At 72.5% G+C, this 113,844-nt stretch carries 99 protein-coding genes and 1 pseudogene (1 of these 100 only partly in view); 47 read left to right on the plus strand and 53 right to left on the minus strand.

The window, feature by feature from the left end:
* Positions 1 to 119, minus strand: a pseudogene (locus tag ACIBEC_RS22600) (acyl-CoA dehydrogenase); the annotation flags it as partial.
* A 252-nt stretch (positions 120 to 371) separates the two neighbouring features.
* On the opposite strand from ACIBEC_RS22600, the gene ACIBEC_RS22605 reads away from it, so the two are divergent.
* The 3 genes from ACIBEC_RS22605 to ACIBEC_RS22615 all read left to right on the plus strand — a co-directional run bounded on the left by ACIBEC_RS22605 (position 372) and on the right by ACIBEC_RS22615 (position 2,789).
* Entirely contained in the window at positions 372 to 1,709 is a 1,338-nt protein-coding gene (locus tag ACIBEC_RS22605; protein WP_360495401.1) for a UDP-glucose/GDP-mannose dehydrogenase family protein, read from the plus strand.
* 145 nt (positions 1,710 to 1,854) lie between these two features.
* The gene (locus ACIBEC_RS22610; RefSeq protein ID WP_360495398.1) at positions 1,855 to 2,319 is read left to right on the plus strand and encodes a hypothetical protein; all 465 of its coding nucleotides are present in this window, start codon (positions 1,855 to 1,857) and stop codon (positions 2,317 to 2,319) included.
* A 44-nt stretch (positions 2,320 to 2,363) separates the two neighbouring features.
* Positions 2,364 to 2,789: a CoA-binding protein gene (locus ACIBEC_RS22615; protein ID WP_360495395.1), complete on the plus strand. Its 426-nt coding sequence runs from the start codon at positions 2,364 to 2,366 to the stop codon at positions 2,787 to 2,789.
* On the opposite strand, the gene ACIBEC_RS22620 is transcribed toward ACIBEC_RS22615, so the two are convergent.
* From ACIBEC_RS22620 to ACIBEC_RS22630, 3 genes are read right to left on the minus strand one after another with little or no spacing between them, the layout of a single operon-like run.
* Positions 2,786 to 4,000 (minus strand): dipeptidase, encoded by a 1,215-nt coding sequence (locus ACIBEC_RS22620; protein WP_360495392.1) that lies wholly within the window; start codon positions 3,998 to 4,000, stop codon positions 2,786 to 2,788. The genes ACIBEC_RS22615 and ACIBEC_RS22620 overlap by 4 nt on opposite strands.
* 33 nt (positions 4,001 to 4,033) lie before the next feature.
* Positions 4,034 to 4,567, minus strand: a complete 534-nt coding sequence (gene purE, locus ACIBEC_RS22625) for a 5-(carboxyamino)imidazole ribonucleotide mutase (protein WP_360495389.1) — start codon at positions 4,565 to 4,567, stop codon at positions 4,034 to 4,036.
* Complete coding sequence (locus ACIBEC_RS22630) at positions 4,564 to 5,703, minus strand: 5-(carboxyamino)imidazole ribonucleotide synthase (RefSeq protein ID WP_360495429.1); 1,140 nt, start codon at positions 5,701 to 5,703, stop codon at positions 4,564 to 4,566. Before ACIBEC_RS22630 ends, purE begins: the two co-directional genes overlap by 4 nt.
* A gap of 258 nt (positions 5,704 to 5,961) precedes the next feature.
* Between ACIBEC_RS22630 and ACIBEC_RS22635 the strand changes: the two genes are divergently transcribed.
* A complete protein-coding gene (locus tag ACIBEC_RS22635; RefSeq protein WP_360495386.1) occupies positions 5,962 to 6,522 on the plus strand; it encodes a GtrA family protein in 561 nt (186 codons plus the stop codon).
* Between the two features lie 184 nt (positions 6,523 to 6,706).
* A complete protein-coding gene (locus tag ACIBEC_RS22640; RefSeq protein WP_360495383.1) occupies positions 6,707 to 7,402 on the plus strand; it encodes an ester cyclase in 696 nt (231 codons plus the stop codon).
* Between the two features lie 59 nt (positions 7,403 to 7,461).
* Here ACIBEC_RS22640 and ACIBEC_RS22645 read toward each other — a convergent pair whose 3' ends face one another.
* Together ACIBEC_RS22645 and ACIBEC_RS22650 are read right to left on the minus strand one after the other, a co-directional pair.
* Positions 7,462 to 8,709, minus strand: coding sequence for an ATP-binding protein (locus tag ACIBEC_RS22645; protein WP_360495381.1), 1,248 nt, complete (start codon positions 8,707 to 8,709; stop codon positions 7,462 to 7,464).
* Between the two features lie 64 nt (positions 8,710 to 8,773).
* Entirely contained in the window at positions 8,774 to 9,448 is a 675-nt protein-coding gene (locus tag ACIBEC_RS22650; protein WP_030058577.1) for a response regulator transcription factor, read from the minus strand.
* A 329-nt stretch (positions 9,449 to 9,777) separates the two neighbouring features.
* On the opposite strand from ACIBEC_RS22650, the gene ACIBEC_RS22655 reads away from it, so the two are divergent.
* Complete coding sequence (locus ACIBEC_RS22655) at positions 9,778 to 11,286, plus strand: oligopeptide:H+ symporter (RefSeq protein ID WP_360495378.1); 1,509 nt, start codon at positions 9,778 to 9,780, stop codon at positions 11,284 to 11,286.
* A 144-nt stretch (positions 11,287 to 11,430) separates the two neighbouring features.
* Positions 11,431 to 13,449: a prolyl oligopeptidase family serine peptidase gene (locus ACIBEC_RS22660; RefSeq protein ID WP_360495375.1), complete on the plus strand. Its 2,019-nt coding sequence runs from the start codon at positions 11,431 to 11,433 to the stop codon at positions 13,447 to 13,449.
* A 51-nt stretch (positions 13,450 to 13,500) separates the two neighbouring features.
* Here ACIBEC_RS22660 and ACIBEC_RS22665 read toward each other — a convergent pair whose 3' ends face one another.
* Entirely contained in the window at positions 13,501 to 14,376 is an 876-nt protein-coding gene (locus tag ACIBEC_RS22665) for a methyltransferase domain-containing protein (RefSeq protein ID WP_360495372.1), read from the minus strand.
* 134 nt (positions 14,377 to 14,510) lie between these two features.
* On the opposite strand from ACIBEC_RS22665, the gene ACIBEC_RS22670 reads away from it, so the two are divergent.
* From ACIBEC_RS22670 to ACIBEC_RS22680, 3 genes are all read left to right on the plus strand, one after another.
* Positions 14,511 to 15,371, plus strand: coding sequence for a helix-turn-helix transcriptional regulator (locus ACIBEC_RS22670; protein ID WP_360495369.1), 861 nt, complete (start codon positions 14,511 to 14,513; stop codon positions 15,369 to 15,371).
* Complete coding sequence (locus ACIBEC_RS22675; protein ID WP_360495366.1) at positions 15,364 to 15,564, plus strand: DUF397 domain-containing protein; 201 nt, start codon at positions 15,364 to 15,366, stop codon at positions 15,562 to 15,564. Before ACIBEC_RS22670 ends, ACIBEC_RS22675 begins: the two co-directional genes overlap by 8 nt.
* A gap of 247 nt (positions 15,565 to 15,811) precedes the next feature.
* Positions 15,812 to 16,534: a class I SAM-dependent methyltransferase gene (locus ACIBEC_RS22680; protein WP_396288714.1), complete on the plus strand. Its 723-nt coding sequence runs from the start codon at positions 15,812 to 15,814 to the stop codon at positions 16,532 to 16,534.
* A gap of 154 nt (positions 16,535 to 16,688) precedes the next feature.
* Here the strand turns inward: ACIBEC_RS22680 and hutI are convergent, their stop codons facing one another.
* The 4 genes from hutI to hutU are packed head-to-tail and all read right to left on the minus strand — an operon-like array spanning position 16,689 to position 22,151.
* Positions 16,689 to 17,864, minus strand: a complete 1,176-nt coding sequence (hutI, locus tag ACIBEC_RS22685; RefSeq protein WP_360495360.1) for an imidazolonepropionase — start codon at positions 17,862 to 17,864, stop codon at positions 16,689 to 16,691.
* 35 nt (positions 17,865 to 17,899) lie between these two features.
* Positions 17,900 to 19,252 carry a formimidoylglutamate deiminase gene (locus ACIBEC_RS22690; protein ID WP_396288786.1) on the minus strand — a complete coding sequence of 451 codons (1,353 nt, stop codon included), beginning with the start codon at positions 19,250 to 19,252 and terminating at the stop codon, positions 17,900 to 17,902.
* 32 nt (positions 19,253 to 19,284) lie between these two features.
* Positions 19,285 to 20,466: an allantoate amidohydrolase gene (locus ACIBEC_RS22695; RefSeq protein ID WP_360495426.1), complete on the minus strand. Its 1,182-nt coding sequence runs from the start codon at positions 20,464 to 20,466 to the stop codon at positions 19,285 to 19,287.
* A gap of 17 nt (positions 20,467 to 20,483) precedes the next feature.
* Positions 20,484 to 22,151, minus strand: a complete 1,668-nt coding sequence (gene hutU / locus ACIBEC_RS22700) for a urocanate hydratase (protein WP_360495355.1) — start codon at positions 22,149 to 22,151, stop codon at positions 20,484 to 20,486.
* Between the two features lie 219 nt (positions 22,152 to 22,370).
* On the opposite strand from hutU, the gene ACIBEC_RS22705 reads away from it, so the two are divergent.
* A complete protein-coding gene (locus ACIBEC_RS22705; protein ID WP_360495352.1) occupies positions 22,371 to 23,273 on the plus strand; it encodes a Uma2 family endonuclease in 903 nt (300 codons plus the stop codon).
* A 52-nt stretch (positions 23,274 to 23,325) separates the two neighbouring features.
* On the opposite strand, the gene ACIBEC_RS22710 is transcribed toward ACIBEC_RS22705, so the two are convergent.
* Positions 23,326 to 24,195, minus strand: a complete 870-nt coding sequence (locus ACIBEC_RS22710) for a MurR/RpiR family transcriptional regulator (RefSeq protein ID WP_360495349.1) — start codon at positions 24,193 to 24,195, stop codon at positions 23,326 to 23,328.
* Positions 24,196 to 24,431: 236 nt separating this feature from the next.
* Here ACIBEC_RS22710 and ACIBEC_RS22715 point away from each other — a divergent pair, with 236 nt between their 5' ends.
* Positions 24,432 to 24,857: a hypothetical protein gene (locus ACIBEC_RS22715; RefSeq protein ID WP_360495346.1), complete on the plus strand. Its 426-nt coding sequence runs from the start codon at positions 24,432 to 24,434 to the stop codon at positions 24,855 to 24,857.
* Positions 24,858 to 24,916: 59 nt separating this feature from the next.
* Here the strand turns inward: ACIBEC_RS22715 and hutH are convergent, their stop codons facing one another.
* Complete coding sequence (gene hutH, locus ACIBEC_RS22720; protein WP_360495343.1) at positions 24,917 to 26,494, minus strand: histidine ammonia-lyase; 1,578 nt, start codon at positions 26,492 to 26,494, stop codon at positions 24,917 to 24,919.
* A 109-nt stretch (positions 26,495 to 26,603) separates the two neighbouring features.
* Positions 26,604 to 27,800: a macrolide family glycosyltransferase gene (locus ACIBEC_RS22725; protein ID WP_360495340.1), complete on the minus strand. Its 1,197-nt coding sequence runs from the start codon at positions 27,798 to 27,800 to the stop codon at positions 26,604 to 26,606.
* A gap of 98 nt (positions 27,801 to 27,898) precedes the next feature.
* Here ACIBEC_RS22725 and ACIBEC_RS22730 point away from each other — a divergent pair, with 98 nt between their 5' ends.
* Entirely contained in the window at positions 27,899 to 28,519 is a 621-nt protein-coding gene (locus tag ACIBEC_RS22730; protein WP_360495337.1) for a TetR/AcrR family transcriptional regulator, read from the plus strand.
* Here ACIBEC_RS22730 and ACIBEC_RS22735 read toward each other — a convergent pair.
* The 4 genes from ACIBEC_RS22735 to ACIBEC_RS22750 form a co-directional block, all read right to left on the minus strand.
* Positions 28,491 to 28,847 carry a hypothetical protein gene (locus ACIBEC_RS22735; protein ID WP_360495334.1) on the minus strand — a complete coding sequence of 119 codons (357 nt, stop codon included), beginning with the start codon at positions 28,845 to 28,847 and terminating at the stop codon, positions 28,491 to 28,493. The genes ACIBEC_RS22730 and ACIBEC_RS22735 overlap by 29 nt on opposite strands.
* A gap of 242 nt (positions 28,848 to 29,089) precedes the next feature.
* Entirely contained in the window at positions 29,090 to 30,925 is a 1,836-nt protein-coding gene (locus ACIBEC_RS22740; RefSeq protein WP_396288719.1) for a diguanylate cyclase domain-containing protein, read from the minus strand.
* A gap of 299 nt (positions 30,926 to 31,224) precedes the next feature.
* Positions 31,225 to 32,340, minus strand: coding sequence for an adenylate/guanylate cyclase domain-containing protein (locus tag ACIBEC_RS22745; RefSeq protein ID WP_360495331.1), 1,116 nt, complete (start codon positions 32,338 to 32,340; stop codon positions 31,225 to 31,227).
* A 173-nt stretch (positions 32,341 to 32,513) separates the two neighbouring features.
* A complete protein-coding gene (locus tag ACIBEC_RS22750) occupies positions 32,514 to 33,407 on the minus strand; it encodes a biotin--[acetyl-CoA-carboxylase] ligase (RefSeq protein WP_360495328.1) in 894 nt (297 codons plus the stop codon).
* A gap of 242 nt (positions 33,408 to 33,649) precedes the next feature.
* Between ACIBEC_RS22750 and ACIBEC_RS22755 the strand changes: the two genes are divergently transcribed.
* The 6 genes from ACIBEC_RS22755 to ACIBEC_RS22780 all read left to right on the plus strand — a co-directional run bounded on the left by ACIBEC_RS22755 (position 33,650) and on the right by ACIBEC_RS22780 (position 39,302).
* On the plus strand, positions 33,650 to 35,239 hold the full coding sequence (locus ACIBEC_RS22755) for an acyl-CoA carboxylase subunit beta (protein WP_360495326.1): 1,590 nt from the start codon (positions 33,650 to 33,652) through the stop codon (positions 35,237 to 35,239).
* Between the two features lie 29 nt (positions 35,240 to 35,268).
* Complete coding sequence (locus ACIBEC_RS22760; protein ID WP_360495324.1) at positions 35,269 to 35,490, plus strand: acyl-CoA carboxylase subunit epsilon; 222 nt, start codon at positions 35,269 to 35,271, stop codon at positions 35,488 to 35,490.
* A gap of 199 nt (positions 35,491 to 35,689) precedes the next feature.
* On the plus strand, positions 35,690 to 35,830 hold the full coding sequence (gene mmpB, locus ACIBEC_RS22765; protein WP_360495322.1) for a morphogenic membrane protein MmpB: 141 nt from the start codon (positions 35,690 to 35,692) through the stop codon (positions 35,828 to 35,830).
* A 34-nt stretch (positions 35,831 to 35,864) separates the two neighbouring features.
* Complete coding sequence (locus tag ACIBEC_RS22770; protein ID WP_360495319.1) at positions 35,865 to 36,467, plus strand: nucleoside triphosphate pyrophosphatase; 603 nt, start codon at positions 35,865 to 35,867, stop codon at positions 36,465 to 36,467.
* 65 nt (positions 36,468 to 36,532) lie between these two features.
* Positions 36,533 to 37,267, plus strand: a complete 735-nt coding sequence (locus ACIBEC_RS22775) for a hypothetical protein (RefSeq protein ID WP_360495316.1) — start codon at positions 36,533 to 36,535, stop codon at positions 37,265 to 37,267.
* Between the two features lie 259 nt (positions 37,268 to 37,526).
* A complete protein-coding gene (locus ACIBEC_RS22780) occupies positions 37,527 to 39,302 on the plus strand; it encodes a biotin carboxylase N-terminal domain-containing protein (protein ID WP_360495313.1) in 1,776 nt (591 codons plus the stop codon).
* A 103-nt stretch (positions 39,303 to 39,405) separates the two neighbouring features.
* On the opposite strand, the gene ACIBEC_RS22785 is transcribed toward ACIBEC_RS22780, so the two are convergent.
* On the minus strand, positions 39,406 to 40,353 hold the full coding sequence (locus ACIBEC_RS22785; protein WP_396288788.1) for a DeoR/GlpR family DNA-binding transcription regulator: 948 nt from the start codon (positions 40,351 to 40,353) through the stop codon (positions 39,406 to 39,408).
* A 237-nt stretch (positions 40,354 to 40,590) separates the two neighbouring features.
* Complete coding sequence (locus ACIBEC_RS22790) at positions 40,591 to 42,045, minus strand: NAD(P)H-quinone dehydrogenase (protein WP_360495307.1); 1,455 nt, start codon at positions 42,043 to 42,045, stop codon at positions 40,591 to 40,593.
* Positions 42,046 to 42,142: 97 nt separating this feature from the next.
* Between ACIBEC_RS22790 and ACIBEC_RS22795 the strand changes: the two genes are divergently transcribed.
* From ACIBEC_RS22795 to ACIBEC_RS22805, 3 genes are all read left to right on the plus strand, one after another.
* Entirely contained in the window at positions 42,143 to 42,580 is a 438-nt protein-coding gene (locus ACIBEC_RS22795; RefSeq protein ID WP_360495304.1) for a gamma-glutamylcyclotransferase, read from the plus strand.
* 236 nt (positions 42,581 to 42,816) lie between these two features.
* On the plus strand, positions 42,817 to 43,638 hold the full coding sequence (locus ACIBEC_RS22800) for a purine-nucleoside phosphorylase (RefSeq protein WP_189916164.1): 822 nt from the start codon (positions 42,817 to 42,819) through the stop codon (positions 43,636 to 43,638).
* A gap of 154 nt (positions 43,639 to 43,792) precedes the next feature.
* Complete coding sequence (locus tag ACIBEC_RS22805) at positions 43,793 to 45,517, plus strand: phospho-sugar mutase (protein ID WP_360495301.1); 1,725 nt, start codon at positions 43,793 to 43,795, stop codon at positions 45,515 to 45,517.
* Between the two features lie 63 nt (positions 45,518 to 45,580).
* On the opposite strand, the gene ACIBEC_RS22810 is transcribed toward ACIBEC_RS22805, so the two are convergent.
* On the minus strand, positions 45,581 to 46,261 hold the full coding sequence (locus ACIBEC_RS22810) for a PH domain-containing protein (protein WP_360495298.1): 681 nt from the start codon (positions 46,259 to 46,261) through the stop codon (positions 45,581 to 45,583).
* Between the two features lie 106 nt (positions 46,262 to 46,367).
* Here ACIBEC_RS22810 and deoC point away from each other — a divergent pair, with 106 nt between their 5' ends.
* From deoC to ACIBEC_RS22830, 4 genes are all read left to right on the plus strand, one after another.
* Positions 46,368 to 47,354, plus strand: coding sequence for a deoxyribose-phosphate aldolase (gene deoC, locus ACIBEC_RS22815; protein WP_360495295.1), 987 nt, complete (start codon positions 46,368 to 46,370; stop codon positions 47,352 to 47,354).
* A gap of 5 nt (positions 47,355 to 47,359) precedes the next feature.
* Positions 47,360 to 48,841 carry an aldehyde dehydrogenase family protein gene (locus ACIBEC_RS22820; protein WP_360495292.1) on the plus strand — a complete coding sequence of 494 codons (1,482 nt, stop codon included), beginning with the start codon at positions 47,360 to 47,362 and terminating at the stop codon, positions 48,839 to 48,841.
* A complete protein-coding gene (locus tag ACIBEC_RS22825; protein WP_360495289.1) occupies positions 48,834 to 49,739 on the plus strand; it encodes an aldehyde dehydrogenase family protein in 906 nt (301 codons plus the stop codon). Before ACIBEC_RS22820 ends, ACIBEC_RS22825 begins: the two co-directional genes overlap by 8 nt.
* A 225-nt stretch (positions 49,740 to 49,964) precedes the next feature.
* A complete protein-coding gene (locus ACIBEC_RS22830; protein WP_360495286.1) occupies positions 49,965 to 50,603 on the plus strand; it encodes an ATP-binding protein in 639 nt (212 codons plus the stop codon).
* 212 nt (positions 50,604 to 50,815) lie between these two features.
* Here ACIBEC_RS22830 and ACIBEC_RS22835 read toward each other — a convergent pair whose 3' ends face one another.
* Complete coding sequence (locus tag ACIBEC_RS22835) at positions 50,816 to 51,478, minus strand: SigE family RNA polymerase sigma factor (RefSeq protein ID WP_360495423.1); 663 nt, start codon at positions 51,476 to 51,478, stop codon at positions 50,816 to 50,818.
* Positions 51,479 to 52,069: 591 nt separating this feature from the next.
* On the opposite strand from ACIBEC_RS22835, the gene ACIBEC_RS22840 reads away from it, so the two are divergent.
* From ACIBEC_RS22840 to ACIBEC_RS22855, 4 genes are all read left to right on the plus strand, one after another.
* On the plus strand, positions 52,070 to 52,747 hold the full coding sequence (locus ACIBEC_RS22840; RefSeq protein WP_360495283.1) for a response regulator transcription factor: 678 nt from the start codon (positions 52,070 to 52,072) through the stop codon (positions 52,745 to 52,747).
* Positions 52,748 to 52,808: 61 nt separating this feature from the next.
* Positions 52,809 to 54,356 (plus strand): HAMP domain-containing sensor histidine kinase, encoded by a 1,548-nt coding sequence (locus ACIBEC_RS22845; RefSeq protein ID WP_360495281.1) that lies wholly within the window; start codon positions 52,809 to 52,811, stop codon positions 54,354 to 54,356.
* On the plus strand, positions 54,353 to 54,673 hold the full coding sequence (locus tag ACIBEC_RS22850; RefSeq protein WP_360495278.1) for a hypothetical protein: 321 nt from the start codon (positions 54,353 to 54,355) through the stop codon (positions 54,671 to 54,673). Before ACIBEC_RS22845 ends, ACIBEC_RS22850 begins: the two co-directional genes overlap by 4 nt.
* An 80-nt stretch (positions 54,674 to 54,753) precedes the next feature.
* On the plus strand, positions 54,754 to 55,374 hold the full coding sequence (locus ACIBEC_RS22855) for a VanZ family protein (RefSeq protein WP_360495275.1): 621 nt from the start codon (positions 54,754 to 54,756) through the stop codon (positions 55,372 to 55,374).
* Here ACIBEC_RS22855 and ACIBEC_RS22860 read toward each other — a convergent pair.
* Positions 55,344 to 56,018 carry a PhzF family phenazine biosynthesis protein gene (locus tag ACIBEC_RS22860; RefSeq protein ID WP_360495273.1) on the minus strand — a complete coding sequence of 225 codons (675 nt, stop codon included), beginning with the start codon at positions 56,016 to 56,018 and terminating at the stop codon, positions 55,344 to 55,346. The genes ACIBEC_RS22855 and ACIBEC_RS22860 overlap by 31 nt on opposite strands.
* A gap of 146 nt (positions 56,019 to 56,164) precedes the next feature.
* Here ACIBEC_RS22860 and ACIBEC_RS22865 point away from each other — a divergent pair, with 146 nt between their 5' ends.
* Complete coding sequence (locus ACIBEC_RS22865; RefSeq protein ID WP_360495270.1) at positions 56,165 to 56,743, plus strand: hypothetical protein; 579 nt, start codon at positions 56,165 to 56,167, stop codon at positions 56,741 to 56,743.
* Between the two features lie 119 nt (positions 56,744 to 56,862).
* On the opposite strand, the gene ACIBEC_RS22870 is transcribed toward ACIBEC_RS22865, so the two are convergent.
* Positions 56,863 to 58,227, minus strand: coding sequence for a hypothetical protein (locus tag ACIBEC_RS22870; RefSeq protein ID WP_360495267.1), 1,365 nt, complete (start codon positions 58,225 to 58,227; stop codon positions 56,863 to 56,865).
* A gap of 441 nt (positions 58,228 to 58,668) precedes the next feature.
* Between ACIBEC_RS22870 and ACIBEC_RS22875 the strand changes: the two genes are divergently transcribed.
* The gene (locus ACIBEC_RS22875; RefSeq protein WP_360495264.1) at positions 58,669 to 58,854 is read left to right on the plus strand and encodes a PspC domain-containing protein; all 186 of its coding nucleotides are present in this window, start codon (positions 58,669 to 58,671) and stop codon (positions 58,852 to 58,854) included.
* Positions 58,855 to 58,940: 86 nt separating this feature from the next.
* On the opposite strand, the gene ACIBEC_RS22880 is transcribed toward ACIBEC_RS22875, so the two are convergent.
* The 3 genes from ACIBEC_RS22880 to ACIBEC_RS22890 form a co-directional block, all read right to left on the minus strand.
* Positions 58,941 to 59,312: an ATP-binding protein gene (locus tag ACIBEC_RS22880; RefSeq protein WP_360495261.1), complete on the minus strand. Its 372-nt coding sequence runs from the start codon at positions 59,310 to 59,312 to the stop codon at positions 58,941 to 58,943.
* A gap of 224 nt (positions 59,313 to 59,536) precedes the next feature.
* Positions 59,537 to 60,694 carry an adenosine deaminase gene (locus tag ACIBEC_RS22885; protein WP_360495258.1) on the minus strand — a complete coding sequence of 386 codons (1,158 nt, stop codon included), beginning with the start codon at positions 60,692 to 60,694 and terminating at the stop codon, positions 59,537 to 59,539.
* A gap of 160 nt (positions 60,695 to 60,854) precedes the next feature.
* On the minus strand, positions 60,855 to 61,820 hold the full coding sequence (locus ACIBEC_RS22890) for a LysR family transcriptional regulator (protein WP_360495256.1): 966 nt from the start codon (positions 61,818 to 61,820) through the stop codon (positions 60,855 to 60,857).
* Between the two features lie 92 nt (positions 61,821 to 61,912).
* Between ACIBEC_RS22890 and ACIBEC_RS22895 the strand changes: the two genes are divergently transcribed.
* Positions 61,913 to 63,196, plus strand: a complete 1,284-nt coding sequence (locus ACIBEC_RS22895; protein WP_360495253.1) for an MFS transporter — start codon at positions 61,913 to 61,915, stop codon at positions 63,194 to 63,196.
* Between the two features lie 26 nt (positions 63,197 to 63,222).
* Positions 63,223 to 63,777 carry a Uma2 family endonuclease gene (locus tag ACIBEC_RS22900; protein ID WP_360495251.1) on the plus strand — a complete coding sequence of 185 codons (555 nt, stop codon included), beginning with the start codon at positions 63,223 to 63,225 and terminating at the stop codon, positions 63,775 to 63,777.
* Positions 63,778 to 63,804: 27 nt separating this feature from the next.
* Here the strand turns inward: ACIBEC_RS22900 and ACIBEC_RS22905 are convergent, their stop codons facing one another.
* The 8 genes from ACIBEC_RS22905 to ACIBEC_RS22940 form a co-directional block, all read right to left on the minus strand.
* Positions 63,805 to 65,082: a thymidine phosphorylase gene (locus ACIBEC_RS22905; RefSeq protein WP_360495248.1), complete on the minus strand. Its 1,278-nt coding sequence runs from the start codon at positions 65,080 to 65,082 to the stop codon at positions 63,805 to 63,807.
* Between the two features lie 104 nt (positions 65,083 to 65,186).
* Positions 65,187 to 65,588, minus strand: coding sequence for a cytidine deaminase (locus ACIBEC_RS22910; protein WP_360495245.1), 402 nt, complete (start codon positions 65,586 to 65,588; stop codon positions 65,187 to 65,189).
* Positions 65,585 to 66,850, minus strand: a complete 1,266-nt coding sequence (locus ACIBEC_RS22915) for an ABC transporter permease (protein ID WP_360495242.1) — start codon at positions 66,848 to 66,850, stop codon at positions 65,585 to 65,587. Before ACIBEC_RS22915 ends, ACIBEC_RS22910 begins: the two co-directional genes overlap by 4 nt.
* The gene (locus ACIBEC_RS22920) at positions 66,847 to 68,001 is read right to left on the minus strand and encodes an ABC transporter permease (protein ID WP_360495239.1); all 1,155 of its coding nucleotides are present in this window, start codon (positions 67,999 to 68,001) and stop codon (positions 66,847 to 66,849) included. Before ACIBEC_RS22920 ends, ACIBEC_RS22915 begins: the two co-directional genes overlap by 4 nt.
* Positions 68,002 to 68,005: 4 nt before the next feature.
* Positions 68,006 to 69,841 carry an ABC transporter ATP-binding protein gene (locus tag ACIBEC_RS22925; protein ID WP_396288732.1) on the minus strand — a complete coding sequence of 612 codons (1,836 nt, stop codon included), beginning with the start codon at positions 69,839 to 69,841 and terminating at the stop codon, positions 68,006 to 68,008.
* A 49-nt stretch (positions 69,842 to 69,890) separates the two neighbouring features.
* Positions 69,891 to 70,952 (minus strand): BMP family ABC transporter substrate-binding protein, encoded by a 1,062-nt coding sequence (locus ACIBEC_RS22930; RefSeq protein ID WP_360495237.1) that lies wholly within the window; start codon positions 70,950 to 70,952, stop codon positions 69,891 to 69,893.
* A gap of 280 nt (positions 70,953 to 71,232) precedes the next feature.
* Entirely contained in the window at positions 71,233 to 72,498 is a 1,266-nt protein-coding gene (locus ACIBEC_RS22935) for an amidohydrolase (protein WP_360495234.1), read from the minus strand.
* Positions 72,499 to 72,725: 227 nt separating this feature from the next.
* Positions 72,726 to 74,351 (minus strand): methylmalonyl-CoA mutase family protein, encoded by a 1,626-nt coding sequence (locus ACIBEC_RS22940; RefSeq protein ID WP_360495231.1) that lies wholly within the window; start codon positions 74,349 to 74,351, stop codon positions 72,726 to 72,728.
* Between the two features lie 120 nt (positions 74,352 to 74,471).
* Between ACIBEC_RS22940 and ACIBEC_RS22945 the strand changes: the two genes are divergently transcribed.
* The 7 genes from ACIBEC_RS22945 (at position 74,472) to ACIBEC_RS22975 (ending at position 81,529) form a co-directional block, all read left to right on the plus strand.
* Positions 74,472 to 75,212, plus strand: a complete 741-nt coding sequence (locus tag ACIBEC_RS22945) for an SDR family oxidoreductase (RefSeq protein WP_360495229.1) — start codon at positions 74,472 to 74,474, stop codon at positions 75,210 to 75,212.
* Positions 75,213 to 75,303: 91 nt separating this feature from the next.
* Positions 75,304 to 76,953: an alpha/beta hydrolase gene (locus ACIBEC_RS22950; protein ID WP_360495226.1), complete on the plus strand. Its 1,650-nt coding sequence runs from the start codon at positions 75,304 to 75,306 to the stop codon at positions 76,951 to 76,953.
* A gap of 333 nt (positions 76,954 to 77,286) precedes the next feature.
* Positions 77,287 to 77,772 carry a 2-oxo-4-hydroxy-4-carboxy-5-ureidoimidazoline decarboxylase gene (locus ACIBEC_RS22955; RefSeq protein WP_360495223.1) on the plus strand — a complete coding sequence of 162 codons (486 nt, stop codon included), beginning with the start codon at positions 77,287 to 77,289 and terminating at the stop codon, positions 77,770 to 77,772.
* Positions 77,773 to 78,081: 309 nt separating this feature from the next.
* Positions 78,082 to 78,462: a succinate dehydrogenase, cytochrome b556 subunit gene (gene sdhC / locus ACIBEC_RS22960; protein WP_189916136.1), complete on the plus strand. Its 381-nt coding sequence runs from the start codon at positions 78,082 to 78,084 to the stop codon at positions 78,460 to 78,462.
* 8 nt (positions 78,463 to 78,470) lie between these two features.
* Positions 78,471 to 78,962, plus strand: coding sequence for a succinate dehydrogenase, hydrophobic membrane anchor protein (gene sdhD / locus ACIBEC_RS22965; RefSeq protein ID WP_360495220.1), 492 nt, complete (start codon positions 78,471 to 78,473; stop codon positions 78,960 to 78,962).
* 51 nt (positions 78,963 to 79,013) lie between these two features.
* The gene (sdhA, locus tag ACIBEC_RS22970; protein ID WP_360495217.1) at positions 79,014 to 80,756 is read left to right on the plus strand and encodes a succinate dehydrogenase flavoprotein subunit; all 1,743 of its coding nucleotides are present in this window, start codon (positions 79,014 to 79,016) and stop codon (positions 80,754 to 80,756) included.
* Entirely contained in the window at positions 80,756 to 81,529 is a 774-nt protein-coding gene (locus tag ACIBEC_RS22975; protein ID WP_360495214.1) for a succinate dehydrogenase iron-sulfur subunit, read from the plus strand. Before sdhA ends, ACIBEC_RS22975 begins: the two co-directional genes overlap by 1 nt.
* 65 nt (positions 81,530 to 81,594) lie before the next feature.
* Here ACIBEC_RS22975 and ACIBEC_RS22980 read toward each other — a convergent pair whose 3' ends face one another.
* Entirely contained in the window at positions 81,595 to 82,890 is a 1,296-nt protein-coding gene (locus ACIBEC_RS22980) for a hypothetical protein (protein WP_360495211.1), read from the minus strand.
* Positions 82,891 to 82,982: 92 nt separating this feature from the next.
* A complete protein-coding gene (locus ACIBEC_RS22985; protein WP_030059128.1) occupies positions 82,983 to 83,240 on the minus strand; it encodes an SCO4848 family membrane protein in 258 nt (85 codons plus the stop codon).
* A gap of 141 nt (positions 83,241 to 83,381) precedes the next feature.
* Between ACIBEC_RS22985 and ACIBEC_RS22990 the strand changes: the two genes are divergently transcribed.
* On the plus strand, positions 83,382 to 84,587 hold the full coding sequence (locus ACIBEC_RS22990) for a D-alanyl-D-alanine carboxypeptidase family protein (RefSeq protein ID WP_396288737.1): 1,206 nt from the start codon (positions 83,382 to 83,384) through the stop codon (positions 84,585 to 84,587).
* A gap of 27 nt (positions 84,588 to 84,614) precedes the next feature.
* Here the strand turns inward: ACIBEC_RS22990 and ACIBEC_RS22995 are convergent, their stop codons facing one another.
* Complete coding sequence (locus ACIBEC_RS22995; RefSeq protein ID WP_360495208.1) at positions 84,615 to 85,640, minus strand: YihY/virulence factor BrkB family protein; 1,026 nt, start codon at positions 85,638 to 85,640, stop codon at positions 84,615 to 84,617.
* A gap of 67 nt (positions 85,641 to 85,707) precedes the next feature.
* Complete coding sequence (locus ACIBEC_RS23000; protein WP_396288739.1) at positions 85,708 to 86,706, minus strand: glycosyltransferase family 2 protein; 999 nt, start codon at positions 86,704 to 86,706, stop codon at positions 85,708 to 85,710.
* Positions 86,707 to 86,840: 134 nt separating this feature from the next.
* Here ACIBEC_RS23000 and ACIBEC_RS23005 point away from each other — a divergent pair, with 134 nt between their 5' ends.
* Positions 86,841 to 90,413 carry a CDP-glycerol glycerophosphotransferase family protein gene (locus ACIBEC_RS23005; protein WP_360495205.1) on the plus strand — a complete coding sequence of 1,191 codons (3,573 nt, stop codon included), beginning with the start codon at positions 86,841 to 86,843 and terminating at the stop codon, positions 90,411 to 90,413.
* A 217-nt stretch (positions 90,414 to 90,630) separates the two neighbouring features.
* A complete protein-coding gene (locus tag ACIBEC_RS23010; protein ID WP_360495202.1) occupies positions 90,631 to 93,141 on the plus strand; it encodes a CDP-glycerol glycerophosphotransferase family protein in 2,511 nt (836 codons plus the stop codon).
* A gap of 77 nt (positions 93,142 to 93,218) precedes the next feature.
* Here ACIBEC_RS23010 and ACIBEC_RS23015 read toward each other — a convergent pair whose 3' ends face one another.
* The 6 genes from ACIBEC_RS23015 to ACIBEC_RS23040 all read right to left on the minus strand — a co-directional run bounded on the left by ACIBEC_RS23015 (position 93,219) and on the right by ACIBEC_RS23040 (position 98,847).
* Entirely contained in the window at positions 93,219 to 93,707 is a 489-nt protein-coding gene (locus ACIBEC_RS23015; protein ID WP_360495199.1) for a 2'-5' RNA ligase family protein, read from the minus strand.
* A 116-nt stretch (positions 93,708 to 93,823) separates the two neighbouring features.
* Complete coding sequence (gene trpS / locus ACIBEC_RS23020) at positions 93,824 to 94,864, minus strand: tryptophan--tRNA ligase (protein WP_360495196.1); 1,041 nt, start codon at positions 94,862 to 94,864, stop codon at positions 93,824 to 93,826.
* 30 nt (positions 94,865 to 94,894) lie between these two features.
* Positions 94,895 to 96,220, minus strand: coding sequence for a hemolysin family protein (locus ACIBEC_RS23025; protein WP_360495193.1), 1,326 nt, complete (start codon positions 96,218 to 96,220; stop codon positions 94,895 to 94,897).
* Between the two features lie 112 nt (positions 96,221 to 96,332).
* Positions 96,333 to 97,325: a malate dehydrogenase gene (locus tag ACIBEC_RS23030; RefSeq protein WP_360495190.1), complete on the minus strand. Its 993-nt coding sequence runs from the start codon at positions 97,323 to 97,325 to the stop codon at positions 96,333 to 96,335.
* Between the two features lie 222 nt (positions 97,326 to 97,547).
* Positions 97,548 to 97,973 carry a DUF3017 domain-containing protein gene (locus ACIBEC_RS23035; protein WP_360495187.1) on the minus strand — a complete coding sequence of 142 codons (426 nt, stop codon included), beginning with the start codon at positions 97,971 to 97,973 and terminating at the stop codon, positions 97,548 to 97,550.
* 19 nt (positions 97,974 to 97,992) lie between these two features.
* Entirely contained in the window at positions 97,993 to 98,847 is an 855-nt protein-coding gene (locus ACIBEC_RS23040; RefSeq protein ID WP_360495184.1) for a bifunctional methylenetetrahydrofolate dehydrogenase/methenyltetrahydrofolate cyclohydrolase, read from the minus strand.
* Positions 98,848 to 99,404: 557 nt separating this feature from the next.
* On the opposite strand from ACIBEC_RS23040, the gene ACIBEC_RS23045 reads away from it, so the two are divergent.
* Positions 99,405 to 100,016: a hypothetical protein gene (locus tag ACIBEC_RS23045; protein WP_360495181.1), complete on the plus strand. Its 612-nt coding sequence runs from the start codon at positions 99,405 to 99,407 to the stop codon at positions 100,014 to 100,016.
* A gap of 118 nt (positions 100,017 to 100,134) precedes the next feature.
* On the opposite strand, the gene purH is transcribed toward ACIBEC_RS23045, so the two are convergent.
* Both purH and purN read right to left on the minus strand, forming a co-directional pair.
* On the minus strand, positions 100,135 to 101,712 hold the full coding sequence (gene purH / locus ACIBEC_RS23050) for a bifunctional phosphoribosylaminoimidazolecarboxamide formyltransferase/IMP cyclohydrolase (protein ID WP_360495178.1): 1,578 nt from the start codon (positions 101,710 to 101,712) through the stop codon (positions 100,135 to 100,137).
* Entirely contained in the window at positions 101,709 to 102,368 is a 660-nt protein-coding gene (gene purN / locus ACIBEC_RS23055) for a phosphoribosylglycinamide formyltransferase (protein ID WP_360495175.1), read from the minus strand. The genes purH and purN overlap by 4 nt, the downstream gene beginning before the upstream one ends.
* Before the next feature lie 498 nt (positions 102,369 to 102,866).
* Here purN and ACIBEC_RS23060 point away from each other — a divergent pair, with 498 nt between their 5' ends.
* On the plus strand, positions 102,867 to 103,544 hold the full coding sequence (locus ACIBEC_RS23060; RefSeq protein ID WP_360495172.1) for a hypothetical protein: 678 nt from the start codon (positions 102,867 to 102,869) through the stop codon (positions 103,542 to 103,544).
* Positions 103,545 to 103,631: 87 nt separating this feature from the next.
* Here the strand turns inward: ACIBEC_RS23060 and ACIBEC_RS23065 are convergent, their stop codons facing one another.
* Positions 103,632 to 105,086 (minus strand): DUF6350 family protein, encoded by a 1,455-nt coding sequence (locus ACIBEC_RS23065; protein WP_360495169.1) that lies wholly within the window; start codon positions 105,084 to 105,086, stop codon positions 103,632 to 103,634.
* Between the two features lie 132 nt (positions 105,087 to 105,218).
* On the opposite strand from ACIBEC_RS23065, the gene ACIBEC_RS23070 reads away from it, so the two are divergent.
* Positions 105,219 to 107,312 (plus strand): LuxR C-terminal-related transcriptional regulator, encoded by a 2,094-nt coding sequence (locus ACIBEC_RS23070; RefSeq protein WP_360495166.1) that lies wholly within the window; start codon positions 105,219 to 105,221, stop codon positions 107,310 to 107,312.
* Between the two features lie 129 nt (positions 107,313 to 107,441).
* On the opposite strand, the gene sucD is transcribed toward ACIBEC_RS23070, so the two are convergent.
* The 5 genes from sucD to ACIBEC_RS23095 form a co-directional block, all read right to left on the minus strand.
* Positions 107,442 to 108,332, minus strand: a complete 891-nt coding sequence (gene sucD, locus ACIBEC_RS23075; RefSeq protein ID WP_360495163.1) for a succinate--CoA ligase subunit alpha — start codon at positions 108,330 to 108,332, stop codon at positions 107,442 to 107,444.
* Between the two features lie 18 nt (positions 108,333 to 108,350).
* Entirely contained in the window at positions 108,351 to 109,523 is a 1,173-nt protein-coding gene (gene sucC, locus ACIBEC_RS23080; RefSeq protein WP_360495160.1) for an ADP-forming succinate--CoA ligase subunit beta, read from the minus strand.
* A 303-nt stretch (positions 109,524 to 109,826) separates the two neighbouring features.
* Positions 109,827 to 110,996 carry a VWA domain-containing protein gene (locus ACIBEC_RS23085; RefSeq protein ID WP_360495157.1) on the minus strand — a complete coding sequence of 390 codons (1,170 nt, stop codon included), beginning with the start codon at positions 110,994 to 110,996 and terminating at the stop codon, positions 109,827 to 109,829.
* Positions 110,997 to 111,097: 101 nt separating this feature from the next.
* The gene (locus ACIBEC_RS23090; RefSeq protein WP_360495154.1) at positions 111,098 to 113,533 is read right to left on the minus strand and encodes a DUF5682 family protein; all 2,436 of its coding nucleotides are present in this window, start codon (positions 113,531 to 113,533) and stop codon (positions 111,098 to 111,100) included.
* Positions 113,530 to 113,844, minus strand: the 3' end of a protein-coding gene (locus tag ACIBEC_RS23095) for an AAA family ATPase (RefSeq protein WP_360495151.1). Its footprint extends 768 nt past the window's final position; 315 of the gene's 1,083 nt are visible here — the last part of the coding sequence; the start codon falls outside the window, past its right edge — the gene reads right to left on this strand; it ends in the stop codon at positions 113,530 to 113,532. Before ACIBEC_RS23095 ends, ACIBEC_RS23090 begins: the two co-directional genes overlap by 4 nt.

Consider the following 113,844-nt stretch of genomic DNA (forward strand, 5'->3'; position numbering starts at 1 on the left):
TCCGCCGCGAACGGAGCGATCTTCGCCTCGGCCAGCGAACGCACCGCCTCACGAAGCATCTCGTGCTCCTCGGAGATACGGAAGAGATCGAAGTCAGCTGCCCCTGCGCTGCCCGCCATGATGCCTGCCTCGTCGTCCAGTGACCGAAGTCCGGCGAAGCCGGATCCGGCCCGATCGAACCGGTCCGATCGACGTCGAATCCGGGGTTAACTACCGTTCAGTAGCGATCCTAGGGCTCCGACCTGCGGCTGCCTAGCGTCCCGGGCGTGCGGCCGATCCCTGCACGCCCGGGCAGGACGGATAGCATCGGGGGCGTCCGTACCGGTCGGGTCCGCATCCAGGCCGGTCGAGTCCGCCTCCAGGGAGAACCCGTGACCCTCCGCATCTCCGTGATCGGCACCGGCTACCTCGGCGCCACGCATGCCGCCGCGATGGCCGAGTTCGGCTTCGAGGTGCTGGGCCTGGACATCGACCCCGACAAGATCGCCATGCTCACCGCCGGCCGCGTCCCGATGTACGAGCCGGGGCTGTCCGAGCTGCTGCTCAAGCACGTGGCCGGGCACGAGGGTTCGACCGGGCGACTGCGGTTCACCACCTCCGCCCAGGAGGCCGCCGAGTTCGGCGACGTGCACTTCGTCTGCGTCAACACCCCGCAGCGCAAGGGCGAGTTCGCCGCCGACATGTCGTACGTCGACACCGCGATCGACGAGCTCGCACCGCACCTGACCCGCCCGGCCCTGGTGGTCGGCAAGTCCACCGTCCCGGTCGGCTCGGCGGCCCGGCTGGCCGAGCGGCTGGCCGCGCTCGCGCCGGTCGGCGAGGGCGCCGAACTCGCCTGGAACCCGGAGTTCCTGCGCGAGGGCTTCGCCGTCCAGGACACCCTGCGGCCGGACCGGATCGTGGTCGGCACCCAGAGCGAGCGGGCCGAGCGGCTGCTGCGCGAGGTGTACGCGGAGCCGATCGCGGCCGGGGTGCCGTTCGTGGTCACCGACTACGCGACCGCCGAACTGGTCAAGGCCGCCGCGAACTCCTTCCTGGCCACCAAGATCTCCTTCATCAACGCGATGGCCGAGGTCTGCGAGGCGGCCGGCGCGGACGTCACCCAGCTCAGCAAGGCCCTGGCCTTCGACGAGCGGATCGGCGGCAAGTTCCTCAACTCCGGCCTCGGCTTCGGCGGCGGCTGCCTGCCCAAGGACATCCGCGCGTTCATGGCCCGGGCCGGCGAGCTCGGCGCCGACCAGGCGCTGACCTTCCTGCGCGAGGTCGACTCGATCAACATGCGGCGCCGCTCCCGGATGGTCGAGCTGGCCCGCGAGCAGTGCGGCGGCGGCTTCCTGGGCCGGCGGGTCGCCGTCCTCGGCGCCGCCTTCAAGCCCAACTCGGACGATATCCGGGACTCCCCCGCCCTCAACGTGGCCGCCCAGATCCAGCTCCAGGGCGCCCAGGTCACCGTCTACGACCCGAAGGCCGTCGACAACGCCCGCAAGATGTTCCCCTCGCTCACCTACGCCGGCTCCGCCCTGGAGGCCGCCGAGGGCGCCCACGTCGTCCTCCACCTCACCGAGTGGGCCGAATTCCGCGAGCTGGACCCGGCCGAGCTGGGCGCCGTGGTCGCAGAGCGCCGCCTCCTCGACGGCCGCAACGTCCTCGACGCCGACGCCTGGCGCGCCGCCGGCTGGACCTACCGCGCCCTCGGCCGCCCCAGCTGAACCCCTGAGCCCCCGGCGCCCGCCCCCGAACCCGGGGGCGGGCGGGCTTTTCGTGCAACCGATTCGCGCAACCGAATTGAACATGTTCAGATCGCGTGCGAGGATCAGTCCCCACGATGCTCGCGGAGACCGGGGGGTCCTTCTCGTGCACGCCGAACGAGTCCGCAAGCAGGGGACGTGGGCCACCCGGCTGCCGCTGGCCTTCCTGGACCTCGTCCTGATTGCGCCGTTCGCCTGGATCGGCTTCTGCGCGCTGCTCCTGACCGAGGACGGCAAACCCCACGCGGTCGGCTGCTCGGAGGCGATGGAGTTCGCCGGCGGGTCGATCCCGGCGCAGGCCACCGAGACCGTCTGCACGGACGACGGCGGCTGGCAGGACCGCGGCTACACCGTCGAGTTCCGGATGCCTCGGGCCGAACTGGCCCAGCGGCTGGCCGCCGCCTTCCCGCGGGTCCGGCTGGGCACCGACAACGCCTCCGGCCTGCGCTTCGGGAACGCCCACGAGACGAACGCGACGCGCCCGAGCGGGCAGGCCGGGTTCCTCCACCTGGACGCCACCTACGACGACGACGGTACGGCCCGGGTCAGGCTCGGGGCCTTCGACACCTGAGCCCGAGCCGGAATCCCGCGTCCCCGGGCATCGTTGGAACGGGCGTGACGAGCTACGGCGACGATGCGACGGTCCGCGAGATCCTCACCGGCACCGGGGACACCTGGGCCGTGGTCGGCCTCTCCAACAACACCGCCCGGGCCGCATACGGCGTGGCCCGGGTGCTGCAGCGCTACGGCAAGCGCATCGTGCCGGTGCACCCGAAGGCCGAAACGGTCCTCGGCGAGCAGGGCTACGCCTCGCTCGCCGAAATCCCGTTCGCGGTCGACGTGGTGGACGTGTTCGTGAACAGCGCGCTGGCCGGGGAGGTGGCCGGGCAGGCCGTGGCGGTCGGGGCGAAGGCGGTGTGGTTCCAGCTCGGGGTGGTGGACGAGGCCGCGTACGGGCGGACCCGGGAGGCCGGGCTCGCCATGGTGATGGACAAGTGCCCGGCCCTCGAGATCCCGCTGCTGGACGAGGACGGGGCCTAGGAGTTCGCGCCGTCCAGCTGGGCGATGGTGGCGATGGACGGGCCGCGGCCGGCGCGCAGTGAGGTGGCGGCGGACTCGGCGTCGCGCAGGACGCGGACGGCGTTGAGCCAGGTAAGCTTCGCCAGGTCGGCCTCCGACCAGTGGCGGCGCAGGAGTTCGGCGACCAGGTTGGGGTAGCCGGCCACCGAGTCCAGGCCGTCCGGCAGGAAGGCGGTGCCGTCGAAGTCGCCGCCGATGCCGATGTGGTCGATGCCGGCGACCTCGCGCATGTGGTCGAGGTGGTCGGCGACGGTGGCCGGGGTGGCGATCGGGCGCGGGTGTTCGGCCTCGAAGGCGTACTGGCGCTCCATGGCCGGCGGGGTGGTGTCCAGCGGGTGGAAGCCGTGGGCGCGCATGTTGTCGTCGGCGGCGAGGGTCCACTCGATGGCGGCGGGCAGGATGAACTTGGGCACGAAGGTGGCCATCGCCACGCCGCCGTTGGCGGGCAGCTGGGCGAGGACGTCGTCGGGGATGTTGCGCGGGTGGTCGCAGACCGCGCGGGCGGAGGAGTGCGAGAAGACCACCGGCGCCTCGGTGACCCGCAGGGCGTCCCGCATGGTGTCGGCGGAGACGTGCGAGAGGTCGACCAGCATGCCGAGCCGGTTCATCTCGCGGACGACCTCCTCGCCGAAGCGGGTCAGCCCGCCGGCCACCGGCTTGTCGGTCGCGGAGTCGGCCCACGGCACGTTGTCGTTGTGGGTGAGCGTCAGGTAGCGCACACCCAGCTCGTACAGGGCGCGCAGGGTGGCGAGCGAGCAGTCGATGGAGTGGCCGCCCTCGGCGCCCATGAGGGAGGCGATCCGGCCCTCCGCGCGGGCGGCCTCGATGTCGGCGGCGGTGCGGGCCAGGCGGAGCCGGTCGGGGTAACGCTCGACGAGGGCGTGGACGAAGTCGATCTGCTCGAGGGTGGCGCTCACCGCGTGGTCGCCGGCCAGCGAGGCGGGGACGTAGACGGACCAGAACTGCGCGCCGACCCCGCCCTCCGCGAGGCGGGCGAGGTCGGTGTGCAGGCGGTCGCTCTGGTCGGCGGCGAGGTCGAGCGCGCCGAGGTCGTACCCGGCCTGCTCGCGCATCGCCCAGGGGAGGTCGTTGTGGCCGTCCACCACGGGGGCGGTGCGCAGCAGGGCGCGGGCGCGGTCCAGCGGGGTGGGGGAGTCCGTCTCGGAAGTCATGCGAGCTGTTCTACCCCACCGCCGCGACCGTGGTTACTTGCCGAAGCCGAAGGAGGAGGAACCGGCCACCTTGGCCCGGAGCTTCTTGCCCTTCTCGGTGGCCTGGCTGTTCAGCTCGGCCTGGAAGTCGGTCATCCGCTCGGTGAGCTCGGGGTCGAAGGCGGCGAGCATCCGCACCGCGAGGAGGCCCGCGTTGCGCGCGCCGGCCACCGAGACCGTCGCCACCGGGACGCCGGCCGGCATCTGGACGATCGACAGCAGGCTGTCCATACCGTCCAGGTAGCGCAGCGGCACCGGCACGCCGATGACGGGCAGCGGGGTGACCGAGGCCAGCATGCCCGGCAGGTGGGCCGCGCCGCCGGCGCCCGCGATGATCGCCTTCAGGCCGCGCTTGTGGGCGTTCTCGCCGTACGCGACCATCTCGCGCGGCATCCGGTGGGCGGAGACGACGTCCACCTCGTAGGGGATCTCGAACTCGTCGAGGGCCTGGGCGGCGGCCTCCATGACGGGCCAGTCGGAGTCCGAGCCCATGACGATGCCGACGACGGGCTGGGCGGAGGCGCTCATTCGGTGATCGTTCCTCGCAGGTAGGCGGCCGCGTGGCGGGCGCGCTCGCGGACGTCTTCGAGGTCGTCCCCGAAGACGTTGACGTGGCCGACCTTGCGGCCGGGCTTCACGTCCTTCCCGTACATGTGGATCCGCAGCCCGGGGTCGCGGGCCATGCAGTGCAGGAAGGCGTGGTACATGTCCGGGTAGTCGCCGCCGAGGACGTTGACCATGACGGTCCACTTGGCGCGCGGCCGGGGGTCGCCGAGCGGGAGGTCGAGGACGGCCCGCAGGTGGTTCTCGAACTGCGAGGTGACGGCGCCGTCCTGGGTCCAGTGCCCGGAGTTGTGCGGGCGCATGGCCAGCTCGTTGACCAGGATCCGGCCGTCGCGGGTCTGGAACAGCTCGACGGCGAGGTGGCCGGTGATGCCGAGTTCGCCGGCGATCCGCAGGGCGAGCTGCTGGGCCTCGTCGGACAGGGCCGGGTCGAGGTCCGGCGCGGGGGCGGTGACCTCGGCGCAGACGCCGTTCTCCTGGACGCTCTCCACGACCGGGTAGGCGACAGCCTGGCCGCTGGGCGAGCGGACCACGTTGGCGGCCAGCTCGCGGACGAAGTCGACCTTCTCCTCGGCCAGCACGGGGACGCCGGCCAGGAACGGGGCCTGCGCCTCCTGCTCGCTGTCCACGACCCAGACGCCCTTGCCGTCGTAGCCGCCGCGGACGGTCTTCAGGACGACGGGGTAGCCCTCGCCCTCGGCCGCGAACGCGGTGACGTCGGCCGGGTCGACGACGATCCGGTGGCGGGGGCAGGGCACGTCGATGGAGTCCAGCTTGGCCCGCATCACGCCCTTGTCCTGGGCGTTGACGAGCGCGTCCGGGCCGGGGCGGACGGCGATGCCGTCGGCCTCCAGGGCCCGCAGGTGCTCGGTGGGGACGTGCTCGTGGTCGAAGGTGACCACGTCGCAGCCGGCGGCGAAGCGGCGCAGGGTGTCGAGGTCGCGGTAGTCGCCGAGGACGACGTCGGAGACCACTTGCGCGGCGGAGTCCTGGGGCGTGTCGGCGAGGAGTTTGAACCTGACCCCGAGCGGGATGCCCGCCTGGTGTGCCATGCGGGCCAGCTGCCCGCCACCGATCATGCCCACCACTGGAAAATTCACATTGCCCGGGGAAGTCACGCCGCCAGGATATCCGGGCCGGTCGGGGGTGGTGGAGCCGCTGGTGGGCCCTCGGAAGCGGACGCGCGTAGATGTCAACCCGGGGGCCTCGCGGCTGAGCCGTTCGACGGAAGCGGGTAGCCTGGACGGCCAGGTCCTGGTCTACGCGGTCAGATCATGTGCGTGCACGCAGGGCTCAAGGGGCGGCCGCGCCGCTGCGATCAGCCCTTTCGACCCGCAGGCACATGGAGGCAGTCCGCTATGGCGACGACCGCAGCTTCGAAACCGTCACTCGCGCAGAAACTGCGTGGGCTCAAGGGCGAAGTCGTGAAGTTCGGCGTCGTCGGCCTGAGCGGCGTGGTGGTCAACTTCGCCGTCTTCTGGGTCTGCATCAACGGCCTGCACCTGGCCTCGGTGCGATCGAACATCGCGGCGACGGTGATCGCGATCGCCACCAACTACCTCGGCTACCGCTACTGGCTGTACCGGGACCGCGACGCCGCCTCCCGCAAGCGGGAGATCACGCTCTTTCTGGTCTACAGCGGCATCGGCATGCTGATCGAGACCGGCGTGCTCGGCTTCTCGGTGTACGTGCTGAAGCTGGACTCGCACTACGAGCAGCTGGGCGCCAAGGTGATCGGCCTCGCGGTGGCCACCGTCTTCCGCTTCGTCTCCTACCGCACCTGGGTGTTCAAGGCCGAGCCGGAGCCGGTCGAGCTGCCGGCCCAGCAGGCGGCGGGCACCTCCAGCGGCCAGGAGCTGGCCGCCCAGGCCGAGCTGATGCTGGCCGCCGAGCAGATCCGCTACGCCAAGGCCGAATAGGCCCCGCGGCCGGTAGCCCTCCCCCGCGGGCCACGCACACCACGCACAGACCCGCAGCCCCGCAGCCCCGGCAGGCCGATCCGGCCGCCGGGGCTTGCTGTCTGCGCCACCGGCGGAGGAGAGTGGTGACCGAGGGCGAGCGCGGTCGGCGAACGATCACGGCCGGGGGGTCAGGAGGCTCGCCATGACGTTCGTCCAGATCATCGACTGCCAGACCGACAGGCTCGACGACCTCAACCAGCTGATGGACACCTGGGTCGAGGCGACCCGGGGCAAGCGGACCGCCTCGCACGCGGTGGTCGGCACCGACCGTTCCGACACCAAGCACGTGGTGGAGATCGTGGAGTTCCCCTCCTACGAGGAGGCGATGAAGAACTCCCACCTGCCCGAGACCGACCGGATCTTCCGGGAGATGGTGGCGCTCTGCGACACGCCGCCGACCTTCACCGACCTCGACGTGGTCCGCGACGCGCGGTTCAACAAGGCCACCGCGAGCCGGGTCCTCGACGGGCTGTCGGCCGGCAACCTCGACATCATCGACGAGTGCATGACCGCCGACTACCGCGACCACGACTACGGCAGCGAGAGCGACGCGGTCGGCCCGGCCGCGTTCCGGGAGCGCTGCGGCAACTACCTGGGCGCCTTCGACTTCACCTTCGACACCGAGGGCCAGATCGCCGAGGGCGACGAGGTGGCCACCCGGTGGACCTGGCACGCCACGCAGAAGGCCGACTTCATGGGCGTGCCGAACACCGGCAAGTCGGTGGTCGGACGCGGCACGACCACCTTCCGCTTCAGGGACGGGAAGATCTGCGAGGGCTGGTGGCAGTGGGACGTGATGGGCCTGATGCGCCAGCTCGGCGTGCTGCCCAGCGCCTGACCCTGCCCGGCGAACCCCGACCGGCGACCCCGCTCGGTCCTCGTGCTCGGTCCTCGTGCTCAGTCCTCGTGGCTGCGCCCGAGGAAGATCGCGAACACCGGGGGCTTCAGCGAGAGCAGTTCGAGCCGCCCGCCGTCCGCCTCCGCGAGGTCGCGGGCGACGGCGAGGCCGATGCCGGTGGAGTTGCGCCCGCTGACCGCGCGCTCGAACACCCGGTTGCCGAGGTCCGGCGGCACTCCGGCGCCCTGATCCTGCACCTCGACCACGACCGAGGTACCGGAGGGCCGGACCCGCAGGGTGATCGTCCCGGCGCCGTGCATCAGGGAGTTCTCGATCAGGGTGGCCAGCACCTGGGCGACCGTCCCCGGGGTGCCGACCGCGGTGATCCCGTGCAGGCCTTCCAGGGAGAGTACCCGGCCCTTCTCGCGCAGCGTCGGGCCCCACTCCTCCACCTGCTGCTTGATGACCTCGTCCAGGTCGAAGGCGACGGCGGTGGGGCTGCGCGGGTCGCGCTGGGTGGTGAGCAGCCGCTGGACGACGTCGGTGAGCCGCTCGACCTGCTGGAGGGCGATGGTCGCCTCCTCCTTGACGGTCTCCGGGTCCTCGGCGAGGGCGGTGATCTCCTCGAGTCGCATGGAGAGCGCGGTGAGCGGGGTGCGCAGCTGGTGCGAGGCGTCGGCGGCGAGCCGTCGCTCGGCGGTGAGCATCCGGGCGATCCGCTCGGCGCTGGTGTCCAGCACCTCGGCGACCCGGTCGAGTTCGGGCACCCCGTAGCGGCGGTCGCGCGGGCGCGGGTCGCCGGAGCCGAGCCGTTCGGCGGTCTCGGCGAGGTCGGTGAGCGGGCGGGCGAGCCGCTTGGCCTGCCAGACGGCGAGCGCCACGGCGGCCTGGACGGCGAGCAGGGCGACCACGCCGAGCAGCAGCAGATTGTTGGCGATCTCGTGGTCGACGTCCTCGCGGGACTGCTCGACGGTGACGGTCTCGCCGCTGTTGCCGCGTTCGACGGCCTTCAGCAGGTGGCTGCCCGCCGGGCGCTGGCCGGCCGAGAGCACCTGCTGGCCGGGGATCTGCACCTCGACGTAGGTGCCCTCGGTGACCTGGCTCTCGAAGGCCCGCTCGTTGGTGACGCCCTCGTTCGCGCCGATCCGGCTCTCGACCAGGGCGAGCACCCGGACGGCGGCCGCGTCCACCCGGTCCTGGGCCGAGTTGACGATGGTGCGCTTCTCGACCAGGGCGAGCGGCACGCAGAACACCACGACGACCACCAGGACGACGCCCAGCAGCGAGTTGATCATCCGGCGTTTCACGCTGCCGCTCCCCGAGGTGTTCCGCTTCACCGGCTGTGGCCCGGTCCCGATCTCCGTACGGGGGCTAATTCTTCTCGAACCGGAACCCCACTCCGCGCACGGTGGCGATGTAGCGCGGGTTGGCCGCGTCGTCGCCGAGCTTCTTGCGGAGCCACGAGATGTGCATGTCCAGGGTCTTGGTGGAGGTCCACCAGGTGGTGTCCCAGACCTGGCGCATGATCTCCTCGCGGGTGACCACCCGGCCGGCGTCCCGGACCAGCACGCGCAGCAGCTCGAACTCCTTGGCGGAGAGGGTGAGCTCCTCGTCGCCGAGCCAGGCGCGGTGGGACTCGATGTCGATCTTCACCCCGTGCGCGCCGGTGGTGAGCTGGTCGACGTTGCCGCGCCGGAGCAGGGCCCGGACGCGGGCAAGCAGCTCGGCCAGGCGGAAGGGCTTGGTGACGTAGTCGTCGGCGCCGGCGTCCAGGCCGACCACGGTGTCCACCTCGTCGGCGCGGGCGGTGAGCACCAGGACGGGGCAGCTCTTGCCGTCGGCACGCAGGCGGCGGCAGACCTCCAGGCCGTCCATCTCGGGCAGGCCGAGGTCGAGGACGACGAGGTCGACCTCCTCGGTGAGGCCGGCGGCCAGTGCGGTCGGACCGTCCTCGCGGACGAGCACCTCATAGCCCTCGCGTCGCAGGGCCCGGGCGAGCGGTTCGGAGATCGCCGGATCGTCCTCGGCAAGCAGCACACAGGTCATGGGGTGATGGTAGTCCGCCGGGGTAAGCCCGTATGCCCTGTGAGGTAGTTCACAGAGCGTGATCGTTATGCGGGCATCCGACTGAGTTCAACAGAGCGTTGCGGCCCGCCGGTTCAGCGAAGAATTCCCTACTGGATCTTGAATCCGAAGGAGGACAACCGCATCTACCATGGATCGATCGGGAAGATCTGTTGATCTCTTTGCCATTGCCATACCTAATTCGTGCCTTTTGTCATCTGATAGAGCCGAATATCGCCACGTAGAGTGGTTTCGTCCACGTCCGCCGCCACCCCCCTAGGCGGACGCTGTCAGGCAAGGAACCCCTACACATGGCGTCTACGACCCTGGACGCCGACGTTACGTCGGCCTCTCCCAGCGGCAAGACCTTCCTCGGTCACCCCCGAGGCCTCGCCACTCTCTTCATGAGCGAGATGTGGGAGCGCTTCAGCTACTACGGCATGCGCGCCCTGCTGGTGCTCTACATGACCGCCTCCATCACGGACGGCGGGCTCGGCATGAAGGCGGCGGTCGCCGCCGCCGTGTACAGCGTTTACACGGCCATGGTCTACCTGCTGGCCCTCCCGGGCGGCTGGATCGCGGACCGCTTCCTCGGCGCGCGCAAGACCGTCGCGGTCGGCGGCACGATCATCATGATCGGCCACTTCCTGCTGGCCGTCCCGTTCAGCGCGTCGTTCTTCGTCGGCCTCGCCCTCATCGCGATCGGCTCGGGCCTGCTCAAGGCCAACATCTCGACGATGGTCGGCCACCTCTACGACGGCCCGAACGACCCGCGCCGCGACGGTGGCTTCACCGTCTTCTACATGGGCATCAACCTCGGCGCCTTCGCGGCCCCGCTGGTCATCGGCACCGTCGGCCAGAACGTCAGCTGGCACCTGGGCTTCGCCCTGGCCGGCGTCGGCATGGCGCTCGGCCTGGGCCAGTTCCTGCTGGGCACCCGCCACCTGAGCCCGAAGAGCAACGTCGTCACCTCGCCGATCAGCGCGGACGAGAAGCGGAAGATCTTCACCAAGGCCGGCATCTGGCTGGCCGTCGCGGCCGCCTTCTACGTGATCGTCGCCGTCACCGGCCACTTCACCATCAACTGGGCGATCTGGCCGCTGTCCATCGCGGGCCTGGCGATCCCGGTCTTCGTCTTCGCCAAGGTGAAGCGCGACAAGGACCTCGACGCCGCCGAGCAGTCCAAGATGAGCGGCTACATCTGGTTCTTCGTCGCCGCCGCCGTGTTCTGGATGATCTACGACCAGTCCGGCTCGACGCTGAACATCTTCGCCGACGAGCACACCGCGTCCACGCTGCTCGGGTTCAACTTCCCGTCCAGCTGGTTCCAGTCGCTCAACCCGCTGTACATCATGGCGCTGGCCCCGGTCTTCGCCTGGATCTGGGTCGCCCTGGCCCGCCGGTCGAAGAACCCCAGCACCACCATGAAGTTCGCCTTCGGTCTGCTGATGATCGGCGCCTCCTTCATCGTCATGATGCTGGCGATGGCCTCCGCCTCCGGCGGCGCCAAGGTCACCCCGCTGTGGCTGGCCATGGTCTACCTGGTCCAGACCGTCGGTGAGCTCACCCTCTCCCCCGTCGGCCTGTCCGTCACCACCAAGCTGGCGCCCACCAAGTACGCCAGCCAGATGATGGGCGTCTGGTTCCTCGCGGTCACCGCGGGCGACTGCGTCGCCGCCATCTTCCAGCTGGTGCTGGGCGACAAGGTGGTCGGCGGCACCGCGTACTTCGCGGTGCAGGGCGTCATGGCGATCCTCGCCGGCATCGCGCTGGCGATGTACCGCAAGAAGGTCGTCAAGCTCATGGGCGACGTGCACTGACCCGACGTGCACTGATGCACTGATGCACTGACGATCGGCTCACGACTCCGGGGCCGCCGTGGATTCCTGAGATCCACGGCGGCCCCGGCCGTTTTCCCCCGTTCCCTCGACGGGACCGGGGCGGTCATGCCTACGGTGCCCGGTATGACGACCGACTCGCTCCCCCGTCAGTTGGCCCGCACCCGCCGGTTCACCCTCGGCGCCCCCACCCGGCCGCAGCCGTCCGCCGATGGCGCCACCGTGCTGTTCCTGCGCGGCCGGGACGGCACCGACCCGCTCACCTGCCTCTGGGCCCTGGACACCGACGGCGGCGGGGAACGACTGATCGCCGACCCGGCCGCCCTCGGCGCCACCACCGGCATCACGGCGTACGGCACCGACGCCGACGGACGGTACGCGGCCTTCGCGCTGGACGGCGCGCTGTGGCTGGCCGACACCGCCGACGGCACCGTCCGCACCGTCCCGGCCGCCGGTGAGCCGAGGGAGGTGCGGCTGGACCCGACCGGCCGCCGGATCGCCTACGTCAGCGGCGGCGCCCTGCGGGTGGTCGGCGTCGACGGTGCGGACGACCGGGCGCTCGCCGAACCCGAGGCCGAGGACGTCTCCTACGGCCTCGCCGAGTACGTCGCCACCGGGGAGATGTACCGCACCGACGGCCACTGGTGGTCCCCCGACGGCAGCGCCCTGCTGGTCGCCCGGGTCGACGAGCGCCCGGTCACCCGTTGGTTCCTCACCGACCCGGCCGACCCGCGGCAACCGCCGCGCGCCATCCGCTACCCGCCGGCCGGCACCGCCAACGCCGACGTCTCGCTGTGGCTACTCGGCCTCGACGGGAGCCGCACCGAGGTCCGCTGGGACCGCACCGCCTTCGAGTACCTCACCGCCGCCGGCTGGGACGGCCACGGCCCCTACGCCGCCGTGCAGAGCCGCGACCAACGCACCGTCCGCACCCTGGCGATCGGGGCGGACGGCACCATCCGGGTGCTCGCCGAGCGAACGGACCCGCACTGGGTCGAACTGGTCCCCGGCCTGCCCGTCCGGACAGCGGGCGGGGCACTGGTCGACACCGCCGACGACGGCGACACCCGGCACCTGACTGTCGACGGCAAGCCCGTCACCCCGGCCGGGCTGCAACTGCGGGCCGTCCTCGGGACAGAGGGCGAGCAGGTGCTGTTCACCGCCTCCGAGGAGCCCACCGAAACTCACCTCTGGACGTACGAACCGGGCCACGGCATACGACAGTTGAGCAGCGGCCCGGGCCTGCACGACGGGGTCGCACGGGGTGGAACGCTGGTCCTCACCACCCGCTCCCCCGGCGGCCGCACCACCGTCCTGCGCGAGGGGCGTCCGGCGCTCCCGCTGGTTTCGCACGCGGAGCCGCCCGTCCTCGCCTCCCGCCCCGAACTGCTCCGCCTCGGCCCCCGCGAACTGCGCGCCGCGCTCTACCTGCCCACCGGCCACCGCCCCGCCGACGGCCCGCTGCCAGTCCTACTCGACCCGTACGCCGGGCCCGCCATGCAGAAGGTCACCACCGGCGGCGCCTGGCACGAGCAGGTGTCCCAGTGGTTCGCCGACCAGGGCTTCGCAGTGCTGGTCATAGACGGGCGGGGCACCCCCGGTCGCGGCCCGCGCTGGGACAAGACGATCTGGGGCGACAAGGCCGACCCCGCCCTGGAGGACCAGATCGACGGCCTGCACGAGACCGCCCGGCTGCGGCCCGGACTGCTCGACCTCGACCGGGTCGCCATCCGCGGCTGGTCGTACGGCGGCTTCCTCGCCGCCCTCGCGGTACTGCGCCGACCGGATGTCTTCCACGCCGCCTCCGCCGGGGCTGCGCCGACTGACCACCGGCTGTACGACACCCACTGGCAGGAACGCTTCCTCGGCCACCCCGACCAGCACCCCGAGCACTACGACTCCTGCGACCTGATCACCGAGGCCCCGAAGCTGCGCCGCCCCCTGCTGCTGATCCAGGGCCTGGCGGACGACAACGTCTTCCCCGCCCACACCCTGCGCCTCTCCCGGGCCCTGCTCGCCGCAGGCCGCCCGCATGAGGTCCTGCCGCTTCGGGCAACCGCCCACCGGCCAACCGACGAAGCAGTAGTGGAGAACCTGCTGCACCACGAACTGCACTTCCTGCGGCGGTCCTTGGGCATCGGTTAGGTACGCCCTCGCCCCGTCGAGCCGATGGGCTCGACGGGGCGAAACAAGAGCTCAACCCCGGAGCGGCACCGGGTTCTCCGGGGAGTCGAGCCACACGGTGTGGGTCTCCGGAGTGACCGTGAGGCCGAACCGGTTGAAGCCGGGGCGGCCCTGGTCGTCCCACCAACGCCAGGTGGACTCGACCTCGTCCCAGAGGTTCCGGGGGCCGGACTGGTACACCTCATGCTCCGTGCGGCCCCGCTCGTAGTCGGCCGAGGCCCAGGAGTGGGTGTCCCGGCTGTAGAGCCACAGCGTGTACGCGTCGTTGTCGTAGCGCTCCGCCCGCCAGAACGCCCCGGGCACGGCCGCCCCGATGACGAACTGCTCGAACCACCCGCCCGTGTCCGGAGGGGCCAGGGTGGTGGTGGTTCTCACCCCGTCGGCGGGCCACTCCTGCCCGCGCAGGTACTCCTCGAAGGGGGGCCGGTCCGTGCGCTGCTGGCGCAGCCGCATGAACGCCGAACTCCGGGTGAACCTGCCGCTCGCGCTGGTCCCGTCGTCGTTCGCGGTCAACCGGACGATCTGCTCGCCGCCGTACTCGGTGCCGAAGGGCGCCACGATGATCCCGCCGGGGGCCGTCTGCGCCAGCCACGCCGGAGGGATCTCCAGCAGGGAGCAGGTGGCGATTACCCGGTTATAGGGGGCGCCCTCCGGCCAGCCGTGCCGTCCGTCGCCCTCCACCACGGTCGGTGTGAGGCCGGCCCGATCCAGGTTCTCCCGGGCGTCTCGGGCGACGTCCGGGTCGTACTCGATGGTCACCACGTTCGCGTCGCCCAGGCGGTGGGCCAGCAGACCCGCGTTCCACCCCGTACCCGCACCGACCTCCAGCACCCTGTCGCCCGGGCGGACGTCAAGGTCCTGCAGCATCGAGAACACCATCGTGGGCATGGAGTTGGAGACTCTTTAATTAAAGCGAAGCGGGAGAAGGTTCCTCCTCACGGGGGATACTCGTCGCCGAGCCCGGATGGATCCACCGGCTACTGGCGCGGCACACTGGGCTCTGCATCGGTAGAGAGGACGCCATGGCCCTTCGGATCCCCACCCTTCGTCAGCGACGTCTCGGCGCCGAACTGCGAAGGATGAGAGAGCAGGCCGGCTTCGGCGGCAGCCACCTCGCCAGGCTGCTCGGAGTGACTCCCGCCCTGGTGAGTCAGATGGAGATCGGGAAGTCGGCCGTCAGCGTGGCGCGCCTGCACGAGATCGCGGAAGCCTGCATGTGCGCCAACGCGCCCCTGGTCGAAGCGCTCGCCGACATGGCCAGAGAGCGCGACTCGGCCTGGTGGGACGAGTACCGCACGGCACTGGCGGCCGCTCCGATCGATGTGGCAGAGATCGAAGGTCGCGCGAAGAAACTCAAGAGCTTCACCATCGGCATCATCCCAGGGCTGCTACAGACGAACTCCTATGCGACTGCGGTGTTCGCGAGGGGGTTCACCGCTCTCCCCGCCCGCGAGGTCGATCGCAGAGTGAAGTTCCGCCTGCGGAGACAAGAGATCATCCGGTCCGGCGAAACGCCATACACGGCACTCATCCACGAAGCGGCGTTGCGTATCCAGTACGGCGGCTCTGCGGTGCTCAGGGAGCAACTCGACTCCCTCATCAGGGCCTCCGAGCTTCCGGGCGTCTCACTGCGGGTCGTACCCTTCGCAACAGCCGACTTCCCCGGCCCCAGTGAGAACCTGCTCTACGCAGAGGGGCCGGTGCCAGAGCTGGACACGGTTCAGGCCGACTCGTCTCACGGCTCCCATATCTTCGACTCACCCGCCCAGCTGGCGGGCTATCGCGCAATCTTGGAGCGCATCGAAGCCGTCGCGCTCCCGGAGAACGAGTCGCGGGATCACATTCACTCGATCATGAAGGAAATGAACGACAGGCATGAATAGCACCGAGTGGCAGAAGTCCAGCTTCAGTGAGGCGAACAACAACTGCGTTGAGGTGCGCGCACTTGAAGGGGCCGTCGAACTCCGGGAGTCCGACGACGGCGAGGTCATAGTCCGCACCACCCGCCTCAACCTTGCCGTCTTCCTCCAGGCCGCCAAGGCAGGCGAGTTCGACCACCTCGCCACCAGCCCCTGAGCGAATCGTTCCGGCGGCCTCTTGCGGGAAGCAAGAGGCCGCCGGTAGAGATCAGCTGATCGTCGCGGACGGCTGGGACGTGGACCTGCCGCTCTGGGCGGATGCCGCCAAGTGCAGCCCCTGCCACCCCGGCAACGACTCGCACTGACCGGACAGTTGCGGTGGCCCCGGGCACAGTCCGGGGCCACCGCGACCCGAAAAGGTGGAGTTCACTCAACCCCTGCGCTGACGCATACCGGGCGCGAGGATGACCCAGGTGACGACCACCTCCCTTCATACCCAAGCTGCCGTACCGGACGTCTGGCACCACTACGGCCGCGCCCGCGCCGACACGGACCGGACCGTCCCCGGCACCTTCCACTGGGTCTGGGCCCAGAACGGCGGGCCAGAAGTCGAGGTGCTGGGTGACATCACCAGCCTCGTCGTGGCCGACCTCGGCGCGGGCGCCGCCCGTCATGCCGCGCATCTCGTCACCCACTACGCCCCGGCCCGGGTCGATGCCATCGATGCTTCCCCCGCCCAGTACGCGATGGCCTGCGACCTCTACGGCCACCTCGCACCACGCCTGCGCACGGTGCACGCCGACGCGACCGACCACCTGGACGCGCATCCGGACGAGTACGACGTGCTCTACTCGGTGTTCGGCAGCCTCGACTTCGTCGACCCCCGCCGACTGCTCCCGGCCGCTGCCCGCGCCCTGCGACCCGGCGGACTGCTGGCCGCCTCCACCCTGGGCCAGTACCTCGGTGGAGCCCCCGCTGAACCGGACGTCCACCACGCCGACATTCCGGCCCGGACCCCGGACGGCGCCCCGGCAACCATGCGCCGCTGGGTTCTCCAGGAGACCGTCTGGACGAAGCTGTTGGACGAGGTGGGGTTCACGAAGATCAGTGTCGACCGGCTCCCTCCTGCCGTACCGAGTGCACGCGCTGCCGACACCCTGCTTGTCCGCGCCTACCGTCAGCCCTGACCACCTTGGGAGAAATCGGCATCGGGGAGTGCCGACCGTTCCGGTGGCCGCACCACAGCGCGTCGCCCCGCCGAGCAGCAGCTCGACGGGGCGACGCGAGCCCTCGCGCCCGCCACCCCGGGGGCGCGGGGGCCGTCTACATGCGCTAGAACAGCTAGACCTCGCGGACGCCCGCCCGCCAGACCGCGGCCGTCAGTGGCACGCCCGGCCGATAGGCCAGGTGGACGTGCGAGGGCGCGTCGAGCAGCAGCAGGTCGGCCCGGGCGCCGGGCGCGACCACGCCGACGTCGGTGCGCCGCAGTGCGTGGGCGCCGCCCGCGGTGGCCGCCCAGACCGCCTCGTCCGGCGTCATCCCCATCTCCCGCACCGCGACCGCGATGCAGAACGCCATCGAACTCGTGAAGCTGGAGCCCGGGTTGCAGTCGGTGGACAGCGCCACCACCGCCCCCGCGTCCAGCAGTCGGCGCCCGCTCGGGTACTCGGCCCGGGTGGAGAACTCCGCCCCCGGCAGCAGCGTCGCGACCGTCCCCGACCCGGCCAGCGCCGCCACGTCCTCGTCCGTCAGGTGGGTGCAGTGGTCCGCCGAGGCGGCCCCGAGCTCGACGGCGAGCTGCACGCCGGGCCCGTAGCTGAGCTGGTTGGCGTGCACTCGCGGCGTGAGGCCGCGCTCGATCCCCGCTGTCAGGATCGCCCGCGCCTGGTCGCCGTCGAAGGCGCCCTTCTCGCAGAACACGTCCACCCAACGGGCGTGCGGTGCACAGGCGTCCAGCATCTCGCCGGTCACCAGATCCACATAGCCCGCCGGGTCCTCGGCGTACTCGGGCGCCACGATGTGCGCGCCCAGGTAGGTGGTCTCCGGGGTGTGCCGCGAGGCGATCCGCAGCGCCCGGGCCTCGTCCGCCACCGTCAGCCCGTAGCCGGACTTGCACTCGATGGTGGTGGTGCCCTGGCGCAGCGCCTCCCGGACGAACCGGTCCAGGTTGGCGTCCAGTTCGGCGTCGCTCGCGGCCCGGGTGGCCGCCACGGTGGTGCGGATCCCGCCCGCCGTGTACGCCTGGCCGGACATCCGGGCGTTGAACTCAGCCGTACGATCCCCCGCGAACACCAGGTGGGCGTGCGAGTCGACGAAGCCGGGCAGCAGGGCCCGGCCCTCGGCGTCGAAGCGCTCGTCCGCTGCGGGGGCCTCGGCGGCCGGGCCGACCCAGGCGACGCGGTCGCCGTCGATCACCACGGCCGCGTCGGTCAGCAGGCCGAGCGGCCCGGTGCCCTGCCCGGGGTCGTTGGTGACCAGGCTGCCGATGCCCGTGATCAAGGTGGTCCTGGTGCTCAAGACAAAGCCTTCCGAGGGGAGTTGGGGAGGTGGGCTCAGTAGTCCAGCGCGCCGATGGCGGACCGCAGCGCCCCCGGAACGTCGGCCACCAGCTGGTGCGCGCCGTCCCGGACGACGTGCCGGCCGCCGACCACCACGTGCCGCACGTCCGCCGCCGAGGCCGCGAAGACCGCGATCTCGGCGCCGAGCCGGGGCGGCGGGCCCGCGGTGCGGACGGAGTCCAGCGCGATCACCGTGAAGTCGGCGAGCGCCCCGGCCTCGATCCGCCCGGCCTCCGGCCAGCCGAGCGAGGCGTGCCCGTCCTCGGTGCCGGCCCGCAGCAGCGCGTTGGCCGTCCAGTGGCCGCGGGTGCGGGTGCGCAGCCGCTCGTCCAGCTCCAGCGCGCGGGCCTCCTCGAACGGGTCGACGACCGCGTGGCTGTCGCTGCCCAGGGTGATCGGGCAGCCCGCCGAGGCGAGCCGGCGGGCCGGGCCGATGCCGTCCGCGAGGTCCCGCTCGGTGGTGGGGCACATGCAGACGGTCGTGGAGGAGTCGGTGAGGAGTTTGACGTCCTCGTCGGTGAGGTGGGTGGCGTGCACGACCGAGGTGCGCGGGCCGAGCGCGCCGTGGTCGGCGAGCAGCCGGGTCGGGGTGACGCCGTGCGCGGCGAGGCAGGCGTCGTTCTCGGCGGTCTGCTCGGACAGGTGGACGTGCAGCGGCGCCCTGCGCATCGCCGCCCAGTGCGCGACGGTGCCCAGCTGTTCGGCCGGGACGGCCCGGACCGAGTGGATGGCGGCGCCGATCCGGGCGTGCTCGCGCGGTTTGAGCGCGTCCGCCCGCTCGGCCCAGGCCTGCGCGTCGCCGTCGCTGAACCGCTGCTGCGGCTTGGTCGGCTCGGCGCCGAAGCCGGCGGACAGGTAGCAGGTGTCCAGCAGGGTGATCCGGATGCCGGCCCGGGCGGCGGCCTCGATCAGCACCTCGCCCATCGCGTTCGGGTCGGTGTAGCGGGCGCCGCCGGGCGCGTGGTGCAGGTAGTGGAACTCGCCGACGGCCGTGATCCCGGCCAGCGCCATCTCGGCGTAGACGGCGGTGGCGAGGTCCAGGTAGCTGTCCGGGTCGAGCGCGCCGGCGAACCGGTACATGGTGTCGCGCCAGGTCCAGAAGGTGCCGGAGCCGACCTGCACGTGCCCGCGCAGCGCGCGGTGGAAGGCGTGCGAGTGAGCGTTCGCCTGGCCGGGCAGCAGCAGCCCGTCGAGGCGGACGGCGCCGGGCGGGCAGGGCCCGCTGTCCGGCGTCACCGAGGTGATCAGGCCGCCGGGGCCGGTGGCGATCAGCACGTCCCGCTCGACCACCGGCCCGTTGGGGTGCGGCAGCCAGGCGTGCTGCGCCCAGTAGCTCACCGCGGTCACCGCGGCCGTTGAGGACGGTGAGGTCGCTGAGGTCACTGACACGCCAGGTCCTCCAGTACGTCGGCGAGGGCATTGACCCCGGCCAGGCAGTCCGCCACCTCGGCGTGTTCGGCCGGGGAGTGCGAGACGCCGCTGGGGTTGCGCACGAACAGCATGGCGGTCGGGATCGCGGACGCCAGGATCCCGGCGTCGTGTCCCGCGCCGGTGGGCAGCACCGGGGCGTCCAGCAGCTTGGCGAGCCGGTCGCGCAGCGGACCGTCGAAGTCCACCACCGGGGTGTACGACTCGCGGGTCAGCTCGACCCGGACGCCGTCGCGCCCGCCGCGCTCGGCGGCGGCCTGCTCGATCTCGGCGACCAGCGCGGTGAGGGTGCGCTCGTCGGCCGCCCGGGAGTCCAGCCAGCCGCGCACCAGCGAGGCGATCGCGTTGGTGCCGTTGGGCTCGACCGCGACCTTGCCGAAGGTGGCCAGCGCACCCGCCTGCTTCGCCTTCTTGCGGGCGGCGAGCACCGTGTTGGCGTAGGTCAGCATCGGGTCGCGGCGGTCCTCGATCCGGGTGGTGCCGGCGTGGTTGGCCTCGCCGTGGAAGTCGAACCGCCAGCGGCCGTGCGGCCAGATCGCGCCGGCCACGCCGACCGGCTGCCCCTCGGCGAGGTAGCGGCCCTGCTCGACGTGGAGTTCGACGAAGGCGCCGATCCGGGCCAGCCGGTCGTCGTCCGCGCCGATCCCGGTCGGGTCGTAGCCGGCCTTCTCCATCGCGTCGGGCAGCCGGACGCCGGCGGCGTCGCGCAGCTCGTACGCGGCCTCGCGGGAGAGCACCCCGGCGGTCAGCCGGGAGCCGATGCAGGCCACGCCGAACCGGGCGCCCTCCTCGTCGCCGAAGTTGACGATCGCCAGCGGCCGGGTGAACTCGGCTCCCCGGGCGCGGAGTTCGTCCAGCGCGGCGAAGGAGGAGACCACCCCGAGCGGGCCGTCGAAGGCGCCGCCGTCCGGGACGGAGTCCAGGTGCGAGCCGGTGACGACGGCCCCGCCGGCCTGCGGGTCGCCCAGCCAGGCCCACTGGTTGCCGTTGCGGTCCAGCTCGTACGCCAGGCCGCGGCTGCGGGCCTGCTGCTCGAACCAGGCGCGGCACTCGGCGTCGGCGGAGTTCCAGGCGAAGCGGCGGTAGCCGCCGGAGGAGGCGGAGCGGCCCACGGGGAGCAGCTCCGCCCACATCTGTTCGAAACCGGAGGTCACAGCTCACCCATCGGGACGCGGACCCCGCGCTCGGCGGCGACCTCGGTGGCCCGGTCGTAGCCGGCGTCGACGTGCCGGATGACGCCCATGCCCGGGTCGTTGGTGAGCACCCGGCGGATCTTCTCCCCGGCCAGCGCGGTGCCGTCGGCGACGGTGACCTGGCCGGCGTGGATCGAGCGGCCGATGCCGACGCCGCCGCCGTGGTGGATGGAGACCCAGGAGGCGCCGGAGGCGACGTTGACCATGGCGTTGAGCAGCGGCCAGTCGGCGATCGCGTCCGAGCCGTCCAGCATCGCCTCGGTCTCCCGGTACGGGGAGGCGACCGAGCCGCAGTCCAGGTGGTCGCGGCCGATGACGATCGGCGCGGACAGCTCGCCGGAGGCGACCATGTCGTTGAAGCGCTCGCCGGCCTTGTCGCGCTCGCCGTAGCCGAGCCAGCAGATGCGCGCGGGCAGGCCCTGGAAGTGCACCTTCTCCTGGGCCAGCTTGATCCAGCGGGCCAGCGACTCGTTCTCCGGGAACAGGTCGAGGACGGCCTTGTCGGTCTTGTGGATGTCCTGCGGGTCGCCGGACAGCGCCGCCCAGCGGAACGGGCCCTTGCCCTCGCAGAACAGCGGGCGGATGTACGCGGGGACGAAGCCGGGGAAGGCGAAGGCGCGGTCGTAGCCGGCCAGCTGGGCCTCGCCGCGAATCGAGTTGCCGTAGTCGAAGACCTCGGCGCCGCGGTCCAGGAAGCCGACCATCGCCTCGACGTGCGCGGCCATCGACTCGCGCGAGCGCTGGGTGAACTCGGCGGGCTTGGCGGCGGCGTAGTCCGCCATGTCGTCGAAGGCGACGCCGACCGGCAGGTAGCTGAGCGGGTCGTGGGCGCTGGTCTGGTCGGTGACGATGTCGATCGGCGCGTCCATCGCGAGCAGCTGCGGGAAGAGCTCGGCGGCGTTGCCCAGCAGGCCGATGGAGAGCGGCTGCTTCTTGTCGCGGGCGGCGGTGGCCAGCTCCAGCGCGTGGCCGAGGTCCTTGGCCTCGACGTCCAGGTAGCGGTGCTCGATCCGGCGGGAGATCCGGGACGGGTCGCAGTCGATGCAGATCGCCACGCCGCCGTTCATGGTCACGGCCAGCGGCTGGGCGCCGCCCATCCCGCCGAGGCCGGCGGTGAGGGTGATGGTGCCCTCCAGCGTGCCGTTGAAGCGCTTGTTGGCGACGGCGGCGAAGGTCTCGTAGGTGCCCTGGAGGATGCCCTGGGTGCCGATGTAGATCCAGGAGCCGGCGGTCATCTGGCCGTACATGGTGAGCCCGAGGCTCTCCAGCCGGCGGAACTCCTCCCAGTTGGCCCAGTCGCCGACGAGGTTGGAGTTGGCGATCAGCACGCGCGGCGCCCACTCGTGGGTCTGCATCACGCCGACCGGTCGGCCGGACTGGACCAGCATGGTCTCGTCCTGCTTCAGGCCCTGCAGCGTCTTCACCATGGCGTCGAAGGAGCGCCAGTCCCGCGCGGCCTTGCCGGTGCCGCCGTACACGACCAGCTTCGACGGGTGCTCGGCCACCTCGGGGTCGAGGTTGTTCATCAGCATCCGCAGGGCGGCTTCCTGCTGCCACCCCTGCGTCGTGAGTCCCGTACCACGCGCCGCGCGCACCTCACGCGGACCGCTCGCCTGCTGCACCATAGTCCCGGCCTCCTGCGGATGGATTCATTCAAGCTCTGCTCGACTGAATATAACTAAACAGCAGGGTTTCGACCAGACCCCGGAACAATCCGATCAGCCCCGGCATCCGCCGACTTGGCGCGCTAGCCTGAACGCGGCGAACACCAGCCACTCGGCCCAGCTCCAGGAGCGGAGGACACGATGACGGCCATCGGCGTGCGGCCCGGCAGACTCCGGGATGTGGCAGAGGAGATCGAACAGCGCACGGGACTTCGCGTCCAGATCATCGGAGGAACCCTGGTGATGTCCCCGCCCCCCCGCGGAAAGCACGCGGGGACCGTGCGGCGTCTGCGGGTCCAGCTGGATCCCCGGCTGCCGGCCGACCTCGCCGCCTATGAGGTGTCCTCGATCCACATGCCTGACGACGACGAGGACTATGCCACTCCGGACCTGGTCGTCCTCCCGATCGCCTGGGACGACGACGACGAGTGGCTGGCCGACCCCCACGACGTCGAATTGGCCGTGGAGGTCATCTCCACTTCCGAGCGGGTCAGCCACATCGCGGCCAAGACCAGCTGGTACGCGATCGCGGGCGTGCCGGTCCTCCTCGCGGTCGACCCCCGCGCGGGCTCCTGGACGCTCCACACCCACGCCCGCGACGGCGAGTACCAGGGCGTGCTGCGCGGCAAGTACGGCGAGCCCGTCCCCCTGCCCGCACCGCTGTCCATGGAACTGGACACCGCCGGACTGCCGCTCTACACCCCCAAGCGCCGAGCCCTTCCTTCAGGCCGCCGCGTCGCCGTCCCAGTCGATGCCGATCTCGGCGAGCCAGCGGCGGTCGGCGTCGTCGGGAGCGGGCGGGGACGGCGGGCGGGGAATGTTCTGGACGGGGCCGAGGCCGTACTTCTCGGCAGCCGCGCCGGCCCGGGCGTCGGCTTCGACGACGCCGACGTGCACGGCCGACTCGTCGCCCGGGTCGAGGACGGTCAGTTCGGGTTCGGGCAGGCGCCGCAGGGTGACGCGGCGTCCGCAGGCGGGGCAGGACCATTCGTCGGCACCAGAGGACAGGCGGGCGACGAACTTCATCTCGTGGATCACGCGCATGGGCGCACCCCCTGTAGGAGGGGATGCCCGGGTTCGTGACGGCTATTCCGGCCGCGCCCATTCCGGGCCGCGTTTGTTCCGGGAGCCGGGCTTACTCCAGGAAGAGGCCGCGCGCCGTCGCCGACTGCTCGATCGCCTCCAACCGGGCCTCGGCCCCGGGGAGTTCGTCGCACATGGCCTGCAGCAGCACCCGGCCGAGCATCATCGGCGCACACGCGGTGTCGAAGACCAGCCCGGTGCCGACGGCGGCCGGCAGCATCAGGTCGGAGAGCTTGGCGACCGGCGCGAACGCGCTGTCGGCGACGGTGAGCACCGTCAGCCCGCACTCGCGCGCCACCGTCAGCGCGTCCATCAGCTCCCGCGGGTAGCGCGGCAGCGCGAAGCAGAGCAACGCGGTGGCCCCGGCCGCGGCGGCCTGTTCCAGCCGGTCGGCGAGCATGCTGCCGCCCTCGTCCAGCAGCCGGATGTCCGGGTGCACCTTGGCGGCGAAGTACGAGAAGCCGCGCGCCTGCGCCGAGGCGGCCCGCAGGCCGAGCACCGGCAGCGGGCGGGAGGCGGCGAGCATCCGGGCGGCCCGGATGATCGGCTCCGGGTCGGCGAGGAGTTCGGCGAGGTGGCGCAGGTGCGCGATCTCGGCGAGCACGGCCTGCTGGTGCTCGTTGCGCACCGCGTCGTCCGGGGTCTCCGGCGCGGCCGGTTCTCCCCCGCCGAGCTCGCGCAGTTGCTTGCGCAGCGCCGGGTAGCCGTCGTACCCGAGCGCGACCGCGAACCGGGTGACGGACGGCTGGCTGACGCCCGCGAGTTCGGCGACCTCCACACTGGACAGGAACGGCGCCTCGGTGGCGTGCCGCACCAGCGAGTGCGCGATCCGACGCTGGGTCGGGGTCAGCCGGTGGCCCTCGAACAGCTGGAGCAGCCGGGCGGAGGGGCCGACGCTGCCGGTCTCGTCGGTGGCGGTCATCAGCGGTACCTCCGGGTGCGAGCGGTTCGGACGACGACTGTGCAGCAGCGGGCCGCGCCTGGCAAAGACGTCTCGTACGGCGGAACGCCTCGTGGGACGTCCCGGGGGTCGGACAGGAGCGGAGAGGGCCGGGGACGGTCCGCGGCTCGGGGTAACCCTGATTTGTCCCTGAGCCCGCCCGGATTCCCCCCGCGAACGGGTGGACCGGGCGGGGCCGCCGCGCCACGCTGTCCCCCATGGACACTCGCCAGGACGACCTGCGGCGCGACCTCGACGCCACCCTGCAGGCCCGCAAGGAGCTCGGCAAGGAGTACGAGGACGAGCTCGTCGACTCCTTCATGAAGCGCCTGGACGCCCGGCTGGACGCCCGGGTCGAGCGCTCGGTGGCCCAGCGGCTGGACGACTACGAGCCGCGCTCGCACCCCGACCGCCACCAGCGCCCCCGCCGCCAGGGCTGGGGCAGGCGCTCCGGCACCGGGCTCGCGGTGGCCTCGATGGCACTCGGCATCCCGCTGACGGCGATCGCCACCGACCCGTCGAGCGGCTCCGGTTTCGCCGGTCTGCTGGTCTGCTGGGCGGGCATCGTCGGGGTCAACGTCGCCGCCGCGTTCGGCGATCGCCGCCACCGCGAGGAGCGCCGGCCGCGGGGCGACTGGGACTGAGTCCCGGTCACCCCGCGCCGAGGGGCGTCGGACGGCAGGCGCGTCCGACCGCGGGTGCGTCAGGCCAGCGGGCCGGTGACCTGCTCGACCGCGCGCACCAGCTCGCCGGAGGCGACCAGCACCGCGGCCGCTTCCAGGTCCGGCGAGAGGAAGCGGTCGCGGCCGGCGCCGCCGACCCCCGCCTCCCGGGCGACGGCCAGCGCGGCCGCGGTGGCCGGGGCGATCCGGCCGGCCGAGTCGGCCTGCTGACGGATCTCCAGCGCGCGGGCGGCGGCGGTGAGTTCGACGGCGAGGATCCGGCCGAGGTTCTCGACGGCCTGGCGCAGCTTGCGCGCGGCCGACCAGCCCATCGACACGTGGTCCTCCTGCATCGCGGAGGACGGGATCGAGTCGACCGAGGCCGGGACGGCGAGCCGCTTGTTCTCGCTGACCAGCGCCGCCTGGGTGTACTGGGCGATCATCAGGCCGGAGTCCACGCCCGGGTCGTCGGCCAGGAAGGCCGGCAGGCCGTGCGAGCGGGCCTTGTCGAGCATCCGGTCGGTGCGGCGCTCGGAGATCGAGCCGAGGTCGGCGGCGGCGATGGCGAGGAAGTCCAGCACGTACGCGACCGGGGCGCCGTGGAAGTTGCCGTTGGACTCCACCCGGCCGTCCGGCAGCACCACCGGGTTGTCCACCGAGGCGGCCAGCTCGCGGGAGGCGACCAGCCGGGCGTGGGCCAGGGTGTCGCGGCCGGCGCCGGCCACCTGGGGGGCGCAGCGGATCGAGTAAGCGTCCTGGACCCGCGGCGCGTCGTCCTGGTGGTGGCCGGTGAGGCCGGAGTCCTTGAGGACGGCCAGCATGTTGGCGGCGCTCAGCGCCTGGCCCGGGTGCGGGCGGATCGGGGCGTGCAGCTCGGGGGCGAGCACCTTTTCGGTGCCGAGCAGCGCCTCCAGGGTCATCGCGGCGGTGATGTCGGCGGTGGTGAACAGCCGCTGCAGGTCGGCGATGGCCATCACCAGCATGCCGAGCATGCCGTCGGTGCCGTTGATGAGGGCCAGGCCCTCCTTCTCCAGCAGCTCGACCGGCTCGATGCCGGCGGCGGCGAGCAGCTCGGCGGCGGGCTTCTCCACGCCGTCCGGGCCGGTGGCGGTGCCCTCGCCCATCAGGACCAGCGCGCAGTGCGACAGCGGCGCGAGGTCGCCGGAGCAGCCGAGCGAGCCGAACTCCCGGACCACCGGGGTGATGCCCGCGTTGAGCAGGGCGGCCATGGTCTGGGCGACCAGCGGGCGCACACCGGTACGGCCGGAGGCCAGCGTCTTCATCCGCAGGAACACCAGCGCGCGAACCACTTCGCGCTCGACCACCGGGCCCATGCCGGCGGCGTGCGAGCGCACCAGCGACCGCTGCAGCTGCGCGCGCAGCTCGGGGCTGATGTGCCGCACGGCGAGCGCGCCGAAGCCGGTCGACACGCCGTAGACGGGGCGCGGCTCGGCCGCGAGGGCGTCGATCCGGGCGCGGGCGGCCGCCATCTCGGCCTGCGCGTCGGGACCGATCTCGACCCGGGCGTTGCCCCGGGCGACGGCCAGAACGTCCTCGGCGCTGACGTCGGCCTTGCCGACCAGGACCAGCGGAGCGTCGGGGGCCACAGCACTGTGCATATCCATATACACCATCACATCAGGTGAATGAGAATATGACAACAGGTGTTCGCCATCCGGATTCTCCTTCGCCCGGATCCGCGCCGCACGCGGCGGCCCCCGTCCCGGCTCACCTCAGCTCCGCCTCGATCAGGTCGGCCGCCCGGGCGGTGCCGCCCTCGGCCCGTCCGGCGGCGGACAGCTCCCGCAGCCGCTCGGTCACCGCTGGGTCGCCGACCAGCTCCAGCAGCGCCGCGCGCAGCGCCTCCGGGGTGGCCCGGTCGGTGTCCAGCCGACGGGCGACGCCGAGTCCCACCAGCGCGTCCGCGTTGGCGAACTGGTCGACGGCCTGCGGCACCGCGATCATCGGCACCGCGTGGAACAGCCCCTCGCTGGAGCCGCCCATACCCGCGTGGGTGACGAAGGCGTCCGCCTGGGCGAGCACCGACAGCTGCGGCACCCACCGGTGCACCTCGACGGTGTCCGGCACCTCGCCGAGCTCGGCCAGGTCGGTGTGCTCGCCGACCTGCAGCACCGTGCGCCAGCCCGGCAGGTCGCCGAAGGCCTGGACGCAGGCCCGGTAGAACGCCGGATGGTGGGTGAACGCCGAGCCCAGCGAGACCAGCAGCACCTTCTCGGCGCCGGCCGGCCGCTGCCACTCCCCCTGGTGGGCCCGGTCGCCGAAGCAGGGCCCGACGAAGCTGAAGCGCCGGTCGTCGACCCGGTCGGCGTTGGGCTGGAGCGCGCGCGGGACGAGCGCGACGCACCGCTCCGGGCGGCCCTTGAAGGCCTCGACGTCGCGCTCCACCGTGCCGGCTTCGGCCAGCCACTCGGCGAACCGCCGGTAGTGCTCGGGGCCGCCCGGGCCGTTGCGGGTCGCCTCGAAGACCTCGGCCAGGTCCTCCTCGATGCCGTCCCAGCCGACGAAAGTGGACGACAGCTGCACCACCGGCACGCCCAGCCGCTCGCCGAGCGCCCGCCCGGCGAAGCCCGCGATGTCGTAGAGCACCAGGTCGGGGCGGTCGCCCTCGAAGGCCTCCAGCATCGCGGACCACATCGACAGCGTGTCGTCCAGGAACACGTCCTGGATCGCCACCGGGTCCTCCGGCCAGCCGCCCGGGTCGTCCGCGAGCGGCAGCTTGGTCGGGTAGGGGACGAAGGCCGCGCCGGTGGACTCGACGATCTCCCGGAAGGACGGGTCGTTGACGTAGCTGACCCGGTGGCCCCGGGCGACCAGCTCGGTGATCACGGCGAGGCTGGGGTTGACGTGCCCGTGGGCCGGGACGGAGGCCATCAGGATGCGTGCGGGGCGTGCGGGGCGGGTCATGGGCACCTCCGGAACAGCAGATGAGACGAGACGGACCGTCTCGCAAGAGCTTGAGAAGACAATACGTCTCGTCTCGTCATTGCGCATAGACTTTTCCCATGACATCCGGAACCGCCCCCGATCCGGCCCGCCGCAGCGAGCGCGCCCGCACCGCCGTCCTCGCCGCCGCCGCCGAACTCGTCGCCGACGTCGGCTACCGCAAGCTGACCATCGAGGCCATCGCCGCCCGGGCCGGCGTCGGCAAGCAGACCATCTACCGATGGTGGCCCTCGAAGGGCGCCGTCGTCTTCGACGCCTTCCTCGCCGGCAGCGAGTACGAGGGCAGCCTCGCGCTCCCCGACACCGGCGACCTCGCCGCCGACCTGCGGACCGTCCTGCGCCCCACCACCGACGAACTCGCCGACCCGGCCACCGACCGCACCTACCGCACGATGATCGCCGAGATCATCACCGACCCCGCGCTGCACGCCGACTACCGCACCCGCCTCCTGGACCCGCTGCTGGAGGTCACCCGCGACCGGCTGCGCAGCGCCCGCGAGGCCGGCCAGATCGCCCCCGACACCGATCTCGACCTGGCCGTCGAACTCGTCTACGGCCCGCTCTACTACCGCTGGCAGTACCGGCTCGGCCCGCTCACCCACGAGCACGCCGACCGCCTGGTCGACGCCGTCCTGCGGGCCCTCAACCCGCCTACGACTGCGGGCGGTTCGAACGCCTGACCCACAGGACGACCAGGAGGGTCATCAGCAGGACGGCCAGCAGGACCGTGGTGAACCACCCGAGAAAGCCGTGGAAGAAGCCGTGGAGGAAGCCGCGCTTCACCTTCACCTTCGTCTTCGTCTTCGTCTTCGACTTCGATTTCGACCCGGAGACCTGGATGATCCGGTGCACCCGAGCCCCGTCGCGCACCCGCGGCACCGCCGGCGCCGTCCGCACCGCCCCCGCCGTCCCCACCACCGGCACCGCCGACGCCGGAGCGGCCACCACCACCCCGCCCCCGAGCACCAGCATCCCGGCCACCGCCGCACCCACCAACCGTCTGCCCACGACCGCCCCCGCTCCCGCTCGACCGGCCACCTACCCTCCCACCGCCCCACCCGGCCACGGCACCCCCGGCCCCCAACCGCGACGCACCCGCGACCCACCGGTCACCAAACCGGCACACGACAGCGGCGGACCACCGAAGACGGCCTCGGCACCCCCGCCCGGGGCTGCCGTACGCGCCGTCAACGGGCAGCCACGTCATCAGTGGCGACCGAAGCACGCTCCCGCCGAAGCCGCTTCCCCGCTCAGACCACCGGCGGTGAGGCCGCGCCGGCCAGGGAGACGGCGACCAGGGCTCGCATGGCGCAGGCGGCCTGGCCGAGGGGGAGGGTGGCGTCGTCGGCGAAGAGTTCGACGAGCCAGCCGCCGGCCGGGTTCTGGCCGCCGGCGGCGACCATGCCGCGGTAGCCGGAGACGACGAGCATGGCTTCCTCGGCCGGGTCGTTGCCCACGGCACCGGCCCGGAGGGCGAAGGCGCCGCCGCGGACGGCGCGGCGGGTCATCGGGTAGTGGCGCAGGTCGAAGACGGCGTCGGGGGCCTCGATCTGGGCGCGCTGGGTCTCGGCGCGGGTGCTGCTGGGGCCGCTGGTCATCCGGTAGACGGCGTGCTGGGCGGTGCGCATGAGGTGGGAGCCGGGCGGGACGTACGAGATCCACCAGCCGACGGCGTCGAGCAGCCGGGCGGAGGTCTCGGCGACGACGGCGAGTTTGCCGAGGGTGTCGGCCGGGTGGACGGCGCGGGCGGCGGCGGCCTGGTCGAGGGCGGTGAGGACGGCGGTGAGCAGCTGGCCGGGGTCGGCGCTGTGGGCGGCGCCGCGGAACCGCCGCCGGTCGCCGGCGCCGGCCCGTCCGTTCGCGCCGCGCCGCCCGTCGGCCCGGTGGTGGGGGTCGGCGGCGTCGGCGAGCAGCACGGTGGGGTCGGGCGAGAAGCCGGGGCCGTGGCTGCGTCCGGCGACCACGGGGTGGGCGGCGCGGGCGGCCTTGGCCCGGTACTGGGCGGCGTCGGCGAGCCGGAAGAGCCGGTCGGGGGTGGTGACGGGCCCGATCGAGTCTCCGGTGGAGGCGACGCCGCAGGCCACGCCCTCGCCCTCGGACAGGGCGAGCGCGCGGGCGCACAGCTCCTCGGCGACGGCGACCACTTCGTCGGCCTTCTGCCCTTCCACGAGCAGGCAGAACTCGTCCCCGCCGAGCCGGGCGGCGAGGCTGCCGGGGAGTTTGGCGGCGGCCAGCGAGAGCTGGTGGGCGAACCGTTCCAGCAGCCGGTCGCCCATCTCGTGGCCGAGCTGGTCGTTGACCCGCTTCAGCCCGTTGACGTCGCAGACGACCAGCGAGACCACGGTGTTGTCCCGGTTGTGCGCTTCCAGCGCGCTCTCCAGCCGGGCGTCGACGGCGCGCCGGTTGGCGAGGCCGGTGAGCGGGTCGGAGAAGGCGAGTTTGCGCAGGTCGGCGAGGCGCTCGGTCTGGGCGAGTCCGGCCGAGACCTGGGCGGCGAGCAGGGTCGCGTGGTCGGCGTCGGCGTCGGTGAACTCGGGCATGCCGATCGACCGGGCGAGGTACAGCTCGCCCCAGGCCTGCCCGTGCAGCACGATCGGCGCGACCACGCAGCAGGCCCGCCCGCGCCGGCGCAGCGCCGCGGCGCGTTCCTGGCAGTACGCGCCGGCGGTCGGGTGCGCGTGGCCGGTGTGCGGTTCGCTGCTTTCGGCGCTCTGCAGCCAGGCGCGCGGCAGGCGCCCGGTGGTCCAGCGTTCCTCCAGGTACGTGACGATCTCGGGGAAGTCGGCGACGGGGTAGGACTCGTCCTCGGGCAGTTCCTCCTCGCCGGGGGCGAGGTCGCCGTGGTTGACCAGGACCCGCAGCCGGCCGGATTCGCGGTCCCAGACCGAGACGGCGGCCATGGTGGCGCCGAGCGCCTCGGTGGCGCGGGTGGCGGCGGCCCGGACGGCTTCCAGCGGGGTGAGCGCGCCGGCCATGTCCTGGGCCAGCTCGACCACGGACTGCAGTCTCAGGTCGGGCAGCGGGTCGCGGTGCCGCGAGCCACCGCAGTCGCAGCCGCGGTCCGTCATGATCGCCTCACTGCTCACCGGCTCGCCTCGCTCCCTGTGCTCGGTCCTGCCGGACCCCCGTCGGCCGGGCGCACCCGACCGGCCGCTTGCACCAAGACTATGGCGCTTTCGCTCGGTTATGCCCCGTTTGCCCGGATGGACCCACGCCAGACCGTACGGGTTTCAACCGTTCGGCACCCGGAGACGGCCGACGGAGCCCTTCCCGTGCCCCCGGCTACCCCGCCTACGGCCGGCTATTCCGCCACCCCGCCCACGGCCGGCTACGCCACTCCACGATCGGCTACCCCCGCACACGGCCGGCTACGCCGCTACTCCGCCTACAGCCGCCGGGTGAGCAGCCACGGTTCGACGAGCCCGAGCCCCCGCACCGGCCGCCGCCACATCGGCTGCAGGTGGAAGCGGGCGCCGGTGTCCGGCGCGGGCATCGGCAGCCCGGAGGCGGGCATCCCGGCGGCGGCCGACAGCGCCTCGGCCAGGCCTGGCCCTTCCGAGTCGGCCGGGGCGACGCTGCCGTTCTGCTCCAGCGCGGCGGCGAACTCGCCGTCGATCAGCACCGCGTCCTTGGGCGCGATCGAGGTGAGCCGGCTGGCCAGGTTGACGGTGGTGCCGAAGACATCGCCCATCCGCGAGGTGACCGTGCCGAAGGCCATGCCGACCCGCAGCGGCGGGATGGCCTCGTCCCCGGCGAGTGCCTCGACCAGGCCGAGCGCGATCTCGGCGGCGGTCGCCGGGTCCTCGGAGACGTAGAGGATCTCGTCGCCGAGGGTCTTGATCACCCGGCCGCCCTGGCCGACGATCAGGTCGGAGCAGGTGTTCTCGAAGGTCTCGACGAGTTCGCCGAGCTCCTCCTCCTCCAGCCGCCGGGACAGCCGGGTGAAGCCGACCAGGTCGGCGAAGCCGACGGCGAGCCGCCCGCTGGTGATCTCGTTGTCCTCGGCGGCCTGCACCACCCGGCCGGTGACGGCGGCCAGCTGGCGCCGCCAGACGTACACCAGGAACTGCTCCAGTTCCGGCAGCAGCAGCTCGACCAGCGGGTAGGCGACGTCGGCCCGGGTCAGCCCGGGCTCGACGGACTGGGTGAGGTTCTCCAGGAAGGTGTCCATCTGCCAGCCGGCCAGCCGGGCCGTGGTCTGGCCGGTGGAGCGGGCGACCTGGATCGCCATCGACTCGCTCAGCAGCCCGGACTCGACCAGCCCGGCCAGCCGCCGCAGGGCGATCACATCGCCGTCGGTGAGTGCCCGGGACTGGCCGATGTCGGGGAAGCCCATGGCACGCCAGAACCGGGTGGCCAGCTCCATCGGGACGTCGGCGGCGCGCGCGGCCTGGTACGGCGTGTAACGGCGTGGCGCGTCCAGGATCAGGCGTTCCAGTTCGAGCGCGACCGTGGGGTCGTGGCTGCCCGCCGTCGCGCCGCTGCTGCCGTCCTCTGCCACCGGTCCGTCCCCGTGCGGTCGCCGCACTCGCCTCGTGTCCTACCTGTCCGGGCCCGCCGCCCGCCACCCGGGCGGGCAGTGGCGCGCCTCACACCGTTGCCAGGTGGAATGTTCGCACGGAATCGCCGGATCCGGGGCATCCGCCCGAGTCAAGGAGAAGTGAAGACTGCCGTTCAGCGGGGTTCGGGGCGCACGTGGACGACGTCGCCCGCGCCGACCGCCCGGCGTGCACCGTCGGGCGTACGAACCACCAGCCGCCCGTCGCCGTCGATCGCCACCGCCTCGCCGGTCAGCTCGGTGTCGCCGGGCAGGTGGACCTTCACCTGGCGGCCGAGCGTGCTGCAGCGGTCCACGTAGGCGCGCAGCAGGTCGCTGGTGTGCGGGTCGCCGGCGGCGGCCGTCCACTCGCGGTACAGCCCGGCGAGTTCGCGCAGCAGGGCCCGCAGCAGGGTGCTCCGGTCCGTGGTGGCGGCGCCGGCCAGCGCGAGCGAGGCGGCGGTGGGCACGGGCAGCTCGTCGGCCCGCAGCGAGACGTTCAGGCCGAGCCCGACGACGACCGCGCCGCCCGCCAGCTCGGTGAGGATGCCGCCGACCTTGCGCTCCGCGCCGTCGATCTCCACCTGCAGGTCGTTGGGCCACTTCAGCCCGACCTCGACCTCGGCGACCCGGCCGAGCGTGGCGGCCGCGGCCACCCCGACCAGGATCGGCAGCCAGCCGTAACACTCGACCGGCACCTCCTCGGGACGCAGCAGGAGCGACAGGAACAGCCCGGAGCGGGCCGGGGCGGTCCACTGCCGGTCCAGCCGGCCGCGCGCGGCGCTCTGCGCCTCGGCCACCAGCACCGCGCCCTGGGCGGCGCCGGCCTTGGCCCGGGCGGCGAGGTCGCTGTTGGTGGAGCCGGTCTCGGTGACGACGTCCAGGGAGGTCCAGAGGCCGCCCGGGACGAGCAGGTCGTGGCGCAGCGCCTTCTCGTCGAGCGGCGGACGGTCCAGGTCGGTCCAGGGCGACGGTCCGGTGTGGCCGAAGCCGCGCAGTCCGCTGCGGCGGGGGGTGTCGGGGGCGTCCATGGGGGAAACCCTAGGTGGTGGGTGCCGGCATGGGACGTAGGCCGCCCCATCGTCCCGCAGAACGGCCGTCAACCAAACTGTGTCGATGGCCATAACGCCAGGACATGACGGATGGCCCTCCGCGCTCGCTACGCTACCCAGCGGTAGTTCGTAGCGCCGCCCTGCCCTCATGCGCGGGCCCCCACCACCCGGTCCGCGCGCAATCGAACAGGTCGCGGCCATGGATCAGGGAGAGCCACCGGATGACCGAGGCGTCGTACGACCCCCACACCACCGCGGGCAAGCTCGCCGACCTGCGGCGCAGGCTGGACGAGGCGGTGCACTCCGGCTCGTCCAAGGCCGTGGAGAAGCAGCACGCCAAGGGCAAGCTGACCGCCCGCGAGCGGGTCGTGGAGCTGCTCGACGAGGACTCCTTCGTGGAGTTCGACGAGTTCGCCCGGCACCGCTCGACCAACTTCGGCCAGGAGAAGAACCGCCCGTACGGTGACGGCGTGGTGACCGGCTACGGCACTGTCGACGGCCGCCAGGTCGCGGTCTTCGCCCAGGACTTCACCGTCTTCGGCGGGTCCCTCGGCGAGGTCTTCGGCGAGAAGATCGTCAAGGTGATGGACTTCGCGCTGAAGACCGGCTGCCCGGTCATCGGCATCAACGACTCGGGCGGCGCCCGGATCCAGGAGGGCGTGGTCTCGCTCGGCCTGTACGGCGAGATCTTCCGCCGCAACGTGCACGCCTCGGGCGTCATCCCGCAGATCTCGCTGATCATGGGCCCGTGCGCGGGCGGCGCGGTGTACTCCCCCGCGATCACCGACTTCGTGGTGATGGCCGACCAGACCTCGCACATGTTCATCACCGGCCCGGACGTGATCAAGACCGTCACCGGCGAGGACGTCGGCATGGAGGAGCTTGGCGGCGCGCGCACCCACAACACCAAGTCCGGCAACGCGCACTACCTGGCCTCGGACGAGAAGGAGGCGGTCGAGTACGTCAAGAGCCTGCTCTCGTACCTGCCCTCCAACAACCTGAGCGACCCGCCGTCCTACCCCGAGCAGGCCGACCTCACGGTCACCGAGGACGACCTCGAACTCGACACGATCGTGCCGGACTCGGCGAACCAGCCGTACGACATGCACAAGGTGATCGAGCACATCGTCGACGACGGCGAGTTCCTGGAGACCCAGCCGCTGTTCGCGGGCAACATCATCACCGGCTTCGGCCGCGTCGAGGGCCAGTCGGTAGGCATCGTCGGCAACCAGCCGATGGACCTGGCCGGCTGCCTGGACATCAACGCCAGCGAGAAGGCCGCCCGCTTCATCCGCACCTGCGACTCGTTCAACATCCCGGTGCTGACCTTCGTGGACGTGCCCGGCTTCCTGCCCGGCACCGAGCAGGAGTGGGACGGCATCATCCGCCGCGGCGCCAAGCTGATCTACGCCTACGCCGAGGCCACCGTCCCGCTGATCACCGTGATCACCCGCAAGGCCTTCGGCGGCGCGTACGACGTCATGGGCTCCAAGCACCTCGGCGCCGACCTCAACCTGGCCTGGCCGACCGCCCAGATCGCCGTGATGGGCGCGCAGGGCGCGGTCAACATCCTGCACCGCAGGGAGATCGCCGAGGCCGAGGCGTCCGGCACCGCCGAGGAGAAGCGGGCCGAGCTGATCGCCTCGTACGAGGACACCCTGCTGAACCCGTACCTGGCGGCCGAGCGCGGCTACGTGGACGCGGTCATCGCGCCGAGCGAGACCCGCCGGCACATCGTCCGGGGCCTGCGGGCGCTGCGCGGCAAGCGCGAGGTGCTGCCGCCGAAGAAGCACGGCAACATCCCCCTGTAGGCCCCATCCCTGTCGGGAGAGAACCAGCCATGTCCCCGATCCACGTGCTGCACGGGCAGCCGACCCCCGAGGAGCTGGCCACCGTTCTGGCGGTGGTCCAGGCCCGGGCCGCCGCCGCGCAGGCCGCCGCCGAGGCGGCGCGTCAGGCCGGCGTCGGCCCGGCCTCCCCCTGGAACGACCGCTCCCGCCTGCTCCGCCCCGCCGTCCACCCGGGCGTCCACGCCTGGCGGACGTCGGGCTGGGCACGCTGAACCGACCGTCCGCGGCGCAGGAAGTCGGCCCGTCCGACTTCCTGCGCTGTAATTCGCCCGCTCGCCCGTGACGCTGCTCGGGGCGGTTACTCGCCCGCTCGCCCGTGACGGCGCTCGGGGCCGTTGCCCGCCCGGATTGCCCGAAACCTGAGTACGGATACTCAGGCGCCCGGGCCCGGCCGCGGCGCACTCTGGACGGGTGCTCTGGTCAGACCCCCGCGACGAGCCCTCGCCCGAGGCCCGTCGGATGCAGGAGCGGATGCAGCGGGCCGGACGGGTGCTCGCCGCCCTGGTGCTGGTCGGCGCCGTCCTGATCATGATCGCCCGGTCGTTCACCTGAACGGCGGATACCGGCACCCCCTACGCTGGTGGGCATGACCGACCAGCGCGCCCTCGTCCTCGCCTCCGCCTCCCCCGCCCGCCTCGGGCTGCTGCGCCAGGCGGGTCTCGACCCGCGCGTGGTGGTCAGCGGCGTCGACGAGGACGCGGTCAGCGCCGCCTCCCCCGCCGAGCTCGCGCTCGTCCTGGCCGAGGCCAAGGCGAAGACCGTCGCCGCCGAACTCACCGGCGGCGAGCTGGTGATCGGCTGCGACTCCGTCCTGGAGCTGGACGGGCAGGCGCTCGGCAAGCCCGCCGACGCCACCGAGGCGCTGGCCCGCTGGCAGTCGATGCGCGGCCGCGCCGGGGTGCTGCGCACCGGCCACTGCGTGATCGACACGGTGACCGGTCGGCAGTCCTCGGCCACCGCCTCCACCACCGTCCGCTTCGGCACCCCGGACGACGACGAGATCGCCGCGTACGTGACCTCCGGCGAACCGCTGTACGTGGCCGGGGCGTTCACCCTGGACGGCCGCTCGGCCCCGTTCCTCGACGGCATCGACGGAGACCCGGGCAACGTCATCGGCCTCTCCCTGCCGCTGCTGCGCCGCCTGCTCGCCGACCTGGACGTGCGCATCACCGATCTGTGGACCAAGTGACCTGCCGCTTCCTCCCGTTGGCCCTCTAAGCTGACGGGCGTTTCGAACGGGGAGGGAACGCGGCGATGACCGACAGCGTGCTCAACGTGGTGCTGGGCCTGGTGGCCAGTGCCATCAGCGCCGGCCTCGGCTGGCTGGCCCAGGCCCTGCGGCGGCGCCGCCGGGTCGAGCGGGTGCGGGAGTTCCTGGGGCTCCCCGCCGACAGCGAGTGCCTGATCGTGGTGCCGCGCAGCATCGGCGCGGGCTCGCACGCGAACACCGTGACCCGCCGGGACGCCTACGCCCTGATGTGGTTGGCCGGGCTGGTCGAGGAGTGCGGGGCGCGGCCCGAGCTGGTCGCGCACGACTCCGCGCACCGGGGTCTGGGCGCCAAGACCGAGCTCTGCCTCGGCGGTCCGGTCAGCAACGATCGGATGGCCGCCCACCTGGCCTGGGGTCTGCCGGGCGCGATGCTCACCTCCGGCCCCGACCCGGGCAGCAACGTGCTCGTGGTGGGCGACCGGGACTTCACCGCCGACCAGGACCAGGCGCACACCCTGCTGGCCCGGATCGCCACCCCGGACGGCGGGCGCCCGGTGTTCCTGGTCTCCGGCCAGACCGGCACCGCCAACCAGGCCGGCGTGCGCTACCTGGTCGCGCACCACCGCGAACTCGCCCGCAAGCACGGCCGTAACGGCACCTTCGCGCTGGTCCTGCGGGTGGTCAATCCGAAGGCGTACGGGCCGGACATGGTGGAGCTGGTGGCCGATGTGACGGCCGAGGCGCTGCAGCGGCCCGCCGCCCGCTCCGGCGCCGCCTGAGCGGGCGGTGTGAGACCGTGACCCATGCCCGCGCGAGACTGTGGCCCACGCCACCGTCCCGCCACGCCGCCGCTGCGTCACCCCCCGTGGCCCCTACCGCTCCGGCTCCACCGGCCGCGACCTGCGGAGTCTCCGTACCGGCCGGTATCGGGGCGCCGGATCCCATCACCGAGCGTGTGGGATAGTTCACAACCGGGGGCTACTCGCCGGTACTGCCCAGGAATCCATAAACTCAACGAGGTTCAAGAAGGGAGCCACAGTGCGCAAGGTGCTCATCGCCAACCGCGGGGAAATCGCCGTCCGCGTCGCCCGTGCCTGCTCGGACGCCGGTATCGCCAGCGTCGCCGTCTACGCCGAGCCGGACCGGGATGCGCTGCACGTCCGCGCGGCCGACGAGGCTTACGCGCTGGGTGGTGACAGCCCCGCCACCAGCTACCTGGACATCGCCAAGGTCCTCAAGGCGGCCGCCGACTCCGGCGCGGACGCCGTCCACCCCGGCTACGGCTTCTTGTCGGAGAACGCCGACTTCGCCCAGGCCGTCCTCGACGCGGGTCTGATCTGGATCGGCCCGCCGCCGCAGGCCATCCGCGACCTCGGCGACAAGGTGACCGCCCGGCACGTGGCGCAGCGCGCCGGTGCCCCGCTGGTCGCCGGTACGCCGGACCCGGTCTCGGGCGCCGACGAGGTCGTCGCCTTCGCCCGGGAGAACGGCCTGCCGGTCGCCATCAAGGCGGCCTTCGGTGGCGGCGGTCGCGGCCTCAAGGTCGCCCGCAACCTGGAGGAGATCCCGGAGCTGTACGACTCCGCGGTGCGCGAGGCGGTCGCCGCCTTCGGTCGCGGCGAGTGCTTCGTCGAGCGTTACCTGGACAACCCGCGGCACGTCGAGACCCAGTGCCTCGCCGACAAGCACGGCAACGTGGTGGTCGTCTCCACCCGTGACTGCTCGCTGCAGCGGCGCCACCAGAAGCTGGTCGAGGAGGCGCCCGCGCCGTTCCTGACGCCCGAGCAGAACGCCGAGCTGTACCGGGCGTCCAAGGCCATCCTGAAGGAGGCCGGCTACGAGGGCGCCGGGACCTGCGAGTTCCTGGTGGCGATGGACGGCACGATCTCCTTCCTGGAGGTCAACACCCGTCTGCAGGTGGAGCACCCGGTCACCGAGGAGGTCACCGGCCTCGACCTGGTCCGCGAGATGTTCCGGATCGCCGACGGCGAGGAGCTCGGCTACGACGACCCGGAGGTGCGCGGCCACTCCTTCGAGTTCCGCATCAACGGCGAGGACCCGGGCCGCGGCTTCCTGCCCGCGCCCGGCACCGTGACGCTGTTCGCCCCGCCGTCCGGCCCGGGCGTGCGCCTGGACTCCGGCGTGGAGACCGGCTCGGTCATCGGCCCGGCCTGGGACTCGCTGCTGGCCAAGCTGGTCGTCACCGGCCGCGACCGCAAGCAGGCCCTGGAGCGGGCCCGCCGCGCGCTGACCGAGTTCAAGGTGGAGGGCATGGCCACCGCCATCCCGTTCCACCAGGCGGTCGTCACCGACCCGGCGTTCGCGCCTGAGGTGCACGGCAGCGACGAGCCGTTCACGGTCTACACCCGGTGGATCGAGACCGACTTCGACAACACCATCCCGCCGTTCGCCGGTGCCGCCGGCGACGGCGAGGAGGCCGAGGGCCGGGAGACCGTCGTGGTCGAGGTCGGCGGCAAGCGGATCGAGGTCTCGCTGCCGTCCTCGCTGGGCGTCTCGACGGCCCCGGCGGCCGGTGCGACGGGCGCCGCCAAGGCCAAGCGCCGGGCGGGCGCCAAGAAGGCCGGTTCGGCCGTCAGCGGTGACACCCTGGCCTCGCCGATGCAGGGCACCATCGTCAAGGTCGCCGTGGAGGAGGGCCAGGTCGTCGCCGAGGGCGAGCTGATCGTGGTCCTGGAGGCGATGAAGATGGAGCAGCCGCTGAACGCCCACCGGGCGGGCACCATCGTCGGCCTCAAGGCCGAGGTCGGCGCGAGCGTCAGCAGCGGCGCCGCGCTCTGCGAGATCAAGGACTGACCCGCCCCGTCGGGCACCGACCGGTCCGTACGCCCTTCGGGGTGTGCGGACCGGTCGCTTTGTGCGCCGGTTGCGGCTCTCCGCGCCGCTGCGGCCGGGCTGCTCAGCGCCCGCGCGGCAGTCCCATCTCGGCCAGCCGGACCGGCATCCCGCCCGGGCCGCCGTGGGCGCCGGGGCGGCGCTGGCCGGGCAGCGGGGCGCCGCCGGGGGGCGGGCCCGGGCGGCGGGCCATCGGGCCGGGCTGGGTCTGGTGGACCGGCCCGCTGCCGGTGCCGTGCACCGGGGCGTCGCCGCTCGGGGCCGCCCCGATCGGCGCCAGGTCGATCTGCACCCCGCAGTCGGCGAGCGCGTCCAGTTCGCGGGCGGTGGCGTCGTCCGCGGCGGCCTGCTCGTCGGTGACCAGCCGGGTGATGGTCTCGGTGGCGACGGTCTGGAACATGCCGGCCGCGCCGAGCTTGGTGTGGTCGGCGAGGACGATGACCTCGGCGGCCGCCAGCACCATGGCCCGGTCCACGCTCGCGGACAGCATGTTCGCGGTCGACAGCCCGCGCTCGGCGGTCAGCCCGCTGCCGGAGATGAAGGCCTTGGTGACCCTCAGCCCCTGCAGCGACTGCTCCGCACCGCTGCCCACCAGCGCGTAGTTGGAGCCGCGCAGGGTGCCGCCGGTCATCACCACCTCGACCCGGTTGGCGTGTGCCAGCGCCTGGGCGACCAGCAGCGAGTTGGTGACCACCGTCAGACCCGGCACCCGTGCCAGCCGGCGGGCCAGCTCCTGGGTGGTGGTGCCGGCACCGACCACCACCGCGTCGCCCTCCTCCACCAGGCCGGCGGCGAGGTCCGCGATGGCGCTCTTCTCCGCCGCGGACAGGTGGGTCTTCTGCGGGTAACCGGGTTCGCGGCTGAAGCCGCCGGGGAGCACCGCGCCGCCGTGCCGGCGGTCGAGGAGCCCTTCTGCCTCCAGGGCCCGCACGTCACGGCGCACGGTCACTTCGGAGGTCTGGACGACGCGGGCCAACTCCCGGAGCGAGACCGCTCCGTTGGCGCGCACCATTTCGAGGATCAACTGGCGACGTTCTGCAGCAAACACAGAACCGACGGTAACCTGCGTGACCGTCTGCTTTCAGGCGTTTGCTGCTAGTAGCGAGAATTGCTCACGCACGAGCGGCGCGTGACCGTACAATACGCGCCGTCAACAGCCCGGGACTGCGCCCGCCGTCCGGGTGACGATCACTCATGCGCGAGGGGCGGCCGCCGATCGGCAGCCGCCCCTCAACTGTGCGCCGGACGCTCAGGATTCGCCGTCGGCCCGCTTGCGGATGTGCAGCTGCCGGGCGGCCTCGGCGGTCGAGCCGGAGACGGACGGGTAGACGGTGAAGGCGCTGGCCACCTGTTCGACCGTCAGATTGGCGTCCACCGCGAGCGAGATCGGGTGGATCAGTTCGCTGGCGCGCGGGGCGACGACCACGCCGCCGACCACGATGCCGGTGCCCGGACGGCAGAACAGCTTCACGAAGCCGTCCCGGATGCCCTGCATCTTCGCCCGCGGGTTGCCGCGCAGCGGGAGCTTGACCACGACGGCGTCCATCTTGCCGCACTCCACGTCGGCCGCGGTGTAGCCGACGGTGGCGATCTCCGGGTCGGTGAAGACGTTGGAGGCCACGGTCTTGAGGTTCAGCGGCTGCACCGCGTCACCGAGCGCGTGGTACATCGCGATCCGGCCCTGCATGGCCGCCACCGAGGCGAGCATGAAGACGCCGGTGCAGTCGCCGGCCGCGTACACGCCGGGGGCGGTGGTGCGGGAGACCCGGTCGACCTGGATCTGGCCCCAGTCGTTGAGCTTGACCCCGGCCTCCTCCAGGCCCATCTCGGAGGTGTTGGGGATCGAGCCGACCGCCATCAGGCAGTGCGAGCCCTCGATCACCTTGCCGTCGGCCAGGGTCACCTCGACCCGGTCGCCGATCCGCTTGACGCTCTCGGCCCGCGAACGGCCCATCACGTTCATGCCGCGGCGACGGAAGACGTCCTCCAGCACCTCGGCGGCGTCCGGGTCCTCGCCCGGCAGCACGCGGTCGCGACTGGAGACCAGGGTGACCTTGGAGCCAAGCGCCTGGTACGCGCCGGCGAACTCCGCACCGGTCACACCGGAGCCGACCACGATCAGCTCGCGGGGCAGCTCCTCCAGGTCGTACACCTGGGTCCAGGTCAGGATCCGCTCGCCGTCCGGCTGGGCGTCCGGCAGCTCGCGCGGGTGGGCGCCGGTGGCGATCAGCACCGCGTCGGCGCGCAGCGAGTGCACGGCCCCGTCCGGCGCGTCCACCAGCACCTCGCGGGAGCCGTCGGCGGCCTGCCCGCCGGTGCCGAGCCGGCCGCGGCCGCGCAGCACGGTGACGCCGGCCCGGGTGACGGACTGGGTGATGTCGTGGGACTGAGCGATCGCCAGGCGCTTCACACGGCGGTTGACCTTGCCCAGGTCCACGCCGACGACCCTGGCGGCCTGCTCGTTGGGAGGCGTGTCGTCCGCGACGATGATGCCGAGTTCCTCGTACGAGCTGTCGAAGGTGGTCATCACCTCCGCGGTCGCGATCAGCGTCTTCGACGGAACGCAGTCCGTGAGCACCGCCGATCCGCCCAGACCGTCGCGGTCGACGACGGTCACCTCCGCGCCGAGCTGTGCGGCGACCAGGGCCGCCTCGTAGCCGCCGGGTCCGCCACCGATGATCACGATCCGAGTCACGCTCCCCATTGTCCCGCACGCCGAGAGCGCCGCCACGCCGGGGTCCGGCCTCCGTACATTCGTCCGGTAGCCCGGTCCGCGCGCCGCCCGGGCTACGCTTCCCCCCATGCCCCTTTACGCCGCGTATGCCACCAACCTCGATGCCCGGCAGATGACCCGCCGAGCCCCGCACTCCCCCCTGCGCGGCACGGGGTGGCTGGACGGCTGGCGGCTCACCTTCGGCGGCGAGCAGCTCGGCTGGGAGGGCTCGCTGGCCACCGTCGTCGAGGACGAGAAGGACCAGGTCTTCGTCTCGCTGTACGACGTCTCGCCGGTGGACGAGGACGGCCTGGACCGGTGGGAGGGCGTCCAGCTCGGCATCTACCGCAAGATCAAGCTCCGCGCGCAGACCCTGGACGGCTCCATCCCGGTCTGGACGTACGTGCTCAACGACTACGAGGGCGGTCTGCCCGCGGCCCGCTACCTCGGCCTGGTCGCCGACGCCGCCGAGAGCGCCGGTGCCCCGCACGACTACGTCATGGACCTGCGCCGTCGTCCCTGCTGACCGGCCGTCGCCGGTGTCCGCCCGGGCCCCCGGCGCGGCTCGGCGACAACGGCACGTACGCGAAGGGGCTGCGCGGCGCGAAACGACTCCGATCCGCCGACGCGACTGTGGAAAGCGACGGACCTGTCACCCGGATGGCGCCACCGAGCTGTGTTTTCGGGTCAACCGGGTAACAATCCGGCATGCCGCAGCGGATTTTCTACGCGCGTAGCCGATTCCCGTCTATCCTCGGTCCCGTGAACGCTTCTCCTCAGTCGGTCGTCTCCGCCGACCCCTACGCCGCCGCCCAGGCCGCCGCCGAGCGCCTGCGCGAGCTGACCGGTGCCGAGCGGCACGACGTCGCCCTGGTGATGGGCTCCGGCTGGGTGCCGGCCGCCGACGCCCTGGGCGAGACCGTGGCCGAGTTCCCGGTCACCGACCTGCCCGGTTTCCCCGCCCCCGCCGTCGCCGGCCACGCCGGCAAGATCCGCTCGGTGAAGATCGGCGACAAGCGCGCGCTGATCTTCCTCGGCCGCAACCACTACTACGAGGGCCACGGCGTGGCCACCGTCGTCCACGGCGTGCGCACCGCCGCCGCGGCCGGCTGCGGCATCATCGTGCTGACCAACGGCTGTGGCGGCCTGCGCCAGGGCTGGACCCCCGGCCAGCCGGTCCTGATCAGCGACCACATCAACCTGACCGCGGACTCCCCGATCGTCGGCGCCAACTTCGTCGACCTCACCGACCTGTACTCCAAGCGCCTGCGCGCGCTCTGCCACGAGGTCGACCCGTCCCTGGACGAGGCCGTCTACGTGCAGTTCCGCGGCCCGCACTACGAAACCCCGGCCGAGGTCAACATGGCCCGGGTGATCGGCGGCGAGCTGGTCGGCATGTCCACCACCCTGGAGGCCATCGCCGCCCGCGAGGCCGGCTCCGAGGTCCTCGGCATCTCCCTGGTCACCAACCTGGCGGCCGGCATGACCGGCGAGCCCCTCAACCACGAAGAGGTGCTGGAGGCCGGCAAGGCCTCCGCCGAGCGCATGGGCGAGCTGCTGGCGAAGGTCCTTGAGCGGATCTGACGCCCACCAGGCGCACAATGCATGAGCGACGGGGCCCACGGCCGGCCGTGATCCGCTGATCACACCCGCCCGCGGGCCCCGTCCGCATGCGTACCCCCTCTTTGCGGAACCCCCCGGTCGACAACCGACGAACTTCCCGATGGAGCAGGCAGCGATGACGCAGGCACCCACCACCGACCTCCTCTCCCGGGCCCGGGCCTGGCTGTCCGAGGACCCCGACGCGCAGACCCGCGAGGAGCTCAGCGCCCTGCTGGCCCGGGCCGAGGGCCCGGACGCCGAGTCGGACAGCAAGCTCGCCTGGGCGGAACTCGCCGAGCGCTTCGCCGACCGCCTCCAGTTCGGCACCGCCGGCCTGCGCGGCGAACTCGGCGCCGGCCCGATGCGGATGAACCGCGCCGTGGTGATCCGGGCCGCCGCCGGCCTGGTCTCCTACGTCCGGAAGCAGGGCCTGGGCGACCTGGTCGTCATCGGCTACGACGCCCGCCACAAGTCGTACGACTTCGCCCGCGACACCGCCGCCGTGGTGGTCGGCGCCGGCCTGCGCGCCGCACTGCTGCCCCGCCCGCTCCCCACCCCGGTGCTCGCCTTCGCCGTCCGCCACCTGGGCGCGGCCGCCGGCGTCACCGTCACCGCCAGCCACAACCCGCCTCAGGACAACGGCTACAAGGTCTACCTGGGCGACGGCTCGCAGATCGTCCCGCCGGCCGACGCCGGGATCGCCGTCGAGATCGACGCGATCGGCTCACTGGACGAGGTCCCGCGCGCCGAGGACGGCTGGGAGGTGCTCGGTGAGGACGTCGTCGAGGCCTACCTGGCCCGCGCCGTGTCCATCGTGGACCCGCACAGCCCGCGCGAACTCGACGTCGTCTACACCCCCATGCACGGTGTCGGCCGCGACACCCTCGTCGCCGCCTTCCGCCAGGCCGGCTTCCCCGCGCCCACCGTGGTCGCCGAGCAGGCCGAACCCGACCCGGACTTCCCGACCGTGGCCTTCCCCAACCCGGAGGAGCCGGGGGCGATGGACCTCGCCTTCCGCACCGCCGCCTCGGTCGGCCCGGACATCGTGATCGCCAACGACCCCGACGCCGACCGCTGCGCGGTGGCCGTCCCCACCAACGGCAACGCGGCCGGCAGCGGCAACGGCACCTCCGGCTGGCGGATGCTGCGCGGCGACGAGGTCGGCGCACTGCTCGGCTCGGCCCTGGTCGCGAAGAAGGCCGAGGGCACCTTCGCCACCACCATCGTCTCCGCCACCCTGCTCGGCCGGATCGCCGAGGCGGCGGGCCTGGGCTACGCCGAGACGCTGACCGGCTTCAAGTGGATCTCCCGCGCCGAGGGCCTGCGCTACGGCTACGAGGAGGCGCTCGGCTACTGCGTCGACCCGCAGGGCGTCCGGGACAAGGACGGCATCACCGCCGCCCTGCTGGTCGCCGAGCTCGCCGCCACCCTCAAGAAGTCCGGCCGCACCCTGTCCGACCTGCTGGACGACCTGGCGCTGGAACACGGCCTGCACGCCACCGACCAGCTCTCGGTCCGGGTCCAGGACCTCTCGCTGATCGCCGACGCCATGCGCCGCCTGCGCGAGCAGCCCCCGACCGTCCTGGCCGGCCTGACCGTCACCCGCGCCGACGACCTCGCGGCCGGCTCCGCCGACCTGCCGCCCACCGACGGTCTGCGCTACTACCTGGCCGGCGAGGCCGTCCGCTCGGCCCGCATCGTGGTCCGCCCCTCCGGCACGGAGCCCAAGCTCAAGTGCTACCTGGAGGTCGTCCTCCCGGTCGCCACCGCCGCCGACCTCGCCCGCACCCGCGACCGCGCCGCCGCCCTCCTCGCCACCATCAAGCAGGACCTCGCCGCCGCCGCGGGCATCACCGCCTGACGCACCTCGCATACGGAAGGGCCCGCCGGTACGTGGCGGGCCCTTCGTGTCCGTGGGTCGGCCTCAGACGGCGATGACCGTGATCAGGGCGAGCAGGCCGAGCAGGGCGGGGGCGATCAGCCACCAGCACCAGCGCACCACGACCGGGCCCGCGGCGTCGGGGCGGGTGGCGTTGCGCTCGGCCATCTCCTGCAGCACGTTGGTCACCTGGTCGGACCAGGCGCGGGTGGGGTCCGGGGAGCCCTGGACGACGGGGTTGGTCCGGGCGGCGAGGCCCATCCCGAGTCCGGTCCGGGAGGCGTGCTCGGCGATGCTGCGGCTCTGGGCGCGGGTGGCGCGCTTGCGCTGCCGCAGTGACACCGGCACGGCCCAGACCTGGTACTTCTTGCCGCCCGCGAGCAGCTCGACCGAGTAGCCGGCGCGCAGGGCGTCCACCGAGGCCCACGGCGCGGTGATGGTCCGCCACGGGTTGCGCACCACCAGTCGGCTGCGGGAGGCCCGCACGACCGGGCGCAGCGTGTAGGCGATCACCGGGAGGGCGAACACGGGTACGGCGGCGAGCGCGACGTACGGGGTCTTCCCGGTGCCGGTCACGGCCGCGTCGCCGATGAGCCAGGCGGCGACGGTGAGCAGGAACACGCCGGAGATCACGCCGGGGACGGAGCGGTACACGCGGTCCGCGTACTCGGGTTCCCCGGCGGGGGCGGCCGGGCCCTGGTGGGGCTTGCCGTCGGAATCGGTCATGGCGTCGATTCTGCCCCATGCCCCTCACCCTGAGGTCTCGGTCCGGCCACGAAAGGCCGCCACCCTAGCGGACGGCTACGCGCGTAGATATGCTGGTCTGGTGACTATGTCCACTGTTGCAGCCAATGCCCCCGGCGTTGCGGGCAGCGGCCTTCAGGACGTTGCGGCGTCCGAGGCCTCGCTCCGCCGCTTCCTGCACGGCCTGCCCGGCGTCGACCAGGTCGGCCTGGAGGCGCGTGCCGCCACTCTCGGTACCCGCTCGATCAAGACCACGGCGAAGGCGTACGCCATCGACCTGGCGATCTCCATGATCGACCTGACCACGCTGGAGGGCGCGGACACGGTCGGCAAGGTGCGCGCGCTGTGCGCCAAGGGCAGGACCCCCGACCCGACCGACCCGACCACCCCCCGCGTCGCCGCCATCTGTGTCTACCCGGACATGGTCGCCACCGCGAAGGCCGCCCTGCGGGGCACCGACATCCAGGTCGCCTCGGTGGCCACCGCCTTCCCGGCCGGCCGCGCCGCCCTCCCGGTCAAGCTCGCCGACACCGCCGACGCGGTGGCCGCGGGCGCCGACGAGATCGACATGGTGATCGACCGCGGCGCCTTCCTCTCCGGCCGCTACTACGACGTCTTCAACGAGATCGTCGCCGTCAAGGAGGCGTGCAAGCGCCCCGACGGCAGCTCCGCCCACCTCAAGGTGATCTTCGAGACCGGCGAGCTGCAGACCTACGACAACGTCCGCCGGGCCTCCTGGCTGGCGATGCTGGCCGGCGCCGACTTCATCAAGACCTCCACCGGCAAGGTCGCCGTCAACGCGACCCCGCCGGTCACCCTGCTGATGCTGGAGGCGGTCCGCGACTTCCGCGCGCAGACCGGCGTCCAGGTCGGCGTGAAGCCCGCCGGTGGGATCAAGACCACCAAGGACGCCATGAAGTACCTGGTGATGGTCAACGAGACCCTCGGCGACGACTGGCTGACGCCGCACTGGTTCCGCTTCGGCGCCTCCAGCCTGCTCAACGACCTGCTGATGCAGCGCCAGAAGCTCGCCACCGGCCGCTACTCCGGCCCCGACTACGTGACGGTGGACTGATCACCATGGCCAAGAAGAAGAACATCGAGGAGCCCGCGGCCGAGCCCGCCGGAGGCCTCTTCGCCTACGCCCCGGCCCCCGAGTCCCCCGCCGCCGCGGGCGACATCGCCACCTCCTACGGCCACTTCATCGGCGGCGAGTTCGTCGACTCCTCCGGCAGCGAGTCCCTGAAGACGGTCAACCCGGCCACCGAGCAGGTGCTCGCCGAGTTCGCCCAGGGCACCGACGAGGACGTGGACCGCGCGGTCGCCGCCGCCCGCAGGGCGTTCGCCGACTGGTCGGCGCTGCCGGGCAGCGAGCGCGCCAAGTACCTGTTCCGGATCGCCCGGATCATCCAGGAGCGCAGCCGCGAGCTCGCCGTGCTGGAGTCGATCGACAACGGCAAGCCGATCCGCGAGACCCGCGACGTCGACCTGCCGCTGGTCGCCGCGCACTTCTTCTACTACGCGGGCTGGGCCGACAAGCTCGACTACGCCGGTTACGGCCCGAACCCGAAGCCGCTCGGCGTGGCCGGCCAGGTCATCCCGTGGAACTTCCCACTGCTGATGCTGGCCTGGAAGATCGCGCCCGCGCTGGCGACCGGCAACACGGTCGTCCTGAAGCCGGCCGAGACCACCCCGCTGACCGCGCTGCGCTTCGCCGAGATCTGCCGCCAGGCCGGTCTGCCGAAGGGCGTCGTCAACATCGTCACCGGCGACGGCCGCACCGGCGCCGCGCTCACCGCGCACCCGGACGTCAACAAGGTCGCCTTCACCGGCTCCACCCCGGTCGGCCGTGCGATCGCCAAGCAGCTGGCCGGCACCCGCAAGAAGCTCTCGCTGGAGCTGGGCGGCAAGGCCGCCAACATCGTCTTCGACGACGCGCCGATCGACCAGGCGGTCGAGGGCATCGTCAACGGCATCTTCTTCAACCAGGGCCACGTCTGCTGCGCGGGCTCGCGCCTGCTGGTCCAGGAGTCGATCCAGGACGAGCTGCTGGACGCCCTCAAGCGCCGGATGTCCACCCTGCGGGTCGGCGACCCGCTGGACAAGAACACCGACATCGGCGCCATCAACTCGGCCGAGCAGCTGGCCCGGATCACCGCGCTGACCGACGCCGGCGAGGCCGAGGGCGCCGAGCGCTGGTCGCCGGTCTGCGAACTCCCGGGCACCGGCTTCTGGTTCAAGCCGACCCTGTTCATGGGCGTCAGCCAGGCCCACCGGATCGCCCAGGAGGAGATCTTCGGCCCGGTCCTGTCGGTGCTGACCTTCCGCACCCCCGCCGAGGCGATCGAGAAGGCCAACAACACCCCGTACGGCCTCTCCGCCGGCATCTGGACGGAGAAGGGCTCGCGCATCCTCTGGGCGGCCAACAAGCTCAAGGCCGGCGTGGTCTGGGCCAACACCTTCAACAAGTTCGACCCGACCTCGCCGTTCGGCGGCTACAAGGAGTCGGGCTACGGCCGCGAGGGTGGCCGCCACGGTCTGGAGGCCTACCTCGATGTCTGACACGACCTTCGCGCGTCTTGACGTCCTCAAGACCTACAAGCTGTACGTCGGCGGGAAGTTCCCGCGCTCCGAGAGCGGGCGGGTGTACGAGGTGACCGACTCCACCGGCGAGTGGCTCGCCAACGCCCCGCTGGGTACCCGCAAGGACACCCGTGACGCCGTCCTGGCCGCCCGCGCCGCGGTGAAGGGCTGGGCCGGCACCACCGCGTACAACCGCGGCCAGGTGCTGTACCGGGTGGCCGAGATGCTGCAGGGCCGGCGCGAGCAGTTCGCCGCCGAGGTGGCCCTCTCCGAAGGCATCGGCCCGAAGAAGGCCGCCGCGCTGGTGGACGCCGCGATCGACCGTTGGATCTGGTACGCGGGCTGGACGGACAAGGTCGCCCAGATCGCGGGCGGCGCCAACCCGGTCGCCGGTCCGTACTTCAACCTGTCGACCCCGGAGCCGACCGGCGTGGTCGGGATCGTCGCCCCGCAGGCCGGCTACGGGCACTCGCTGCTCGGCCTGGTCTCGGTGATCGCCCCGGCGATCGCCACCGGCAACACGGTCGTGGTCGCGGCCGCCGCGGACGCCCCGCTGCCCGCGCTGTCGCTGGGCGAGGTGCTGGCCACCTCGGACGTCCCGGGCGGCGTGGTCAACATCATCTCGGGCAAGACCGCGGACATCGCGCCCACCCTGGCCTCGCACCAGGACGTCAACGCGGTGGACCTCACCGGAGCCATCGCCGCCGACGGCCCCGGCGCGGCGCAGGCGCTGGAAGCGGCCGCCGCGGATACCCTGAAGCGGGTAGTCCGTCCGGAGCTGGACCCGTTCGCCCAGGACTGGACCAATGCGCCCGGTACCGACCGGCTACTCTCGTTCCTCGAGACGAAGACGGTCTGGCACCCGATGGGTATCTGACCCTCGCCCCTCGGGGTGACAACTCCACAAGCTGGCCGTCCCCAGTGCCCTACCCCCCCCCGGGGCCCGGACGGTCATTGGACGGACCCGCGCCTCTCCCCCCCTGGCGCGGGTCCGTCGGCGTTCCGCCGCCGTACGACACCGGCCCGCGCGGCCGGCCGTCACAGCAGAAGTCCGGACCGACCGGTTTCGGCAACGGGCCGGGATGCGTCAGACTGGTGTCCCGTGAGTGACTCCCCCCTGAACCCCGCACCGGCCGCGCATGCCCGGGTGATCCTGCTCTCCGGGCCCTCCGGGTCGGGGAAGTCCTCGCTCGCCGAGCGCAGCGGCCTGCCGGTGCTCCAGCTCGACGACTTCTACAAGGACGGGGACGACCCCACGCTGCCCCGGCTGCCGGACGGCGCCGTCGACTGGGACTCCCCGCTGGCCTGGCACCGCGACCAGGCCGTCGCCGCCATCCGCGCCCTGCACGAGCACGGCCGCACGGACGTCCCGGTGTACTCGATCCCGGACAACGGCCGGGTCGGCACCCACGCCCTGGAGCTGGACGGCGCCTGCGCGTTCATCGCGGAGGGCATCTTCGCCGCCGAGATCACCGCCGAGTGCGCCGAGCAGGGCCTGCTCGGCGACGCCCTGTGCCTGCGCAACGGCGCGCTCACCACGGCCTGGCGCCGGCTGCGCCGGGACGTCCGGGAGGGCCGCAAGTCGCTGCCGGTGCTGCTGCGCCGGGGCTTCCGGCTGATGCGGGCCGAGCGGTCCATCGTCGGGCGGCAGGTCACGCTCGGCTCGTACGCGTGCGCGGGGCCGGAGGCCGAGCGGCGGATCCGCGCCGCGGCCCGGCCGGCGGAGCTCTCCGCGGCCTGAGCCGGCCCGCAGCGGCCCACAGCGGCCCACAGCGGCCCTGAACCGCCGGAACGGGTGCGGACAGCAGAAAACGACGGGCCCGGTGCGTCTCCCCCGCACCGGGCCCGTCGCCTTCCCGAACGGTCCTCGGGCTCCCCCACGGACATGCTCCCCCGAGCCGCTGTCCCCGGACCGTGACCGTTCGCTTCCCGTCCCCCGACGGGAGTCCTTCGTTACGCGACCAGCTCGCCGAACGCCCGGATGGTGTCGCCCGACTTGTTCAGGTGCTCGTCGTCGCGCAGCCGGCGCAGGGCGCGCCAGATGCTGCTCTTGACCGTGCCGACGCTGATCCCCAGCACGTCGGCGATCTCCGGGTCGGTCTTGCCCTCGTAGTACCGCAGCACCAGCATGGTCCGCTGGTTCTCCGGCAGCTTCGCCAGCGCCTGCCAGAGCACGGTGCGCAGCTCGGTGCCGCCCATCGCGTCGGTGTCGCCGGCCGTCTCCGGCAGCTCCTCGGTCGGGTACTCGTTGACCTTGCGGCGCCGCCAGGCGGAGATGTGCAGGTTGGTCATGGTGCGGCGGAGGTAACCCCCGACCGCGGCCTTGTCGGTGATCCGGCCCCAGGCCCGGTAGGTGCTGAAGAGCGCGCTCTGCAGCAGGTCCTCGGCCTCGTAGCGGTCACCGGTCAGGTGATAGGCCGTGGCGTACAGGGAAGCGCGGCGCTCGCGCACGTACGCGGTGAACTCCGTGATGTGGTCCTCCGCGGCGGCCGAGTGCTCCCCCTGCGCGCCTCCCTGCCCGGCCTCGGTGGTGCGGGCCGCGGCGGGGTTCAGCCGCAGCAGCGTCGCACCGGCGGCCTCGCGACCGGACGGTTCCCCCGAACCGACCGTCCGCAGACCGTTCCCCCCGGTCCCCCGGTTCCCCCCGGGGGCGTCCGTGCCCTCGACGCGGACGGGGAGGATCCCCCGCAGCGTGAGGGTGCTGGCGGAGTCGACCGCACTCCCCAGTCGGCCGATTCCGTACAGCTCCCCCGTCCTGCCGCCGCCGCTCACCCGACGGGCGCCAGGGTTTCCACCGGTGCTGTGCGCGCACCCCCGTACGGTCACGGCACCGGAGTTCTCGTCGGTCCTGACCTCGTACCGGGTCCGGTGGGTGGTCGCTGACGAACGCGCGGTGCGTACAGCCGGGTTGGTCCGGGTCTGAAGCATGGCGTTCATCGTGCGCCCCCTTGGTTCGGTACGAGCGGTTCCGGTTGCCGCCTTTCAGCCGGCCTTGCGGCCCGCTGTCCTGCGGCGACATGGAAAATCCTGCCCGCCGGTTGTGATGGCGCTGTCCGCCGACTGTCACAGGGGTGTCACAGGCGGGGGCCTTTCGTCCCGGTCCGCCTCCCTCCGTACCGGACGCCGGTGGCGGTCCTTCCGGTTCCCGAACGGGCCGTGAGGGATCCGGGGGGTGATTCGGGGCTGCGGGTGGGCCAAAATGGGGCCGTGCCTTTCCTCCTACTGATCGAGGACGACGACGCCATCCGGACCGGCCTCGAACTCGCCCTCACCCGCCAGGGCCACCGCGTGGCCACCGCCGCCTCCGGCGAGGACGGTCTGAGGCTCTTCAAGGAGCAGCGGCCCGACCTCATCGTGCTGGACGTGATGCTGCCCGGAATCGACGGCTTCGAGGTGTGCCGCCGGATCCGGCGCACCGACCAGCTGCCGATCATCCTGCTGACCGCCCGTTCGGACGACATCGACGTGGTGGTGGGCCTGGAGTCCGGCGCCGACGACTACGTGGTGAAACCGGTGCAGCCGCGCGTGCTGGATGCGCGGATCCGGGCGGTGCTGCGCCGCGGCGAACGGGAGAGCTCGGACTCCTCCGCGTACGGCAGCGTGGTGATCGACCGGGCGGCCATGACCGTCACCAAGGACGGACTGGACCTCCAGCTCACCCCGACCGAGCTGCGGCTGCTGCTGGAACTCAGCCGCCGCCCCGGGCAGGCGCTCTCCCGCCAGCAGCTGCTGCGGCTGGTCTGGGAGCACGACTACCTCGGCGACTCGCGCCTGGTGGACGCCTGTGTGCAGCGGCTGCGGGCCAAGGTCGAGGACGTGCCGTCCGCGCCGACGCTGATCCGCACCGTGCGCGGGGTGGGCTACCGGCTGGACCCTCCGGCCTGACCGGCCGGCCCGACCCGGCGCCCGTCCGACTCCTGAACTCCCGTACCCACGACAGGCTCCTGTGACTGACCATCAGACGACTGCCCGGCGCTTCCCGGCGGGCCGGTGGCGCCGGCTGCGCTCCCTACGGGTGCGACTGATCGCGGTGTTCGCGGCGGTCGCGCTGCTCGCCGCCGTCTCGGCCTCCGGCATCGCGTACTGGCTGAACCGCGACGCGGTGCTCAAGCGCGCCCAGGACACCGCGCTGAACGACTTCCGGGTCTCGCTCAGCCGCAACGTCTCCGAGCTGCCACTGAACGCCGGCTGCCCGGAGCTGGCCGAACTGGCGTCCAACGTGGCCAGCTCCGGCCTGAGTTACGACGTCGTGGTGGTCGATCCGACGCACCCGGAGTGCCCCTCGACGTCCTCCGATCCCGCGCACTTCACGCTGGCCGACGTGCCGACCGCGCTGCAGTCCACCGTCGCCAAGCCCCGCGAGGTCACCGAGAGCAACCCGTACCCGTACCACCTGTACTGGCAGCGGCAGAACCTGGACGGCCGGCCGTTCGTGATCGGCGGCACCAAGGTGGTGCCGGGCGGCCCGACGGCGTACATGTTCAAGTCGCTGGAGAACGAACGGGCCGACCTCAACACGCTGGGCTGGTCGCTGGCCATCGCCACCCTGCTCGCGCTGATCGGCTCGGCGCTGCTCGCCCAGGCCGCCTCGGCCACCGTACTGCGACCGGTCAAGCGGCTCGGCGACGCCGCCCGGCGACTCGGCCAGGGGCACCTGGACACCCGGCTCGAAGTCGAGGGCTCGGACGAACTCGCCGACTTGGCACGGACGTTCAACCGGGCCGCGGAGTCGCTGCACGAGCAGGTCGAGGAGCTGAGCGCGCGCGAGGCGCAGAGCCGGCGGTTCGTCGCCGACATGTCGCACGAACTGCGCACCCCGCTGACCGCGATGACCGCCGTCACCGACATCCTGGAGGACGAGGCCGAGTCGCTGGACCCGATGATCGAGCCGGCCGTCCGGCTCGTGGTCAGCGAGACCCGGCGGCTGTCCGACCTGGTGGAGAACCTGATGGAGGTGACCCGCTTCGACGCGGGCACCGCCAGGCTGGTCGCCGACGAGGTGGACATCGCCGACCTGATCATGTCCTGCATCGACGGACGGGCCTGGTACGACGCGGTCGAGGTGGACGCCCCGCGCGGCATCCTGGCCGTGGTCGACCCGCGCCGGCTCGACGTGGTCTTCGCCAACCTGATCGGCAACGCGCTCAAGCACGGCGGCTCACCGGTGCGGGTCAGGGTCCGGCAGGCCGCGGACTCGGTCGTGGTCGAGGTCTCCGACAGCGGCCCGGGCATCCCGGAGGACGTGCTGCCGCACGTCTTCGACCGGTTCTACAAGGCCGACCGGGGGCGGGCCCGCTCGGAGGGCAGCGGCCTGGGGCTGTCGATCGCGATGGCCAACGCGCAGATACACGGGGGGACGATCACGGCGGCGAACGGGGAGGTCGGCGCGGTGTTCACCCTGACACTGCCGCTGACACCGCCGCCTCCGCCGTCCGCGGGGGAGGCCGAGCGCGGCTCCGCCCGCGACGCCGTAGAGGACAAGGACGCCACGTGACCGCCCCCGCCCGTACCACCCTGCGCCGTACCGCCGGCGTACTGCTCCTGCTCGCACTGGCCTCCGGCTGCGGTATCCGGCCGACCGCCGTACCGGTCGACGGCGGCGCCCCGGCCAGCCGCACGGCCTGCCCGACCACCCCGCACATACCGACCGCGCTGGTCACCCCGCCCGGCCCCGCGCCAGCCGTGACCCCGGCCCGCGGTGCCTCCAAGGGCGCCGCGAGCCCGAGCCCGTCGCCCACGCCGGTGGTGCCGGGCAGCCCGCCGCCGGACAACGTGTTCAGCGCGGTGCCGACGGCCGCTCCTTGTAAGTAGCAGGGAGTGCCGGGGGCGTGTTCGGGAATGTTCACGCCCGGCGTGGAACCGCCGTGCCACCGGCTCACGTCCTTCCCCCCGTGCAGCGAGATGGCACCAGGACACGCGACGAGCGTTCCGGCGCGGGGACCGAGAGCAGGCCGGCGGCGGCCGTCCACCGATCCCTCCGGCAGACCGGGCTGGCGGGCCTCGCCTGCCACCTGGCACTGGTGCTCTGGCTGGTGCTGAGACCGCTGCCGGTGGCCTGGGTGTACGACGCCAACCTGACCCCGCTGGCCTCGCTCCGGTCCTCCACCGCCTGGCAGGTGGTCGGCGAACTCCTGCTGCTGGCCCCGCTCGGCGTCCTGCTGCCGCTGGCCGGCGGCCGCCTCCGGGCCCCCTGGCTGCCCTCCTTCCTGCGCACCACCGGCGCCTCCGCGCTGCTGGCGACCGGGCTGGAGTTCCTCTCCTCCTGGACGCCCGGGCACGTCCTCAACGTGGACCACATCCTGTTCGCCGTGGTCGGCGTGGCCGCCGTCCACCTCGCGCTGGTCCCCGGCCTGCGGCACCTGCTGCGGGAACGGCGGCCGCGGGCGCCCCGGGTGCCCGTCCTGGCCGTCCCACCGGTGACCGTCCCGGCCGCCGCCGTCGGCCGGGTGGCGGCCGTCGCGCCCGCCGCCCGCCCGCGCGCCTACGCGGAGCCGACGCCGCCCGCCCGCTGAGCCGGCGCCGGCACCACCCGGCCGCCGACCTCGATCAGCCCGCCCGGGCGCGGCCCGGTCATCAGCTGCGAGCCCCGGCCCTGGGTGACGGTCAGCGCCCGGCCGAGCCGCGCGGTCAGCAGCAGGGCGGCCGCGCCGGTCGCCTCGTCCTCGTCGATCCCGTCACCCCGCCCGGGGAAGGCCCGCGCCCGGACGGTGCCGGCCGCCTCGTCCTGCCAGGCCCAGGCGTAGATCCACTCCCCCGGCGGCGGCACCTCCAGCGCCTCCACCTCGGCCGCCGAGCCGTACTGCCGCAGCGTCCGCGGCGGGGCCCACTCCGGCCGGGCCTCGATCCGGGTCAGCCCGCCCTCGCGCCGGACGCCCACCACGCCGGCGGCCGTGACCAGCCGGTCCACCCCGAGTACCCAGGCGGCGCCCACGCACGGGTGGCCGGCGAAGGGCAGGCGCAGCGTCGGCGTGTAGATGTCGATCTCCCCGCGCTCCGGGTCGTCGACGAACACCGTCTCGCTGAAGCCGAGTTCGCGCGCGATCTCCTGCCGGTCCGCACTCTCCGGCACGGCGGCGCCGTCGCGCACGACGCCGAGCGCGTTCCCGTACCCCCCACCGGGCCCGCAAAAGACCCGCAGCACCTCATAATCCGTCATTTCCCACCTCGTCAATTGCCGTTCCGGCAGAGCGCAACGACACCGTGATGCAAAGGCGACGACGAATGTCAGCCGCCTCCAGTACTGTGCGCTCTCGTCCCCAAACGGTTCAGCCGTTGATTCTTCCCTCCCACAGGAAACCCCCCTTGAACAATCTCGACTTCGGCGCTGAGCCGCTGTTCTCCTGGTACGCCGTCCTGCTGGCGCTCAGCGGCGTCATCATGGTCGGCCTCGGGGCCGTCGCCGGCGGTCTGAAGACCGGTCTGCGAATCCTCAACGTCCTCATCGGCCTCGGATTCCTGGGGTACGCCTACTACCTCGTGTTCGTCTTCGAGGGCGGCACGTACTACATCTTCCTCAAGGTCTTCATCCTGCCGGTCGCGATGATCGTCTACTCGGTGAAGGCGATCACCCAGCGCAGCAACGCCAAGCAGCAGGCGGCCGCGCAGGCCGCCGCCGCGTTCAACCCCAACGCGCCCCAGGCGCCGTACAACCCGAACGCCCCGCAGGCGCCGTACAACCCCAACGCGCCGTACAACCCGAACGCCCCGCAGCCGGGCGCGCCCGTGCCGCCGCAGGGCGGGGCTCCCGTCCCGCCGGCCGCGCACCAGGCCGCGCCGCCGGCCGCCGCGCCGTACCAGCCGGGTGTCCCGCCGCAGCCGGTGGCGGACAACCCGTACGCGCAGCCCGCGCCGCCGGCCCAGCCGCAGCAGCCGGCCGGCTGACCGGGTCCGCACCCGCCGTACGAACGCCGGAAGGCCCGCCTGTCCCGCTCCGCAGCGGATGACGGACGGGCCTTCCGGCCTGTCGGGGTCCGTGTCCGGGGTCGGCGCCCGGTGGCGCGCTACGCCTTCCTGCGGCGGCGCGCCACGACCAGCGTGCCCAGCCCGAGGGCGATCGCGACCGCACCGGTGATCGCCATCGGCTTCGTTCGGGTGCCGCCACCGGTGGAGGCCAGTCCGGTGTCCGCGGCCGGGGCCGCGACGGCGACCACCTGCGAGCCGCCCGCCGCCGGACTCGGCGCCTCGCTGGTGGCCTGCGTGATCGGGACGACCGGGACGACCGGGGCGGTGGCCGGCCGGGTCGCGGTCGGTGTCGGGGTGGCCGGGGAGCTGGGGGTCGGCGTGGCGGTGGCGCCCGCCGGGGCCTCGATGGTGATGCCGGCCTTCGGGCTGGACGCCTCGGCCCCGTTCTCGCCCGCACCGGGCAGGCTGCCCGCGAGGGCCGCCAGGGACTGGGCTCCGACCGGGGCGTCCTTGGTGAAGGACAGCCGGACCTCGATCGTGCGGCTCTCGCCCTTCGCCAGGGCGATCACATCGGCGTTCCTGTCGCCGGTCCGCAGCCCCAGGTAGAGCCAGCCCGGGTGCTCCGAGTTGCCGCCGGGGGTGCCCTCCAGCCATCTGCCGTCGGCCGTCCGGAACTCGAATATGACGGTCTCGGAGGGGAGTTCGGTCGCCCCCTGGAACACGATCGCGGGCAGCAGGCGGAGGTCCTTGCCGCTGTTGTTGGTGAAGACCAGCTTGAACGGCTTCGCCTCGCCGCCCGCCCTGAACGCGGCGGGCACCCCGTCGAGCCTGGCGTCCGCCGTGGCGGCCGGCGTGGGCGCCGGGGTGGTCGGCGTGACGGACGGGGCGATGACCAGGCCCGAGTAGCCGCTCATCGCCTGGGAGATGCGCTGCTCCGGCGGCAGGGCGGGGTCGGAGACGACGGCGGTGAAGCCCGGCGTTACCCGCCCGGCCGGGGCGTCGGCGGCGACGGTGAGCCGCAGCCGGTAGACGGCCTCGGCGCCCGCCGCCAGGTGCGGCACGGCGGGCTGGTTGAGCTCCCAGACGGCGCCGGCGCTCGCGGTGTCCGCCCTGGCGTCCTGCCACTGTGTGCCGCCGGGCGCCTGGTACTCCAGCGTGAACTGGCCCTGCTTGGTGCCGGTACCGGTGTCCCCGATGACGAAGGTGGCCAGTGGCACGTCCATCTGGTGGTCGGCGGTGTTCTTGAGCGTCGCGGTGAACTCCACCGGCGCGCCGCCCGCCTTGACGGTGCCGGGCAGGCCCGAAAGGGTCGCCGTGACCGGTGAGGACTGGGCCTCGGCGCCCTGGGCGGCCGCGACGACCACCGAGGCGGCGAGGGCGGTCGGGGCCTCGACGGCAGCCGCACCCGAAGCCAGCGTGACGACGGCGGTCGCGGCCAGGAATCTGCGATGCCGAGTGCGCAATTTCAACCCCACGAGAGAATTCGGACAGAGCCCAACAGAACGTGAAATCGCTTGCGTGAGAGGCCATTTCCTAGCGATGGCGCGCCGATGTTCCGCCCCCCGACCACCAGCGACTGCGGCATCATACCGAGCCGTTTCCACGCGCCTGTGACGGGAGGGTGAGGGGCTTCGGAACGGTCGGCCATCCTCAGGGTCACCCTGAGGACGACCCCGACATCCGACTACGTCTCCCCGGTGACCCGTCGGGGTGCGGAATCACCTGGCGGGCTGAGGACTTCGGGGCCGCGGCGGCGGAGTATGGACGTATGCCCGCCGGACCGACCGGACCGGGCCGCCACCGTGCGGAGCAGATCAGGAGACCATCATGAGCAAGCAAAGCGAGCGAACCATCAAGAGGTGCGCAGGGGCGAAGGCCCCTGCCGAGCGCAGCGAGGTGGGAGCATGAGCGCTCGCCTTGCCCGTCCTCGCCACAACCGTGTGATCGCCGGCGTCTGCGCCGGGATCGCCGCCCGCTTCGGGCTGACCCCGTGGACCGTCCGGCTGATCTTCCTGCTCTCCTGCCTGCTGCCCGGCCCCCAGTTCCTGCTCTACCTCGCCCTCTGGCTGCTCCTCCCCCAGGAGCCGTGAGACCGGGCGGTGTGAAGACGACGACGGGCCGCCCGGCCCCGGTGATCCCGGGGGCGGGCGGCCCGTCGTCGTGCCGGCGGCTCGGATCAGCCGCCGAGGCCCGGCAGGCCGGGCAGGGCGCCGGTCAGCCCGCCGACGGGGGTCTTGTCGAGACCCGGGACGGTCGGGACGGCGGCGCGCTGCTGGGTGACGCCGGCGAGCGGGGCCTCCGCGGCCGGGGCGGCGTGGCCGGCGGTCGGGGCGAGGGTGCCCAGCGTGCCGGTGACCTTGTCGCCACCGGGCAGCTTGGCGGCGGTGTCGGTGACCGCCCCGGTCACCGCGGGGTTCGTCACCGCGCCGGTGGGCAGCCCGAGGCCGCCGGGCGCCGGGGCGGCGTCGGCGGAGGCGGTGCCGGCGCCGACCGCCGCGATGGCGATGCCGAGCGCCGCTGTGCCGGCGGCCTTGAGAGCCTGCTTCATGGTTCGTCCCCTTGGGTCCTCGTCGGTGGCCGACGACGCGGCGCGGGTTCGGCGGCCGGGTGGCCGCCACCGCACCTGATCGGCAATGACTGGCACACCGTAGTGAGCCGGTCGCGGGAGAACCAAAGGGCGTTCACTCACTCGAGTGAGTAGTCGGATGAACGGCAAATCCTTGCCAGAACCGGTCTTTCATCCGATGGCCGGAAACGCGTTCGCCCCGCGGCTCAGTTGCCGCCGGCGCCCCCGCTGAACAGCCACTCCGACTTCAGCTCGGCGTAGCCCGGCTTGATCACGTCGCTGATCATCGCCAGTCGCTCGTCGAACGGCAGGAACGCGGACTTCATGGCGTTCACGGTGAACCACTCCAGGTCCCCCAGCGTGTAGCCGAAGGCCTCCACCACGTGCCCGAACTCCTGACTCATGCTGGTGCCGCTCATCAGCCGGTTGTCGGTGTTCACGGTGACCCGGAACTTCAGCCGGCTGAGCAGCCCGATCGGGTGCTCGGCGTACGAAGTGGCGGCGCCGGTCTGGAGGTTGGAGGTCGGGCACATCTCCAGCGGGATGCGCTTGTCGCGCACGTACGCGGCCAGTCGGCCGAGCTCGACCGAGCCGTCCTCGCCCACCGTGATGTCGTCGACGATCCGCACGCCGTGGCCGAGCCGGTCGGCGCCGCAGCACTGCAGGGCCTCCCAGATCGACGGCAGGCCGAAGGCCTCGCCCGCGTGGATGGTGAAGTGGTTGTTCTCGCCCTTGAGGTAGTCGAAGGCGGCCTGGTGGCGGGTGGGGGGGTAGCCGGCCTCGGCGCCCGCGATGTCGAAGCCGACGACGCCCTGGTCCCGGTGGCGGTTGGCCAGCTCCGCGATCTCCTGCGAGCGGGCGGCGTGCCGCATCGCGGTGATCAGCGTGCCGATCCGGATCCGGTGCCCGGCCTCGCGGGCGTTGGCCTCGCCGAGGCGGAAGCCCTCCTGGACGGCCTCGACGACCTCGTCCAGGGTCAGGCCGGCCTCCAGGTGCTGCTCGGGGGCGTACCGGACCTCCGCGTACACGACACCGTCGGCGGCCAGGTCCTCGGCGCAGTCGGCGGCGACCTTGATCAGGCCCTCGCGGGTCTGCATCACGGCACAGGTGTGCGCGAAGGTCTCCAGGTAGCGGACCAGCGAGCCGGAGTCGGCGGCCTCACGGAACCACTCGCCGAGCTCCTTGGGGTCGGTGGTGGGGAGTCCCTGGTAGCCGACGGCGGCGGCCAGCTCGACCACGGTCTCCGGGCGCAGCCCGCCGTCCAGGTGGTCGTGCAGGAGGACCTTCGGCGCGCGGCGGATCTGGTCGGCGGTGGGGATGCGCGGGCCCGTGCCCGCGGTGGTGACGGGGATCTGCTTTTCCATTGCGGAAATATAGCCCCTACGCGCGTAGACCCACCACCGGGAACACCACCGGATGGTCCAAACTCCCCCCGGAATTCCACCGACCGGTCCATACGATCCGCCAAAAGCGCGCGCCGTTCCGCAGGGGCGCCGACCACCGTGGAACACCCCGCCGACGACCTCAGTCGTGCTGGAGCAGCCGACCGCGCCGGGACAGCACGAAGTCCCGGAACGCCTCCGCCGGCGGGGTCAGCGGCCGCCCCGCCGCCCAGGCCAGCCCGACCGCCCGCCGGGTGCGCGGCGCCGTCACCTCCAGCTCCACCACCCCGGGCCGGGGCACCAGGGCCGGCGGCAGCAGCGCCACCCCCAGCCCGGCCGCCACCAGCCCGCGCAGCGTCTCCGCCTCCTCCCCCTCGAAGGCCAACCGGGGGACGAACCCCGCCTCCGCGCAGAAGCCGTCCGTGATCGCCCGCAGCCCGTACCCCTGCTCCAGCCCGACGAACGGTTCCTCGGCCACCTCCGCCAGCCGGATCCGCCGCCGCCCGGCCAGCCGGTGGTCCGCCGGGACGACCAGGTGCAGTCGCTGCTCGTCCAGCGGGCGGGCGGCGAACGCCGGGTCGTCCGGCAGCGGCGCCACCAGGCACAGGTCCAGCTCGCCGGCCCGCAGCCGCTCCAGCATCGCCGCGCCGTAGTCCTGCACCAACTGGAAGCGCACCCGCGGGTGCGCCGCGCGGAAGCCGCGCAGCAGCGCCGGCACCGCGTCCGGCCCCATCGTGTGCAGGAAGCCGAAGGCCACCAGCCCCACCTCCGGGTCCGCCTCCGCCCGGGCCGCCTGCGCGCCGCGCTCGACCTCGGCCAGCGCCCGCTCCACCGAGGCCAGCAGCAGCCGGCCCGCCCTGGTCAGCCGGACCGTACGGCCCTGACGGGCCAGCAGCTCCACCCCCAGCTCCTCCTCCAGCCGGGCCACCGCGCGCGACAGCGTCGGCTGCGGCACCCCGAGCAGCCCGGCCGCCTGCGTCACGTGCTCCAGCCGGGCCACCGCCGCGAACTGCGCCAGCCGGGGCGCCAGCAGGACGGCCGGCTCCTCCGGCCCCAACTCGGCCGCCCGGTACCGCTCCCCGCCGTCCACCGACTCCGAAGCCGCCATCCCGCCACCACCTCGACTCATACGCCAGTGCATCGATCATCCCTGCTTCATGCATTGGACGCATCAACGACAACGGGCCTACCGTCGATGTCATGCAGCCCGCCGATACCAGGGCATCCGTCACCTCCCCGGATGCCCCCGCCGCCGCCCCCACCCGCCTCACCGCGGACGACCGCCACCGCCCCGGCCAGCGCGCCTTCCGCCGCGCCAACCTCGCCCTGTTCGCCGCCGGAGTCGCGACCTTCGTCCTGCTCTACTCCACCCAGGGCCTGCTGCCGATCCTCTCGGCCGACCTCGACCTCACCCCCGGCCAGGCCAGCTGGACGGCCTCCGCCGCCACCCTCGGACTCGCCCTCGGCCTGCTCCCGGCAAGCGCCCTCTCCGACAGGTACGGCCGCACCAGGGTGATGACGGCCTCCACCCTCGCCGCCTCCGTCCTCGCCCTCGCGCTGCCCTTCGCGCCGGACCTCACCACCCTCGTCGCCCTGCGGGTCCTCCAGGGCGCCGCCCTCGCCGGGCTGCCGGCCACCGCCATGGCCTACCTCGCCGAGGAGGTCCACCCCAGCGCCCTGGCCTCCGCGATGGGCCTGTACGTGGCCGGCAACAGCATCGGCGGCATGGGCGGCCGACTGCTCTCCGGCTGGACCGCCGCCGCCCTCGGCTGGCGCTGGGGCCTCGCCGCCTCCGCCGCCCTCGCGCTGCTCGCCACGCTCGTCTTCCGGCTGCTGATCCCCGCCGCCCGGCACTTCACCCCCGCCCCGGTGGACGCCCGCGCGCTCGCCCGCACCGTCGGACGGCACCTGCGCAACCCGCTGCTGGTCCGGCTGTACGCACTCGGGATGCTGTTCATGGCCGTGTTCGGCGCGGTCTACAACACCGTCGGCTACCGGCTGATCTCCGCGCCGTTCCACCTGCCGGAGTCGATCGCCGCCTCGATCTTCGTGGTCTACCTGGTCGGCACCGGCACCTCCGCCGCGGCCGGACGCCTCTCCGCCCGCCTCGGCCGCCGCGGCGCCCTCTACGTCTCCATCGGCGTGACCGCGGCCGGCCTGCTGCTCTCCCTCGCCGAGTCCCTGGCCTGCGCCCTGCTCGGCCTGGTCCTGATCACCGCCGGCTTCTTCGCCGGCCACGCCACCGCCTCCTCGGCGGTCGGCCGCACCGCCACCGAGGGCCGCGCCCAGGCCTCCGCCCTCTACCTGATTGCCTACTACCTCGGCAACAGTCTCGGCGGCACCCTCGGCGCCGACGCCTACCACGCCACCGGCTGGCCCGGCGCCGCCACCGTCGGCCTCACCGCCATGACCCTCGCCGCCGCCGTCACCCTCTACGCGACCCACCAGGCCCACAGCACCCGGCATGCAGTCGCGGACGCTTGACAGTCGTCGCCGATACACTCCGGAACATGAGCATCGATCCTGCTGTGTACGCCCGGCTGCGCGAGATCGCGGAACAACTGCCAAAGGTGCCGGGGATAGGGAAGATCGAGATCGCCGACGGCGAGATCGTCATGATGATGTCGCCCGTGAAGCGCCACGAACTCGCCGTCATCCGCCTGGCACAGCAGCTCAATGCCCAACTGCCGCAGACCCACCCCGGCTACATCGCCCACGGCGGCGCTGACTTGGAGGACGTCGGCCTCGGTCGGCTCCGAAACCCCGACCTGATGGTGTTCCCCGACGCAGCTCTGGACGACGACAGCCCGGCGTTTCTTCCCCACGAGATCCTCCTTGTCGTGGAGATCGTCTCGAAGTCCAACCCCGAGAACGACTACCACAACAAGGTCCGCGACTACTCGGCGATGGGTATCCCGCTGTATCTGCTCGTGGATCCCCGCAAGGGCACCGGCATCATTCACGACGAGCCCGCCTACACCCGCCGCAAGGACTTCGTCTTCGGTGACACGATCACCGTCGGCCCGTGGAAGCTCGACACCAGCGTCCTGCGGACGTACGCCTGAGCGCACGTCCGCAGGACTCAGGGCGGATCAGGCGATGCGGTCCAGCACGATCGGGTTCGGGGTGAACTCCGTGCCGGCGGGCGCGACGGTGATGCCACCGGTCAGGGCCTCGATGGCGTAGTCGTAGCGCTCGGGGGTGTCGGTGTGCAGGGTCAGCAGGGGCTGGCCGGCCACGACGGTGTCGCCGGGCTTGGCGTGCATCTCGACGCCGGCGCCGGCCTGGACCGGGTCCTCCTTGCGGGCGCGGCCGGCACCCAGGCGCCAGGCGCAGACGCCGACGGCGTAGGCATCGAGCTCGGTGAGCACGCCGGAGGCGGGCGCGGGGATGACGTGCTGCTCGCGGGCGACCGGAAGCGGGGCGTCCACGTCGCCGCCCTGGGCGGCGATCATGCGGCGCCAGTGGTCCATCGCGGAGCCGTCGCGCAGTGCGTCGGCCGGGTCCTTGCCGTGCACGCCGGCCGCGGCGAGCATTTCGCGGGCCAGCGCGAGGGTGAGCTCCACGACGTCGGCCGGGCCGCCGCCCGCCAGGACCTCGACGGACTCCCGGACCTCCAGCGCGTTGCCCGCGGTGAGGCCGAGCGGGGTGGACATGTCGGTGAGCAGGGCGACGGTGTTGACCCCGGCCGTGGTACCCAGGCCCACCATGGTGCGGGCGAGTTCGCGGGCGTCGGCCAGGTTCTTCATGAACGCGCCGGAGCCGACCTTGACGTCGAGGACCAGCGCGCCGGTGCCTTCGGCGATCTTCTTGGACATGATCGAGGAGGCGATCAGCGGGATCGCCTCCACGGTGCCGGTGACGTCGCGCAGCGCGTACAGCTTCTTGTCGGCGGGCGCGAGGCCGTCGCCGGCCGCGCAGATGACCGCACCCGCGCCGCGGAGCACGTCCATCATCTCCTCGTTGGAGAGCAGGGCGCGCCAGCCGGGGATGGACTCCAGCTTGTCCAGGGTGCCGCCGGTGTGGCCGAGGCCGCGGCCGGAGAGCTGCGGGACGGCGGCGCCGCAGGCGGCGACCAGCGGGGCGAGCGGGAGGGTGATCTTGTCGCCGACGCCGCCGGTGGAGTGCTTGTCGCTGGTGGGCAGCGGCAGCGAGGAGAAGTCCATCCGCACGCCGGAGCGGATCATGGCGTCGGTCCAGCGGCTGATCTCGCGCGGCTGCATGCCGTTCAGCAGGATCGCCATGGCCAGGGCGGACATCTGCTCGTCGGCGACCTCGCCGCGGGTGTAGGCGTCGATGACCCAGTCGATCTGAGCGTCGCTCAGCTCTCCGCGGTCGCGCTTGGTCCTGATGACGGAGATGGCGTCCATGCGTGCTCCAAGAGGGGTTCTAAAGCGTCAAATGCGTAGAGTGCCGCGAGATGACCGGGTTACGGCCCACTCGCGACACTCTACGCGCGTAACAAACGGCGATGCTAGAGCCGCTCCGGCCCGAACGCGTCGGGCAGGACCTCGCTCATCGGCTTCACGCCCGAGGCCAGGTCGACCAGCAGCTCCGGTCCGCCGTGCTCGTACAGCAGCTGGCGGCAGCGACCGCACGGCATCAGCAGCTCGCCGGCGCCGTCCACGCAGGTGAACGCGGTCAGCCGCCCGCCGCCGGTGGCGTGCAGCGCGGACACCAGCCCGCACTCGGCGCACAGCCCGAGCCCGTACGAGGCGTTCTCGACGTTGCAGCCGGTGACCACCCGCCCGTCGTCCACCAGCGCGGCCGCGCCGACCGGGAACTTGCTGTACGGGGCGTACGCGTGGCCCATCGCCTCGCGCGCCGCCTCGCGCAGCCGCTCCCAGTCGATCGCGGAAGGCGTGGGGGCGGTCACTTGCCCTCGCCCTTGCGGTAGATCTGACCGTCCGCCTTCGGCATCCGCAGCCGCTGCGAGGCCAGCGAGAGCACGATCAGGGTGATCAGGTACGGCGTGGCGACGATCAGCGGACGCTGCACCTGGTCGGTGAGCGAGTACCAGGCGATCAGGCCGCCGGCGACGACGAAGTAGATCACCGTCGCGGTGTACTTGCGCCGGTACAGCTGCCACAGGGCGAGCAGGATCATCGCGATGCCGACGATCAGGATCAGCACGTGCACCGACCCCGGGTCGCGCAGCTGGAGGCTGTCGGTGAAGCCGAACAGGCCGGCGCCCATGGCGAGACCGCCGGGCATCCAGTTGCCGAAGATCATCGCGGCGAGGCCGATGAAGCCGCGGCCCAGGGTCTGGCCGTCCTTGTAGAAGTGCGCGGCGACCAGCGAGAGGTACGCACCGCCGAGGCCCGCGAAGGCGCCGGAGGCGATGACCGCCAGGTACTTGTACTTGTAGACGTTGACGCCCAGCGACTCGGCTGCGGTCGGGTTCTCACCGCAGGAGCGCAGCCGCAGGCCGAACACCGTGCGCCAGAGCGCGAAGTAGGTGACCACGATCAGCGCGCCGGCCAGCAGCACGACCACCGAGATGTTGGTGACCAGGCCGCCGAGCACGCCGGCGACGTCCGAGACGAAGAACCAGTGGTGGTTCTCGATGCTCCTCAGGCCCGAGGACAGTCCCGGAATGGTGATGTACGGCAGCGGATCCGCCGGCGGGGACTGGTTCGCCCCGGCACCGGCCGAGATGTAGTCCTTGTAGTAGATCCGGTTGACGTACGCGCAGATGCCGGGGATCAGCAGGTTGATGCCGACGCCGGAGACGATGTGGTCGACGCCGAAGGTGACGGTGATGATCGCGTGCAGCAGACCGCCGAGTGCGCCGCCGAGCATGCCGGCCAGCAGGCCGACCCACGGGTTGACCAGGTAACCGGCCCAGGCACCGCAGAAGGTACCGGCGACCATCATGCCTTCGAGACCGATGTTGACCACACCGGCCCGCTCGGACCAGAGACCGCCGAGACCGGCCATGCCGATCGGCACGGCGGCGCTGAGCGCGGCGGTGACCTGACCGGAGGAGGTCAGCGAGTGGTTGCCGGTGGCCATGCCCACGGCGGAGAACAGCACCAGGGCGCCCGCGATCAGGAGCAGGACGACCGGCCAGGACAGCTTGCGCTTCTTCGCAGGCGCGCCCGGCGCCTTCGGACGAGCGGCAGTGGCCGTACTCACGCGGACACCTCCTTCTTCTCAGTGGCCGCGAGCTGGGCGGCGAGCTCGGCGCCGACCTTCTGCTGCTGGCGCTTCAGGCCGTAGCGGCGCACCAGCTCGTACGCGACGACGACGCAGATGACGATGGTGCCCTGCATGACCGCGACGATCTCGGACGGGAAGCCGCCCTGCAGCGGCAGCTGGGAACCGGTGGCGTCCAGGAAGGCGAACAGCAGGGCCGCGAAGACCATGCCGATCGGGCTGTTCCGGCCCAGCAGGGCGATCGAGATGCCGAGGAAGCCGAGGCCGGGCTGGAAGCTCTGCCCGTAGTTGAACGAGTTCTGCAGCAGCTCCGGCATGCCGATCAGACCGGCGATCGCGCCGGAGACCACCATCGAGGTGATCACCATCTTCTTGACGTTCACGCCGGACGCCGTCGCCGCGCTCTCCGAGCGGCCGGTGGCGCGCAGGTCGAAGCCGAAGCGGGTGCGGGAAAGGGTGAACTGGAAGGCCACGCCGACCAGGGCCGCGATGAAGATGAAGCCCCAGAGGACGCCACCGGCCGTCTCGATGCCGAAGAAGTGGCTGGACTGCGAGATCGGGTCGGTCTGGATCGAGTTGCTGGTGCCGCTTACCTTCGGCGCGAAGATGCCCGGGGCCAGCAGCAGACCCACGATCGCGATCGCGATCGAGTTCAGCATGATGGTCGAGATGACCTCGCTGACGCCGCGGTAGACCTTCAGCAGACCGGCGATGCTCGCGTACAGGCCGCCGACCAGCATGGCGGTGACCAGCAGCAGCGGGATCTGGATGAAGGCCGGCAGGTCGACCTGCGCACCGACGTACGCCGCGAACAGCGCCGCGACCTTGTACTGGCCCTCGACGCCGATGTTGAACAGGTTCATCCGGAACCCGAACGCGGCGGCCGCGGCGGCCAGGTAGTACGTGGTGGACCGGTTGAGGATGGCCACCTGACCGTCCGACTTGGTGGCGTACGTGATCATCACGTTCCACGCGTCGAACGGGTTCTTGCCCGAGGTCGCCAGCAGGACGGAGCAGATCGCGACGGAGAGCACCACCGCGAGCACCGGCGCCGCCAGTGCGAGCACGATCCGCTCAACGCTGATCCGCTGCGCCAGACTGCGCTTGGCGGCGGGGTTGGGACTGGTCATGTGGTTACTCCCCCGCCTGCGGGTCGTCGGCGGTGTCGGACGGGTCGGTGCCGTCGGCCGGGGTGTCCTCGGCCTGGGTGCCCTCGGCGGCGACGGCGTGCGCCTCGGCGAGCGCATCCGGCTCGGACTCGATGTGGCCGCTGGCCGCACCGGTCATCGCGGTGCCCAGGTCCTCGGCGGTCACGGTGGCCGGGTCGGCGTCGGCGACCAGGCGGCCGCGGTAGATGACCCGGATGGTGTCGGAGAGGCCGATCAGCTCGTCCAGGTCGGCGGAGATCAGCAGGACGGCCAGGCCCTCCCGCTGGGCGACCCGGATGTGCTCCCAGATCTGGGCCTGCGCGCCGACGTCCACACCGCGGGTGGGGTGGGCGGCGATCAGCAGCTTGGGCTGGTGGCTCATCTCGCGGCCGATGATCAGCTTCTGCTGGTTGCCGCCGGAGAGCGAGGCCGCGGTGACCTCGATGCCGGGCGTGCGGACGTCGTACTGCTCGACGATCCGGCGGGTGTCCACCCGGGCGGCGGACGGGTCGAGCAGCACGCCCTTGGAGTTGGGCTCCTCGGTGACGTGCCCGAGGATGCGGTTCTCCCAGAGCGGGGCCTCCAGCAGCAGGCCGTGCTTGTGGCGGTCCTCGGGGATGTAGCCGATGCCGGCCTCGCGACGGGACCGGGTGAGGGTGCCGGAGAGGTCCTTGCCGTCCAGGGTGACGGTGCCGCCGTCCAGCGGCAGCATGCCCATGATGGCCTCGACCAGCTCGGCCTGACCGTTGCCCTCGACACCCGCGATGCCGAGGATCTCGCCCTTGTGGATGCGCAGCGAGATGTCGTCCAGGACGACGCGCTCGATGCCCTCGGCGTCGGTCTTGGCGATCCGCAGGTCCTTGACGTCGAGCATCTCGGCCGTGGTGACGGTCGACTCGCGGCTCTCCGGGGAGGGCAGCTCGGCGCCGACCATCATCTCGGCGAGCTGGCGGGCGGTGACGGCCTTCGGGTCGGCGTCGCCGACCGTGGTGCCGCGCCGGATGACGCTGATCGCGTCGGCCACCGCCAGCACCTCGTGCAGCTTGTGCGAGATGAAGATGACGGTGACGCCCTCGGACTTGAGCTCGCGCAGGTTGTCGAACAGCGCGTCGACCTCCTGCGGGACCAGCACGGCCGTGGGCTCGTCGAGGATCAGGATCTTGGCGCCGCGGTACAGCACCTTGAGGATCTCGACGCGCTGGCGGTCCGCGACGCCGAGGTCCTCCACCAGGGCGTCCGGGCGCACGCCCAGGCCGTACTGGTCGGAGATCTCCTTGATCTTCGCCTTCGCCTTGGCGCCGATGCCGTGGATCTTCTCGCCGCCGAGGACGACGTTCTCCAGCACCGTGAGGTTGTCGGCCAGCATGAAGTGCTGGTGCACCATGCCGATGCCGCGGGAGATGGCGTCGCCGGGGGTGTTGAACTCGCACTGCTCGCCGTTGATCGCGATGGTGCCCTCGTCCGGCTTCTGCATGCCGTAGAGGATCTTCATCAGCGTCGACTTGCCGGCGCCGTTCTCGCCCATCAGGGCGTGCACGGTGCCGGTGCGGACGGTGAGGTTGATGTCGTGGTTGGCCACGACACCGGGGAAGCGCTTGGTGATGCCGCGCAGTTCGACGGCCGGTGTCGCCGTCCCCGCGCTGGGGGTGCCGTCCTTGCGCAGGGGGACGGGGTCGGATGCGGTGATGGCGGTCTCCTGGTGGTCTGGAGGCGCGTCGTTGCGCTCGGAGGGCCAAGGGGGGAAACGGGGGGACGGAACGGGGCCCGGGGGTACGCGTTGAGCGCACCCTGCCGGGCCCCTCCCGTGAACTGTGTCGATCATCGCGCTGCCGGGCAGGCGGCAGGCGCTGTCGCGTCCGAGACGCGCGGCCTTACTTGGCCGGCGCGGTCGGGATGGTGGTGGCGCCGCTCTTGATGGCGTCGGCGGCGGCCTTCAGCTTGTCCTGGATGTCGTCGATCTTGCCACCGGTGGTGGCGAGGGAGACACCGTCGGCCTTCAGGTCGAAGAGCTTGATGCCGGTGAAGGCGTTGCCCTTCTTGACCGAGTCGATGTACGCGAAGACCGCGTTGTCGACGTTCTTGACCATCGAGGTCATGATGCTGTTCTTGTACTTCGCCAGGGCCGGCTGGGCGGCCTGGTCGGAGTCGACACCGATGGCCAGGGCGCCCTGCTTGTTGGCGACGGCCTCGATGGCGCCGTTGCCGGAGGAGCCGGCGGCGGAGTAGATGATGTCCGCGCCCTTGTCGAGCTGGCCCTGCGCGGCTTCCTTGCCCTTGTCGGGCGAGTTGAAGCCGGTGAAGTCCGGAGGCGTGGTCAGGTAGGTGGTCTCGATCACGATGTTCGGGTCGACGGACTTGGCACCCGCCTCGTAGCCGGCCTGGAACTTCTTGATCAGCTCGGACTGCACACCACCGATGAAACCGATGTGGTGGGCCTTCGACTTGTTGGCGGCGGCGACACCGGCCAGGTACGAACCCTCCTGCTCGGCGAAGAGCAGCGAGGTGACGTTGGACGGCTGGTCCTTGTCGTTCGAGTCGATGATCGCGAACTTCACGTTCGGGTTGTCCTTGGCGATCTTGTTGACCGCCGGCTGGTAGACGAAGCCGACCGCGATGATGGTCTTGTAGCCGGCGTCGACCAGGTTCTTGAGGCGGGTCTCCTTGTCGGCCTCGGCCTCACCGGTCTTGGCCTCGGCCTCGGTGACGGAGGCACCCAGGTCGGCCTTGGCCTTGTCGAGACCGCGGGCGGCGGAGTCGTTGAACGACTGGTCGCCGCGGCCGCCGATGTCGTAGGCCATGCCGACCTTGAGCGAACCGTCGCCCGAGGCGGAAGAAGAGGTGCTGTCGGTGCTCTTTGCGCCGCAAGCGGCGAGCGAGGCCATGCCCAGGGAACCCGAGAGCACAACCGCGGCGAGCTTCATTGAACGGCGCAAGGGAGTTTCTCCTTCTGACACGCAACCGTTTGGCGTGGTCGGACGCCACCGTAACGCGCGTAGAACACGGTTGTGTTACGGGGTGCCAGAGCATTCGGGTTGTTATCAAACCGTGGTCTGACGCCCGCCCCGAGACTCTTTCCTCCTCCACGGACGGTGATCCGAGATTGGTTCGGCCCAGTTTACGGAACCGTTCCCGAACCCCGGATCCCGACGATCCGCCCACGTGTCGGCCACCCGGCCCGCGGAGGCGGCCCCAGTCGCGCGCTCAGCTGCTCCCTCAGCCGTTCCCTCGGTCGCCGTCCGCCTCCAGCGCCAGCGCCACGAACAGCTCGGCACCGATGCCGATCGCCCGCTCGTCCACGTCGAACCGGCCCTGGTGCAGGTCACGGACGGTGGTGTCACCGGGGGCTCGGACGCCCAGCCGGGCCAGCGCGCCCGGGGCGTGCTCCAGGTACCAGGAGAAGTCCTCGCCGCCCAGACTCTGCTCGGTGCCCTCGACCACCACAGAACCCTCGCGCCCGAATCGCGCGTGCATCACCTCGTCCAGCTGCGTGACCGAGACCGCCTCGTTGACCACCGGCGGCACCCCGCGGTGGTAGTCCAGCGTCCACTTGGCCCGGTAGGTCTCGGCGAGCTTGGCGATCAGCTCGTGCAGCAGGTCCGGCGCCTCGCGCCAGCCGTCCAGCTCCAGGCAGCGGACGGTGCCCTCCAGTTCGGCGTGCTGCGGGATGACGTTGGGCGCGGAGCCGGAGGCGATCCGGCCCCAGACCAGGCTGACGCCCCAGCGCGGGTCCATCCGGCGGGCCAGCGCGCCGGGCAGGTCGGCGGCCATCCGGGCCACCGCGGTCACCAGGTCGGTGGTCAGGTGCGGGCGGGCGGTGTGCCCGCCGGGGCCGTCCAGGTGCAGCACCAGGCGGTCGCAGGCCGAGGTGATCGCCCCCGTGCGCAGGGCGATCCGGCCGACCTCCACCTTCGGGTCGCAGTGCACCGCGAAGATCCGGCCGACGCCGTCCATCCCGCCGGCCTTGATCACGTCCAACGCGCCCCCCGGCATGACCTCCTCGGCCGGCTGGAAGATCAGCCGGACCGGTCGGCGCAGCTCACCGGTGCGGGTGGCCTCGGCCAGCACCAGGCCGGCGCCGAGCAGCACCGAGGTGTGCACGTCGTGGCCGCAGGCGTGGGCCCGGCCGGGGACGGTCGAGCGGTACGGCACGTCGGTCTTGGCGTCGTCGATCGGCAGCGCGTCGATGTCGGCGCGGAAGGCCAGGAACTCGGCGCCCGGGGCGGTGCCGGCCGGGACGATGTCGACGAGCAGGCCGGTGCCGCCGGGCAGCACCCGGGGTTCGAGGCCGGCCGCCACCAGCCGGTCGCGCAGCAGCCCGGTGGTACGGAACTCCTGTCGACCCAGTTCCGGATGCCGGTGCAGATCACGGCGGAAGGCGATCAGCTCGGGCTCCAGCGCCCTGACCCGGTCGCGCAGTTCGACAGCGGGGCGTGCGGCGGCGAGAGTGGCGCCCGGCTGAGCGGGCTCAGGACGGTTCATCTCCCCAAGCGTAGGCCTGTTGGGGGGTTTTGGCCCGACTTCCGGAAAATTAGTCCCCAGATGGGCGCATACCGGCCGGACAGGTGGGTATGACATCTCGTTTCAGCCGCCTTCCCCGGGTTGCTTGCCCTGTGCAACGATCACACCGGCCGGTGGTCACGGCCGCCACGTCCTGAACGGCGACCGGCCGTTGACGGCCGTTCAGGCGAATCCCGGAACCGCGGATCTCAGAAGCGCTCCACCGGGGCGTACGTCCCCCACACCTCGCGCAGCGCGTCGCACACCTCGCCGACGGTGGCCCGGGCGGCCAGCGCCTCCTTCATCGGGTACAGCACGTTGTCCGGCCCCTCGGCGGTGCGGCGCAGCGCGTCCAGGGCCCGGGTGACGGCGCCGGCGGAGCGGTCGGCCCGCAGCCGGGCCAGCCGGCCGGCCTGCTGCCGTTCGATCGCCGGGTCCACCCGCAGCGGCTGGTACGGCTCCTCCGTGTCCATCCGGAAGCGGTTGACGCCGACCACGGTCCGCTCGCCGGAGTCGGTCTCCTGCTGGACGCGGTAGGCGGTGCGTTCGATCTCGCCCTTCTGGAAGCCCTGCTCGATCGCGGCCACTGCACCGCCCCGGTCCTCGATCCGGGCCATCAGCGCCAGCGCGGCGGCCTCCACCTCGTCGGTGAGCGACTCGACGGCGTACGACCCGGCGAACGGGTCGACGGTGGCGGTCACGTCACTCTCGTGGGCGAGCACCTGCTGGGTGCGCAGGGCGAGTCGGGCGGCCTTCTCGGTGGGCAGCGCGATCGCCTCGTCGTAGCTGTTCGTGTGCAGCGACTGGGTGCCGCCGAGCACCGCGGCGAGCGCCTGCACGGTGACCCGGGCCAGGTTGACCTCTGGTTGCTGGGCGGTGAGCTGCACCCCGGCGGTCTGGGTGTGGAAGCGCAGCATCTGCGAGCGCGGGTCCTGCGCGCCGAACTCCTCGCGCATGACTCTGGCCCACATCCGGCGCGCGGCACGGAACTTGGCCACTTCCTCCAGAAGGGTCGTCCGGGCCACGAAGAAGAACGAGAGCCGGGGCGCGAAGTCGTCCACGGCCATCCCGGCGGCGATCGCGGTCCGGACGTAGGCGATGCCGTTGGCCAGGGTGAAGGCGATCTCCTGCGCGGGGTCGGCCCCGGCCTCGGCCATGTGGTAGCCGGAGATGGAGATGGTGTTCCAGCGCGGGATCTCGGCCCGGCAGTACCGGAACACGTCGGCGACCAGCCGCAGCGAGGGCTGTGGCGGGAAGATGTACGTGCCGCGGGCGATGTACTCCTTCAGCACGTCGTTCTGGACGGTGCCGGTGAGCGCCGACGGCGCCACGCCCTGGGCCTCGCCCACCAGTCGGTAGAGGAGCAGGAGCAGGGCGGCGGGCGCGTTGATGGTCATCGAGGTGGAGACCTCGCCGAGCGGGATGCCGTCGAACAGCACCGCCATGTCCTCGACGCTGTCCACCGCCACGCCCACCTTGCCGACCTCCCCGGCCGCGAGCGGGGCGTCCGAGTCGTAGCCCATCTGGGTGGGCAGGTCGAAGGCTACCGACAGGCCGGTGCCGCCGCCCGCGATCAGCTGCCGGTAGCGGGCGTTGGACTCGGCGGCGGTGCCGAAGCCCGCGTACTGGCGCATCGTCCAGGGCCGGCCGGTGTACATGGTCGGGTAGACGCCCCGGGTGTACGGGTACTCCCCGGGGCGGCCCAGGCGGGTCGCGGGGTCCCAGCCGGCCAGTGCCTCGGGGCCGTACAGCGGCTCGATCGGGAGGCCTGATTCGGAAAGCCGGGCTGGTTCCGGGGCGCGGCCCGACTCGGCGCGGCGCGGATCGGCTGCCATGGGTCCCTCCAGGGGATCGGCGGGCACGGGTCCTCGCAATGTAGGACGCGGGCGGTCGGCCGGGGCGCCGACGCGGTTGAGATGATCGGGTGAACGACCGATGAGCCCCAGGGAGTGGCAATGACCGAGCAGAAGGTGGCCGTGGTCACCGGTGCCAGCAGTGGAATCGGCGCGGCGACCGCCCGCCGGCTGGCGGCCGAGGGCTTCGACGTGGTGGTGACCGCCCGCCGCACCGAGCGGATCGAGGCGCTGGCCAAGGAGATCGGCGGCCGGGCGTACCCGCTGGACGTCACCGACCGGGCCGCCGTGGACGCCTTCGCGGCCGAGGTCGGCCGGGTGGACGTCCTGGTGAACAACGCCGGCGGCGCGATCGGCGCCGAGACCGTCGAGCACGGCGACCCGGCCGACTGGCGGGCCATGTACGAGGTGAACGTGCTCGGCGTGCTGCACATGACGCAGGCGCTGCTGCCGGCCCTGCGGGCCACCGGCGACGGCACGGTGCTGGTGCTCTCCTCGACCGCCGCGCTGACCGCGTACGAGGGCGGCGGCGGGTACGTCGCCGCCAAGCACGCCGCGCACACCATCGCGGCCACGCTGCGGCTGGAGCTGTGCGGGGAGCCGATCCGGGTGATCGAGATCGCGCCCGGCATGGTGAAGTCCGAGGGCTTCGCGATCACCCGCTTCCGCGGCGACGAGGAGAAGGCGGCCGCGGTGTACGCGGGCGTGGCCGAGCCGCTGACCTCGGAGGACGTCGCGGACACCGTGGCCTGGACGGTCACCCGGCCCTCGCACGTGAACATCGACCTGCTGGTGGTCCGCCCCCGGGCGCAGGCCGCCAACCACAAGGTCCACCGGGGCTGACCGGGCCGGGCGGGCGCCCGGAGGCGACCGATCGACTCGGCGCGGGAGGGCCATGATCGAACGCGTCACCACCCAGTGGTACACACGTGCGATGAGAACCTTCCGGGCCGCCCGCCCACGAGTCCTGCTGACCGCCGTGGCGGCAGGCACCCTCCTCCTCACCACCGCCTGCGACGACACCGCCAAGCCGGCCCAGGACAAGGCCGCCGGCACCTCCGCGCCCGCCGCCGCCTCGGGCACGGCCGCCCCGGCGCCGACCGCCAAGGCCACCGGTGAGGCCGACCCGGCCCTCAAGCCCTTCTACGGCCAGCAGATCACCTGGGCGGACTGCCCGGCCGACCCCCAGGCAGAGAAGGCCAAGATCGACACCTCCGGGATGAAGTGCGGCAAGCTGCACGTCCCGCTCGACTACGCCAACCCCGCCACCGACGCGATCGACCTCGCGCTGATCAAGTACCCGGCCGCCAAGCCGGACCAGCGGATCGGCTCGCTGATGGTCAACCCGGGCGGCCCCGGCGGCTCCGGCGTCGAGATGGTCGAGTACGGCGCCAAGGACTTCGTCGGCGCCCTGCACAACCGCTTCGACGTGATCGGCTTCGACCCCCGCGGCACCGGCGGCAGCTCGCCCGTCGTCTGCTACGACGACAAGCAGCACGACGCCGTCAACCAGCTGGACGAGCCGCTGGACCCGGCCGAGCGCAAGGCCGCGCAGATCAAGCAGTCCACCGACCACGCCGCCGCCTGCCAGGCCAAGTCCGGCAAGCTGCTGCCCTTCGTCGGCACCCGCAACACCGCCCGCGACCTGGACGTGCTGCGCGGCGTCGTCGGCGACCGGAAGCTCAACTACCTGGGCATCTCTTACGGCACCTACCTCGGCGCGCTCTACGCCGAGGAGTTCCCGCAGAACACCGGCCGGCTGATCCTGGACGGCGCCGTCGACCCGGCCGAGGACAGCCTGGACCACGGCGTCGACCAGCAGGTCGGCTTCGAGAAGTCCTTCGAGCGCTTCGCCGCCGACTGCGTCGAGAACCACGCCGCCGAGTGCCCGCTCGGCAAGGACCAGAACGCGGCTGCCAAGAAGGCCGCCGACTTCCTGGACAGCCTGCACGACAGCCCGCTGACCACCAAGGACGGCCGCAAGCTCGGCCGCGACCTGGCCTGGACCGGCACCATCCAGATGCTCTACGGCGACGAGAAGACCTCCTGGCAGTACCTGCGGGCGGGCCTGGGCATGGCGATGACGATGAAGCGCGGGGACCTGCTGCTGGCCTTCGCCGACGAGTACGACGGCCGCGACGAGAAGGGCCACTACAGCCCCATGGAGGAGGCCAACGCCGCGATCGGCTGCGCCGACACCGCCCGCCCCGCGCCCACCCCCGAACACGCCAGGGCCGCGGTGGACCGGCTGCTCGCCGAGGCGCCGCTGCTGTCCAAGGGCGTCACGGTGGACGACTACAGCGAGCCCGGCTGCGCCTACTGGCCGTTCAAGACCCAGGAGAAGCCGCACACCGTCCGGGCCGAGGGCAGCGCCCCGATCCTGGTGGTCGGCTCCACCGGGGACCCGGCCACCCCGTACGCCTCGGCCGAGTCCCTGGCCAAGGGATTCGCCAACGCCACCCTGCTCACCCGGGTCGGCGAGGGCCACGGCGCCTTCGGCAAGGGCAACACCTGCATCGACCGGGCCATGGAGGCCTACCTGACCGAGGGCACCATGCCGGCCGCGGGGACCCGCTGCACCTGAGCCCGCACCTGAGCCTGCACCTGGCCCGGGCGGCCCGGCAGGCCGTGCGATTAGCAGATGAACGCGGGGAGGGCGCTGACGCGAAGGTGTCAACGTCACAACTTGATAGCTCGTCCGGATGAATTCGGCGTGCGCCCTCCCCAACTGATGACGCCTCAACTACCTTTGAGACGCTGCCCCACCGGCGCCGAGCGCCTCTCCGCAGCCCCATACTTCATCTGCTTCACCACCCCTGCTTCACCGGCACCTTCCCGCCCTCACGAGGAGGACCCGCTGGCCAGCGACATCCCGTCACAGCGGCTCGACGTCAGAACAGAGCCGACCCTCCTCGGGTTGCACCGCTTCAACGAGGCCGACGCCGGCGCCGCCGAGGAGGCCCTCCTGGCCTGCTGCGGCAGCCACCGCTGGGCCCTGCGGCTCACCGCACACCGGCCGTACCCCGACATAGAGTCCCTGCTGGCCGCCGCCAGCGAGGCCTCCTACGACCTCCGCCCGGCCGACCTCGCCGAGGCGCTGGCGGACGAGAGCTGGATGCCGCAGCCGCTGCTCGGCATGCGGGCTCCCGGCAGCCAGGCCGCGCACACCGCGCTGCGGGCGGCGCACGCCGCGTACGAGGCCCGGTTCGGCCACGTCTTCGTGGTCTGCCTGGAGAGCGTCGCCCCGGAGGAGATGCTCGACACCGTGCTCTCCTCCATCCGCATCCGACTGGCCAACGACCCGGACGAGGAGCGGCTGATCGCGGCGGACGAGCTCCGCCGGATCGCCCTGACCCGGCTGGAACACCTGGTCGCCACCCATTCGGAGGCCGGAGCGCACTGAGCCGTCCCCCGCCCGCCGCACATCCGGGGGGCAAAACCGCCCGTACGGGTGAATTGCGAATGAAGCCTGACCGTCGCGCCCCGCACCCTCATGTGCGGGGCGCGACCATGTCGTCACTAGGAGTGGCGAACTCCGCCCCGGTTCCCGCCCCACTAGGCCAGAAGTGCCTGATTGATCACACCTGGGGCCCCCGGAGGCGGCACGGGAGAAGGCGTCGATAGGATGCTCGCGGCCGGTGGACCGTACCCGGCCGGGCTGACCGACACCGAAGCCGGCCGAGCCCCCAATCCGCTTCCGGAGGGTTTTTCCGTGCCGGCTGGAACGCTGTACCGCGGCCGGGAAGGCATGTGGAGCTGGGTGGCTCATCGAGTCACCGGCGTCCTCATCTTCTTCTTCCTGTTCGCCCACGTCCTGGACACCGCCCTCGTGCGAGTGTCGCCGGAGTCCTACGACACCGTCATTCAGACGTACAAGACTCCCCTCGTGAACCTGATGGAGTACGGCCTGGTGGCCGCCATCCTGTTCCACGCCCTGAACGGCCTGCGCGTCGTCGCGGTCGACTTCTGGTCCAAGGGCCCGAAGTACCAGAAGCAGATGCTCTGGACCGTGGTCGGAGTCTGGGTGCTCCTGATGGCCGGCTCCTTCTACGGGATCCTGCAGCACACGCTGATCTCCTGGTTCGGGAAGTGAGCTGACACATGTCCACGGAAATCTCCGACGCCATCGTCGTCCCCTCCAAGCAGGCGCACACCGGCAAGGGCCTCGGCACCGGCAACCCCGCCGACGCCTTCGTCATCGAGCCGCCGCGCCAGCGGACGAAGAAGACCCCGCGCCGCACCCGCACCAACTTCGAGATGCTGGCCTGGCTCTTCATGCGCCTGTCCGGTGTCGTCCTGGTCGCCCTGATCCTCGGCCACCTGATCATCATGCTGATGCTCGACGGTGGCGTCTCCAAGATCGGCTTCGCCTTCGTGGCCGGCCGCTGGGCCTCGCCGTTCTGGCAGGGCTGGGACCTCCTGATGCTCTGGCTCGCCATGCTGCACGGCGCCAACGGCATGCGTCAGGTCATCAACGACTACGCCGAGAAGGACTCGACCCGGCTCTGGCTCAAGGGACTCATGGGTACCGCCACGGTCTTCACCGTGCTGCTGGGCACCCTGGTGATCTTCACCTTCGACCCCAACATCTGAGCCGCGAGCACCATCGACCATCGGCAGAGGCCAGAGGCGAGTTAACCCCCCATGCAGATTCACCAGTACGACACCGTCATCGTCGGCGCCGGCGGCGCCGGCATGCGCGCGGCCATCGAGTCCACGCAGCGCAGCCGCACCGCCGTCCTGACCAAGCTCTACCCGACCCGGTCCCACACCGGCGCGGCCCAGGGCGGCATGTGCGCCGCCCTCGCCAACGTCGAAGAGGACAACTGGGAGTGGCACACCTTCGACACGGTCAAGGGCGGTGACTACCTGGTCGACCAGGACGCCGCCGAGATCATGTGCAAGGAGGCCATCGACGCCGTCCTCGACCTGGAGAAGATGGGCCTGCCCTTCTCCCGCACCGAGCAGGGCCGCATCGACCAGCGCCGCTTCGGCGGTCACTCCCGCAACCACGGCGAGGCCCCGGTCCGCCGCTCGTGCTACGCGGCCGACCGCACCGGCCACATGATCCTCCAGACGCTGTTCCAGAACTGCGTCAAGCACGGCGTCGAGTTCTTCAACGAGTTCTACGTCCTCGACCTGCTGATCAACGAGGGCAGGACGGCCGGCGTCGTCGCCTACGAGCTGGCCACCGGCGAGATCCACGTCTTCCAGGCCAAGTCGGTCGTGTTCGCCTCCGGCGGCACCGGCAAGTTCTTCAAGGTCTCCTCCAACGCCCACACCCTCACCGGTGACGGCCAGGCCCTGGTGTACCGCCGCGGCCTGCCGCTGGAGGACATGGAGTTCTTCCAGTTCCACCCGACGGGCATCTGGCGCATGGGCATCCTGCTCACCGAGGGCGCCCGCGGCGAGGGCGGCATCCTGCGCAACAAGGACGGCGAGCGCTTCATGGAGCGCTACGCCCCCGTCATGAAGGACCTCGCGTCCCGTGACGTCTGCTCCCGCGCGATCTACACCGAGATCCGCGAAGGCCGCGGCTGCGGTCCGGACGGCGACCACGTCTACCTGGACCTCACCCACCTGCCGCCGGAGCAGCTCGACGCCAAGCTCCCGGACATCACCGAGTTCGCGCGCACCTACCTCGGCATCGAGCCCTACACGGACCCGATCCCGATCCAGCCCACCGCGCACTACGCCATGGGCGGCATCCCGACCAACGTCGAGGGTGAGGTCCTGCGCAACAACACCGACGTCGTCCCCGGCCTGTACGCGGCCGGCGAGGTCGCCTGCGTGTCCGTGCACGGCGCCAACCGCCTGGGCACCAACTCGCTGCTGGACATCAACGTGTTCGGCAAGCGCGCGGGCATCGCCGCCGCCGACTACGCGCAGACCGTGGACTACACCGAGCTGCCCGAGAACCCGGCCGAGAAGGTCCAGGCCCTGGTCGACGGCCTCCGCGAGTCCACCGGCACCGAGTCCGTCGCGCAGATCCGCAAGGAGCTGCAGGAGACCATGGACGCCAACGCCATGGTCTACCGCACCGGCGCCACCCTGAAGCAGGCCGTCGAGGACATCGCCGCACTGCGCGAGCGCTACAAGCACGTCGCCATCCAGGACAAGGGCTTCCGCTACAACACGGACCTGCTGGAGGCCGTCGAGCTGGGCAACCTGCTCGACCTGGCCGAGGTGCTCGCCGTCTCCGCGCTCGCCCGCGAGGAGTCCCGCGGCGGCCACTACCGCGAGGACTTCCCGACCCGTGACGACGTGAAGTTCATGCAGCACACCATGGCGTACCAGGAGGTGGCCGCCGACGGCACCACCTCCATCCGCCTCGACTACAAGCCGGTCGTCACGACCCGCTACCAGCCGATGGAGCGTAAGTACTGATGAGCACTCCGACTGTGGAGAAGCACTCGGCCGCTCTGGACGCGGTCGAGGCGGGCGGTGTCCAGCTGATCACCGTCACCTTCCGGATCCGCCGGTTCAACCCGGAGGAACACCCGGACCCGGTGTGGGTCGACTACCAGCTCACCATGGACCCGAAGGAGCGCGTCCTGGACGCGCTCAACAAGATCAAGTGGGAGCAGGACGGCACCCTCACCTACCGCCGTTCCTGCGCGCACGGCATCTGCGGCTCCGACGCCATGCGGATCAACGGCCGCAACCGGCTCGCGTGCAAGACCCTGATCAAGGACGTCGACCCGGAGAAGCCGATCACGATCGAGGCCATCAAGGGCCTCACGGTCCTCAAGGACCTCGTCGTGGACATGGACCCGTTCTTCCAGGCGTACAAGGACGTCATGCCGTTCCTCATCACCAAGGGGAACGAGCCGACCCGCGAGCGCCTGCAGTCCGCCGAGGACCGCGAGCGCTTCGACGACACCACCAAGTGCATCCTGTGCGCCGCGTGCACGTCGTCCTGCCCCGTGTTCTGGAACGACGGCCAGTACTTCGGCCCGGCCGCCATCGTCAACGCGCACCGCTTCATCTTCGACTCGCGCGACGAGGGTGCCGAGCAGCGCCTGGAGATCCTCAACGACCGCGAAGGCGTGTGGCGTTGCCGCACCACCTTCAACTGCTCCGAGGCCTGCCCGCGCGGCATCGAGGTCACCAAGGCGATCCAGGAAGTGAAGCGGGCGCTGGTCACCCGCCGCTTCTGACCCCCGCCTGAAACCGCGAAGGCCCCCGCCCGATCCCCGGATCGGACGGGGGCCTTCGCGTTCCCCTAACGCAGCGCGCCGAGGTCGGTCGGCGCGGCCCAGCCGCCGAAGGTCACCAGGTGCCGGTCGGCCGTGACGGCCCACAGGTCCGGCTTGCCGTCCCCGTCACCGTCGCCCGAGCTACCGAGCGTCGGGTAGGCGGCGGCAGTGAAACCGGTGGCCACCACGTTCGCCGACGGGTCGGCGAGGGCGGAGAAGTCGAAGGTGCCGTCGGCCTTCTTCGGGACGGGGTAGGCATGCAGCTCACCGGTGGCCCGGTCACGCGCCCAGAGCGCGAGGTCGCCGGCCGCGTCCGGGCCGGGGGCGATCAGGTCGTAGCCATTCCAGGTGCCGGTGGTGGTGAGCTTGCGGGCCTGCTGGTAGCCGAAGGCGAAGTCGCCCCCCGCGTGCAGCCAGAGGTTGCCGTTCTCCAGGGTCAGCAGCGACGGCCCGAAGTCCTCGCCGGTCGGGCCGAACGCGACCAGCTGGTCCGCCTTCGACCAGTCGCGAGCATAGTCGGCGGGGCAGGCCACGACCGTCCCGGTGCCGTCCACGCACTCGGTCGACCGCTCGGCGCCGGACCACATCTGGCCGAACGAGCCGTAGTCGAGGTTCCGGTACAGGTAGAGGTAGCCCTGGCCGGGCTTGTGGACGAAGAAGTCGTCCGCGGACGGCGCGTGGTCGGTCCAGCCCCGGTGCGCCACCTGGTACGAGGCCCAGCTGGTGCGATCGGGCGCGATGGCCGCACGGACCGTCGAAGCGGGCGTGGTGTCGGAGGCGTTCACGCCGATGTACTGCAGGTTGCCCTGAGCGTCCGGCAGCAGGATGTCCGCGACACCGTCCCCGTCGACGTCACCGAGGGTCGTCGGCGGGTAGGGGTTCGAGGGGGCGGAGAAGGTGAAGTCCGCCCGGCCGGTGTTGCCCGCGCGGTCCGTCACCTCGACGTTGAGGGTGTTGGTGCCCCAGTTCAGGATCGTGAGGTTCACGGTGACCGTGCCGTCGGCGTCCGGACGGACGGACCCCGGCGCGTCGCAGCCGGAGGAGACCCCGAGGTAGCCCCAGCCGTACCGGACGCACGCAACCCCGGAGGCCGTCCCGCCGGGCGGGGCCGGGTCGGCCGTCCTGAGGACGAAGGTCGCCTTCTGCCCCGCGTACTTGGCGGCGGGGCCGCCCGCCGGGAAGTCGGGCGAGGAGACCGTGACCGTCGGGCTCGTGGTGTCCGGCGCGGTGTCGGCCACTGCCGCCGTCGGCGTGGCGAGCAGGCCCGCCGCCACGGTCGCCGCGGCCAGCCCCCCGAGCCTGCGCGGATATGCGTGCTTCATCAGGATTCCCCACCCTTGTCTGCGGATCTGTTCGATACGTGCACGAGCGGTGGCGATCCTGCCAGCGGGGACTGACAGCGGCAACGGGGATTTCAGTCGGTGGCCGGGGTGCGGCGGGTGGCGCGGAGGCCGCGGAGGCCGATGGTGCCGACGGCGATGCCGAGGGCGAAGGAGGTGACGGCGAGGAGGAGGTGGACCCAGAAGAAGGCGGTGGGCTGGGAGTGGTCGCCGTTGGTGAAGGCCTGGCCGCCGGAGTCCTTCCACAGGTTCTTGACGAAGGTGGTCCAGATGATGATCGACCATACCCCGAAGGCGGTCAGGAACCAGGAGGTGCGGCGGCTGAGCTTCATGGGTGGTCCTCGACGGGGGTGTGAAGGTGGTGTGCGTCCCCAGTATGCGCGGGCCGCCGATCGGCGTACGGCGGGCCCCTCCTGCGGAGGACGGGCCCGGAGTGGCGGACGCCCGGGGTCGGGAATGGGTACGGTCTGCTGGTGCCCACACCCCCTCACACGTTCGCGCGTCTGTGCGCCGCGGTCACCGCGGCCCTCCCGGTCCTGCTCGTCGCCCCGGTGGCGGTCGCGGCCCCGCAGCAGCCGCCACCGTCGGCCGCGGTCGGCGGCGAGCGGCTGGGGAACCCCGGGGTGCAGGTCGCCCCGCTGGCGGGCGCCCCCGCGCTGCCGGGCGACCTCACCGGCCAGTCCTGGATAGTCTCCGACGCGACGTCAGGCGAGGTGCTGGCGTCCTACAATCCGCACCTCAAGCTGCCTCCGGCGAGCACCCTGAAGATCCTCTTCGCGGACACCGTGCTGCCCAAGTTCGACCGCAACGCGGTGCACAAGGTCGCCGACGAGGAGATCCAGGGGATCGGCGCCGGCAGCAGCCTGGTCGGCATCAAGGAGAACCTGGAGTACCGGGTCGAGGACCTGTGGCGCGGGGTGTTCCTGAGTTCGGGCAACGACGCCGTGCACGTCCTGTCGCACATGAACGGCGGCGTCCAGCAGACCGTCGCGGAGATGCAGGCGCGCGCCGAGGCGCTGCAGGCGAAGGACACCAGGGTGGTCTCCCCGGACGGTTACGACATGGACGGCCAGGTCTCCTCGGCGTACGACCTGTCGCTGTTCGCCCGGGCCGGCCTGCGCAACGCGGACTTCCGGAGCTACTGCGCCACCCGGGACGCGATGTTCCCGGGCGCCGTGGACAAGAACACCGGCCAGCGCGGCAGCTTCGGGATCGCCAACACCGACCGGCTGCTGGGCAAGTACCCGGGGCTGATCGGGGTGAAGAACGGCACCACCACCAACGCCGGCTCGACCTTCGTCGGGGCGGCCGAGCGTGACGGGCGCACCCTGCTGGTGACGGTGATGCACCCGGCGAGCTACCAGAAGGTGTACGACGAGACGGCCGCCCTGCTGGACTGGGGCTTCGCCGCGGCGGGCAAGGTCCAGCCGGTCGGCAAGCTGGTCGACGAGGTCCCGCCGGGTGGCGCCGAGCCGACGGGCCAGGCCGGCGGCACGGCCGGTGCGCCCGCGCCGCCGCCGCACCCCTCCCCCGCCGCCACCGGGCCCGCCACCGCGGGCGCGCCCGCGGCTGCCGGGGATGACGGGCTCGGCCTCGTCGGCTGGTCGGCCGTCGTGCCGGCCGGGGTCGGGGTCGGGTACGGCGCGCTGGTCCTGCGGCGGCGCCGCTCCGCCGGCTGACCGCCCGTCGAGCGAGCGGGCCCGGTCTCAGTCCTGGGACCGGGCCTTGCCGTTCTCGGCGTGCGCCTTGCCGTTCTCGGCGTGCGCCTTGCCGTGCTCCGCTTGTGCCTCGGCCTTCTCCGGGCGCGCCGCGGCCTTCTCGGCCTGCGCCTCCGCCTCGTCGGCGGCCTCCAGCAGGGCCCGTCCGTGCGCCCTGGTCCGTTCCCGGGCGGCGGCCGGGTCGGCCATCGCGGTCCAGGCGACGCAGTACATCAGCAGCCGGCAGACGAAGTTGATCCACAGCAGCAGCGCGACCGGCGTGGCGAAGGCCCCGTACAGGCTCCGCCCGGCGACCGAGCCCAGGTAGGAGGCGAGCAGGAGCTTCAGTAGTTCGAAGCCGACCGCGCCGATCAGCGCGCCCTGCAGGAGGTCCCGGCGGCGCTGGCCGGTGATTCCGGGGAACGGCGCCAGCAGGTAGGCGAACAGGAGGGTGTCGCACCCTATGGCGATCAGGACGCCGACGCCGGTCAGCAGGTAGCCGCTGCCCAGGCCGATCGCGCCGGCGATCCGCCCGGCCAGGGTCGTCCCGGCGGCGGAGGCGGCGAGGGAGAACAGCGACACCAGGCCGAGGCCGCCCAGCACCACGACGTCCCAGGCCTTGCGCAGCACCGGGTTGCTTTCCTCGTCGGGGAGCTGCCACAGGTCCCGGATCGAGGTGCGCATGGTGTCCACCCAGCCGAGGCCGGAGACCAGCAGCAGCGCCCCGCCGACCACCCCGACCGCGCCCGCGCTGGCCACCAGGGACGGCAGGTTGAGCGCGTCCGAGAGGCCCGGCAGCTGGTCGGAGATGCGGGTCTGCAGGTCGTGCACCCGGCTGTCGCTGAGCGTCGCGACGGCGACCGCCAGGCCCACGGTGAGCAGCGGGAAGAGGGCCAGGAAGCCGAAGAAGGTCACGGCGCCGGCCAGCCGGTTGCCGCGGGCGGCGGAGAAGTACTCGTACACCCGGTACGGGCGGCTGCGCAGCACCCGGGCGACGAGCGGGCCGATGGCCGGAAGGCGAGTCAGGAAGTCCACCCGACCGGTTATACCGGCCCGTCCCCCGAATGGCCCTCAGGCGCGGGACCGAATCCGGCGGACCTGCCTACCGCTTGACGAGGCGGCGGGCCTTCGCCACCGCGCGGACGGCCTGGTAGGCGCCGTAGCGGCCGTGGCTGAGGAGCTCGGTGCGTACGCCGTCCACGCCGGCCGGCGGGCGGTAGCCGGCGGGGCGCAGCCGGGTGCAGTGCGCGGCGGCGCGGCGGAAGTACTCGCGGCGGTCGCCGGGCGGGACCCGGCCGGGCTTGGAGACCACGGTGTTGAGGTGGTGCAGCATCCGGCCGTAGACGACCGGGCGCCAGTGGTCCAGGTCGGGGCGGCGGTCGAGGAAGGCGAAGACCAGGTCGTACTGGGCGAAGACGTCGAAGTGCTTGCGGCTCGCGGTGGCCAGGATGTTGCCGCCCTCCTGGCGCTGGCGGTAGTGCACGCCGATCCGGTCGAGGAGGGTGATCCGGCTCGCGGCGAGCAGCGCCGGGTACGTCCAGGGGGTGTCCTCGTAGTAGCCGGCGGGGAAGACCAGCTGCTGCTCGGTGATGAAGTCGCGGCGGTAGGCCTTGTTCCAGACGACCTGGAGGAGGTCGAGCAGGTCGGGGCGGGCGGCGAGGTCGAAGACGTCCGGGGAGGCGGCGCCGAAGACGTGGGCGGAGGCGGCCCGGGTGATCCGGCCGTCGACGTAGGTGCGGGCGTAGTCGTAGACGAGGACGTCCGGGTCGCCGGTGGCGGCGAGCCGCTCGTCGATGGCCTCGAGCAGGCCGGGGGTGAGGGTGTCGTCGCTGTCGAGGAAGATCACGTAGTCCCCGCCGGCGACGTCCAGGCCGGCGTTGCGGGCCCGGCCGAGGCCGACGTTCTCCGGCAGGTGCAGCACCCGGACCCGGGGGTCGGCGGCGGCGGCCTCGTCCAGCATCGTGCCGCAGGCGTCCGGGGAGCGGTCGTCCACCGCGATCAGTTCGAGGTCCGGGCCGTCCTGGCCGAGCACCGAGTCGAGGCACTCGGCGAGGTAGTCCTGGACCTTGTACACGGGGACGACGACGCTGAAGCGGGGCACGGGCCCAGCGTAGTGGCCCCCGGGGAGGGCCCTGGCCCAGAGGTAGGATCGGGTCGCACGTACGCACCGATCAAAGTGCGGTCAGGCCCCCACCGGGCTGCCACGCTCCTTCCCCAGAAAGGCCTGCGTAGCCGATGGCTCCCCGCCTCTCCATCGTCGTTCCGATCTACAACGTCGAGCGTTATCTCGTCGAGTGCCTCGACTCGATCGCCGCCCAGACCTTCACGGACTTCGAGTGCGTCATGGTCGACGACGGTTCGAAGGACGACAGCGCGGCGCTCGCCGAGGCGTACGCGGCCAAGGACTCGCGCTTCCGGCTGGTCCGCCAGGTGAACAAGGGCCTCGGCGCGGCCCGCAACACCGGCATCCGGCACATCGACCCGGACTCCGAGTTCCTGTGCTTCGTGGACAGTGACGACTCGATGCCGCCGAGCGCGTACGAGCTGATGATCAACACGCTGGAGGAGACCGGCTCGGACTTCTGCACCGGCAACGTGCTGCGCTTCCGCGCCGTGGGCTACTACCAGTCCGGCGGCCACGTGAAGCCGTTCAAGGAGACCAAGCTCAAGACCCACATCACCGAGGTCCCGGCGCTGGTCACCGACCGCACCGCGTGGAACAAGGTGTACCGGCGCTCCTTCTTCGACGCCGCGGGCATCCTGTACCCCGAGGGCATCCTGTACGAGGACGCCCCGGTCAGCGTCCCGCACCACTACCTGGCCAAGAGCGTGGACGTGCTCTCCGAGCCGATCTACCACTGGCGCGAGCGCGAGGTCGGCGAGATGTCGATCACGCAGATGCGCACCAACCCGAAGGGCCTGATCGACCGCGTGGCCTCGGTCGAGCTGGTCCGCGAGTGGCTGAAGAAGCAGACCGAGCCGCGCTTCGCCCAGTACCTGCGCTCCTACGACGAGAACACCCTCGTCGAGGAGATCCCGATGTTCTTCTGGTCCGTCGTGGACGGCGACAAGGAGTACCGGGACGCCTACGTGCAGAACGTCAGCCGGCTGCTCCGGGCGATCGGCCCCGAGCAGGTCCGCAAGCTGCGCGCGCCGCTGCGGCTGAAGTTCCACCTGACCCTGGCGGGCCGGGTGGACGAGCTGGTCGAGCAGATCAAGTACGAGGGCGAGAGCGGCGGCGGTGTCCAGGCCCGCGGTCTGCTGCGCCCGTACGCCGACTACCCGTTCCTGCGCGGCGGGCGCAAGAGCGTGCCGTCCGGCGTGCTCAAGCTGGACAACTCGCTGGTCATGCGCAGCCGGCTGTACGAGAGCGCCTGGGTGGGCGGGAAGCTGCAGCTGACCGGGCACGCGTACCCGGAGCAGCTGGGCGCGGCCAACAAGCACGACATGGTCCGCACCCTGGTGCTGCGCGAGACCAAGGGCCGCCGGGTGATCGCGGTGCCGATGAAGACCACGTACAGCCCCGAGGCCACCGCGAGCTGCAACCACGACCTGTACAGCTGCGACTGGTCCGGCTTCTCCGTCTCCCTCGACCCGAAGAAGCTCAAGCACCGCGGCCAGTGGAAGGACGGGCACTGGCGCTTCCTGGTGGCCGGCGCGGGCAAGGGCGGGGTGTACAAGGGCCGGATCTCGGCCGGCTGGAGCGACACCGCGCAGTACATCCCCTCGCACTGGGTCGAGCCGGACGTGCGGATCATGCCGTGGGTCCGGGACAGCTTCGTCTACCTGCGGGTCGAGACGGTGAAGGCCCGGGTGACCGGCCTGGTCGCGCACGCCGGCCGGGTGGAGGTCTCGGGCGCGGCCCGCTCCGGCCCGAGCTTCGCCGGGGCCCGGCTGCAGCTCACCCACGTCGAGTCGGACCGTGCCCTGGACGTCCCGCTGGAGCTGGACGCGCCGGTCGGCTCGCTGCAGCCCTTCACCGCGTCCTTCCAGGTCGCCGAGCTGACCGCCGTCCGCGAGGCCTGGGCCGAGCTGGACCCGGTGGCCGCCGAGCGCGCCCGCGACCGCTGGGACACCGCGCTGCTGCTGGCCGACGGCAGCGTCGTCCGGCTGGTCTGGGACGAGCGCAACGCGCCCGAGCAGCTGCACCTGCCGCTGAACCCGCAAGCCCCGGCCGGTCTGCGCCGGGCGCTGTACTCCAAGCCCTCTCCCAGCGGCTACCTGCAGTTCTCCGACCAGCTGCTGCAGCCGCTGGTGGACGAGGTGTCCTCGCGCGGCGCCGACGGCTTCCTGCTCAGCGGCTCGTTCCCGCTGCCCGGCGCGCACCTCTGGGAGCTGGTGGTCCGGCACAACTGGCGCGAGGAGGAGCACGTCTACCCGGTGGAGATCTCGGAGGGCCGGTTCCGCACCGCGCTGCCCGCCGTGCCGACGGCCTCGTTCGCCGGCCGGGTGCCGTTCGCCAAGGGCACCTGGGACGTCTACTTCCGCCAGGTCGGCGCGCCGGTCGAGAAGCTGACCGACGCCTCCGCGCAGGTCACCCCGGTCTGCTTCGCCGCCCTGCCGCTGGAGGTGGAGTCCCGCGGCAAGCGCATCGTGCTGGAGCGCCGCCACCACGACGGTCTGTCGCTGGAGGCGCACGCGGCGCTGCTGCCCGAGGAGCGGTCCGGCTACCGCCAGCGCCAGCTGCGCAGCGTCGACTACCCGGCCGCCCGTCGGCTGCCGGTGCGCGACACGGTGCTGTACAACGCCGGCAACGGCAGCATGTACGCCGACTCGCCGCGGGCGGTCCACGAGGAGCTGGTCCGCCGCGGTCTGGCGCTGGAGCACCTGTGGGGCAGCGACGACATGCAGGTCGAGCTGCCGCAGAGCGCGTCGGCGGTCCGGCTGTGGAGCCCGGAGTGGTTCGAGGCGCTGGCCACCGCCAAGTACATCGTCACCAGCACCCACCTGCCCGACTTCTTCGTCCGCCGCCCCGGCCAGGTCGTTCTGCAGACCTGGCAGGGCAGCCCGCTGAAGCAGGTCGGCTTCGACTTCGAGAAGGTCTGGTTCACCGACTCCAACTACCTCAAGTCCCTGGCCCGGGAGGTTCCGAACTGGAGCCTGCTGGTGGCCGGCAGCAGCTGGGCGGCCCCGGTGCTGCGGCGCGCCTTCGACTTCAAGGGCGAGATCCTGGAGAGCGGTGCGCCCCGGAACGACCTGCTGTTCGCGGCCGACCGGGACAAGACCGCCGAGCAGGTCCGGGAGCGGCTCGGCCTGCCCGAGGGCAAGAAGGTCGTGCTCTACGCGCCGACCTGGCGCGAGGACCGGCGCCGGCCGCAGGGCGGCTACCAGATCGACCTGCGGATCGACCTGGAGGCGGCGAAGGCCGCGCTCGGCGACGACCAGGTGCTGCTGGTGCGCCGGCACAACGTGATGTGCGGGCAGATCCCGGGCGCCGGCAACGGCTACATCTGGGACGTCGGCAGCTACCCCGACATGGCGGAGCTGCTGCTGATCGCCGACGTGCTGGTGACGGACTACTCGTCGAGCGTGTTCGACTTCGCGTCGACCGGCAAGCCGATGTTCTTCTTCACCCACGACCTGGAGCACTACCGGGACAACCTGCGCGGATTCAGCCTGGACTTCGAGGCGGAGGCGCCCGGCCCGCTGCTGGCCACCTCCGAGGAGCTGGTCTCCGCGCTCGGCCGGGTGGACGAGGTCGCGGCCGAGTTCGCGGACAAGGCCGCCGCGTTCCGTGAGGCGTACTGCGACCTGGACGACGGCAAGGCCGCCGCCCGGGTGGTCGACGCGATGCTCCGCAAGGAGTAGTCACCGCGAACGGTCCGAGAGGCGCCCGACACCACCGGTGTCGGGCGCCTCCGCATTTCCCGGAGCCCATATTCGACATTTCCTCGAACCCCTGAATCATTTCCGCACCCATGTTCCAGGAAATGAATTCTCCGGGCAATTCGAAAAAGCGTGCAGTTGACCTTGGTGCCATTTCTGGATGGGATATGAATTTCCATTCCGAAGGGCCCCCATTGCCATGCCTGTGCTCACACGGCTCGTCCTGCCGCACGCCGCTCCCCGTGTGACCACCGCCCGCCCCGCGGACGACGAGGACGTGGTGTTCGGGCTGCTGCGCGCCCGCTGGCACGGCCGCGGCCTGGAGCTCACCGGATTCGCCCGCCCCCAGGGACTGGACACCGGCCGCCCCGGCTCCGCCTGGACCTGGCTGACCCTGCGCCACGAGGACCAGGCCGAGCCCCCGCTGCACCTGCGCTCCACGCCCCGCAGGCTGCCCGAGATCACCGACGACAGCGCCCAGCCCGAGTACAACCACGACTGGTCCGGCTTCACCGCGCTGCTGGCGCCCGGCCGACTGCGCCGCGAGGGCCGGTGGCTCCTCGGCGACTGGCAGATCGACACCACCCTCTTCACCCGCCCCCGCGCCGCCCGGGTGCGCCGCCAGTACGGCGCCCTCGCCCCGCACTGGTGCGGCTCCGGCGAATACCCGCCGGCCCGCTGGGTGGACCGCGACGTCCGCCTCCAGCCCTACTTCGAGGACGGCCGGCTACGGCTGCGGCTGGAGCGCCCGGCCGTACGGATCACCCGGGCCGCCCGCACCGCCGTCGACCTCGACCTGGGCGGCATCGCCGACTCCTGCCCCTCCGGCACCGTGCTGCGGCTGCGCCACCGGCAGAGCGACGCGGTGATCGAGCAGCCGCTCACCCGCGGCGGGAACACCTTCACCACCCGCCTGCCGTACCGGCCGTTCACCGCCGCAGGGCGCGGCAGCGGCGAACCGGAGCACTGGGACGCCGAACTGCTGCGGCCCGACGGCGGCACCGAACAGCTCTGCCTCGACGAGCGCGGCGGCCCGGTGGCCGGCCAGCACCCGCTGCCCGACGCCCCCGGCCGCGTGCTCTACCTCAAGCACCTCGCCGACGGCCGCCTCCAGGTCTGCGTCCAGCCCGCGGTCGGCCTGGTCGACCGGATCGCGGTACGGGCCGACGGCTTCGAACTGTGCGGCCACTGCCCGGACCCGGCCGCGGACCGACTGGAACTGGTGCTGCGGCACTCCGGCACCGCGAGCGAGGTCCGCACCCCGGTCGAGACCGGCCCGGACGGCCGCTTCCTGGCCCGGGTGCCCGCCACCCGCACCGGCTCGGACGGCGCCGCGCTGCCGCTGCGCAAGGGCATCTGGGAGGCCGCGCTGGAGCCCGCCGACGGCTCCGGCCCGGGCCGCCCGCTGCTCGCCGCCCCCGCCGCGCTGCCCGCCGTCCCCGCCGCCGCCACGGCCGGCGGCAAGCGGATCCTGCTGCAGCGCCGCTGGCACGACACCCTCCTGGTGGACTCCACCCCGGTGCTCGGCGCCGCCGAGCGCAGCGCCTGGACGCAGCACCGCCAGCGCGCCGAGCACTACCCGGCCGCCCGGCGCGAACCGCTGCGCGAGGCGGTGCTGTACGACGTGTTCGGCGGCCGCGGCTACGCCGACTCCCCGCGCGCGGTGCACGCCGAACTCGTGCGCCGCAGCACGCCGTTGGAGCACCTGTGGGTGGTCGACGACGCACAGGCCGAGGTGCCGACCGGGATCACGCCGGTGCGGATCTGGAGCCCGGAGTGGTACCGGGCGCTGGCCACCTGCCGCTACCTGGTCGGCAACACGCACTTCCCGGACTTCCTGGAGCGCCGCCCCGGCCAGGTCGTCGTGCAGACCTGGCACGGCTCGCTGCTGAAGCGGATCGCCCACGACGTCGAGAACCCCTGGCTGGCCGACCACGGCTACCTGGAGGCGCTCGACCGGGAGACCCCGCAGTGGAGCCTGCTGCTCTCCCCCAGCCCGTTCGCCACCCCGATCCTGCGGCGCGCCTTCCGCTACCGGGGCGAGGTGCTGGAGTCCGGCTACCCGCGCAACGACATGCTCGCCCGCCCGGACGGACGGATCGCCGCGGCCGTCCGCCGCCGGCTCGGCGTCCCCGACGGCAAGCGGATCGTGCTGTACGCGCCGACCTGGCGCGAGGACCAGCGGCGCGGCGACGGCGACGGCTTCCGGCTCGACCTGCGGCTGGACCTCGACCACGCCCGGCGGCTGCTCGGCAAGGACCACGTGCTGCTGGTCCGTCCGCACACGCACGTGCGCGAACCCCTCCCGGGCGCGGGCGACGGCTTCCGGTACGACTGCGGGGACTACCCCGACCCGCAGGAACTGCTGCTGGTCGCGGACGTCCTGGTGACCGACTACTCGTCGATCATGTTCGACTTCGCGATCACCGGCCGCCCGATGTACTTCTTCACCTACGACCTGGAGCACTACCGCGACACCCTGCGTGGCTTCTACTTCGACTTCGAGTCGAACGCCCCGGGCCCGCTGGTGGCGACCTCCGCCGAACTGCTCGGCGCGCTGCGCGAACTCGCCGACAGCGGCGCCGGGTTACCGCCCGGCTGCGTCGAGCGCTACCGGCGCTTCCAGGCCGAGCACTGCGCACTGGACGACGGCGGCGCGGCCCGCCGGGTGGTCGACCGGATGCTCGCACCGCGGTCGGGCGAGAGATAGCCCGGCGCCGGTCGCGGGCCCCGGCCCAGCAGGTCGGTCGTGGACCCCGGCCCAGGAGGTCGGTCGTGGACCCCGACTCAGGAGAAGGAGTAGCTCCGCCAGGGCCGCCAGACCTCGTCAGCGTCGAACCGGGAGAGGCCGAAGCCCGGCACCGGGAACGACGCCCGGAAACCGCGCGCCTGCTCGTACGCCCGGTCCAGCACGTCGTCCGGCAGGCCGTGGGCGACCGTCACGTGCGGGTGGTACGGGAAGGCCAGCTCGCGGGCCAGTGGGCCGGAGCGGATGTCCGCCTCCAGCAGCCGGCACTCCTGCGCGCCCTCCTCGACCCGGACGTACACCACCGGGGAGACCGGGCGGAAGGTCCCGCCGCCGCGCAGCAGCATCCGGAACGGCCGGTGCGCGGCCGCCACCGCCGCCAGGTGCTCCTCGATCTTCGGCAGCAGCTCGGCCGGCACCTCGGTCGGCGGCAGCAGGGTGACGTGCGTCGGTATCGACCGGGCCAGCGGATCGCCGTGCCCGGCCCGGGCGTCCTGGATCGCCACGCCGTACGGATCCGGGACGCTCACGGACACGCCGATGGTGACGACCTCCCCGCCCTGGGCCGAAGAGCGCGCCGAATCCGGGCGCTCGGAGGCGAAGGGCGAGTCACGGTCGTCACCACCGGGCAGGCGTGTGACGGGAGTCACCGCTTGGCGGCCGGGAGGAAGCCGATCCGGTCGTACACCGTCTCCAGCGTCACCGACGCCACCTCGCGGGCCTTCTCGGCACCGATCGCCAGCACCCGGTCCAGCTCGGCCGGGTCGTCCAGGAAGGTGCGGGTGCGCTCCTGGAAGGGGGTGACCCACTCGGTGAACAGCTCGGCCAGCTCGGTCTTCAGGGCGCCGTACATCTTGCCCTCGAAGTGCGCGACCAGCTGGTCGACCGACTGGCCGCTGAGCGCGGAGTGGATGCGCAGCAGGTTGGAGACGCCCGGCTTCTCCTCCTCGTCGTAGGACACGACGGTGCCGGTGTCGGTGACGGCGCTCTTGATCTTCTTGGCGCTGGCCTTCGGGTCGTCCAGCAGGCCCACCAGGCCCTTGGGCGAGGAGGCCGACTTGCTCATCTTGACGGCCGGGTCCTGGAGGTCCTGGATCTTCGCCGTCTCCTTGAGGATGTACGGCTTCGGCACGGTGAAGGTCGGGCTGTAGCGGGTGTTGAAGCGCTCGGCGATGTCGCGGGTGATCTCGACGTGCTGGCGCTGGTCCTCGCCGACCGGGACGGCGTCCGCCTGGTAGAGCAGGATGTCCGCGATCTGGAGGATCGGGTAGGTGAACAGGCCGACCGTGGTGCTCTCGGAGCCGTACCGGGAGGACTTGTCCTTGAACTGGGTCATCCGCGAGGCCTCGCCGAAGCCGGTGAGGCAGTTCATCACCCAGGCGAGCTGCGCGTGTTCGGGCACGTGCGACTGGACGAAGAGCGTGCAGTGGTCCGGGTCCAGGCCCGCGCCGAGCAGCTGGGCGGCGGAGACCCGGGTGTTCTCGCGCAGCGTCGCCGGGTCCTGCGGCACCGTGATCGCGTGCAGGTCGACGACCATGTAGAAGGCGTCGTTGTCCTTCTGCAGGTCGACCCACTGGCGCACCGCGCCGAGGTAGTTGCCGAGGTGGAACGAGCCGGAGGTGGGCTGGATGCCGGAGAGTACCCGGGGACGGCCCTTGACCGGACCGGTGACCGCTGCGTTGACCATGCGGGCCATTGTTCCAGTTCCACCGGTCGCTCAGGAAACGTCCGCCCCTGGAGGTTCCACCAGTGTGACGGCACTCACCCTCACCCGGGCGATCCGCCGGCCCTCGACCTTGGCCACCGTCAGCAGCACCCCGCCGCCGCCCTCCAGCGGGATGCGCACGTGGTCGCCGTCCCGGGGCAGCCGGCCGAGCGAGGCGACCAGGCAGCCGGCCACCGTCTCGTACGGGCCCTCGGGCAGGGTGACGCCGGTCTCCTCGGCGAAGTCGCCGAGGTTGAGCAGGCCGTCCAGCTCCATGCCGCCGCCGGCCAGCCGGCGGGTGGGGGCGGACTCCGGCCGGTCGTACTCGTCCCGGATCTCGCCGATGACCTCCTCGACCAGGTCCTCCAGGGTGACGATCCCCGCGGTGCCGCCGTACTCGTCCACCACGATGGCCAGGTGGTGGCCCTCGCGGCGCATCTCCCCCATCGCCTCCAGCACCCGCTTGGTGCCGGGCAGCAGCTTGACCGGGCGGGCCAGGTCGCGGACCTTGGCTGCCTGTTCGCCGCGGGCGCCGTACAGGTCGCGGACGTGCACGAAGCCGACCACCGCGTCGGCGCTGCCCTCGACCACCGGGTAGCGCGAGTGCGGCGAGGTGTCGGCCTGGTGCCGTACGGCGGCCAGCGGGCGCTCGGCGTCCAGGAAGGTCACCTCGGTGCGCGGGACCATCACCTCGCGCAGCTGGCGCTCGCCGGCGGAGAACACGTCGGCGATCAACGCCCGCTCGTCGCTGCCGAGTTCGGTGTTGGCGGCGACCAGGCCGCGCAGCTCCTCGGAGCTCATCGAGCCGCGCCCGGCCGCCGGGTCGCCGCCGAGCAGGCGGACCATCAGGTTGGTGGAGTGGCCGAGCAGCCAGATCACCGGGCGCAGCACGACCGACATCACGTCCACCACCGGGGCGGCGATGACCGCGATGGACTCGGCGCGCTGCAGGCCGATCCGCTTGGGGGTCAGCTCGCCGAGCACCAGTGACGCGTAGCTGATCACCAGGGTGAGGCTGACCAGGGCGATCGCGTCGGCCACGCCCTCGGTCAGGCCCGCCCGGACGAACAGCGGCGCGACCTTGCCCGCCAGGGTGTCCGCGCCGAAGGCGGCGGACAGGAAGCCCATGCAGGTCACCCCGACCTGGACGGCGGCCAGGAAGCGGTTGGGGTCGGCGGCCAGGTGCGCAGCCCGGGCCGAGCGCCGGGTGCCAAGCGCCTCCAGCGTCCGGATCTGGCCCTCGCGCAGCGAGATCAGCGAGATCTCGGCGACGTTGAACAGCCCGCCCAGCAGGATGAAGACGAGGACGAGCGCGGCGTCCCCGAGGGTTTCGTTCACAGCGGGCCAGTGTAGGGCGGCCGGTGCGCGGAGGCGGGCCTCCGAGGCCGGACACGGCGGCGGCCCGCCGCCCCCGGGGAGGGGTGACGGGCCGCCGGAGTGCTCAGCGGGCTCAGATGAGGCCCAGCTCCTGCACCGCGTCGCGCTCCTCGGTCAGCTCCTTGACCGAGGCGTCGATGCGGCCGCGCGAGAAGTCGGAGATCTCCAGGCCCTGGACGATCTCGAACTTGCCGTCCTTGGTGGTGACCGGGAAGGAGGAGATCAGGCCGGCCGGGACGCCGTAGGAGCCGTCGGAGACGACGCCCATGGAGGTCCAGTCGCCCTCGGCGGTGCCGTTGACCCAGGTGTACACGTGGTCGATCGCGGCGTTGGCGGCCGAGGCGGCCGAGGAGGCGCCACGGGCCTCGATGATGGCGGCGCCGCGCTTGGCGACGGTCGGGATGAAGTCGTTCTCCAGCCAGGCCTGGTCGCTGCCGACGGCCTCGAAGGCCGGCTTGCCGGCGACCTCGGCCTGGAAGATGTCCGGGTACTGGGTCGCGGAGTGGTTGCCCCAGATGGTGACGCGCTTGATGTCGGAGACCAGGGCGCCGGTCTTGGCGGACAGCTGGCCGACGGCGCGGTTGTGGTCCAGGCGGGTCATCGCGGTGAAGCGCTCGGCCGGGACGTCCGGGGCGTTGCGCTGGGCGATCAGGGCGTTGGTGTTGGCCGGGTTGCCGACGACCAGGACCTTGATGTCGTCCGCGGCGTGGGCGTTGATCGCCTTGCCCTGCGGGCCGAAGATGCCGCCGTTGGCCTGCAGCAGGTCGCCGCGCTCCATGCCGGCGGTGCGCGGACGGGCGCCGACCAGCAGCGCGACGTTGGCGCCGTCGAAGGCCACCTCAGGCTTGTCGGTGATCTCGATGTCGCGCAGCAGCGGGAAGGCGCAGTCGACGAGCTCCATGGCGGTGCCCTCGGCAGCCTTGAGGCCCTGCGGAATCTCGAGGAGGCGCAGGTTCACCGGCACGTCGGCACCGAGCAGGTGGCCCGAGGCGATGCGGAAGAGCAGCGCGTAGCCGATCTGGCCGGCCGCTCCGGTGATGGTGACGTTGACGGGGGTGCGAGTCATTTCTACCTTCTCCAGCAAATCGCCAGGTGCCCCAGGCACACCGGCGCACTGGAGCCGAGGATGGTCTCTCGACATCGAGAGACCGGCGTCAGGTTATCGCAAAGGGAAGCGTACGCCGCGTGCGCGGGCGTGGCTGATGCGTCACAGAAGCACCGCGGCCCCCGCCCGGCTCCCGAAGGACGGGGAGCCGGGCGGGGGCCGTTCGATCGGCGCGCGGGCCGGTCAGTGCCTGGGCCGGCCCATCAGCTTGCCGATGTTGTCGAGCAGCGGGATCTGCAGCCACGGGTTCGGCTGCGCGACCAGGGTCAGCAGCACGATCGAGGCGCCCAGGAAGGTCAGCACGATCACGTCGGTGAAGCGGCTGCGCACCGCCAGCATCCCGACCTCGGGCAGCACCAGGCGCAGCACCGCGCCGAGCAGCACGCCGCCGCCGAGGATCAGCAGCCCGTACTTGAAGCCGTCCTTGAAGTCGGCGAACCAGGTGACCGCGAGGCCCGCGCCGACCACCAGCAGGACCAGCGTTATCGGCCACTGCCGGACCGGCAGGGCGTGGTCGCCCCCGAGGGCGGCGGACGAGCCCTCGGGCGGCAGGATGCCGGTGGTCTTGACCGGCCTGCGCCGGGACCGCGCCGGTCGCGGTTCAGTCATGCTCGCCGTCCCTCGGGTGTCAGATGCCGGCGCGGCGCTCGGCCGCCTCGACGATGTTGTTGAGCAGCATCGCGCGGGTCATCGGGCCCACGCCGCCGGGGTTCGGGGAGATCCAGCCGGCCACCTCGGCCACACCCGGGTGGACGTCGCCGACGATCTTGCCCTCGCTGCGGCTGACGCCCACGTCCAGCACCGCCGCGCCCGGCTTGACGTCCTCCGGCTTGACCAGGTGCGGCACGCCGGCGGCGGCCACGATGATGTCGGCCTTGCGCAGGTGGGCGCTCAGGTCCCGGGTGCCGGTGTGGCACAGGGTCACCGTGGCGTTCTCGGAGCGGCGGGTCAGCAGCAGGCCGATCGAGCGGCCGACGGTGATGCCGCGGCCGACCACGACCACCTCGGCGCCGTTGATCTCGACGTCGTGGCGGCGCAGCAGCTCGACGATGCCCAGCGGGGTGCAGGGCAGCGGGCCGTCGATGCCCAGGGCGAGCCGGCCGAGCGAGGTCGGGTGCAGGCCGTCGGCGTCCTTGTCCGGGTCCATCAGCTCCAGGACCGGGTTCTGGTCCAGCCCCTTGGGCAGCGGCAGCTGGACGATGTAGCCGGTGCAGGTCGGGTCGGCGTTCAGCTCGCGGACGACGTTCTCGACGTCCTCCTGGGTGGCGGTGGCGGGCAGCTCGCGCTGGATCGAGGCGATGCCGACCTCGGCACAGTCCTTGTGCTTCCCGTTCACGTACCAGCGGCTGCCCGGGTCGTCGCCGACCAGGACGGTGCCGAGGCCGGGCGTGACGCCCTTCGCCTTGAGGGCCGCCACGCGGGCGGCGAGTTCGGACTTGATCGCGGCGGCGGTGGCCTTGCCATCGAGAATCTGGGCAGTCATGACCCCATTCTCCCGGATCGCGGCAGGTCGCCGTACCACGGCCGGCCACGTCCCGCGGGCGGACCCGCGGTCGGGTGCACGACGCGTCCTCGAGCGGGTCCGCGGGCGGGTCTCGCGGCGGGTCCGGTCCGGGTGACCGGACGGGCACGAAGGTCCGCCGCACGTTGCGGTTGCGCCACATTCTTGACCCGGCCCGTGGAACCGGCTGGACAGGGCGCTGCCGTCCGGATCACGATAAGCGGGCATTCCCGCCGCGCCCCGGCCCGGTGACGGGCCGACGGGTCCCGCGGCGGGGCGTACCCGGGGGAAAGAGCAAGTGAGCCGACCACAGCAGACCGAGCAGCCCGGCCGTCGCGGCGCCGTCCCGCCCGCGCTGTGCCCGTCGAGGGCTCCACTGATCCGGCGCTCACCGCGCTGCTGAGCCGACGGCGCCCGTCACCGCCGCCGGGCTGTCACCCTGCTCCGCTACTGTCCCACCTGGTCGGCGACCCGACTCACCGACCGGCACCGGGCGTCCGCCGTCCCGTCCCCGTCCCCGCAACTGCCCGGAGGCATCCATGAGTTATCCGCCCGACCCGAACAACCCGTACGGCCAGCCGCCGGCCGCCCCGGGCTACGGCTACCCGCAGCAGGCGCCCCCGGCGCCGCCCGCCGCGTACGGCTACCCGCAGCAGGCCCCGGCCTACGGCTACGCACCGGCCGCGCCGGCGTCGATGCCGGGCCTGGTGATGACCGCGCGGGTGCTGCTGTTCATCGTGGGCGGTGTGCAGGCGATCCTGACGATCATCTACCTGGTCATCGGAGCTGCCGCCAAGGACGCCACCAACACCATCAAGCACACGACGACCAGCGACAACCCGTTCACCGCGATGGGCGACGCCGCCGCCAGCGTCATCATCGTCGTCGCGGTCCTGTTCGGGCTCTTCGCCGCGCTCTCCATCACGCTCGGCGCCAAGTTCGGCAAGGGCGGCAACACCGTCCGGATCACCACCATCGTGTACGGCTCGCTCGGGGGCCTGGTCGGCCTGCTGATCCTGCTGGGCGCCATCTCCGCCGGCACCGCCGTGGGCCTGGTGATGGCCTTCCTGTGGCTGGCGATCAGCATCATCTGGATCACCGCCATGTGCGTCCGGGACGGCGTCAACTGGTTCAACCGGCCGAGGTACTGACCGGTCCGACCGGTATGACAGAGCGGCCCGGCCCCTCCTCGGAGGGGTCGGGCCGCTCTGTCATAGCGTCACGCCGGCTCTGTGGCCGGCGACCGGCTCGGTCCGGCTCGGTCCGGAATCAGTGGAAGAAGTGCCGCGCGCCGGTGAAGTACATGGTCACGCCGGCCTCGGCGGCCGCCGCGATGACCTCCTCGTCACGGATCGAACCGCCGGGCTGGACGATGGCCTTGACGCCGGCCGCGATCAGGATCGCCGGGCCGTCCGCGAACGGGAAGAAGGCGTCCGAGGCCGCGAACGCGCCCTTGGCCCGCTCGCCGGCCCGCTCGACCGCGAGCTTGCAGGAGTCGACCCGGTTGACCTGGCCCATGCCGACGCCGACCGAGGCGCCGTCCTTGGCCAGCAGGATCGCGTTGGACTTGACGGCCCGGCAGGCCCGCCAGGCGAAGGCCAGTTCGGCCAGCTCGGCGGCGGAGAGCGCCTCGCCGGTGGCGAGCGTCCAGTTCGCCGGGTCGTCGCCCTCGGCGTGCACCCGGTCGGCGTCCTGCAGCAGCACGCCCCCGGAGATCGGGCGGACCTCCTGGCGGTTGGCCGGGGCCCCGGGGGCGACCAGCACCCGCAGGTTCTTCTTGCGGGTCAGCACCTCCACGGCGCCGTCCTCGTAGCCGGGGGCCACGACGACCTCGGTGAAGATCGGGGCGATCTGCTCGGCCAGCTCGACGGTGACCGGGCGGTTGACCGCGATCACGCCGCCGTACGCGGAGACCGGGTCGCACTCGTGCGCCTTGCGGTGCGCCTCGGCGACGTCGGCGCCGGTCGCGATGCCGCACGGGTTGGCGTGCTTGATGATCGCCACGGCCGGCTCGGCGTGGTCGTAGGCGGCGCGGCGGGCGGCGTCGGTGTCGACGTAGTTGTTGTACGACATCTCCTTGCCGTGCAGCTGCTGCGCGCCGGCCAGGCCGCCGGTGCCGTCGCTGTACAGCGCGGCGCCCTGGTGCGGGTTCTCGCCGTAGCGCAGCACGTTCTGCCGCTCCCAGGTCGAGCCCAGGAACTCGGGGAAACGCTCGTCGCTGGGCGCGTAGCCGGCCTCGAACCAGGAGGCGACGGCCACGTCGTAGGCGGCGGTGTGGGCGAACGCGGCACCGGCCAGGCGCTTGCGGGTGGCCAGGTCGAAGCCGCCCCCCTGGGCGGCCTTCAGCACGTCGCCGTAGCGGGCCGGGTCGACCACGACGGCCACCGACGGGTGGTTCTTCGCGGCGGCGCGGACCATGCTCGGACCGCCGATGTCGATCTGCTCGACGCACTCGTCCGGGGTGGCGCCCGAGGCGACGGTGGCCTTGAACGGGTAGAGGTTCACCACGACCAGGTCGAAGGGCTCGACGCCCAGCTCGGCCAGCTGCGCGCGGTGCGACTCCAGCCGCAGGTCGGCCAGCACGCCGGCGTGCACGCGGGGGTGCAGCGTCTTCACGCGCCCGTCCAAGCACTCCGGGAAACCGGTCAGCTCGGAGACCTCGGTCACCGGGACACCGGCGGCGGCGATCCGGCCGGCGGTGGAACCGGTGGAGACGATGGCGACCCCGGCGGCGTGCAGGCCCTGGGCCAGCTCCTCCAGACCGGTCTTGTCGTACACGCTGATCAGCGCGCGACGGATCGGACGGATGTTCTCCGAAACGGGGGGCGTGGTGGAGCTGGCACTCATGCCGGAATCCATACCTTTCGGTCCTCGATGCGGTGGCCCTCGCGGGCCAGCCGGCCCACGACGTCGACGAGCAGCTTGCGCTCGACTGTCTTGATGCGCTCGTGCAGCGCGTCGCCGCCATCGGCGTGGTCGGCGTCGACGACCTCGACGACGCCCTGCGCGATGATCGGCCCGGTGTCCACACCGGCGTCGACCAGGTGGACGGTGCAGCCGGTGACCTTCACGCCGTACGCGAGCGCGTCGGTGACGCCGTGGGCGCCGGGGAAGGACGGCAGCAGTGCGGGGTGGGTATTGACGATCCGCCCGGCGAAGGCCGTGACGAACTCGGGGCCGAGGATCTTCATGAAGCCGGCCGTGACCACCACGTCAGGCTCGTACTCGGCGACGGAGGCGGTCAGCGCCCGGTCCCAGGCGGCGCGGTCGGAGAAGTCCTTCACCCGGTGGACGAAGGTCGGCAGGCCCGCCTTCGCGGCACGCTCCAGGCCGACGATCCCGTCCCGGTCCGCGCCGACGGCCAGGATCTCGGCGCCGTACGCCGGGTCCGCGACCGCGTCGATCAGCGCCTGCAGATTGGTTCCGGAGCCGGAGACCAGCACCACCAGACGGGCCGGTCCGGGCGTACGGGGAGGGAAGTGCTGGGCGGGGGCGGCGGCCACTGCGCGATTCTCCGTAGGTCGGGCGCCGTGCGCTGGTACGTCCACCGGTGGTGGGGCCACTACGAACGGCAGGTCGAGCGAGGGGGAACACCAGGAAAACCCGCCGCGACGCGGGCCCCGGGAACCGATGTGAGCTGCTGACCGTCACCACGATAACGGCTGGTCGGACGGCCTCCGAACCCTCCCGGCGGCGCTACGCGCGTAGTTGAGACGGGGATCTCCCCGGGCCTGTCGAAGACACGGCCGGGGGCCCGCCGAACCGGAGTCCCGCCGCGTCCGGGCGGGCCCGACCGGGCTCGGGGCCCGGGCCGCCGGTGGGCCGGCGAACGGCTGCGGGATCATTGGAGGGCGCGGGAGACCGCGCCGACCGCGAGACCGCGACGACCGCGGGACCCTCAGGCCGGACTCGGAGCGAGCTCCGGCCGAGTCCGACCGGGTTCCGACAGAGTTCCGACAGAGCTCCGGCCGAGCTCCGACCGACAAGGATTGGCTGAACCCATGAGCAGCGGCGACGACACCGACGAGCGCAACCCCTTCGCGCCGCCGCCCACGGATGCCCCGGACCAGCCGTGGCAGCCGCGCAGCCCCTGGACCGGCGAGGGCCCGGACGGCGCCGGCGGCCAGGGTGGCGAGCGCCCGCAGCTCCCGCCGCCGTGGGGCTCCGGCCAGGGCGACGGCCGGCCCGGCCAGCGGCCCCCGGCCCCGCAGCCGCCCCGGCTCGACCCCGCCAACCCGGCCCACCGCCGGGCCCGCAACGCCGCGCTGGCCGGGCCGTTCGCGCTGGTCTGCCTGTTCGCGGGCTTCCACTGGATCGCCCTGCTGGTCGGGGTGCTCGGCATCGTCTGGGGCATCAGCGCCCTGCGGAGCCCGAAGGGTGCCGCGGGTGCGGCCGCCGGCCCTGCGGGGGCGGTCGGTCCTTCGGGGGCGTTCGGGCCTGCTGGGGCGGTCGGTCCGGTCCGCGGGGGCACGGCGCCGAACCCGCTTACCCCGGCCGCGCTCGCCGGGATCCTGACCGGCGCGATGACCGTCGTCGTCGCCACGTCGGTGATCGGCCTCGGCTACCACTACCGCGACTACGTCACCTGCGTTCAGGACTCGCTGACCGCCGTCGGCGCCGAGAACTGCGACCGGTACGCGCCGCAGTGGTACGTGGACTTCACCGGGAACACCGAGTAGCCCGGCAGTCCGGCAACCCGGCCGTCCGTCAGTCCGTCAGTCCGTCAGTCCGTCAGTCCGTCAGTCCGTCAGTCGACCGGTCCGGCTTCAGTCGACCGGGTCCGCGGCCTCGCGGGCAGGCCCGGACAGGCGCAGCACGAGGGCGTGTGTACGGGCACGCAGCCGCAGCGCACCCCGGCGCGCCTGCCACACGAGCCGGGCGTACGCGCCCTGACCCTCCGCCGGGGCGAGCGCGCGGTGCCGTACGAGCAGGGCGCCCGGGACGGTCACCAGCGCGAGCCAGGCCGCCGCCGCCAGGCCCGTCGACCACGGCACCGGCCCCAGCCAGACCATCCGCTCGCCCGCCAGCGCCCCGCCGGACAGCCAGCCCAGCAGGGCGGCCGCCGCCCCCACCACCAGGGCCGCCGCCAGCGCAGCCGTCACCGTCGCAGCGGGCGGCCAGGGCTCGGCGCGGTCCTCAGCCCCCTCGACCCCTTCGATTCCCTCGATCCCGTCGATCCCGTCGGCCGGACTCCGCCGACCCGCCGCCGCGCGGCCCAACATCACCGCCGGCACCACCCCGGCCAGCAGCGGCAGCACCAGCGCCGCCCACCGCCAGCCGCCCGGGCCGTCGGCCGGCAGCAGCGCGAACAGCGGGAAATCCGGCACCGGTCCCAGCGCCGTACCGCCCGGCGACACCGCCGTCCCGGTGCCCACCACGAACCCCGGGCCGAGCGCGTACGCCGCGCCCCACAGCACCGCGTTCGGCAGCAGCACCAGCGCGAGCAGCAGCAGGCCCGACAGCGCGGCGGGCCCGCGTCCGAGCAGCGCCATCCCGCGCCCGCCGCCGACCACCGCGTCCAGCAGCGCCGACACCGCCACCAGCACCCCGCCCGCCGCGACCAGCCCGGCTCCGGCCGCCAGCACCGCGGCCCGTACCACCGCCGCGCCGCCGGTCGGACGGCACGACGGCGGGAGACGGTCCAGCAGGGAGCGGGCCATCGGGGAGCCGACGATCGGGGAGCGGGCGATCGGGGAGCCGTCGGCGTCGGCCGAGCGGACTCCGGCGGCCGTGGCCAGGGCCGCCACCAATGCCACCACCAGGACGTCCAGCAGCACCTGGCTGCGGAACAGCCCGGCGCCCGCGCAGTGCAGGGCCACCGCCACCGCCACCGCGCAGTACCCCGCCCAAAGCGCCACCGGGCCGCCCCAGCGCGAGCGCAGCGGCCCGCGCCGCGCCGCCACCCCGGCACCCGCCCGGTGGAGCCGGACCACGGCCAGGACGCCGAGCAGCAGCGGAGTGACGGTCAGCGGGGCGCCCGCATCCCCGCGCAGCACCGGCGCACCGTGCCCGAGCAGCCACAGCACCCCCGCCAACCGGGTGGCAGCGGCCGCGCCGTCGTCCGCGTACGGCGTCACCACCCACAGCCCGAGCACCGGCACTCCGACCCCCGCCAAGCCGACCAGCGCCGCCCGCACCCCCGCCAACAGGTCGGCCAGCGCGGGGCGTCCGCCCAATTCTCCCGGCGCCTCCAGGATCGGACGGCCCATCAGCTGCGTCATGCGCCTCATGGTGCCAAGGCGACTCGCCATGCTCCGTGAAGCGGCAAACCGCCGCCGTGTCCCAGATTATTGGCTTATGCGCATTTTCAGACCGTGCCCCCCAACCGCCGGCGCCCTGGCCCGGAGCGTCTGATGACCACGCCGCCCACCGCCGACTCCCCCACCCCGAAGCGCCACCGCGAGCCCGCCGGCGCCGACCACGACGCGGCCCGCCTGCTGCGGAAGCTGACCCCCCGTGAGGCCCAGACCCTCGCCCACCTCGCCGCCGGGCACGACCTCCCCCGCACCGCCGCCGCCCTCGGCATCACCCCCACCACCGCACGCAGCTACCTCCTGCGCGCCATGCGGAAACTCGGCGCCCCCACCGAAGCCGAGGCGATCACCCGCGCCGCGGGCACCCTGCCGTACGTCCCGCCCCTGCGCCCGGCGAACTTCGCCGGCCTCACCCCGTCCTCCCTCGGCCCCGCCGCGGTCAACGGCCGGACGGCGATCGACGGCGGACGGACCCGAACGGCCGAGCAGGCGGCGCAGCCGGCACCTCAAGCAGTGGTGGCAGCGCCGCCGGGCGCCACGCCACCCCCCGCCTCCGGCGCCCGACGCGGCCGGACGGCGCGGCGCGCCCGCCAAGAGTGCGGAGACACGGCGCACGCGCCCGCGCGCGGGCGTCCGTCCTCCCGCCCCGACCAGGCGCCCCGGCCGGACCTCATCGACACCTCTCCGGAGACCGGCGCGGAGCCGCACACCTCCGCCGGCACCGGCACGGCGCGGACGGCGGCGCCGACAGCGGCCGCGCACGGGCGCCCGGCCGCCGACGGCGGGCAGGCGGCTCCGGCCGCCTCGGCCGCAGACGAAGAACGGCGGCAGTCCTCCGGCACCGGACGGAACGAGGAGGCGGCACAGCACGACAACCTGGCGCAGAACCCCCAGGGTTCCACGGCTCCGGAGCATCAGCGGCCCCCGCTCGCCAGCCGTACGGCACCCTCCGGCGACGGACCGCAGGCCCCCCAGGACTCCTCGACCGCGAAGCACCAGCAGCCCCCGGCCGTCGGCGGCGGGCCCGCCCCGGCGCCCGCCGGCACGGAAGGGCACGGCGAGATGACGCACACGGCTCCGGCCGCACCGGCCGCGGGCGGGCGCGGCCGGCCCGCGGAGAGGCGCGATCCTTCGTCCCCCGCACCGGCTTCGCCCTACGCCGCCGACCGCCCGGCGCCGAGCTTCGAGGAGCTGTACGAGAGCACGCACACCCGCCTGGTGCAGCAGGTGTTCCTGCTGACCGCCTGCCGCCACCGCGCGGTGCACTGTGTGCGGCTGGCGTTCGGGCAGGCGCGGCGGGGGTGGCGGGCGGTGGCCCGGTCGGGGGATCCGGAGGCGTGGGTGCGGGTGCGGGCGTTTGAGCTGGCGCTGTCGCCGTGGCACCGGGGCGGGCCGCGACGGGCGCATGCGTGGGGCCTGCCGCACCGGCGGATCAAAGTGCGTCCGGCGGACGAGTCGCAGGCGGTGCTACCGGACCACGACCGGCTGACCGACCGCGACCGGGCGCTGCTGAAGGCGCTCAAGCGGCTGTCGCGGCCGCAGCGCCGGGCGCTGGTGCTGCACGACGGGCTGGGGCTGCCGGCGGCGGCGATCGCGGTGGAGGTGGAGTCGACGCGGGCGGCCGCCGAGGGGCGGGTGTGGACGGCCAGGGCGGCGCTGGCGCAGTGGGTGCCGGACCTGGTGGGGCCGGATCCGGCGGCGCCGGGGTTCGCGGACGGGCTGAGCCGACTGATGCACCGGGCGGCGGTGCGCGGCTGCCCGGCGCCGCACCGGGCGCCGGTGCCGGTGCTGCGGGCCCGGTACCGGCTGGGGACCGCGAGCCGGACGGGCGCGGCGGCCCTGCTGACGGCGGCGGTGGGCGGGGCGGCGCTGGCGACCCTGTCGGGGGTGCGGCCGGCCGTGCTGTTCCGGCCGCCCGAGCCGCCGGCACCCTCGCTGTGCCTGCCCGCTGCCGAGGCGGAGGAGCCGGGCGTGCCGCTGCTGCCGGGCGGGGCGCCGAACGGCATCAGTAGCCTGTGGTGCAGCCCGGCGCCGGGACTGGAGGCGGTGGTGCTGGAGCCGCACAGCCAGGCGGTCGCCCGCTGGCAGCTGCCGGAGGCGGCGCGGGGCGCGGAGGCCCCGCCGCCGCAGGGTCCGGTGGTCTGCCCGCTGTGGTCGCCGCGGCCCTGCACAACGGGACCGAGAGCGCACTGAATGACGCCGGCTGCCCGGAGGCCGGCAGCCGGAGGCGCGCCGAAAGCAGCCAGCCGAAGCAGCCCGCTGAAAGCGGCGGGCGCCCCCGCCCGGGAAGGGCGGGGGCGCCCGTTGCGCGCGGGGGCGGGATCAGGCCTGGGCGGCGATGATCTCGCGGGCCAGGCGGGCGGTCTCGGACGGCGTCTTGCCGACCTTGACACCGGCGGCCTCGAGGGCCTCCTTCTTCGCCTGGGCAGTGCCCGAGGAGCCGGAGACGATGGCGCCGGCGTGGCCCATGGTCTTGCCCTCGGGGGCGGTGAAGCCCGCGACGTAGCCGACGACCGGCTTGGTCACGTTCGCCTTGATGAAGTCCGCGGCACGCTCCTCGGCGTCGCCACCGATCTCACCGATCATGACGATGATCTCGGTCTCCGGGTCCTCCTGGAAGGCCTTGAGAGCGTCGATGTGGGTGGTGCCGATGACCGGGTCACCGCCGATGCCCACGGCCGAGGTGAAGCCGATGTCGCGCAGCTCGTACATGAGCTGGTAGGTCAGGGTGCCGGACTTCGAGACCAGACCGATCTTGCCGGAGGTGGTGATGTCGGCCGGGATGATGCCGGCGTTCGACTGTCCGGGGCTGATCAGGCCGGGGCAGTTCGGGCCGATGATGCGGGTCTTGTTGCCCTTGGCACCGGCGTGCGCCCAGAAGGCGGCGGTGTCGTGCACCGGAACGCCCTCGGTGATGACGACGGCCAGGCCGATCTCGGCGTCGACGGCCTCGACGACGGCGTCCTTGGTGAACTTCGGCGGCACGAAGATGACGGTGACGTCGGCACCGGTCTTCTCCATGGCCTCGGCGACGGTGCCGAAGACGGGCACCTCGGTGCCGTCGACGTCGACCGTGGTGCCGGCCTTGCGCGGGTTGACACCGCCGACGATCTGGGTGCCGGAGGCGAGCATGCGGCGAGTGTGCTTCATGCCCTCGGAGCCGGTCATGCCCTGGACGATGACCTTGCTGTCCTTGGTAAGGAAGATAGCCATGGTGTGAAGTCCCCTTCCTTACTTGTTGGCCAGCTCGGCGGCGCGGTCAGCGGCGCCGTCCATGGTGTCCACGCGCTGGACCAGCGGGTGGTTCGCGTCGTCGAGGATCTTGCGACCCAGCTCCGCGTTGTTGCCGTCCAGACGGACGACCAGCGGCTTGGTGACGTTCTCGCCCTTGCTCGCGAGGAGCTCCAGGGCCTGCACGATGCCGTTGGCGACCGCGTCGCACGCGGTGATGCCGCCGAAGACGTTGACGAAGACCGACTTGACGTCGGGGTCGCCCAGGATGATCTCCAGGCCGTTCGCCATGACCTCGGCGGACGCGCCGCCACCGATGTCGAGGAAGTTGGCGGGCTTGACGCCGCCGTGCTTCTCACCGGCGTAGGCGACCACGTCGAGGGTGCTCATGACGAGGCCCGCGCCGTTGCCGATGATGCCGACCTGGCCCTCGAGCTTGACGTAGTTCAGGCCCTTGGCCTTGGCGGCGGCCTCCAGCGGGTTGGCCGCGGCCTTGTCCTCCAGGGCCTCGTGCTCGGGCTGGCGGAACTCGGCGTTCTCGTCCAGGGAGACCTTGCCGTCAAGCGCGATGATCTTGCCGTCGCCGGACTTGATCAGCGGGTTGACCTCGACGAGGAGCGCGTCCTCGGCGATGAAGACCTTCCACAGCTTCTGCAGGACATCGGCGACCTGGTCGGCGATCTCGGCCGGGAACTTCGCCGCGGCGACGATCTCGGCGGCCTTCTCCGGGGTGCAGCCCTCGTTGGCGTCGACCGGGATCTTGGCGAGCGCCTCGGGGTTCTGCTCGGCGACGACCTCGATCTCCACGCCGCCCTCGACGCTGGCCATGGCCAGGAAGGTGCGGTTGGTGCGGTCCAGCAGGAACGAGACGTAGTACTCGTCCTTGATGTCCGCGGTCTGGGCCAGCATCACCTTGTGAACGGTGTGGCCCTTGATGTCCATACCGAGGATCGCCTCGGCCTTGGCGACGGCGTCGGCCGGGTCCGCGGCGAGCTTGACGCCACCGGCCTTGCCGCGGCCGCCGACCTTCACCTGAGCCTTGACGACGGCGCGTCCGCCGAAGCGCTCGGCGATGGCACGAGCGGCTTCGGGGGTCTCGATGACATCACCGTCAAGCACGGGCACGCCGTGCTTGGCGAAGAGGTCCCTCGCCTGGTACTCGAACAGGTCCACGTGTGTTCGTCCTTGTTCGTGGTCGCGGATTGTGTCTCTACGAGCGTGCCACGGCAGGATCTTCGCTGCGGGTCGTCGGGGCGGTGCGGGTACGCAGAGGTACGGCCTTGCGGCCCACACAGCCACGGGCGCACACGTCAATCAACACGCGCGTCACGTCCGTCTGGCAGGTTATCCCCGTGGGACGGGACTGTTCCGCCCGGGGCCTGCCCGGCATGGGTGAGAACCGTCACAGACAGCCTAGAGCGTCCCGGTAAACCCCCTTCCACCGATCGGGTGGATTCGCACGTCCGGGTGAATCCGTCACACCCCCTGGTCGGGCACCGGGATCGGGCGCTTCTCGATCGCCGCCGCCATGATCTCGGGGAACACGTCCGGGGTGCAGGCGAAGGCCGGCGCGCCGAGGGCGGCCAGGGCGGCGGCGTGTGCGTGGTCGTAGGCGGGCGCACCCTCATCGGAGAGCGCGAGCAGGGCGATGAACTGGACGCCGGCCGCCTTCATCGCGGCGACCCGCTTGAGCATGCCGTCCCGGATACCGCCCTCGTACAGGTCGCTGATCAGCACGACGACGGTCTCGGAGGGGCGGGTGATCTTCGACTGGCAGTAGGCGAGCGCGCGGTTGATGTCGGTGCCGCCGCCGAGCCGGGTGGCGAACAGGACGTCCACCGGGTCGGTGAGCTGCTCGGTGAGGTCGACCACCGAGGTGTCGAAGACGACCAGCCGGGTGTCCAGGGTGCGCATCGAGGCGAGCACCGCGCCGAAGACCGCCGAGTGCACGACCGAGGGCGCCATCGAGCCGGACTGGTCGATGCAGAGGATGACGTCCTTCTTCACCGCGCGCTGCGCGCGGGCGTAGCCGACCAGCCGCTCCGGGACGACGGTGCCGTACTCGGGCAGGTAGTTCTTCAGGTTGGCCCGGATCGTCCGGTCCCAGTCGATGTCGCGGTGCCGGGGGCGGTTGACCTTGGCGCTGCGGTCGAGGGCCCCGCCGAGGGTGGCCCGGGTGCGGTCGGCCAGTCGGCGCTCCAGGTCGGCGACCACCTTGCCGACCACGGCCCGGGCGGTCTCCCGGGTGGTCTCGGGCAGCGCGTGCTTGAGCGAGAGCAGGGTGCCGACCAGGTGGACGTCCGGTTCGACGGCCTCCAGCATCTCCGGCTCCAGCAGCAGCCGGTCCAGGCCGAGCCGGGTGATCGCGTCCTGCTGCATCAGCTGGACGACGGTGGACGGGAAGTACTCCCGGATGTCGCCCAGCCAGCGGGCCACCTGCGGGGCCGAACCGCCCAGCCCCGCGCTGCGCCGCCCGCCGCCGCGGCCGGCCCGGCCGCCCTGCTCGGGCGCGCCGCGGTAGAGCGCGCCGAGGGCGCCGTCCATCGCGGCGTCCCGGCCGCGCAGGGTGCAGCCGGTGCCGTCGGCCTCGCCGCCGAGCACCAGCCGCCAGCGGCGCAGCCGTTCGTCGGTCGTGGGCGCTGCCATCTCGTCCTCCTGCTTCAGCGGGTACCGCGGTGATCGGGTGCGGCCGGTCGTCGGGTGCGGCGGGTCGTCGGGTGCGGCGGGTGTGTCCGCTGCTGCGAGGGTCAGGTGTTGCGGCCGGCGGCCTGCCGGGGGATCCGCGGGCGGACGCCGAGCAGCAGGGCCACGACGGGGACGGCGGCGTCGGCGCGGGCGCGGTCCAGTTCGCCCACCGGGGCCCGGTCCGCCGGGGGGCCGCCGAGCGGACCGGCCGCGACCCGGCCGCCGATGGTCGTCCGCACGCCCGCCTCCAGCCCGGCGAAGGTACGGCGCAGCAGCGGCAGGACGTCGGTGAAGACCTCGCCGCTCACCCCGGTCAGCCAGGCGTCCAGCAGGGCGAGCAGCCGGGGGTCGTGCAGCAGCAGGGCGCCGCCGCCGGTGAGGAAGCCCTCGACCCAACCGGCCGCGTCCGCGGGGGCGTTGGCGACGGACAGGACCAGCCGCAGTCGGCGGCCGGCCTCCTCGGAGTCGAGTCGGCCGTCGTCCAGCAGCAACCGGACGGCCCGGCCGCGGAGCAGGCCCGGGGCCCCGGTGGCCGGGCCGCCGGACGGCTCGCGGGCGGCCAGTGAGCGCAGGGCGGCGGCCCAGCGGTCGGCCAGGCCGGCCAGGCCGTGCGGGTCCGGTGCCCGGTCGGGGCCGGCGGGGGCGGCGGGGTTGCCCGGGTGGGCAGCGTCACCCCGGCCGTCCGGACCGTCCCGGTCCGGTGCGGCGTCGGCGGCCGGCGGCCCGGCGGAGGTCAGCAGGCCGATCGCGCCGTGCACCTCGTCGAGGCGGCCGCGCATCGCCGCCGCGCTCTCGGCGTCCAGCCCGACGCAGCCGGGCGGCAGTCCGACGCAGATCCGCTCGGCCAGGCCGGCCGCCGCCCCGGCGAGCGCGCCGTCGTCGGTGCCCCGCACGTCGCCGTAGCGCAGCGCGCGGACCAGCGCGGGCAGCGCGCCCGCCAGGTGCGCGACGTCGGTGTCCAGGGCCGCGCAGTCGGCGAGCACCCGCATCACTGCGGGCAGCGCGCCGGGCAGCCCGGCCAGCAGGCAGGTCTCCACCAGGCCGGTCAGTTCGGCGAGTTCGACGGCGGCGCGGGCGGTGCCGACCGCCTTGCCGGTGGCCGCTTCCTCGACCGTGGTGCCCCACTGGGCGGCCTCGGCGATCCGGACCGCGAACTCCGGCTGCCAGCACAGCCGCCAGCTCTCCCGGAACGTCCCGGTCGAGTTGACCGAGGAGCGGGCCGGCACGCCCCAGTCCACGCCCAGCAGCCGCAGCCGGTGCAGCAGCCGGGAGCGGGCCGCGTCGGTCTCCTTGCGCAGGTCGAGGTCGATGTCCTTCGGCGTGGCCTCGGGCTTGAGTCGCAGCGAGCGCTGCAGCCGGGCGAGGTCGCGCTGCAGCGGAACCGCCGGTGCGGCGTCCGGGACCTCGCCGAGCTCGTCGCCGATCACCAGGCGGTCCCGGACCAGCTCCAGGGCGACGTCCGAGCCCTCGCAGAGCACCGCGCGGACGGCGTCCAGGGTCTCGGTCAGCCCGGCGAGCGGGCGACCGCGCAGGACGGCCAGGGTCTCGGCGAGCCGGACCGCCTCGATGACGTGGGCGGAGGAGACCGGGTGGTCCTCGGCGCGCAGGAGGTCGGCGGCCCGGGTGAGCCAGCGCGGCACCGGGTCGCCGTCGGTGGTGAACAGGTGGTGGTACCAGCCGGGCGAGTGCACGCCCGCGCCGTACCCGGTGGCCGGGGAGAGCCGACGGTGCGTCCAGGGCACCCAGGTGATGTCCGTCCGCACCTTCTTCGGCAGCTCGGCGAGCAGCGCCCGGTCGTGCGCGACGGTGGGCATCGTCTCCAGCGCGGGGACGTGGAAGGCTCCGCAGACCACGGCGATCCGCCGGTGCCCGGCGCGGCGGGCGGCACGGATCTGCTGGCGCATGTACGCCTCGCGCAGCAGGTCCCGGCGGGACTCGCCGAGACCCTCGGCGCGCAGCGCGCCCATCGCCTCAGCGACGGCGGCGAACGGGGCCAGCGCGTCGGTGCCGGGCGCGCGGTGCTCGACGACGTCCTCCCACCAGCGCTCCGGGTCGTCGTGCCCGGCCGCCTCGGCGAGCAGTGCCAGCGGGTCGGCGGGCACCTCGCCGGCGTCGTCGGCACCCGTGGCGTCGGATCCACCGGTGCCGTCGGAACCGGCGGTGGCCTCGGGCGCGGGCGCGAAGCCGTACCCGGCGGGCAGGTCGATGAAGCGGACCGGCAGGTCGTGCTCCACGGCGTGCCGGATCGCCACCCACTCCGGGGAGAACGCGGCGTACGGCCAGAAGGCGGCCTTCGCCGGGTCGTCCACCGCGTGGGCGAGCAGCGCGACCGGCGGCACCAGGTCCTTCTCGGCGGCCAGGTGGACGATGCCGTCGGCCTCCGGCGGGCCCTCGACGAGCACCGCGTCCGGCTGCCACTGCGCCAGCGCGGCGGCCACCGAACGGGCCGAGCCGGGGCCGTGGTGGCGGATGCCGAGGAGAGCGACCTCCGCGGTCATGCCGTCACCTCGCGGGCGGCCCGGTAGAAGTCCTTCCAGCCGTCGCGCTCGCGCACCACCCCTTCGACGTACTCGCGCCAGACCGCCTGGTCCGCCACCGGGTCGCGGACGACGGCGCCGAGGATGCCGGCCGTCACGTCCCCGGCGCGCAGCACGCCGTCGCCGAAGTGGGTGGCCAGGGCCAGGCCGTTGGTCACCACCGAGATCGCCTCGGCGGTGGAGAGGGTGCCGCTCGGGGTCTTGACCTTCGTCCGGCCGTCCACCGTGATCCCGGCCCGCAACTCCCGGAAGACGGTCACCACGCGCCTGAT

Origin of the sequence: Kitasatospora sp. NPDC051164 (assembly GCF_044455625.1) — a bacterium.
Lineage (GTDB): Bacteria > Actinomycetota > Actinomycetes > Streptomycetales > Streptomycetaceae > Kitasatospora.

Coding starts and splice junctions, on each gene's coding strand:
- ACIBEC_RS22655 (WP_360495378.1), top strand. CDS start 9,778: ATGGCGTCTACGACCCTGGACGCCGACGTTACGTCGGCCTCTCCCAGC.
- ACIBEC_RS23065 (WP_360495169.1), bottom strand. CDS start 105,086: ATGACGCAGCTGATGGGCCGTCCGATCCTGGAGGCGCCGGGAGAATTG.
- ACIBEC_RS22660 (WP_360495375.1), top strand. CDS start 11,431: ATGACGACCGACTCGCTCCCCCGTCAGTTGGCCCGCACCCGCCGGTTC.
- ACIBEC_RS22725 (WP_360495340.1), bottom strand. CDS start 27,800: ATGACCCGCCCCGCACGCCCCGCACGCATCCTGATGGCCTCCGTCCCG.
- hutH (WP_360495343.1), bottom strand. CDS start 26,494: ATGCACAGTGCTGTGGCCCCCGACGCTCCGCTGGTCCTGGTCGGCAAG.
- ACIBEC_RS23010 (WP_360495202.1), top strand. CDS start 90,631: ATGCCTGTGCTCACACGGCTCGTCCTGCCGCACGCCGCTCCCCGTGTG.
- ACIBEC_RS22620 (WP_360495392.1), bottom strand. CDS start 4,000: ATGACTTCCGAGACGGACTCCCCCACCCCGCTGGACCGCGCCCGCGCC.
- ACIBEC_RS23070 (WP_360495166.1), top strand. CDS start 105,219: ATGACCACGCCGCCCACCGCCGACTCCCCCACCCCGAAGCGCCACCGC.
- ACIBEC_RS22860 (WP_360495273.1), bottom strand. CDS start 56,018: ATGACGGATTATGAGGTGCTGCGGGTCTTTTGCGGGCCCGGTGGGGGG.
- ACIBEC_RS22795 (WP_360495304.1), top strand. CDS start 42,143: ATGCCCCTTTACGCCGCGTATGCCACCAACCTCGATGCCCGGCAGATG.
- ACIBEC_RS22805 (WP_360495301.1), top strand. CDS start 43,793: ATGACGCAGGCACCCACCACCGACCTCCTCTCCCGGGCCCGGGCCTGG.
- ACIBEC_RS22640 (WP_360495383.1), top strand. CDS start 6,707: ATGACGTTCGTCCAGATCATCGACTGCCAGACCGACAGGCTCGACGAC.
- ACIBEC_RS22925 (WP_396288732.1), bottom strand. CDS start 69,841: ATGATCGACACAGTTCACGGGAGGGGCCCGGCAGGGTGCGCTCAACGC.
- ACIBEC_RS22810 (WP_360495298.1), bottom strand. CDS start 46,261: ATGACCGATTCCGACGGCAAGCCCCACCAGGGCCCGGCCGCCCCCGCC.
- ACIBEC_RS23060 (WP_360495172.1), top strand. CDS start 102,867: ATGAGCAGCGGCGACGACACCGACGAGCGCAACCCCTTCGCGCCGCCG.
- ACIBEC_RS23045 (WP_360495181.1), top strand. CDS start 99,405: ATGAGTTATCCGCCCGACCCGAACAACCCGTACGGCCAGCCGCCGGCC.
- ACIBEC_RS22755 (WP_360495326.1), top strand. CDS start 33,650: ATGACCGAGGCGTCGTACGACCCCCACACCACCGCGGGCAAGCTCGCC.
- ACIBEC_RS22945 (WP_360495229.1), top strand. CDS start 74,472: ATGACCGAGCAGAAGGTGGCCGTGGTCACCGGTGCCAGCAGTGGAATC.
- ACIBEC_RS22975 (WP_360495214.1), top strand. CDS start 80,756: ATGAGCACTCCGACTGTGGAGAAGCACTCGGCCGCTCTGGACGCGGTC.
- ACIBEC_RS22885 (WP_360495258.1), bottom strand. CDS start 60,694: ATGGAAAAGCAGATCCCCGTCACCACCGCGGGCACGGGCCCGCGCATC.
- ACIBEC_RS22730 (WP_360495337.1), top strand. CDS start 27,899: ATGACATCCGGAACCGCCCCCGATCCGGCCCGCCGCAGCGAGCGCGCC.
- ACIBEC_RS22675 (WP_360495366.1), top strand. CDS start 15,364: ATGAATAGCACCGAGTGGCAGAAGTCCAGCTTCAGTGAGGCGAACAAC.
- ACIBEC_RS22980 (WP_360495211.1), bottom strand. CDS start 82,890: ATGAAGCACGCATATCCGCGCAGGCTCGGGGGGCTGGCCGCGGCGACC.
- ACIBEC_RS22650 (WP_030058577.1), bottom strand. CDS start 9,448: ATGACCTGTGTGCTGCTTGCCGAGGACGATCCGGCGATCTCCGAACCG.
- ACIBEC_RS22670 (WP_360495369.1), top strand. CDS start 14,511: ATGGCCCTTCGGATCCCCACCCTTCGTCAGCGACGTCTCGGCGCCGAA.
- ACIBEC_RS22895 (WP_360495253.1), top strand. CDS start 61,913: ATGCAGCCCGCCGATACCAGGGCATCCGTCACCTCCCCGGATGCCCCC.
- ACIBEC_RS22985 (WP_030059128.1), bottom strand. CDS start 83,240: ATGAAGCTCAGCCGCCGCACCTCCTGGTTCCTGACCGCCTTCGGGGTA.
- ACIBEC_RS22820 (WP_360495292.1), top strand. CDS start 47,360: ATGGCCAAGAAGAAGAACATCGAGGAGCCCGCGGCCGAGCCCGCCGGA.
- ACIBEC_RS23030 (WP_360495190.1), bottom strand. CDS start 97,325: ATGACTCGCACCCCCGTCAACGTCACCATCACCGGAGCGGCCGGCCAG.
- ACIBEC_RS22880 (WP_360495261.1), bottom strand. CDS start 59,312: ATGAAGCAGGCTCTCAAGGCCGCCGGCACAGCGGCGCTCGGCATCGCC.
- deoC (WP_360495295.1), top strand. CDS start 46,368: ATGTCCACTGTTGCAGCCAATGCCCCCGGCGTTGCGGGCAGCGGCCTT.
- ACIBEC_RS22900 (WP_360495251.1), top strand. CDS start 63,223: ATGAGCATCGATCCTGCTGTGTACGCCCGGCTGCGCGAGATCGCGGAA.
- ACIBEC_RS22935 (WP_360495234.1), bottom strand. CDS start 72,498: ATGAACCGTCCTGAGCCCGCTCAGCCGGGCGCCACTCTCGCCGCCGCA.
- ACIBEC_RS22905 (WP_360495248.1), bottom strand. CDS start 65,082: ATGGACGCCATCTCCGTCATCAGGACCAAGCGCGACCGCGGAGAGCTG.
- trpS (WP_360495196.1), bottom strand. CDS start 94,864: ATGGTCAACGCAGCGGTCACCGGTCCGGTCAAGGGCCGTCCCCGGGTA.
- ACIBEC_RS22940 (WP_360495231.1), bottom strand. CDS start 74,351: ATGGCAGCCGATCCGCGCCGCGCCGAGTCGGGCCGCGCCCCGGAACCA.
- ACIBEC_RS22775 (WP_360495316.1), top strand. CDS start 36,533: ATGACCGACAGCGTGCTCAACGTGGTGCTGGGCCTGGTGGCCAGTGCC.
- ACIBEC_RS22750 (WP_360495328.1), bottom strand. CDS start 33,407: ATGGACGCCCCCGACACCCCCCGCCGCAGCGGACTGCGCGGCTTCGGC.
- purE (WP_360495389.1), bottom strand. CDS start 4,567: ATGAGCGCCTCCGCCCAGCCCGTCGTCGGCATCGTCATGGGCTCGGAC.
- ACIBEC_RS22920 (WP_360495239.1), bottom strand. CDS start 68,001: ATGACCAGTCCCAACCCCGCCGCCAAGCGCAGTCTGGCGCAGCGGATC.
- ACIBEC_RS22770 (WP_360495319.1), top strand. CDS start 35,865: ATGACCGACCAGCGCGCCCTCGTCCTCGCCTCCGCCTCCCCCGCCCGC.
- ACIBEC_RS23005 (WP_360495205.1), top strand. CDS start 86,841: ATGGCTCCCCGCCTCTCCATCGTCGTTCCGATCTACAACGTCGAGCGT.
- ACIBEC_RS22710 (WP_360495349.1), bottom strand. CDS start 24,195: ATGACCGCCACCGACGAGACCGGCAGCGTCGGCCCCTCCGCCCGGCTG.
- ACIBEC_RS22875 (WP_360495264.1), top strand. CDS start 58,669: ATGAGCGCTCGCCTTGCCCGTCCTCGCCACAACCGTGTGATCGCCGGC.
- sdhD (WP_360495220.1), top strand. CDS start 78,471: ATGTCCACGGAAATCTCCGACGCCATCGTCGTCCCCTCCAAGCAGGCG.
- purH (WP_360495178.1), bottom strand. CDS start 101,712: ATGAGTGCCAGCTCCACCACGCCCCCCGTTTCGGAGAACATCCGTCCG.
- ACIBEC_RS23035 (WP_360495187.1), bottom strand. CDS start 97,973: ATGACTGAACCGCGACCGGCGCGGTCCCGGCGCAGGCCGGTCAAGACC.
- ACIBEC_RS22715 (WP_360495346.1), top strand. CDS start 24,432: ATGGACACTCGCCAGGACGACCTGCGGCGCGACCTCGACGCCACCCTG.
- ACIBEC_RS22695 (WP_360495426.1), bottom strand. CDS start 20,466: ATGTGGGCGGAGCTGCTCCCCGTGGGCCGCTCCGCCTCCTCCGGCGGC.
- hutU (WP_360495355.1), bottom strand. CDS start 22,151: ATGGTGCAGCAGGCGAGCGGTCCGCGTGAGGTGCGCGCGGCGCGTGGT.
- ACIBEC_RS22950 (WP_360495226.1), top strand. CDS start 75,304: ATGAGAACCTTCCGGGCCGCCCGCCCACGAGTCCTGCTGACCGCCGTG.
- ACIBEC_RS22790 (WP_360495307.1), bottom strand. CDS start 42,045: ATGGGGAGCGTGACTCGGATCGTGATCATCGGTGGCGGACCCGGCGGC.
- ACIBEC_RS22785 (WP_396288788.1), bottom strand. CDS start 40,353: ATGGTGCGCGCCAACGGAGCGGTCTCGCTCCGGGAGTTGGCCCGCGTC.
- ACIBEC_RS22890 (WP_360495256.1), bottom strand. CDS start 61,820: ATGGCGGCTTCGGAGTCGGTGGACGGCGGGGAGCGGTACCGGGCGGCC.
- ACIBEC_RS22635 (WP_360495386.1), top strand. CDS start 5,962: ATGGCGACGACCGCAGCTTCGAAACCGTCACTCGCGCAGAAACTGCGT.
- ACIBEC_RS22760 (WP_360495324.1), top strand. CDS start 35,269: ATGTCCCCGATCCACGTGCTGCACGGGCAGCCGACCCCCGAGGAGCTG.
- ACIBEC_RS23090 (WP_360495154.1), bottom strand. CDS start 113,533: ATGACCGCGGAGGTCGCTCTCCTCGGCATCCGCCACCACGGCCCCGGC.
- ACIBEC_RS22825 (WP_360495289.1), top strand. CDS start 48,834: ATGTCTGACACGACCTTCGCGCGTCTTGACGTCCTCAAGACCTACAAG.
- ACIBEC_RS22665 (WP_360495372.1), bottom strand. CDS start 14,376: ATGCCCACGATGGTGTTCTCGATGCTGCAGGACCTTGACGTCCGCCCG.
- sdhA (WP_360495217.1), top strand. CDS start 79,014: ATGCAGATTCACCAGTACGACACCGTCATCGTCGGCGCCGGCGGCGCC.
- ACIBEC_RS23085 (WP_360495157.1), bottom strand. CDS start 110,996: ATGGCAGCGCCCACGACCGACGAACGGCTGCGCCGCTGGCGGCTGGTG.
- sucD (WP_360495163.1), bottom strand. CDS start 108,332: ATGGCTATCTTCCTTACCAAGGACAGCAAGGTCATCGTCCAGGGCATG.
- ACIBEC_RS22680 (WP_396288714.1), top strand. CDS start 15,812: ATGACCCAGGTGACGACCACCTCCCTTCATACCCAAGCTGCCGTACCG.
- ACIBEC_RS23040 (WP_360495184.1), bottom strand. CDS start 98,847: ATGACTGCCCAGATTCTCGATGGCAAGGCCACCGCCGCCGCGATCAAG.